We start from the raw sequence: 83,692 nt of genomic DNA on the forward strand, positions 1-83,692 counted from the left end.
CTATCTTTTCTCGGATATAATATGTATCGTGTTTTGATAATCGAAAAAATTTCTTAATGACACAGGTATGAAAACGTTTACTTACCTGATTTTTTTAGGTGCCTGTCATTTTTGTTAACGATGGATAAGGAGCGATAACACATGGTAGTTAAAGGCTTGGAAGGTATTACAGCTCTCTCCTCAGAAATTTGCTCCATTATCGATGGAGTATTAACGTATCGTGGTTACAATATCGATGATTTAGCCGAGCAATCTACTTTTGAAGAAGTAGCATTCCTACTCTGGCGCAATCATTTGCCTAACCAAGAGGAACTAGCTGAACAAAGGAAAGCATTTCAAGAAAACGCTGCAATCTCTGATCAACTAATCAATCAAATCCGCTTATACCCTAAAAATTCACATCCAATGACTACACTTCGCACCGCAGTTTCAGCTCTATGTATGTTTGATGAAGAAGCAGAAGTAAATACACCAGAAGCAAATCAACGAAAAGCTATTCGCTTAACTGCAAAAATACCGACAATTATCGCTGCTATCGCTCGGATACGTGATGGTTTAGAACCAATCGCACCACGTACTGATTTGGGATTAGTGGCTAACTTTCTATATATGCTACATGGTAAGGAACAGTCAGAAGTTGCTGTTCAAGCATTAGATAAAGTATTGATCTTGCAGGCAGATCATGAATTAAACGCATCTACCTTTGCCGCACGTGTTACAGCTGCTACTTTAGCAGATATGTATTCGTCTGTAACAGCGGCTCTCGGTGCTCTCAAAGGACCATTACATGGTGGTGCAAATGAACAAGTAATGGTGATGCTGCGTGAAATTGGGTCTCCTGAAAATACAGAGCCATATATCTTAGATAAATTGAACAATAAAGTGAAAATCATGGGATTTGGACATCGCGTATATAAAAATGGTGATCCGCGTGCCAAGCATCTCCGTGTAATGTCCAAAAAACTAGGTCAACAACATGGAGATACCAAATGGTATGATATCTCGGAGACGGTAGAGCAATTGGTTACAACAAACAAAGGGTTAAAACCAAACGTAGATTTTTACTCTGCGACCGTTTACCATTACTTAGATTTAACCGAAGACTTGTTCACTCCATTGTTTGCAATGAGTCGAATTACAGGTTGGACTGCACATATTATGGAGCAATACCACGATAATCGTCTCATCCGCCCACGCGCAGATTATGTTGGCAAAACGGATCAAAAATATATACCTATCGAAAAAAGATAACTTCAAGGGGATATTTGCATCCCCTTTTCCCTTTATCTTTTTATGAAAAGGGTAAATGGTTAAACATATGGGATGGTTTCAAATAAGAGGAGGTACATAATATGACTGGTGAAAAAATTACGGTACAAAATGGCAAATTGAATGTTCCTAATCACCCTATCATTCCTTTTATTGAAGGAGATGGGACAGGCCCTGACATTTGGGCAGCCTCGAAAAGAGTATTGGATGCTGCTGTAGATAAAGCCTATAAGGGGGAAAAGAAGATTGTTTGGAAAGAAGTTTTTGCTGGAGAAAAAGCTTTTAATCAATCCGGCGAGTGGCTTCCTGAAGAAACATTAGATGTTATTAAAGATTATTTAGTTGCCATTAAAGGACCATTGACGACACCTGTCGGTGGAGGAATTCGCTCCCTTAACGTTGCTTTGCGCCAAGAGTTAGATTTATATGTCTGTTTGCGTCCTGTTCGCTATGTAGATGGAGTTCCAAGTCCAGTAAAACGTCCAGAAGATGTAGATATGGTGATCTTCCGTGAAAACTCAGAAGATATTTATGCAGGTATCGAATGGGAAGCAGAATCTGCTGACGCACAAAAAGTGATTCAGTTTTTACAGCAAGAGATGGGTGTCAAAAAAATCCGTTTCCCTGAAACATCTGGTATCGGGGTAAAACCAGTTTCCAAAGAAGGTACTGATCGTTTAGTTCGCGCTGCTATTGAATATGCTCTTCTACATAAACGCCCAAGTGTAACGCTTGTGCACAAAGGCAACATCATGAAATTTACCGAAGGTGCTTTCAAACAGTGGGGTTACGAGTTAGCTGAGCGTGAATTTGGAGATAAAGTATTTACTTGGGCACAGTATGATCGCATTGCAAAAGAGCAAGGAAAACAAGTTGCAGATCAAGAACAACAAGCAGCAACAGAAGCTGGAAAAGTGATTGTAAAGGACGTAATCGCAGATGCTTTCCTTCAACAGATTTTGACCCGTCCAAAAGAATATGATGTAATTGCTACGTTGAACCTAAACGGAGACTATATTTCGGACGCATTAGCAGCTCAGGTAGGTGGCATCGGTATTGCTCCAGGAGCAAATATTAACTACGTGACAGGACATGCCATTTTTGAAGCGACCCATGGCACAGCTCCTAAATATGCTGGACTTGATAAAGTGAACCCTGGTTCGGTTATTCTTTCTGGAGTTCTCATGTTGGAGCATCTTGGATGGCAAGAAGCAGCAGATCTGATCCATCAGTCTCTAGGGAAAACCATTTTGGACAAAACGGTTACATACGATTTCGCTCGTTTGATGGATGATGCAACAGAAGTAAAATGTTCAGAGTTTGCCAATCATCTTATTCAAAATTTGTAGGAGGAAATAGCATGGCAGCTATTAAACGTCGTAAAATATCTGTAGTTGGTGCAGGATTTACCGGAGCCACTACGGCATTGATGCTTGCGCAAAAAGAACTTGGAGATATCGTGTTAGTAGATATTCCACAAGCTGAAAATCCAACAAAAGGGAAAGCCTTAGATATGTTGGAAGCTAGTCCTGTACAAGGATTTGATGCAAATATTACTGGTACTAGCAGCTATGAAGAGACAGCAGATTCCGATATTGTCATCATCACTGCTGGGATTGCCCGCAAACCTGGAATGAGTCGTGACGATCTAGTAAATACCAATGCGAAAGTTATGCGTGCCGTTACAGAACAAGTAGTAAAATATTCTCCTGAGTGTATCATTCTCGTACTTACCAACCCAGTAGATGCAATGACTTATGAAGTATATCGTACATCTGGGTTCCCAAAACATCGTGTTATCGGACAATCTGGAGTACTGGATACCGCTCGTTTCCGCACCTTTGTGGCACAAGAGCTAAACATTTCCGTTGAAGACATTACCGGTTTTGTACTTGGTGGTCATGGAGATGACATGGTTCCACTTGTACGCTATTCTTACGCTGGTGGTATTCCACTGGAAAAGTTGATCTCCAAAGACCGCTTGGAAGCAATTGTCTCACGTGCTCGTACAGGCGGCGGCGAAATCGTCAATCTGTTAGGCAATGGCAGTGCTTACTACGCACCAGCTGCCTCTTTGGTACAGATGGCAGAAGCAATCTTAAAAGATAAAAGACGTATCCTTCCAGCGATTGCTTATTTGGAAGGGGAATACGGCTACCAAAACATATACCTTGGGGTACCAGTTGTTCTCGGTGGTAATGGGATTGAGAAAGTACTTGAACTCGAACTTACCGAATCAGAGAAAGCTGCCCTCGATAAATCCGCTGATTCTGTCCGCAATGTGATGAAAGTATTGAGCTAAACCATACACATGAAAAAACCCTGTCTAAACACTAAATTTAGACAGGGTTTTTTTGTATTGGAAAGAAAAAATGGGTTGTCAGAATAAATAGGGTACATGTGTGATAAAATGAAAATATATCAGAAATAAAATGGAGGTTTAGATGATGGATCATGCCTTACGTCTTGAGAGTGAAATCAAACAAAGATATCAAACTACCATCCCGAAAGATATACGAGAACAAGCAAAATTAGATATTGGTGATGAGTTGATTTGGAAATATGATGAGTTACGTGATGAAATCATTATTATCCGAAAGCCAACTAAATTCACGGATGCATTTTGGGGACTAGGCAAAGAACTATGGAAAAAAGAAACTGCTGATGAGTATGTGAAAAAGGAGAGAGAAGGGTGGGAGTAAGCCGATTTTTTGCTGATATTCAGCGAATAGCTGTGGATACAAATCTATTTATTTATGCTTTTGAACAGCATCCTAGTTATGGAGAAACAGTAAAAGCCATTTTAGAGGTAGTAGAAGAAGGCCGAGTAGAAGCGATTGCTTCTGTTATTACATTTACTGAAATCTTAACTAAACCCATTCGAGAAGGTGATGAAGCACTCGAAAAACGTTATCGCATCCTCTTTTCTCATTTTCCTAACTTGTTTGTTGAACCTGTAAGTGTAGAAATATCAGAACAAGCTGCCTATCTACGTGGAAAGTATAATTTAAAGACACCGAATGCACTAATTTTAGCAACAGCTATTACTTCAAATGCGGATTTATTTATCACTAATGATCAAAGATTATCTTCCGTCAAGGAAATTCGAACAATGACGATCGAAGAGGTTAAAGAAGCAATTCTTAAGTAGTTTTACATGGATAAACATTTATGTGGCACCCGGAGACAATAGCTGACAGCTATTGTACCGGGTGTTTGCCACAGGTGGGGCTTAAGGACTGCTGCCCCTAGCAGTTCCTATACCTCCAGCATAAGAGCGGAAGGATCTCCTTCGAGCCTCAGGAGCTCAGCGGTCAGAATCTCGACGGCTCGTGCAGCAGTGTTCATGTACTGCCGCTGGGTTCTGACCTTTCGTTTCAGATCGATGACCTCGGAGTTTTCGAAAACTTGGATTTCCAAGACTCTGATCCTACGGTGCAAGGAAGTGTTTGTTGCACGTAGGGCTTTTGTCCAGAACTCTCTCAGTTCGTCGAACTCCACCACTCCTGCGTCGAGAGCGTGTTCCAGCTCGGAGATGGTTTTACGCAGCTTTGCAGTCTCTTCGTTATAAGAGGAATTGAGCTGCGTGAGTTCCTCTTCACATGCTGCTCGCTGCATCTGAAGAGCCCTGCCCATCGTTGCTCGCAGACGGGAAACCTTCTCAGCGTGGGCTTTCTGACGCTGTTGAGCTTCCTTTTGCAGCTGAGTATTCTGCGATTCGACTTGTATCAGTTTCCTTCGCAGCCCAGCAACTCGGGTTGCTAGTTCGCGATTTTGCCGATAGGCATCTCCATTCTGGAGTTGGGAATTCCTGTGGGTGAGTTGGGAAACCTGCGTAGCCAGCTTCCCTTTTTCTTCCTCCAGCTTCTGCTTTTCTTCCCGAAGCTGCCTCTTGTTCTTGTCGACAAAGTACAGGGGAATACAGAGGGCAGATGTGAGAAGACCGAGCACTGTGAGGAAGTACCAAAAAGGGACGTACATTCCAACCTCCTGTGACAATAACACTATCTTATACTATTTATTAATTTTGTTATAGTAAATCGATGGAGGGGGATTAGTTGGGCAAACCATTTTTAGTAATCAATAGTTTTACAGGGAAACATGGTATTGGAAATCCAGCAGCGGTATTTTGTGATTCATCTGGTTTAAATGACCAGCAAATGCAAGCAATTGCCAAGCAACTCAATCTCGTAGAAACCGTTTTTGTGTTTCCAGCCGAAGATGCTGATTTTACTTTTCGTTATTTCACCCCTAACAAAGAAGTGCCTATAGCAGGACATCCCACTGTCGCCGCCTGTATAGCACTTGTACATACAAATAGGATAAACTCTGCGAATAAGTCTTCGATCTTTATTCATACAGCCGACGGTATTCGAGAGGTTCGAATAGAACATAGAGCTGATAGTATCTATGTCAAAATGAAACAAGCAGAGCCAGATATTGCTCCTGTTATAAAGAATAGTAGAGAGATAACAGAAATACTTGATATAGAGGAGAAAGATTTATTAATAGATTATCCTGTTCAAGCTGTAGATTTGGGTTTAAAACATTTGATTGTACCTGTGAAGTCATTGGAACGTTTAGTGGCGATAAAGCGGAATATCTCTCCATTGAAACAGATGTGTGCTGATTTGGAAGTGGATGAAGTTCAAGCATTTACCTTTGAAACCTATAATAATCATGCGATTTTACATACCAGAAATATATGCCCAAGAGAAGGACAGGAAGACCCAGCTTGTGGAATTGGCAATGCAGCTTTAGGGGCATATTTAAGCAAGGCAAAAGAAAAAGAGTTCAAAGGAAAATCGATTATTGCAGAACAAGGAACTATTGTGGACATGCCTTGTGAAATTGAGGTGGAGATAGGAGAGGGAGGAGAGATTTGGATAGGGGGTACTGGGAAGCTGATGGTTTGGGGTGAGTATTTAGCCTTCGAATAGTGCAAATGCTATTAATTTTATGCGAATCTCCTTGGCTGACAGGAGGTTTTTGTATATACTCTTTGGGATTGTTTGGTGTTGACAAACCAGTTTTTAGATTTGATGGGCATGGGTACAGTACTTATAAGGCTTAGTCCCGAATTTGGACTTTTTTTGCCGGAAAGTCGCGCACCCCGCTTTCTCCTAAGAGACAGCGGGGTGCCGTTGGTGTGGGTGTCAGAGGCTCAGCGCGAGAGCGCTGCCTCCACCACCTCACCAAGAGGGGACCACTTCTGAATCAGGCCGTTCGCCTCCTCCACGGAAGAGAGGAAGAGAAGGTTCTTCATCTCGTTGTCCGGGTCCTCCCGGCGGTCGAAGCGGCGACGGCACTCCCTCTTCGAGGGGGCGTCGTAGATACCTACGAAGTTGATGCTCTTCTTGTCGCGCACGACGCCGATGATTTGCAAGTTGTCGGCCAGAAGCCCAGACTCCTCCTTGACCTCTCGCTCCGCGTGAGCAAAAAGGTCAGGGATGTCGAGGATTCCCGCGAAGGGGAACGCACCAGCCGTCTTGTGATCACCGGCGACGAGCCACTTGGGGAGCCGGTTGGCAACCCACTTGGGGAGCCAACGCCAACGGCGAACTCCGAAGGAGGCGATGTTGACGGTCTTGAACTGGATCTTGACCGCCAGTACGTTACCTCGGAGTTCGACGATGACCATCTCTTCGGGGAGCTGATCGAGCTGGTCGAGCAGCTTCGAGTACTCCCGGCGGAATGTCGCGAAGTCCATTCCGAGGGAGGAGATGTCGATCTCCAGCTCCTTGCCTCGCGACGCACGAACTGCGAACGAGGTGTCCCAGAGGTAGACATCCTTCGCGTCGTCACTGACGACAGCGGCGTAGACGCGACCATTGTAACCCTCGGGGTTCGTCGACTGCCAGTCGGCGTCGATCTTCGTCTGCAACCACCAGGGCAGCAGGGAACCCACGACGTACTTGTTGGGTACGAATCCGTGCGGAAGGGTTTCGAACATGGTGACTCCCAGAGTCTCAGGTGGGCTACAACCCACACCAACAATACTTAATATTCATGATAGCAAAAGGAGAAAGCATATTTCAATTCAAAAGTTTAAATGAGTTATTATGAAATCCACAAAATATTAAGTAACTTCGAAGTAATACGATTGTCGACAAAAGCATGCGATTCAAATTTTAGTAGACTTAATATTTAACTAGGGGTTTTGCAACAAACACGGGTGGTTTTATTGGTTCAAAAAAAATGTTTTAGTTTAGTGTTGAAATTCCAGTAACCAATCCAAATGTTGGAGCTTTTATGCAAATCATCTTGGGTAATAGAAGGCTTTTGTATATACTCATAAGAAAGAGGTCATATGACCTGAGGATCACCGACACGAGATTGGCCAAGCACATGTACATGGACGACAAGACGGTCATCACCATGCCCGAAGGCGTGCGCCCCATCTACACCAAGTACGCCATCCAGCAGTGGACGGACGGCCAGCGAGAGCTGCTCGTCACCTGGGGTGAGCACGTCGCGGAAGACGTGCGCCGGGGGATCCCGGTTATCAACTTCGGCGAATGGGCTGGCCTCAAGGGCCTCGACCTGACCATCAAGCAGCAAGAGGTGTTCGCCGTCTGGGGTGCCCACATCGAGAAGCAGGTGCGCGAGGGCAAGACGCCTTCCACCGTCGGCACGATCTGGGGGAGTGACGTCGACCTCATCGGCACGGAGCTGAGGGTCAACATGTCCCCTCGTCTGTTCCCCGAGAAGCTCATCGAGGGACTCGTCCCCCGCATGAACAGCCCGCAGTTCTCGGAGGTCTACTTCGAGGACCCGGAGAACATCGGGCGAGTCCTCGGAGGAGTGCCCAACATCCGCTACGAGGGGGACCCGACCGAGCACAACATCTTGCTCGGCGTGCACAAGACCGGTCAGCTCATGACCATCGCCATCGGCGGGATGATCACGGACGACATCGCCGCGACGAGCGACCCGCTGTACACCAACGCCGTGGAACGGCTGTTCAAGGAGGGCGGATTCCCGATCAGTGCGGCGCGTGAGCACGATCTGGCATTCCTGGCCAAGGACGGCGACATGTACCACGCCATGCCCCGGGTTTCCTTCATCGAACCGGTGGAGTGGGTCCGGGAGCACTTCGTGGGCCGTGAGAGCGATGCGTTCACCACGCTCGTGATCGTCCCCGCCACCCTGCCGGACATCCAGCGAGTCTGCGCCAAGTACGCGGACAAGCTCAAGGTCTGGTGGGTGATCGAGGAGATCGCCAAGCTGGCGTATGGAGTCTGATCGTGCGGTGATCCGACTGTGACGCTGTAAGGCGCCACACGCCCTGTTCTATCTGACTGCTGATGCAGATCACGATGGAGCAGGGCGTCCGCATTTTAAAGGGGATTGTTTATATATGGCTAAGAAGGCGGGACTGGGAAGCTGATGGTTCGAGGAGAGTATCTAGCACTCGAATAATGCTAATTTTGGTAACTTTTATGCGAATCGCCTTGGATGATAGGAGGTTTTTGTATATACTCATAAGGAAGAGGTCGTATGACCTAAGGATCACCGACACAGATGGGACAACAAGAACATGCAGTTCATGGACGACAAGACGGTCATCGCCCTGCCGGACAAAGTGCGCCCCTACTACACCAGGGACAACACCCTGCGGTGGACGGACGCTCAGCGAGCGGTACTCGTTCAGTGGGGCAAGCTCGTCGAGGAGAATGTGCGTCGGGGGTTGGAGGCTCCTGCCTTCAATGACCGAAGCGAACTGTTCGGCATCGACTTGTCGACAGAGCAGCGACCGGTGTTCGCTGCCTGGGGCGAGAAGATCGCAGCCGACGTGCGTCAGGGAAAGAAGCTCTCCACCGTCGGCACGATCTGGGGGAGTCATGTCGACCTCGACGGTTCGCTGCTCAAGGTCGACATGTTCCCGGCCCTGTTCCCCGAGAAACTCGTTGAGGGACTCGTCCCCCGCGTGAACAGCCCGCAGTTCTTGGAGATTTTCTTCGAGAATCCGAAGAACATCGGGCGAGTTCTCGAAGGAGTTCCCGACATCCGCTACGAAGGGGATGTGAACAACCCGGCCGAGCACAACGTCCTGCTGGGGATCCACAAGACCGGTCAGTTCATGAGCATTGCCACCGGCGGGATGCTCTCGGACGACATCGTCGCGGGGAACAATCCTCTCTTCGCCAACGCCGAGGACCGGCTGTGGAACGAAGGCGGATTCCCGATGAGTGCAACGCGTCGGTACGATCTGGCCTTCCTGGCCAAGGAAGGCGACATGTACCACGCGATCCCCCGGATCGCTTTCCGCGAATCGATGAAGTGGGTTCGGATGCGCTTCGTGAGTCGCGAAAGCGACGCGTTCACCACGCTCGTGATCGTCCCCGCCACCCTGCCGGACATCCAGCGAGTCTGCACCAAGTACGCGGCCGAGCTGAAGGTCTGGTGGGTGATCGAGGAAATCGCCAAGCTGGCGTACGGAGTCTGATCGTGCGGTGATCCGACTGTGACGCTGAAAGCTGTGAAGCTTGAGGCGCCACGCGCCCTGTTCTATCTGACTGCTGAATGCAGATCACGATGGAGCAGGGCGTCCGCATTTAAAAGGGAATTACATATAGTTTTTGTGTTATACTTCTTCTGCTTCCAATGCAAACCAACTTTGTAGAGAAAATATCCTCATTGAAATATGATAAAATGAAAAATGCAAAAGGTTTTTTACACTTCTATATGTAAGCGCTTTATTTTTATGTGAGCAAATTAGACATTTGACTGGTGTATCTGTACTACCTATTTTCAAAGGGGAGTTGCAGACTATGGGTGAAACAAAACATACTTATTTACCGACCTCTGTAAAATGGGAAGACTCCAATTTGTATCAATTGTTGGCAGAGCAAGGTTTTTCTTCGATCGATCAACTTCATCGAGCGGTAGAGAAAAATCCAGCATGGTTTTGGGGAGAGATGGAGAAGGCTATTGGTTTGACATGGCGCAAAGCCTATACGAAAGTAATGGATGATTTGAGAGGAATAGCTTGGACACGATGGTATGTGGATGGACAAACAAATGTAGCATATGATGCGGTAGACAAGCATGCTAAAGGACCTCTAGCATTCAAAAACGCGATCATTTGGGAAGCAGATGACGGCAAAACAAGAAAGCTCACTTATAATCAATTGTCCATCGAAACGGATCAGTTTGCTCATGGTTTGCTAAGGTTGGGAGTGAAAAAAGGAGATCGAATTGTGCTCTATCTCCCTATGGTTCCCGAAACAGTTGTGGCCATGCTGGGGGCTGCAAAGATTGGTGCTATTGTTATCCCTGTATTTTCTGGCTATGGAGCAGATGCAGTTGCTGCAAGGGTAGAAGATAGTGGAGCGAAAGTATTGATTACTGCTGATTATTTCTACCGGCGTGGGAAACAGGTTCCTATGGGTAAAGAAGCAGTGAAAGTAGTCGACAAATGTCCTTCTCTTTCCCATGTTGTAGTAGTGCAAAGGGATTCCGATACACTTAGTTCCAGCAACAAATGGTTAACCTATCGATCTTTACTGGCAGGAACGCCGAACACGAGCCCGCTCGTGTGGCTGGAGTCAGAAACACCTTGTATGTTGCTGTATACTTCTGGAACGACAGGAAAGCCAAAAGGAACTGTTCATGTTCATGTTGGGTTTCCTTTCAAAGCTGCACAAGATTTGAAGTATGCATTTCATTTTCAGCAGGAAGATACACTCTGCTGGGTGACTGATATGGGATGGATGATGGGGCCGTGGATGGTTTTTGGAGCATTGCTGCTTGGTGGAAGCATTGTTTTATACGAAGGAACAGCCGACTATCCAAATTGCGGTCGACTTTGGAGTTTAGCAGCCAAACATCGGATCACTCATCTCGGTGTTTCCCCAACAGCAATAAGAATGTTGATGAGTCAAGGTGATAATTGGATAGAAGGACATGATCTGACTTCCTTAAAAGTGTTTGGTTCTTCCGGCGAACCATGGAACAAGGATCCATGGATTTGGTTATTTGAAAAAGTAGGTAAAAGTTGCTGCTCGATTGTCAATTACTCTGGCGGTACAGAGATTTCAGGTGGTATATTGTCTAGTTTTCCCGGCCTTCCCTTGCAGCCTTGTTCTTTTCATGGACCGATACCCGGAATGATCGTAGATGTGGTTGATCAGAAAGGTTCATCAGTAAAAAATGAAGTCGGGGAGCTGGTGATTCGGCAGGCTTGGCCGGGAATGACAAGAGGTTTTTGGCAGAATGCCGATCGCTATGAAAAATCATACTGGTCTCGTTTTCCTGATACATGGGTGCATGGGGATTGGGCAAGAACCAATGAAGAAGGCTATTGGTTTATTGAGGGACGCAGCGATGATACGCTGAAAGTTGCGGGAAAAAGAGTTGGGCCGATTGAATATGAGTCAGCACTTGTTTCTCATGAAGCAGTAGTAGAAGCTGCTGCGATAGGTATACCTGACGAAGTAAAAGGAATGGTTGCTGTTTGTTTTGTTACATTGCAAAAAAATGTTCAGGCGAAAAAAGAATTGGAAGAAGAATTGAAAACAGTAATAATGGAGAAATTAGGTAAGCCATTAAAACCAAAAGCTATTCATTTTGTAAATGAGCTGCCCCGAACAAGAAATGGGAAGATTCTAAGAAGGGTTATCCGTACTGCGTATCTAAATGAGGCTTTAGGAGATTTATCTTCAATAGAGAATCCAAAATCTATTATAGAGATCGGAACTTTATGGACAAAAAGACAATAGTGCCATATATGTGGACTGGGCGAATTCGAAAGAGTGCCCAGTCTTTGTCTATGACAGCTCTGAATAACCTTCTTATGTTCTTCATAGGGCTTTTTTTGTATAAATTATGGTTCAAAGGATAAGAAACATTCTAATTTTACATTAAAATGACAACCTAAAAGGGAAAAGTTATGACTAACGAGGAGCATCCACTTAAAACCATCCTTTAAGTCAGTGAAAGGAGGGGAGTCATTTATAAAAGCATTAATATTATTCCAATATCAAAGGAAAACGATTAGGAAAAGATGTCCTTTCTCCAATTCTTCTGAATGTTACACTCTTCTATCCGCTTACAACTGTTTCTACTACCGTCAATGTTCTATTGTATGTATTTAAGTTAACCATTGCCCCGATCGGTATAGTCGTTTTATATGTTCCATGAGCTGTCCGTAGATTGGTCATTAACGGCTTCCCAAGTGGAACAAGTAAAGTCTCTATCAACTCATCATAAGAATCTCCATAAGAAATCGGACAGTCTGTACACTGTCCCACCACAATACCAAGGCAATCCTGAAATTTTCCAGCTAGGATCATTCTTGTTAAGTCTCGGTAGATTTTATCCGTTGCCTCATGTATCTCTTCCAGTACGATAATTTTCCCTGTTGTATCAATCTCATAGGGAGTTCCAAGTGTATCTACAAATGATGTTATATTTCCCCCAATAATTGGTCCTGTAACATTTCCTTGTACAAGACTCACTAAAGGGATACCAGGAGGGTTTTCGATTACTTTTTGTTCGTTGATAGCAGAAACAGTAGAAAAGAATTGTTCATAGTTAAAGGTAGGAGTAGTTGGTCTAAAATCGATGAGTAGAAGGCTTTGGAATGAGATCATATTTGAAAATTGATATAAAATATTGAGGAGTATTGTGATATCACTATATCCCGTTACGATCTTGGGGTTTCTTTGAATCACATTATAATCTAAGTATGGGAGAATATCTTTAACTCCTGTACCTCCTCGGCTAGGCAAAATCATCTTCACTGTGCGATTTTCAAACATCTGCATCAAATCGCTTGCTCTTTCTGTAGCAGAAGCTGCGACAATTCCTTCGTAATCATACACATGTTGTCCAACTAGTACTTGAAAGCCCATGCTTCTAAGTACGTTTATTCGTGCATCTATAGTACTCCTTGCAAGGGGACTTCCCAATGTGACAATCCCAATAGTGTCTCCTGTTTGTAAATAAGGGGGTTTAATTGGCATATTTATACCTCCTGCCAACTTACTCCCTGTAATCATATTTATGGAATAATCGGTTTATGCAATACAAGGACAGGATGTAGCGATATAATTATGTATTTTTAAATATGAGAATAAGGTGATTTTTACTTCAGGTTATTGCGAATATACTTATTTTTCTATACTATGAATATATTGTTACTTTGCAAGAGGAGATGAAGCATTTGTCAAAAAACAAAGGACTATATCTTATTATTTCGTTTATCTTTACACTTGTTTTCTTTGCCTCTATTAACATTTCATCTGTGTATGCGGCTACAAAAGTAGTCAAAAGCGGAGATTTTAAAATGACGATCACGTACGATGATGATCAACTTATTGATGTGGTCAATCGATATGAAATAACATTTAAACGTACATACTCTCCGATGGCAGATGTATATAATCCTAAGAAGGCTCGAAAGGAATTTTTCGTTAAATTCGAAAAAAATAAAAATTACCCCATTGCCTATACCTCTGGTAATACGATTTATATTCATCCTGACTATGCGAAAAACAATCCCGACGATCAAGGAATGCTGGTGCATGAGATGTGTCATATATTGCAAGCTTATCCAAATGGGGTGAAAGTTCCTAGTTGGTTTGTAGAAGGTTTTGCAGATTATGCTCGATATCGGTATTCGAATCTGGATAGTTGGCGATTTCCAAAGGTGGAGGAAAGTCAAAAATACACAGATAGTTATCGGGTAACTGCTCGATTTTTCATGTGGATCAATCACATTAAGTCCCCTGGCAGTATTCTGAAAATCCACCAACGAGTGCAAAATAATTATTACTCGGATAACTTATTCAAAGAATACACGGGGAAAACATTGGATCAGCTTTGGAAAGAGTATCAACAGAAGCCTGGTCCAGTAGAGAGTTTGGATTGGAAAGTGGCAGATAACAAAGCGAGGTACAATGGAGAGACAGGCGTTGGTACATGGGTGAAATATATGGAGTTTAACTACACTCCAGGAAAGCAAAATTATATTCACACACGCAGTAACAATGCCACAGAAGGAGCTATAAGCTACAAAATTGTGGATTCAAGTACTGAAAAAGAAGTTCACACGTATACTACACCGACCTTAAAACAAGATTCCATCAGTTCGATTGAACCATCCGGCAAAGATTCAGGGGAACCAGATAAGGGGAAATATATCTTATATGTTCAAATCCCAAAAGGGATGAATATCGATTTTGAATTTAACTATGGGAATAAATACTATTGATTTAAAAAGCGTATTGCTCTAACAGCAATGCGCTTTTTAAACACTAGGATTCAAAAGAAAATTATTTTTTTGCCTATAGGGATTGCAAATTTTGCTACAATATAACGTGTAATCCACGTAATCGTGGTGACCGAGATGGAGGAAAATCATGGCTGATGACCGTGACGCTAGGTTGGTTGAAGAGGCTATTGCCAAGCAAGAGTCAGTTGCCGGCCACGCGGAACTGCTCGCGAACAAAGCGAGCTTAGCTGAGGGTGATGGTGACGGTTCTTCGTCCGAGGAGGAGACCTCCTAAGATCCGTCATTAGACTCTGGATCTTGCATCTCAGGTGGTTCAGTTTTACATGTGAAGACTGAACCACCCTCCGAATATATAGTTTTTTACATAAAAGAATCAATCGACCAACTTACTAGAACTTTTCTCCATTAAAAAAGCCCCCAATTTAGGCAAACAGATTTTATTATTTCATCTGTCTGCTTTTTTGGGAGCATATCAAAAAGGGATACGCTTTTTCTAAGATTAATGCTTATTTTTGTGTTTCATTGGATGACAGATTTTATCCATCCAAGCAAAAAGCTCATCTAAGTCATAATCGCCGCTATGTGGTCGATCCCAAGCATATGCGAAGTTAACATGGTAACCATTGTTATGCAGTTTGGATGCCAGGATGGCGGAGACAGCCAGGGAGGTATCGCTGTCTTTTGTGCCATGACGAATCCGCCAGTATTTTGAAGTAGTTGTTCCCGGTGCTCCAATGTACCTCGTAGGGTTCATCATTTTCACCATTATTGGGGAAGCAAGCGAGCCTTTCACGATACTATGTTTCATTGAAAACTCGGTAAAGTGTTTTGCATTGATGGTTGCAGTACCAAATAATTCATTCTCAGCATTGCTTAAATTTAATGCATCAAATGCGGGTGGAGTCTTCATTCGACTCATAAATGCCGCTTGTTTTTCAAAGTCAATATCCGTGACTTTTCCGTTTTTGATCGTTATCCACTTCTTATTAGACAAATCAGTACCACTATCAAGTGCTTTTTGTGCTGATTGGATCAAATAGGACTTGACGTAATCTTTAAAAGTACCATTTCCATTCGTGTCCAATCGTAACGAAGTTCCATCATTCTTTCTGAGTTTCAGTGAATTCAAATATGGCGGGAACATCATTTTCTCCCTGTCAGAGATTTTAATCTGACTTGCCGTTAGCGTACCCTTGACCTCAGATCTCTTGATCTGTCCGTTTACTGTTGACATTGCCATCTTTTTGTATGTGTGTATATCGTTGAACTGCCACTCATATGCCATATCTGCATGTTCTAAATTTGTAATGGGACAGTAGGCAGATACAGCATAAATATCATCACGTTCATTAGCTGCACCGATCGCTTTTAAATAGGGTTCATAATCGAAGTTGTTACTTGAAGCGCCTAGCAGAGAAGAAAGGGCACCTCCAGCGCTGGTTCCATTAGAAATAATTTTTTCCGCATCTCCAGGTAAGTATTTATCATTATGCCTCAAATAGCGAACAGCGGCCTTTAGGTCTACGATAGCAGCAGGAGCTTTTCCGGTATACTTCCCGTTTTTGTCTTGTAAGGTTCTTCCGCGTGCTCCGGGTGCTGCTACCACATAGCCCTTTGATAAGGCGACAAATGCTGCATTTACACTACCTTCCATGCCTTTGCCAGGGCTTCCAGACGGTCCGGGCATATAACCGCCTACGGAATTAGGTAAGAAGATGGGAGCAGTTTCTGCCGTGTATTTGCTAATAGACTTACCTTGATAGTAAGCTTTGGGAATAAAGATATTCATACTCTGATATTTTGTATCTACTGGATTTTTGACATAAACGATGTTGGTGTAGGCACGATAGGAGATCGTCTTACCATTTAAGGTCAGAATCTTGTCTGTGAATCTTCTGGGATTAATCCTTAAGGAGTCTTGTTTTTTTTTTGTGATCTTTGTGTTATCGAATGCTCTGGTTCTCTCATATTTTAAGTTGGTATTTTCTCTTGATGTTCTACTCAGATTGTTTTTTGGTGTTTCCACAGACATTCGATTGCATCCATACATAGCAAAAGAAAAGAGAAACAGACATGTGAAGAAAAGAGAAATAATCATTTTGCGATTCTGATTCAATACGTTCACACCTTTTTTTATAGTTTTAGATGTGAATAGTATTGTTTATTTATAGAAAATAATTTATTTGTTTGGTGTGCTTTTTTATTTCCAAATTTTGTATTCCGAATAAAGAAACTACATATTTTCATAGATTGATTTGCCGGCTATACTTTTTCCTTTCAACGTTCATAAATCAAGTTGAGAATAGGAAAAAAATACTTCTTTTTTTCATCATTATGTATTATCAATTTCTGTTAAAATTAATATAAAAAAATAAATGTTTAAAGGAGGTAGTATCTATTGGCTAATATATCGCTTATTTGGAGAAATATAAGACAAAATTTCAAGCCACATCTCCTCTTTTTTAGTATACATACCTTCTTTGGAATGGTTTATTTATGGAGTGAGATGCTTACTTCTCATCCTTGGTTTGGAAAATTTCTCAACTTACAAGAAATCGACATTTTAGATATCAATCAGCTTCGTTTTCTGTTTTTTGGTTCTTTACTCTTATCCACTATTTATCAAATAGCAAGCAGAAGAAGTACAATTACACCAGATATGTTAGATGACGTCTCTTGGAAACAGATGCGCATCGTAATTGTTGGAGAAAATCTTTTGCTCGGCTTGGTATCATGGTTGATGAGTATCATCATGGGAATGTTACTCAGTTTATTGATTTTTCCGTTATTTGGAATTTTGATGGAGACTCCTACTTTTCCGTTTGTATTTCCGGCTTTAGCTATCGGAAAATCAGCATTGCTTTTTATTCCTGCTTTTGTAGTTAGTGCACTACTTATTTATTTTTTTCTATATCCAAAGAAAAAAGCATGGAATACTTATGGAAGATGGCAATCCTATGCATGGGTAATCGTGTCTGCGGTTTTGTTGTCAGGCTTGAATCTATATGTGTCTTTTTTTGCAAGTCAGCGTTTAAGACTAAGTGAGTGGTTCTATCTATTTCTTGGTGTATTTTTTGTTGGAGCCATTATTTTATTGGTGATCCTAGATAGAAAAATCGGTTATATTTCCATTTTTTCCAATCAGCGATTTTTTGGAGGTTTAACAGGGAAGGTTTTAGTTGTTTTTTTGGCTGTTCTTTCCTTCGTTTCCTCGATACAAGACATGAAAGTATTGTTTACGAGTTATCAAACTCAGCAAGATTATTATCAAGAAAATGCTTTTACTTTTTATTTAGAAGCACTGTATCAAGATAAATCAAAATTGCCTCTTTATGAACAGGAATTGGAACAGGAATTAAAACAAAAGAAGGTAACTTATCACAAGCAGCAAGTAGATTTTTTGGTTCTTGAAGAAGCTAATGGAGTACGATCTCCCTTGACGCTGTCGTATTCCCAGTATGAAAAAGTAGCAAAACAGTTGGGACAACCTAAACCAACAAAATTAAAAGAAAATGAAGCCATTTATTTTTTTACTTCTGTTAACTCACCTTACCAGCAAAAGAGTGAAATAGATGAAAAATCAATTGCTTTTATCGGATATCCAACTGCTTTTCATCTGAAGTCAAAAATAGGAAGTTTTATCCCAGGGTATGATGTCATGGTTGTAGCGGATGAAGTATATGCGGAAATTCGCAACGTGGAAAGTGCAAATGTTAATTACGCTGTTCCAGATCGGTATGTATTGTACATGGTGCCAGCTTGGATGAAAACAAATCCTACTTATGCATCACCGGAACTGCAAGTAGGAACGAAGTTGATCAATCAAATCGAAAAGTCACCAAAGTTTATCTCCAATCAAGATCATATATTAAATGGATATGTTGGTGAAAATAAAAATTATGAGCTAACCGTACGCTCTCCGTATGGAATGGGTGTAAATGATATACATTTTCTCTTCTTGACTCTGTTCAAAGGTTTGATCAGCTTGATACTGATATTGTTTTTATATGACAGACGCAGTAAACAATGGTGGATTTCTTTTTACTATCCTTTGAGTCTGGCTATTGTAGCTAGTTTTCTTTTTAGTATCGATAGAGTCAGTATTACAGCTATTGCTGTCATCGTTCAGGTCGTTTGGATTCATCTATTTTTCTGTTTGGTTTCAAAGAAAAGATTTCATTTTTATCGTTAAAATCGTTCTTTTTCGCGGTTTTCGTAGCAAAAGCGACATAGTTGTGGTACGATCTCCTTTGTGAATAGATAAGCGTATAAGGAAGGAATAACAGAATAATGAATGCAGAGCAAATAAGAAATATCGCCATCATCGCTCACGTTGATCATGGGAAAACAACACTAGTAGATGCGATGTTAAAGCAGAGCCACATTTTCCGCCAAAATCAACAGGTGGAAGATCGTGTGATGGATTCCAATGAACTCGAGAGAGAAAGAGGAATCACGATTCTAGCGAAAAATACGGCGATTGAATATAAAGGAATTAAAATCAATATTGTTGACACCCCTGGGCACGCTGATTTTGGTGGAGAAGTAGAGCGGGTTATGAACATGGTTGATGGAGTGCTTTTATTAGTGGATTCGGTAGAGGGACCGATGCCGCAAACCAAATTTGTCCTCCGTCAAGCTATCGAGCGCGGTCATAAAGCAATTGTAGTGGTGAATAAAATTGACCGGGATAACCGTCGTCCAGAAGAAGTAATCAATGAGACATTTGATTTATTTGTAGATCTCGGAGCGACAGATGAGCAGTGTGATTTTCCCGTTGTTTATGCTAGTGCACTCAGCGGAGTTTCTGGAATGGACTATGAAAATCTAACGGATACACTGGAGCCTTTGTTTGAAGAAATCATCACCCAGCTTCCTTCTCCACAAGTTGACGTAGATGGTCCTACTCAAATGCAAGCTACTTTACTAGGTTTTGATGAGTACAAAGGACAGATAGTAATCGGTAGATTGGAACGCGGATCGATTCGTAAAAATCAGCAACTTGTCCTATTAGCTGCTGATGGAACTAGCCGCAATGTCAAAGTTGGGCAAGTTTACATTCACCGCGGGCTCGCACGTGTAGAAGTGGAAGAAGCTACGGCGGGAGATATTATTGCGCTCACTGGTGTGGAAAATGTCGGTATCGGGGATACGCTTGCTGATCCCGAGCATCCAGAGGCATTGCCTCCTATTACTGTAGAAGAGCCGACTCTTCGGATGACGATCGGAATCAATACAAGTCCATTTGCAGGCCAAGATGGTACATTTGTTACTTCCCGGAAATTGAGAGAGCGTCTTTATCGGGAAGCAGAAGCAGATGTTGCACTGCGTGTAAAAGATGCCGATTCCTCGGATCAATTTATTGTTTCTGGTCGTGGGGAGCTGCATCTTGGGATTTTAATCGAAAACATGCGCCGAGAGGGTTACGAATTTCAAGTGAGCAAACCGGAAGTGATCTTAAAAGAGATCGATGGGCGCAAGATGGAACCAATGGAAACAGTAGATATCGAAGTCAGTAGTGAATATCAAGGGGCAGTAGTTGAACTGCTTGGTATTCGCAAAGGACAATTACAAGATATGGCAGTACTCGAAAACGGAAATATTCAGTTCAAATATTTAGCTCCTTCGCGTGGTCTGCTCGGTTTTCGTCAACAATTGCTGACTGCTACACGTGGGGAAGCACAGATGCATACATTACTTGCTGGATATGAACCTTATGCAGGCGAAATTCAGACGAATGATTTTGGTTCACTCATTGCTTGGGAAACGGGTACATCGACAACATATGCTTTGCATGCATCACAAGATCGAGGTCAAATGTTTATCACTCCTGGGACAGAAGTGTATGAAGGGATGATCGTTGGACAACATATCCGCGATACGGATTTAGAAGTAAATGTATGTAAAAAGAAACACCTGACTTCCATACGCAGTGCTACAAAGGAAGAAACGCTCAAGCTAGATGCACCGCGTCAAATGACGATTGACGATGCGATTGAGTATTTGAAAGAAGATGAATTACTAGAAGTAACACCAAAAACATTCCGACTGCGTAAAAAATACTTGAACAAAAACGAACGTGCAAAACACAATCGCCAAAAGAGATAATATATTTGTTTTTGGAAAAGGGAAGGTTAAGAAAAGGGCACTCCAAAAAGTACTATTTCTGGAGTCGTTCATAACCTTTCCTTTTCGTATGTTTTCTCTTAAGATTAGGAGTAGAGCACGAGTGTAGGAGTGAATGAGATGGCGAAAAAAATCTTAGTAGTAGAAGATGAACCTTCCATTGTAAAATTGATTGAATTTAATTTAACAAAAGAAGGATTTAGTGTGGATAGTGCTCTTGATGGGGATATCGCACTACAAAAAATAAAAGTGGATATGCCTGATCTGATCGTGCTGGATTTGATGCTCCCACGATTTGATGGATTAGAAGTCTGCCGTCGTATTCGTGCGGAAAAAGAACATATCCCTATCTTGATGTTAACTGCAAAATCAGATGAATTTAATAAAGTACTCGGTTTGGAACTGGGTGCAGATGATTATATGACGAAACCATTTAGTATTCGAGAATTAACTGCAAGAGTGAAAGCAATTTTTCGTCGCATGGAAGCAGTCAGAAGAAGTGATGAAGACACCAAGCCTCCAGAAAGAAGTATTCAGATCGGCGATATTTTGATCGATACAGATGGGTATGAAGTGATGAGAAATGGAGTACCGATCGAGCTGACGCCAAAAGAGTTTGAGTTATTGATTTATCTTGCTAACCATCGTGGAAAAGTATTATCGAGAGATCAATTGCTCAATGCAGTTTGGAACTACGATTTTGTAGGGGATTCACGTATCGTAGATGTTCATGTCAGCCATCTAAGAGATAAGATTGAGTTGGATTCAAAAAAGCCGCTTTACATCAAGACAGTACGTGGTGTGGGATATAAGCTGGAGAGCAAAGAAGAAAAATAGGCGAGAGAAAAAGCAAATGCAATTTGGGGGGTGGGTGTTTGGAAGCATTAGTAAAGAAAATACTTGACTTGCAAGAGAGCACCAATCGGATGAACAGTGTGATTGAGTCCCTGGATACTGGTTTGATGATGGTAGATGCTCATGGATATATCAAATTAGTAAACCGTGCTTTTGGAAGTATCTTTGATTTACCAGTTGAACAGATGATGGGGAAACATTACGATGTATACTTATCTGCTTATAACTTTCGTCCGTTGTTGAACGAATGCATAGAGACAAATATTCCCGTCCGATTGGAAATCCCCCTGTTTTATCCGCAAGAGAGAATAATAGAGGCGAGTCTCACTCCCATTGAAGAAAATTCGCAGCAGTTTGGTATTGTGGCGATTTTTCGTGATTTGACGGCAATTCGCCGCTTGGAAGAATTGCGCCGAGACTTTGTAGCCAATGTATCACATGAGTTAAAAACACCACTTACCTCCATTGTAGGTTTTACAGAAACATTGTTAGATGGTGCGCGAAAAGACCCAGATACTTGCAAAGAATTTTTGCAGATTATATACAAAGAAGGGTTACGGTTGCAGCGTTTAGTGTCTGATCTCTTGGATTTATCCAAAATCGAATCAAAACAAGTTTCGATCAAGATGGAAATCATTTCTGTACAATTGGTTGTTCATGATGTAGTGGAAACGTTGATAGAACAGATGCAAGCAAAAAATTTACGCTTATTGACAGACATTGAACCGCTTATGGTCAAGATGGATACGGATTGCGTAAGGCAGATATTAGTGAATTTACTAGCGAATGCAATGAATTATACACCAGTTGGCGGGAAAGTGACAGTCAATGTAAAACAAGATGAGAGACACTGGATGCTGCAAGTGATGGATACGGGAATCGGAATTCCAGAACAGGATCAACCGCGAATTTTTGAACGGTTTTATCGAGTGGATAAAGCACGGTCTCGTAATTCAGGAGGTACAGGGCTTGGATTAGCTATTGTGAAACATTTGGTAGAACTGCATCATGGCGAGATAGAAGTGGAAAGTACTGTCGGCAAAGGGAGTATTTTTACAGTGCGTTTTCCTTTGAAATATAGTGTTACCTGACAAACCCGAATAAAGGATTGGGTTTGTTTTTTTATTATGGTAAAAGACATATTAAAAGCCAGCAGACTCGCTGGCTTTTTTGCTGTTCAACCAAATTGTCCTGAAAGATAACGTTTTGTACGTTGATCACTAGGAGATTGAAATAAAATATCTGTCTCATTTGCTTCCACAATTTCTCCATGTAAAAAGAAAGCAGTCTGATCTGAAATACGTTTGGCTTGTTGCATATTGTGTGTAACCACGATAATGCTATAGTTTTCTTTTAAGGAAAGAATCAGTTGCTCGATGTATTCTGTAGAAATGGGATCGAGTGCAGAAGCTGGTTCATCTAAAAGGAGTATTTCTGGTTCTACAGCAAGAACACGCGCGATAACTAATCGTTGTTGCTGACCGCCTGAAAGCCCTAGTGCAGAAGTGTGCAGTCGATCTTTTACTTCATCCCATAAGTGTGCTTGATGTAATGTTTTTTCTACAATAGCATCCAATTGCTTTTTTTGTTTGATCCCATGTATACGTGGCCCATAGGCGATATTGTCATAGATTGATAAAGGAAAAGGGATCGGTTGTTGGAATACCATCCCCATTCTTTTGCGAAGGGAGACGACATCAGTTTTGGTGTCGTAGATCTCTGTTTCTCCTAAACGGACAGAGCCATCTGCCCGAAACATAGGGATATAGTCATTCATCCGGTTTAAACTTCGCAGCAAGGTAGATTTTCCACAGCCGGATGGTCCAATCAGTGCGGAAACTGTATTTGGTGAGAAGGTTATCGATATGTTATTTAAAGCATGTTTTTCACCATAGTACACATGAAACTGATCTACTACAAGCATCGATGATCCCCCCTTTTAGCCGAATTTCCCACTTAAATAATCGTGTGTTTTTGATTGTTGTGGTGCTGTAAATATTTGCTCGGTATGCCCTATTTCTACCATGTTCCCAAGATGGAAATAGGCAGTGTAATCCGAGATGCGAGCAGCTTGGTGCATATTGTGAGTGACAATCACAATCGTAAAATCGCGTTTTAGCTCTTGTAACAATTGTTCGATTTTTTCTGTTGAGATCGGATCAAGTGCAGAAGTAGGCTCATCCAATAAGATAATGCTAGGATTCATCGCGATTGTTCTTGCGATACAAAGTCGTTGCTGCTGGCCGCCGGATAGTTGTAAGGCAGAATCCTGCAAGCGATCTTTTACTTCATCCCAAAGTCCTACTCGCTTCAAACTTTCTTCTACAATCGCTTCGATATCTTTTTTGGGAACTCCATGTATTCGCAGAGCAAAGGCTATGTTATCAAATATCGATTTATAGAAAGGATTTGGTTTTTGAAAGACCATCCCTACATGTTTACGCAAGGCTGTTGCTTGGATGGATTCCGTTTGAATGTTAACTCCATCAATAAAAATATCTCCTGTTATCTTTGCCCCTGGAATCGTATCATTCATTCGATTGACACTGCGCAGTAAAGTTGATTTTCCACAGCCGGAAGGTCCGATGAACGCTGTAATTGTTTTATCATAGAGGGTAATATTGATGTCTTTTAATGCATGAGAACTGCCATAGTAAACATTTAGCTTGTTTGTTTTTACCGTGATGTTGGTCGATAGATCCGCGTCTCGTTTTTTTACATAAGGGAAATCTAGCATTTTATCTTCCCTCCAATCATGATGATGTCAATCGACGATAAATATATTTGCCGAGCAGGCGGGCAAATATAGTGAATAAAAGAACAGCACAAATTAAAATAAATGCCGAACCGCCAGACACGATAGCTGCTGTTTGCGTAGATAAACTATCGGAATTGACTTTCCAGATATAAACCGACAAGGTAGCAGCTGGTCGGAATGGATTGAGCGGAGAGCTGACAGAAGTTGGGTCCCAGTTCGTAAAATCAAGATTTGGAGAGCTCATTCCAGCAGTAAAGAGGAGAGCCGCTGCTTCCCCAAAAATACGTCCAGCTGCTAAGATGGCTCCAGTGACAATACCTGGTAAAGCTACTGGAAGCATAATTTTGGTGATCGTTTGCCAATGAGTAATCCCAAGTGCCAATGAAGCTTCTTTTTGGTCTTTTGGTACTGCGGTAATCGCTTGTTCTACTACTCGAACCATCAATGGCAGATTAAAGATAGTAAGTGCAAGTGCACCACCAGCTAAGGTGTATCCCCAACCGGTATATTGAACAAAAAGCAAGAGGCCAAATAGTCCGATGATAATCGATGGCAAGGAAGACATCACTTCCATACATAACCGCAGAAACTTGGTAAAACGAGTTGGCTTAGCGTATTCTGCCATATAAATTCCGCCGCCGATTCCAATTGGCAACGTAATAATCATCGTGAGAATGAGCAAATAAAAAGAGTTAAAAAGCATCGGTGCAATTCCGCCAACTTCTCCTAAAATATAAGAACCTGGAGCCTCCGTTAAGAAATCCCAAGATATATATGAAATGCCTCGAACGAGAATGAAGCCTAATAATCCGATCAAAGTACAGACAATAAAAATAGCTACAATATAAAAGAAAAGGGTTGCCAAACGATCCATTTGTTTTGCGTTCATGAGACATCCCTCCGTCGTGTAATCAAGCGAATAACAAGGATAAATGCGAGTGTCATTAGAAGAAGGACTAGTCCCATCAACCAAAGGACTTGGTTAAATGTTTCGCTTGGTACGGTATTTCCCATGTTTTGCGTGATCATACTGGTTAATGTGTGGATCGAGATAAAGAAATGAAAAGGGGCATTTGGTACATTACCAATGACCATTTGCACAGCAAGAGCTTCCCCGAAAGCGCGTGCCATCCCTAAGACAACAGCAGTCATCAATCCAGGTAGTGCGGTTTTTAAGACGATTTTCCAGATGGTCTGCCAACGTGTAGCCCCAAGGGCATAGGAGCCTTCTCGGTATTTTTGCGGTACAGCTTCAATGGCATCAACACTGATGCTGATGATTGTTGGGAGGATCATAATGGACAGAACCAAAATCCCTGCTAGAAGCCCAAAACCAATTCCTCCGATGAGCTTACCGATAAAAGGAACCAACAGCGTTAGTCCCATAAATCCATAGACAACAGAGGGAATCCCGACTAATATCTCCGTTGCCGGCTGTAAAATCTTTTTTCCCCACTTAGGTGCGATTTCGGTCATAAAGATAGCAGCACTGATTCCAAGTGGTGCACTGATAATAGTTGCACCGATGGTGACCATAAAGGACCCCAGTATGATATAGAGTGAGCCGAATTTATTATCTTGCGGACTCCAATCGGTAGAAAAAAACTGGCTGAGTGTTATTTCTCCATTTAGAAAGGGTTGTAATCCTTTGGAGGTGATAAACCAAAGCAAGGATAACAAGATAAGGATTACAATCCAAACGCTGACATACGTAACCGAACGACCTCTCCATTCTGTCCAGAAGATGCGCTTGGCGGGTGTCTGTAGCTTTTCCGCTAAAGAAGTATTGCCTTTTTCTTTCATAATGAACTCCTCTCCAAGAAAAACTCAAAAGGGAATAAGGAGCCTATTCCCTGAAAAAGGGCTCCTTATTCCTAGTTGTGTAGCAATTATTTCACGTTGCCATCGGAATCTCTTTCTACTTTCATATCTGAAATAGGGATATAATTTAATTTGGTAACTAGTCCTTTTTGTACTTCATCGGAAAGAATATATTTGATAAATGCTTCTTCGAGTTGTTTGTTTTTTCCGTTGGTATTGGTGTAGATGTGTTCATAAGCCCATACTTTCCATTTATTTGTGGTGACATTCTCATTGGTAGGTTGGACACCATCCAATGTCAGTGCTTTCACCGTATTATCGACATAGGAGAAGGCGAGATAACCGATAGCTCCTTGTGTTTGACCGATAATTTTGCGTACTGTACCAGATGAATCTTCTACGATGCCGCCTTTACCGCGAAATTCTTTGTTATCTTGGAGAGCGAATTTAGCAAATGCAGCACGTGTTCCAGAGCTTTCTGAACGGTTAACGAGTACAATCGCTTGGTCTTTTCCGCCGACTTCTTTCCAGTTTTTAATTTTACCTGTAAAGATATCGATTAATTGTTGTTGGGTAAGATTGGTAACTCCTACGTTTGGATTGACAACTGGTGCAATTCCAACGACAAATGTTTTGTGATCTACTAGTTTTGAAGCATCGATCTTTTCTTTTTCTTCTGCAAATATATCGGAATTGCCTAAGTCGGCAGTATCATTCATGGCTGCGGTTAGTCCTTGTCCACTTCCTCCGCCCTGTACATTGATCTGTACACCTGGGTTCTTGGACATGAAGGTTTTACTCGCTTCTTCGACAAATGGCTGCATAGCGGTAGATCCAACAGATGTTAGATTTCCAGACAATTGATTGTTATTTTGATTATTTGTATTGCCGCTACATGCTGCGAGCAAGCTGCTGAATGCAAGCCCGATGACTCCACTTACCAAGATACTTCTTTTTAACTTCACGAAAGATTCCTCCTAAATTTGCTGATCAAATCTTTGTTCTCTTTCACTATACGTGTGAACTATTGTTGATAAATGAAGGAAATGTAAACCTAGTGTAAATAAATGTTACGATTTGGTTAATTTTTTGTGTTTTAAAAATATTATTTTTAGTTTATAATTATTAAAAATAGCTATTTATTTTAGGAGGTTAATAACAATGAAAGAAAGAACATTTATATTATAAGTATCGAAAGTATGTAAAAAATATGAAGGGGAATATTTATGATTAAACGGAAAATTTACGCTTGGCTTTTTCAGTCCCTTGTCGTTTTTCTGTTTTTGTCAATCTATTTGGGTGGAAGTCTTTTTACTTCTTTCCTAGGACTATTTTCAGGTTTTCTACTCTCTATTGCGGGAATCATACTATTACCTTTTTCCATCCTAATTGATTTTTTTATTAAAGGATTATCATCAGGCTTTCAGCTAATCGTCTCTTTTCTGCTTCATATAGGTGTCAGTATCGCATTTTTTCTAGCTGCCCAAGGCTGGATGTTAGCATTGCTCTATGGTTTTCTTTATTGGTTGTTTGATTTGGTCTTAAAGTGGAAACAGAACAAGAAGAAAGACCAAATCGTTTGATTTGGTCTTTTTGTCCCATTTATATGTTCGTTCATTTTTTACTGGCCGCCCTGCACACGATGTTGCTTGTGTGAGGGCGTGGCCTGGAAAGAGTCACTGGGACTCAAACGGAAGGGAACAGCTCTCCAGCTTGCTTCTTAACAGCTTGGAGTGCCTTTACACCATCCTTGAAATAGTTGCATCCCGTCTGAATGTCGTCGAGGCAACCTTTCTGGATGATTTCAGGCTTGACCGGTCCGGTCTTGTTGGGAGACATGGCGAGGTTGAAGAGTTCCCTCATGGCAGGGGCGATCTTCTTTTGTGCTTTGGAGAAGAACCTCGCTACCTTCCAGATGTACTCCTTGAGATCCTCATCCTCTATTTCCTTCAACTGATCCTTGACAGCGATGATTACAGGTTCGGCTTTGGAGATGAACTCCAGTGGATTTTCCTTCTTTTGAAGGACCTGCTCTGCCTCGGGCAGAAGGTTGACCAGTGCGATGATCATGTTCCGAAGTTCCGGAGTCATACCAGTACCTTTCCATGCCGGTGAATGACTTTATCCTATCGCCAAACGAGAAGAATGTAAATGGATGGAGAAATTCACCTAATTATATATATTTTCTTACCTTTTATATCGGTGGGCGGTATGCCGTGTGGCACACCGCCTTTTCACTAGCTATCCGTCCACTCGATCATTGGATCGCTTGGAAGAGAGCTGGTCTTCAAGCTCCTTGACCCGTGTTTCAAGTCCTGACACTTTCTTTTGCATCAATGCCAGAACACGAAGCAAGTCAAACACAATCCTCAGCAGGCTTGCGACACCTCGTGTTTTTTCCTTTTGAGGAGAGTTGAGTGCTTCTGCCCTTACTCTTGCTTCGCGGAGGATGTCAGCAATGGATTGCGCCACAGTTTTTCCTCTCTTGTGGGAACAGAGAATGTATATTTATACATTCTTTTGGATTGTAATTCATTATGAATGTGATGGCAATAAAAAAGATCTAGAATATTACTCTAGATCTATCTGTTTAGCCATTGACTTTACCTGATATCTCATATTCAATGTTCAATAATTTGAGGCCAAATAACCACATACGATGAGTAGCTTGCAATCTGCCGTACTCATCCACCCAAATTAAAAAGTGCTCATTAAGAGGAAGGCGGAAGGAGTAGTTTTTTATCATCAGATAAATTCCTTCGTCTCCTTTGCGTCCTCTTCTTGGCAAACTTGTGATCTGTAAGGAAAGGTCAGCACCATGTTCCAGTCGTAGGATTCCTGTCAGATTTCGTTTTGGGATAGGAAGTGTAATGTGCAAGTACTGTTCGTTGTCGTGATAATGATCAGAATAGATGGCGACGAACATCGTTTGATCGGTGCCCTTATAGGTACGAACCCAAGCGCGAAGATTTTTATTCCAATATTGTTTTTCGTTGCAAACACCAATGATTTGACTATCTATTTGGATAATTTCTTCCTGATTTGTAGGTAAATTGATTTGTTGGGTTTTCTTTGACCAAGCTCTATGTATTTTTGCTAGAAGCCGAAATCCACGATGCCAAGTGATCTGAGCAGCGAGCTCATAAAGCATCGTATTCTCATAAAAAGAGCGGATTTTTGGATGGACTTGTGATGGGAAAAAATCGCTCCGGGCAAATTTTTCTAAGTTGTCAACCAAACCAGCATATTGTTGCGTTGGATCGGTGAGTTTTTTTCGATCTAAAAAATTTTTGCCTATTTTGTTTTCACCATTGATATTCGTTTGTGGCAAACCATAAAGTACGGTATTTTCCATTGGTTTTAGGTAGACCCAACCGAACAATCCAAATAGAATAAAACCAATGGCATTGACAGTTCCGTGATAAACTTTCATTTGATCCATCGTCAGCCAATGGTGTCCGAATAGAGTGGAGATACTGAAAGCGACAGATAATAAAATGGTTAGAACGACAATAACAGCAGAAGCTTGCAGGGCAAACCGTACAATGAGGCGGGTTGCTTTCTTGCTGATATGCACCAAAACAAAATAGCTATAGACAAACAAACATACGGCGTACAGAAATACAGCTATTGTTTCCAGGATATGATTGGTATAGATACCGATAGCAACGAAAAGCGGACTTGCCATTAAGCCAATGGTTGTCCAGCGAAAAAGGCGTCCGAGTTTTGAACCAGGACAGAGTTCTCTTCCTACTAGTCCAATAAACAAAGGGGAAAAGATAGCTGCAAAGTGAAAATGAGAAGCAGTTAAAAGCAGCATCTCACCACGGTAACCAAGTAAGCTGCCGCCAAAGCAATATACACTCAAGGCTGCTCCACCGATAAAAGAATAGATCAACCCAATGTCGATAGCATTCTCTTCTAATACATGTGAGCCGCGTTCTAATAATCTTCTGACTCCATATCCTGCTAAAGCAAGAAGGTAGATGGCCCATGGAATCGATAAAATTCCCGAAATCAAACTGCCTGCTGGAAATACAAATGCCAATCCTATTGTACAAGCCACGTATGGATGATATCCCATTAAAAAATCATGATAATGTGAGTCGCTTCCATCACGTTTTATTGTGGGGACAAGAAATAAGAGTAACGGGATCGCAAGAAATATTGAAATCAGTAATAGTCGTTCCAAACCATCTGCGAGCACGACAAATATGATCCAGAGAATGGTAGAAATCAGAAAATTTCTTGCGAAAGTATTGTTCATACAAAATAAATTCCTTTTCTGTTTTTTAATTAGTCTACCATAAAAGTACTTTCTGAGTATTTGGATTAAAATATTTCAAGCCAAATGTAACTTACTGGGAATTTACTGGAAACGCATGTGCGGATAGTGATACAATGAGTTGGAGTTTATTTTGATCGGGTAAGGTTGTGAAAGTTATGAAAAAATTAATGTTAATTGACGGAAACAGTATTTTATATCGAGCATTTTTTGCTCTTCCTCTCCTTTCTAATTCTTCAGGTATTCATACCAATGCAGCCTACGGATTTGCGATGATGCTAGTGAAAATGTTAGAAGAAGAAAAACCAACTCATGTTTTAGTTGCTTTTGATGCGGGTAAAATGACATTTCGTCATAAAGACTATGAAGCATACAAAGGAAAAAGAGATAAAACTCCAGGGGAACTGTCCGAGCAAGTGCCATTGGTACAAGAGATATTAGATGCTTTTGCTATTCAAACCTATCAACTAAATGGGTTTGAAGCCGATGATATTATTGGTACATTGGCTGTTCAAGCGGAGAAAGAAAAAATAACTACGTTGATTGTCAGTGGAGATAAAGACTTATTTCAACTCATTGATGATCATGTAACAGTTCTACATACGATTAAAGGCGTTACCGAGGTCGATCGATATGATGAAGCAAGGCTTCATGAGCGTTATGGACTCCGCCCCGATCAAATTGTAGATTTAAAGGGATTGATGGGAGATCCTTCCGATAACATTCCGGGAATACCGGGGGTAGGGGAAAAGACTGCCCTAAAACTGTTAGCCAAGTACCCAACTGTTGAAGAAATTATTGCCCACCCAGAGGCATATTCCGGAAAAAAACTTCAAGAGAAACTGCGGGAGTTTGCAGATGATGCAGTATTGAGTAAAAGATTAGCTACGATTCATACGGAAGTGCCGCTGCCGTTCTCATTTGCAGAAATAAAGTTGCAAGATTTTCAGCGGGACAAGGTTAGGGATGTCTTTTCTCGTCTTGAGTTTCGTACTCTTATGGATCGAGTGGATAAATCTCCTCTTTTTATTTCAGATGAAGAAGGCCGGATGGAGATTCCAACTGCTGCTCATGATTATGTGCAGATAGAAGAAGCAAATAAAGAGGAGTGGGCACATTTGTTTCAGCAGTCTCCTCTTGCAATTCATCTGGAAACAGATGTAGACAATCCTCATCATGCCACCATTACTGGAATAGGTTTATCGAGTCCTGATGAAAATGTGTTTCTGCCATTTGAAGTTGCCAAGGATTGGGATGCTTTTCGTATATGGGTGGAGGACAAAGAAAAACAAAAAGTCGTGTATGATTTAAAACGAAGTAAGATTTTATTGGAAAGAGAACAAATCCCTATTCATGGATTTGTTTTTGATGTATTGCTTTCAGCCTATGTGCTCAATCCATCGGAAACAAAGTTGGAGATAAGTGATTTAGCTTTGCAGCAAAGCGTAGGTTACCTGCCTTCTGATGAGGAAGCTTATGGGAAAGGAGCAAAGCGAAGACCGCTGACAGGAGATGCTTTAGCAAGCCATGTTACCAAAAAAACGGCAAAATTATTTGCTTTATACGATACATTTGAAAAACAATTAGAAGAAAATGATCTGACCAAATTACTATGTGAATTGGAGATGCCATTAGCGGCTGTCCTTGCTAATATGGAAGAAACCGGGGTCAAGGTAGATAAAACCCAATTAGAAGAGCTTGGTGTTACTTTTAAAGAGAAGATCGACCAATTGGAAAAAGAGATCATTGAGCTGGCCGGTACAGCCTTTAATATTAATTCACCGAAACAATTATCAGAGATATTATTTGAAAAACTGGGCCTTCCAGTGATCAAAAAAACGAAGACAGGATACTCGACTGGAGCAGATGTTTTAGAAAAACTTGCTCCACAACACGAGATTGTTGAAAAAATTTTACACTATCGTCAGGTTGGAAAGTTATACTCCACTTATATAGAAGGATTAAAAAAGGAAATTGCGTCGGATGAAAAGATTCATACGCGATTTAATCAAACGATCGCAGCGACAGGAAGACTGAGCAGCACGGAACCAAACTTGCAAAATATCCCCATACGTTTAGAAGAGGGACGACAAATTCGTCAAGTATTCGTTCCTTCAGAAGAAAACTGGGTGATTTTAGCTGCGGACTATTCACAAGTAGAACTGAGAATATTAGCCCATTTATCCGAAGATCCTATTTTGCAGAGAGCTTTTCAAGAAGATAGAGATATTCATACACAAACTGCAATGGATGTATTTGGTGTAGATACAACAGAAGTTTCTTCATTGATGAGAAGTAAAGCAAAAGCAGTGAATTTTGGGATTGTATATGGAATCAGTGCATTTGGTCTGTCGCAAAACATTAATATCCCACAAAAGGAAGCGAAAGAATTTATTGAGCGTTACTTTGCCACTTATCCAAACGTCCGAAAATTTATGGATGAAGTGGTGGTTGAAGCACGAAAAACAGGATATGTAACTACTTTGCTAAATCGTCGACGTTATCTCCCAGACATCAATGCTTCACAGTTTAACGCGAGAAGTTTTGCTGAACGGACTGCGATGAATACACCTATCCAAGGCAGTGCAGCAGATATTATCAAAAATGCCATGGTGCATCTATATCGAGCTATGCAAGAACGTCAGTTAAAAAGTAGAATGTTACTGCAAGTACATGACGAACTTATCTTTGAAGTTCCACCAGAGGAGCTGGAGGAACTGAAAAAATTAGTTCGTGAAAAGATGGAACATGCAGTTCCGCTTAGCGTACCGCTCAAAGTAGATGTCAATATAGGCAAGAGTTGGTATGAAGCTAAATAAAAACAGATGAAAATAGAGAAAGAGGATGGAGAAATGCCAGAATTACCAGAAGTAGAGACAGTAAGACGGACTTTGTCTTCTCTTGTTGTGGGGAAAACCATTTGTGAAGTTACTGTCTCTCTGCCGCGTATTATTCGCAAACCAGATGATAGTAAGGAATTCGCTGAGAAATTAGCAGGTACCACGATTACTGCTGTTGAGCGAAGAGGCAAATTTTTAAAGCTATTTGCTGATCCATACGTATTAGTCTCTCATTTGAGGATGGAGGGCAAGTATCGGATGGCAAAGAGCACAGATCCAGTTGAAAAACATGACCATGTTGTTTTTCATTTTACAGATGGTTCAGAGTTACGTTATAAGGATGTACGCCAGTTTGGAACGATGGATTTGTTTTTACGCGGTGAAGAGGACAATGATGCACCTCTTGCCAAATTGGGTCCTGAACCGCTCGGTGATGAGTTTACAAAGCAGTGGTTTCAATCTCAACTGAGTAAAAAAACGACAAAAATAAAAGCCTTACTGCTCAATCAACATTTTGTTGTTGGACTAGGTAATATATATGTCGATGAAGCTTTGCATCGAGCAAAAATTCATCCAGAGCGTGTAGCTAAAAGTTTAACAAAAAAAGAGGTATCCGAACTATTTCAGGCTATCCGCGAAACTCTCCAAACGGCGATCGATGCAGGAGGTTCATCTGTGAGATCCTATGTGAATGGCCAAGGAGAAATGGGATATTTTCAATTACAGATAAAAGTATACGGAAGAAAAAATGAGCCATGTTATACATGTGGGAATCCGATCAGTAGATTAATTGTTGCTGGACGAGGGACACACATTTGTAATACATGCCAGCATTAAAAGCTTTGTTTTTCAATGAAGAAAGTATATGGTGATGATATGATATATGGATTGACAGGCGGGATTGCTACAGGTAAAAGTACAGTAGCTGAAATGCTTCGGGAACTTGGGGCATATATCATAGATGCAGATCAGATTTCGCGACAAATAGTAGAGCCGGATCAGTTAGGTGCAAATAGGATAAAAGAACACTTTGGAAAAGAACTTTTTACAGCAGATGGTCATTTGAAAAGGGACAAGCTTGCTCAGATTATATTTCAAAATCCCTCAGCGAGAAAACAACTGAACAATTTGTTACATCCACTTATCATGAAAGAAATGCAGAGGCAAACCGACGAGATCTTAAAGCAAATGAAAGACGCTGTGGTGATTTGGGATATTCCTTTGTTGTATGAAGAAAATTTGACCAATTTTGTCCAAAAGGTTATTGTGATATATGTGCCTGAAGAGGTACAACGCAGGCGTTTGCAGTTACGTAACAACTTTAACCAGAAAGAGGTAGAGTTTCGTATTCAATCGCAACTGTCGATAGAAGAGAAAAAAAGTTTGGCGAACTACTTGATTGATAATAGTGGGACAGTTCAACAAACAAAGAGACAGGTAGTGGCATTATGGAATCATCTAACCTAAAGAAATGGATTGAGCCAGCCCTTCAGGCTCTTCCAAGAAAAAGGTTTATCGCCATTGGAATTATTTTCATTATTCTATCCCTTGTAATCGCATTTCCTTTGTTTAATCGTTGGATTTATCCGTTAGATTATGAGAGCAATATTTTAAAAAGCGCAAAACAGACAAACACAGACCCATTTCTAATTATGGCTATCATTCGTGTAGAGACCAAGTTTGATCCGGAAAAACAGTCTCATGTTGGTGCACAAGGATTGATGCAATTGATGATTCCAACAGTAGACTATGCGATTAAAAAAGGAAATTTTTCACCTTCCATGCGACAGTACATCAAAGTACCAGCAGTGAACATACAAGTCGGAAGTTGGTATTTAAGTGATCTAACCCGACAATTTAAAGGCAACAAAGTCGCAGTAATCGCAGCATATAACGCAGGACCATCACGAGTACAGAAATGGTTAAAAGATGGAACATGGGATGGAACAAGGCAGAATGTACAAAAGATTCCCTATGGGGAAACTAGACATTATGTACAACGGGTAACCTTTTTCTATGAAAAATACAAATCGCTGTATATGGATTTAGTGAAAGATTAAGCGGACAGCTTTTATGTCCGTTTTTTCTTGTGGAAATATTCCTTATGTTCTATCGAAATGAAAAATAGGCATGTTTTATTAGATGTTCTATATTGCAAAATGTGACATACTGATTATAATGAAATAGAGGATTAGTGTGTTATAAAAGCGTCGGAAGGGGAAGCAATTATATGAAACTACGCATTGCCATAAATGGTTTTGGGCGAATTGGAAGAATGGTTTTTAGAAAAGCGATCACGGACCCCACTATTGAGGTAGTTGCAATTAATGCGAGCTATCCAGCAGAAACATTGGCACATCTTATTAAGTTTGATACCATACATGGTTTTTTTGATGAAGAAGTTATTGCAGAAGAAGGGATGCTCTACGTCAATCGTCAAGCTGTGCGCTTGGTTTCCAATCGAAATCCTTTGGAACTGCCTTGGGAAGAGTTGGGTGTAGATGTTGTAATAGAGGCTACTGGTAAGTTCTGTGATCGCGAGGGAGCTTCTCTTCATTTACAAGCAGGTGCCAAAAAAGTAGTAATTACAGCACCAGGTAAAAATGAGGATGCTACGATCGTTATGGGAGTGAATCATGAAATTTATGATCCTGAAAACCATCACATTATTTCCAACGCATCATGTACCACAAATGGTCTTGCACCAGTTGTAAAAGTTTTACATGATCGTTTTGGAATCGAACATGGATTGATGACAACTGTTCATTCCTTTACAAATGACCAAAATAATCTCGATAATCCACATAAAGATTTGCGCCGTGCCCGCGCATGTTCTCAATCGATTATTCCTACTAAGACAGGGGCAGCAAAAGCATTAGGACTAGTTATTCCTGAATTACAGGGGAAGTTGAACGGTTTTTCGCTGAGAGTTCCAACTCCAAATGTTTCTGTAGTTGATTTGGTAGTGAATTTACAGACAAATGTAACAGCAGAAATGGTAAATGAGGCTTTTCGTAATGCTTCTGCACAAGGAATGAAAGGAATTTTGCAATATTGTGAACTTCCACTTGTATCTACTGACTTTACTGGGAATGAAAATTCTTCAATAGTTGATGCACTTTCGACAATGGTAATGGGAGAAAGACAAGTAAAAGTACTCGCATGGTATGATAATGAATGGGGTTATTCTTGCCGAGTGGCAGATCTGGCAAAATATGTAGGGGAAACACTTCATCAAAAAAAATTAGTACATGCTACTGCTTAACCAACTATGATCTGGGGATCACGTCTTAAGTTGTATGCAGAATAAATAAAAAACCGTTCCATTGGAGGAACGGTTTTTATCTTGTAGCAGACATACCACCATCTACGTTGTAGACGCTTCCTGTTGTATATTTCGCTTCCTCTGAAGCTAAAAATAAGATAGTATTTGCTACTTCTGTAGTAGTTCCATATCTCTTCATCGGTATGTAACGGCAGAAATCTTGACGTACTTGTTTCTCCATCCCTGGATTTAATTTGCTTTCGAGGCGGTCCATCAAACTAGATTCAATAGGAGCAGAAATAACAGCGTTGACACGGATATTTGATTGGCTATTTTCCAATGCTACTGTTTTGACTAATCCTAACAAGGCATGTTGTAACATAACATGTGATGAAAGCATAGGAAGTCCCATGAGTCCAGCAACTGTACCATAAGTTACAATAGAGCCTCCTCCGTTTCTTTGCATGATGGGGATCACTTGTTTAATGAGAAAAACAATGTCTTTTACGTGGTGATACAATTTATCTAATTCATTTTCTTCCACTTCTTCAATAGGGCCAACCATACAATCATTTGGTGATGCATATACGAAAATATCGATGGTGCCGAAATATTGTACAATGTCATCAATACAGACTGTTATTTCAGAGTCTTTGCCTCCTTCCATCGAGATCAACAGTGATCGATCAGAAATAAAATGGTCTTTTGAGGACAATTGCATTGCACTAATATTTTGATAGTTATCAATAAGTGCAAGTTTTGCTCCTTCTTGAGCAAATTGCTTTGCCGCTTGATAGCCTACTCCATCTGTAGCACCAGTAATGAGAACTACTTTATCTTGAAAACGTTTCACTATTCTTTTACGCTCCCTGATTTTCAATATCTTTTTAGTATACTTCAAAAAAGAAACCAATAGAGTATTGTCATATTTTAGACGAATAATTTTCAAAACTATAGGTTGCTATTTTTTGAATTTGCCTTCTTTTTTCAATAAAATAGATCTCATAAGTGCAGGTGAAAAAACAGGATTGAGCATCTGATCATTTAACTGTATCTTTAAATGATAGTAGACTGGATACGGGAGGAAAGTTAATGAAATGTCCGATTTGTAATCATAATGGGAGCCGAGTGCTTGATTCGCGACCTGTACATGAAGGAAAAGCGATTAGAAGGAGGCGAGAGTGCGAAGCTTGTAATGAGCGATTTACAACTTTTGAAATGATAGAAGAAAAACCATTGATGGTAATAAAAAAAGACGGGAGCCGAGAAGAATTTAGTCGAGAAAAATTATTACGTGGGTTGATTCGAGCATGTGAGAAAAGACCAGTTCCGACGAGTAGTTTAGAAGGTCTCGTTCTCGATATGGAACGAAAACTTCGTGAGGTAGGTATTTTGGAAGTTCCAACTACTGAAATAGGAGAAATGGTATTGGAACGGTTGGTGAAAATCGATGAAGTTGCCTATGTTCGTTTTGCGTCTGTCTATCGACAATTTCAAGACATTCACCTTTTTGTAAGAGAATTGGAAGATTTACGAAAAAGGTCAAATGAAGGAGATTTAGAACATTTTTTGGATGAAAACGACATAGATCGAGAATAAATTTTGGTTGGCTTTGAGTACCCATTTGCGATAGAATGAACAAACCCGCTATTCATTCGGGAGAAAAAATTAGGGGAGGTCACATTCTATGTTTTGGCAAGAAATCCAATTTCGTAGTCGACAAGAAAAAGCATTGGATGATACAGATCTTTTTACTATGACACATCTCTATCAACCAATTGTCGGAGTTATGGGAGTTGGATTATATGTGACGCTTCACTCGCAGGCTTCCCAACAAGAAACTTCCACTCTGCTTACACATACATATCTCTTCAAATTACTCTCTATTTCACATAATCAATTGTTAGAAGCGAGATATCAATTAGAGGGAGTTGGCTTACTGCGAACATTTGAAAAAAGTAATCAAAGAGAGGGCAACTACTTGGAATACCAAGTTATATCGCCCTTGGCACCCCTTACTTTTTTTCAAACCATGCCATTGGCAATTCAATTGCAACATCGTCTGGGGAAAGATGAGTATCAAATGGTGAAAAATCGAGTGTGGCCAGAAGATAAAGAGATTCAGAGCGTCAATTTGACGAAAAGTTTCCAAGAAGTATATGGACAAAAAGAAGTTGCTGCTTCTACTCAAACAATACCAGCTACGAAAAAGCGAAAATCGAATATCGATTTTGGGTTTATTCGTTCACGATTGGCATCGATTATTAAACCTGCTAATTGGACTTCTCAACTTGAATCAGAGTTGAAACAAGCTTGTTATCTATTTAAGTTGGATGAGTCTACGTTGATAAAAGCTATTCAAAATCCAGAAGTTTCATACAGTGGACATGTTAATTTAGAAAAACTGTTCCATTATTTAAATACGGCACCTTATTCCAATAATTCTGTTGTTTCACCTTCAGACAAGGAAAAGCCAACTATACCAGAGCCAGCAATGTCTCCAAAAGAAAAACATTTCCAGTTGTTAGAGACTATTTCTCCATTCGAACTTTTAGCTCACTATCAAGGAGGAGCAGCTGTACCAAAGAGTGAGATGAATCTGATTCAATCATTGCTCACACATTATCAGTTACCTGCACCTGTTGTGAATGTGCTGTTAGATTTTGTCATGCTAAAGTGTGATCGTAAATTACCAAAGGCATATGTAGAAAAAATAGCTTCTCACTGGAAACGTTTAAATATTCAAACATCTGAGCAAGCAAGAGTACAAGCGCTCAAAGAACATACCAAACAATCAAACCAAAACTCCAGCACAACAAAAGCTAGAAGAAAATCTAGTGTGAAAAAATTGCCTAAAACCATCGCTCGGGAAGTTATCGAGCCTAGTTTTACAGATGAAGAACTTCAAGGGACTTATGATGATATTCAAGCAACAATGAAATTTTTACGTTCAACAGAAAAACAAGTGTTGCACAATAAAGAGTAGCGTGCTATAATAACTTTTGTCAGTTTGAAAGGACTTGAAAATGTTTGAAAATTGTTTGATGGCTCGATAGCTCAGTCGGTAGAGCAGAGGACTGAAAATCCTCGTGTCGGCGGTTCGATTCCGTCTCGAGCCACCAGTTGCGGAAGTGGCTCAGTGGTAGAGCATCGCCTTGCCAAGGCGAGGGTCGCGGGTTCGAATCCCGTCTTCCGCTCCAAATTACTGCCTTGCCGGGGTGGCGGAATAGGCAGACGCACAGGACTTAAAATCCTGCGGTAGGTGACTATCGTGCCGGTTCAAGTCCGGCCCTCGGCACCATATTCTAGCGTTTTGGGGATTTTGAAGCCAGGAAAGTTTAAGGTGAAGATCACAGGTTGCAAACGAAGTACAAACTTTCATCTTACGAAAATGTTTTCCTTGCAATTGCATCTCCAGAGAGGAAGTCGTCCAATTTTTGGGCGGCTTTTTTTGTATGATAATCGCCTAAACTCACATAAATTTTGAGGGATCAAAAAATGAAAAAATCTTTACATAGGGTAAGGGGGTATGCTATGATCATAACAGCATAAATCAATCAATGGAGGAGATTATAAGGAAGAAAGAAGTACTTACAGGTGCAAGGGATGGGTTCCAAGCATTGTGCCGTGATCGTAAAAGGAGCGTTAAAACCGTTTAATGCGAAAGTAGAAGCAGATTTAGTGAAAACCGTGACGGTGGAATATAATGAAGGACAAGTAAGTTTAGACACCTTGAAAGAAGTGATGGAAGATCAAGGTTACGATGTTGTTTAAGGCTATATACCCAGTAGGGGTAAAAAATTTTTACGCCCTAAATACCCCCATAGGGTATATAGAGAGAAGGGAGTTTGATCTATGGTCACGCAACAAAGGTTGAAAATTAGTGGAATGACTTGTGCAGCCTGTTCCAATCGAATAGAGAAAGGTTTAAAAAAAGTTTCTGGTGTTTCCGATGCTAATGTGAACTTCGCTCTCGAAACGGCTACAGTTTCCTTTGATACAGAACAAACGGATGTAGCGGAGTTAGAAGCAAAAATTTCTTCACTTGGTTATGGAACGATGAAAGAAGCAGTAGAGTTGAAACTGATTGGAATGACTTGTGCGGCTTGTGCAAATCGGATTGAAAAAGGGTTAAATAAACTACCAGGGGTATCAAAAGCAACGGTAAACTTCGCCTTGGAGACAGCACGAGTGGAATATTATCCGGATGAAGTCACGAGCAAAGAGATGATTCAAAAAGTAGAAAAACTGGGATATAAAGCAGAGTCAAAACAAGAAGCAAAAAACGATATCGATCATCGTCAAAAAGAAATCAAAAAACAACAAACGAAATTTTTCTTTTCTGCCTTATTATCTTTGCCTCTCTTATGGGCAATGGTAAGTCACTTTTCGTTTACCTCGTTTATCTGGGTTCCAGAAATTTTTATGAATCCTTGGTTTCAGTTTGCATTAGCAACACCTGTTCAATTTATTATCGGCGGACACTTCTATGTTGGAGCATATAAAGCGTTGCGAAATAAAAGTGCCAACATGGATGTTCTAGTAGCTTTGGGTACATCCGCAGCTTATTTTTACAGCTTATATCTCAGTATCCTAAGTATTGGTCAACAAGGACATCATCAAGTAGAGCTATATTTTGAAACGAGTGCTGTTCTTATCACCTTAATTATTCTTGGGAAATTATTTGAAGTTCGGGCAAAAGGTCGTTCTTCCGAAGCGATTAAGAAACTAATGGGATTACAAGCAAAAACAGCTTTAGTCGTTCGTGATGGACAAGAAGTACAGATTTCGATTGAGGAAGTACAAACTGGCGATATATTGATTGTCAAACCAGGAGAAAAGATTCCAGTAGATGGAGTAGTCATGGAGGGAACCTCCGCAGTCGATGAATCCATGTTAACTGGGGAAAGTATCCCGATTGAAAAACGCAATGGTGATTTCGTGATTGGAGCTGCCATGAATAAAAATGGCCGTCTCTTGGTCAAAGCAACAAAAGTAGGAAAAGATACTGCTCTTGCTCAAATTATCAAAGTAGTAGAAGAAGCACAAGGTTCCAAAGCTCCTATTCAACGGGTAGCAGATAAAATCTCAGGAGTGTTTGTACCGATTGTTGTAGGAATCGCTCTATTTACCTTTCTTATCTGGTATTTTGCAGTGAACCCAGGACAATTTGCCAGTGCATTAGAAAAAGGAATTGCAGTATTGGTTATTGCCTGTCCTTGTGCTTTGGGATTAGCCACTCCAACCTCGATTATGGCTGGATCGGGACGAGCAGCGGAATGGGGTGTCTTATTCAAAGGTGGAGAGTATTTGGAATCTACACACCAAGTTAACACTGTTGTATTGGATAAAACCGGAACAATTACTAATGGGAAACCTGTGTTAACCGATGTCCTTGTTGCAGAAGGTATCGAGGAGACAACCTTCTTAACTTTGGTAGGAGCAGCAGAGAAAAACTCGGAACACCCCTTGGCGGAAGCGATTGTGGAAGGGATCAAGGAAAAAGGAATACTAGTACCTAATGCTGAGGAATTTGAGGCGATTCCAGGTTATGGAGTTCGTGCTATTGTCCAGAACAAAGAAATGTTTATTGGTACTCGAAGACTTATGACTAAACACAACATTGATGTAGAAGCATTTCAAACTGTCATGGCTGACTTAGAGAAATCGGGAAAGACAGCTATGCTAGTAGCTGTCGATGGTCAGTTTGCAGGTTTAGTAGCGGTTGCCGATACGGTCAAAGATACTTCACAGGAAGCCATTGCCCGTCTTAAAAACTTAGGGCTAGAAGTGATCATGATCACTGGAGACAATGAGCGTACTGCTGAAGCGATTGGTCAAGAAGTGGGAGTGAATCGAGTTCTTGCAGAAGTTTTGCCAGAGGGAAAAGCAAAAGAAGTGAAAAAGCTGCAAGCAGAAGGCAAGAGAGTTGCGATGGTTGGAGATGGGATCAATGATGCACCAGCTCTAGCAACTGCAGATATTGGGATGGCAATAGGTACCGGAACCGATGTTGCAATGGAAGCAGCAGATGTCACGCTCATGCGAGGCGACTTAAAAAGTATTGCCGATGCGATCTTCATGAGCCGAAAAACGATGCGCAACATCAAACAAAATCTTTTTTGGGCATTGGCCTATAACGTCATTGGAATTCCGATTGCTGCTTTTGGTTTCCTAGCACCATGGTTAGCAGGAGCAGCAATGGCACTTAGTTCTGTGTCTGTTGTGCTGAATGCTCTACGCCTGCAACGAGTGAAACATTAATTGGTTTTTCAAATAACTATGACGCTATTCATCAGCTATCCAACGAGAAGCTCTGAGAGAAAGTAAAGTAAGATGAAAAATCAAAATACAAAGGAGAGTTAACCAATGTCGCAAGTAAAGTTAAAAGTAGAAGGTATGAGTTGTAATCATTGTGTTGTTTCCATCGAAGGAGCACTGCAAGCAATCGGTTCAAAAGGAAAAGTGGATTTGGCTAGTGACACGGTGATGGTAGCATATGACGAAAAGAAATTGTCTTTGGACCAAATCAAAGAAGCAATCGAAGATCAAGGATATGAAGTCGTTTCCTAAATATAGAATAGGGGAGTATATTATAAAAAAATATATTGCAAATGAAAATGAACTAGAAAGAATTGAATTTTATGAGAGATCAGCTACTTGAAAATCAAATGAGCTTTTGACAACGATGCACAAGTTAATGAAATGATTGCTTGCAAGAAAAAGGAACAATGAGCTGTTTTCAGTGGTTGTTCCTTTTTTTGACTTCATTATTTGGTTTCATACACAAGAAGGGATTCGCTTAAATTGTTATTTGAAATAAATTATCCTCATACGATCCTCACAATCTCTCATTAAAATAATGAAGAGAGGAACATCATGAGTAAATCAGTAAAAAGGGTAATTATTTCTTCCATTGTTTTAATAAATAGAGCTCAAATGGATGAAACTTCTGATAAGGAAGGTGGCCAAATACCCAGTCCAAAAATTTCTAAGTATAGCGACAGATGAGAATGCGATTTCTAATCCGCCTGTAATCAAAAATCTGCTTGTATCGATTGGGGTTTCGGAAAGATCTGATTTAACTTTTGTGGCAGGTGAAAAAGAGTTTGACTATTGATCTTCATGATGGAACTAGTACAAGAAATCATTGGTTACAGCATTCAGCTCTTTTTGTATAAAAGTAGGTGATGAAATGAATAAAGTAGTACTAATCGTGGATGATGAAGAAAAAATACGTGATGTCTTGACTTCTTATCTTCAAAAAGAAGGATTTACAACCATAGAAGCTGCCAATGGTACAGAAGCATTAAAAACCATCGAACGAGAAGCAATAGATTTTGTTATCCTCGATTTGATGTTACCCGATATATCCGGAGAAACGGTTTGTCACCGGATACGTGAGTATTTGCCCATACCTATCCTTATGTTAACCGCAAAAGTTTCCGAAAGGGATAGACTCCAAGGATTATCCATAGGAGCAGATGATTATGTGATCAAGCCATTTAGTCCGAGGGAAGTGGTCGCACGAGTGAAAGTAATTCTCCGTAGAACCGATCATGATCTCGTCACATCAAGAGTAACTATTCAAAATGGGGATTTGGAGATTGATCGAGATAATCAAATGGTATTAAAAAAAGGAGAAGAGATACATCTCACTCCAGCAGAATTTAAATTGCTGCTTGTGTTGGCACGCCACCCTGAGCGGACGTTTTCACGAGAAGAATTAATAGAAAAAGTGATTGGTTTTCACTATATGGGGGATGATCGTACGATCGATCAACATGTGAAAAATCTACGTCAAAAAATAGAGACCGATCCTAAAAAACCTACCTACTTACTTACTGTTTATGGATTTGGGTATCGATTTGCAGGAGGAAAATCTCAAACACGATGAAAAAACGATTAACGATAATGTTTGTTGCAGTTGCTTCTGGAATGGTAGGTTTAGCGAGTATTATTTTTCTCGTAGAAATGCATTATCATATTTCCCTTTATCAAAAAAAATTTCCATTACCAGATTCTCAGATGGTTTATTATGATTATCATTTTGAGCAGGCACTGATCCAATCTACTTTATGGACGGTAGTAGGAACTGTTTTACTTGCTATTTTCATCAGCCTTTCTATCGCAAAACGAATTACTTCTCCGCTTATTGAGATGAGAAAAATCACCGAGCAAGTAACGAAAGGAAATTTGGACTCTCGTGTAAAAGTGGCGGGAACAGATGAAGTAGCTCATTTAGGTCAAGCATTCAACCATTTAACAATACAGCTACAGGAGCAGGAAATACTCAGAAAAAATCTTACGTCAGATATAGCTCATGAGCTTCGCACACCTTTGGCAACATTGAAAAGTCACATGGAAGCTTTTGAAGATGGAATTTGGGAACCAACCCCTGAACGAATTCGATCTTGTCAAGAAGAACTGGAACGCCTCATTCATCTAGTGGGGGATCTAGAGCAATTAACCAATGTAGAATCCCCTAGTTTTATCCTTCAAAAACAAAAAGAGGATTTAGTTGAGATCGTAGAGCAGAGTACTCGAGCGATGGAAACGAATTTTAAAGTAGAAGGAGTAAAACTAGTCGTGAACACTCCAAAACGTGTTTCTGTGTTTGTGGATCGAAATCGAATCGCGCAAATTTTAATCAATCTGCTATCAAATGCGCTTAAGTTTACCCTTTCTGGTGGACGAGTTACGGTGGAAGTAACAGACGAAGACAGAGATGCAAAAATCACAGTGAAAGATACAGGAATTGGGATTCCAACAGCGGAGTTGCCTAAAGTATTTGAAAGGTTTTATCGTGTAGAAAAATCGAGAAGTAGAGAGTTAGGTGGAAGTGGAATTGGGTTAACGATTGTCAAAAAATTGGTGGAAGCACATGATGGTTCTATTAACATGGAAAGTAAGGAAGGAATAGGGACAACAGTATGTATTTCCATTCCGAAATAAGGAATGGAACACTTAGCGTAGTTCAATGATATCAAGCATTATTTGTGAATAATAAAAAGAATCAGAGGTGTCAATGGGAAAATGAAAAAACTACTTTTCTTTCTTTCTCTTGTTGTAATTGTGGCTCTAAGTGGATGCGGAAATGCAACAAAAGACAACAAAAACATGGACTCTCAAATGTCAGGAATGGATCATTCCGAAATGCATCATTCGAGTTCGGCTCAATTACCTCAGGGGTTAAAGAAAGCAATCAATCCAAAATATAAAATTGGAAGTCAAGTGATGATACAATCAGACCACATGTCAGGGATGAAAGGCGCGACTGCTACCATTGTAGGGGCTTATGATACAACAGCTTATGTCGTTTCCTATACTCCCACAACAGGGGGAGAAAGAATAAAAAATCATAAGTGGGTTATTAAAGAAGAAATGAAAAATGCAAAAAATCAACCTTTAAAACCAGGAACTGAAGTTATGTTAGAAGCAGACCATATGCCCGGAATGAAGGGTGCAACTGCGACTATTGAATCAAGTGAAAAAACGACCGTGTATATGGTCGATTACACTCCAACAACAGGAGGAGCGAAAGTGAAAAATCATGAATGGGTGACAGAAAGTGAGCTATCCCCGAAGTAGCGCAATCAAAAAAAATTATGTCATGGAATTGAAAAAAGCAGGTGTCTACTTGATGTAGTTGACCTGCTTTTTTTGGCAAACAAAACTGCAAACGAACAATATTTCTTTGCTATTTATCTGAGTATATTCAATTTAAACCTGCATTTTTCCTAAGTCTATTAGTGTCAGATGCAAATGAACAACGCTTACTCTCTTTGTTTGTCTTTCATTATTTGATCATACTGTGCTTCCAGCCAAATATCTTCTAGTTCATGTTTAGCTTTTACCGCGAGAACTTTCACTTGTTTGATAGAATCCTGTAATGTTTCCCTACCCTGAGTAGTAATCGGTTTGATTGTTTTACGGTAGATGGGAAGAAGTGCCGGTATAGAAAATAGTAGCGCTGATCCCACAATCCATTTTTGTACTGGAGAACCCATGGTTATTCATTCCTCCTAAGCCGTTTTTAAATGGATCAACCCATTATTATTGGTTTGCATAGATGTGGTTCTTTTGAATCGAGATACAAAGGAACAGATAGGTTTAGAAATTGTTGTAATGGACCCGGCCACTAAGAATGCTTGTATCCAATGTCCGGTGTTTAATGGCACAGTATGGAAGAAAGTCCTTAAACCAGGGATATAGATAGTAGCTGCCAAGGTCAAGAAGGAAAATCCAAGTGCACCAATCAAGAAGCGATCTTTCATCCAATCAAAAGCCTTTTCTTCTAAACCTTCCTGTCTCCATGAGAATGTTTGAATTAGTTGTCCTATTACAAGAGTGGCGAAAGTTAATGTTTGCGCAATAGGTAAACTAACCCCTTTCATAAGACTGAAAGCAAATAGACCTAAGGAACCTAATCCTAACAATGTTCCACGTATCACGACTTTTTGGTAAAGATCTTCATCTGCAATTTGAATACGTTCGCTCTGATTATTTTTATTCCCTGGACTAGTGGCTAAAATCATGGCTGGCAGTGCATCCGTTAGCATATTCATTAATAGAATCTGAATAGGGATGAGTGGAAGAGGCATTCCGATTAATACTGCCACACCTGTGACAAGTACCTCTGCTAGGTTGCCTGTTAACAGACAACCTAGTGCTTTACGGATGTTTGTCATAATGGTACGTCCTTCTTTGACAGCATGAATGATGGATGAAAATTGATCGGTTTTCAACACCATATCGGAAGTTTCTTTGGTTACTTCTGTCCCCGTCTGCCCCATTGAGATCCCAACATTGGCTTGTTTAATAGCAAGAGTGTCGTTTACACCATCTCCAGTCATGGCTACCTGTATACCTTGATTTTGATAAGCTTGTACGATTCGAACCTTTTGTTCGGGTGTTACACGAGCAAAAACATGAATTTGATTTACTCGTTTACTTAATGCTGCATCACTTAACTTATCCAATTCTTTCCCTGTCATGACAACAGGTGTAGAATGAATACCTATCTTTTTAGCAATCGATATAGCCGTTAAGGGATGATCACCAGTAATCATTACAGGTCGAACACCTAAACGATAGGTTTCTGCTATACTCTCTGCAATATCATCTTTGGGAGGATCTATCATTCCAGCTAAACCGACTAAGATAAAATCATTTTGATCTATTTTTTCATCCTTCGCTTCCCATTCAATGGGACGATAAGCGAAAGCTAATACACGCATAGATTGATCAGAATAGGATGTATGAATATCTTCGAGATAACGGCGATGTTCGTGCGATAATGGGACTACTTTCCCATCTATTTGGGCAAAAGAACAAATTTCCAGGATCGATTCCATCGACCCTTTTGTGAATACAAAGCAGTTGTTTTCTTTTTTACAAGCAACACTCATTTTTCCTTTGGCTGAATCAAATGGAAGCTCATGCACCCGTTTCCATTCCGTTTGTTTTGGCAGATAGTCTGTTTTATGAGCAAAGGCAAGAAGTGCACCTTCTGTTGGATTGCCTTTTATGGTCCACAGCTCACCATCTTGTAGAAGCTTCGTATTATTACAGAGTGTTACAATGGACACAAGGCGCTCTAAATCAAGCTTATGCTCTTCTTTTATCGGATTGCTGGCTATTATCTTTCCTTTTGGTTCATACCCAATTCCTGTAACTTGCCATTGGTTTGATAAGGTAGCTACTGCTTCAACTGTCATTTCATTTTTGGTTAATGTTCCTGTTTTATCTGTACAAATCACATTCACTCTTCCAAGTGTTTCTAATGTAGATAATCTGCGAATCATGACACTTTTCTTTGCCATGCGGAAAATACCTGCACTCAGGGCGATTGTAACGGTGACAGGAAGCCCTTCTGGTATTGCCGAGGTTGCAAGTGCTACAGATGTAGAGATCATTTGAGAAAAAGTATTTCCGCGAAATAGCCCCACAGCAAAAATGACACTAGCAATGATAAGTGCACCTTTTACAAATCGCTTACTGATGTGTGTAACCTCTTGTTGCAATGGAGTCATTTCTTGTTTCTTTTCTACTAAAAGAGAGAGGAGACGACCCATCTCAGTGTGCATTCCTGTGGAGACAACAATACCAGTTGCTTTTCCTCGTGACACATTTGTACCCATGTATACCATATTGCTGCGTTCTGGCAGAGGAGTATCTTCTGGGATAGCTTGATCTGTTTTCAGTACAGGTAATGACTCTCCTGTTAACATGGACTCATCGACTTCAAAATTCCATGTTTGTAATAAACGAATATCAGCGGGAACGCGGTCTCCAGCTTCAAGATGTATCAAGTCTCCTGGAACAAGTTCATTTCCATCCAGAACTTGTTCGTTTTCATGGCGAATGACTTTACATACAGGAGCTTTGTACTGATTTAGTGCTTCCACTACTTTTTCCGCTTTTCGCTCCTGAATTGTACCCACAACTGCATTTGCCATGAGAACGGAGCCGATAGCAACACCATGAAACACATCACCTGTCAATATGGAAAGTGCTGTAGTTCCAAGTAATAATAGAGAAGTAAACTCTTTGAATTGCCCTAAGTATGCAAGAAGCCAGTTATGTTTTTTTTCTTTTATGATCTCATTGGGACCGAATTCCTTTTTTAAGTACTCTACCTGAGCAGGAGTTAATCCCAATCCATGTTCGGCACAGAAATAAGATAAGATTTCTTTTGATGTTAAGGCATACCAAATTGGTGGTGTTGAAGTTTCTTTTTCCGCACAAGTCGTTGCAATTTCTGAAATAGGAGAAGAATTGTCTAGCTTTGGACTCATCTCACTTAAGTGTGATAATTGGATCAAAGAGAGAGCATCTGTAGCTAAATTTATCATCATTGCACTCATTCGAAATGGAATCGCCATAAACACGCCGATGATATTAAAAATTTTACTTATTCGTAACTGTCGATCTGTCCTTTGTTTAATGGAATGGGCAAAATCTATCATACTAGGGAGTTGACGAATTTGTTGATCTGTAATAGATGGCACTAAGGTTTGTAATCTGGAACTAGGCAATTCGGTTAGAAGTAAGTATTCATAACCTTTCTTTCTTTCTCGCTTGATTTGGGAAATGATTGCTTCTTCATTCAAACATAAAAAATCGGTGTCTATCGAAAATCGCTCTAATAGTTGGGGTTCAATTTGCAAACTATTTTTTATTACTTTTATATTCCATCCTTTTTCAAGTAAATGGTGTCGTAAACTCAAATAAGGACGGATTGGTGATTCATTATTTGTGTGGAAAATGCCAAGGCATTCCACTTCATCATTCTGCACACAAACCAGAGCCTGTACATCTTGACCCAGCCGTTTTAGTCGCTTATAAGGGATAAGGTAAGGATCAATCGTACAATGATGACGTTTCAAGTAATCTAATTCACCAAAATAATACATAGACTGCTTAATCTTTCCTTGTATTCCCTGTGCTTCTTCTTTGCAGTTAAAAGCAGTATGTAAGGTGAGAGGGAGTTTTTCTGCTTTTGCTAAAATCGTTTGTTTCCAAGGATGATTTGTTTTTTGTAATAAAGAGGCTAGAATACACCAAACTTTTTCTTCTTGTTGCTCAGTTTGAACCGTTAAATCTTTTTTAGAAGGAGTGAATATTTGTGATGTATCTTCGACTAACAATGTTTTTGTTTGCGCCAATTGTGCCAAACTTCCATTCTTAGGGATCCATCCACCTTCTTGAACTGCCTGAACCTCGGATTTTTTCCAAGCGGCAATGGTTGGAACTACAGCAATACGAGGATTTAATGCTAAAAGTACTGCTAATCCTTTTAGTGGGTCACGAGTCAAAGCAAAGGTAGTTGCTGCGGCTGGAAAAGCAAGCTTTCCCATGCGATTGCTATATTTTTTTATGGATGGACTTAAATAACGGTCTTCCATTTCGTCTATTGATGTTTCTGATCGTTCTAATTGTCCACGTTGCCATTCAATGAATTGCAAGATACTAACTCCTGCAAGAGCGAGTAGGTTTTCACCAATAAAAGCCAAGGAAAGAGCAGAAGCACCTAAAATAAGATCACTGTTCCATTTTTGTTTTTGACTTAGTTGACGAATACCTCGTTTTAAAAAGGGGTAACCCGTAACGACTGATAAAGCGCTTGAGGCAACAAATAACCATGGATTTCCAGCTAGTGCTGTACGTCCGTATACAAGGTGTTTTGTTCCTAAAAAAGCTAATCCACCTAAACTTAAAGTTAAACCTAGAGGAATTTTGCTTTTGACTGGGTTCATCTGTTCATCTTTTGTATGCAAGGCTTCATCATTTTGATGGGGTAACTGGCTGAAAGAGTCAGATTCCTTGGTAACTGCTATTTCTTGATTTACGATGGAAGAAACGGTGCCTTCATTTATAAATGTATCCGCAGATTTCGTTTCTTGATAGAGCAATTTACGTTGAATCATTTTTTCTATAAGGTTGCATTTTTCACAGATCACTTCAGCAGAAAGGATATGAGGTTCAAAGTGAATTTGAACTCTTCCTGTGAGTATACAAATCTGCACATTAGTAATCCCTTTTAACGAGTTCAATTTTTGTTCAATGAGTGCTGAACCCCATGGATTGTCTTGTAATCCCAGGATTTCGATGCGGATGAATCCAGGAAATATCCGAAGATAACGTTCTTGTTTACTCACTAATTATCACCCCTTCCATAAACATACTTAATATGGATTGAAATGGATGTAATTATGCTTTAATTTTTTTACATAAAAACGGGAAGATGATACAGACTGAGATTAAAGTATTGAAAGGGAGCGTTAATAATGAGAATAAAAAATATACCAATTCAAAATCCGTTAGGATGGGGTATTGCAGCAGGTGCAATACTGCTCGCTTCTCCTAAGGCAAGAAAAAAAATAAGAGAGTTAGTGGTAAAAGGTGTATCTACAACAATTGGATTAACTCGCAGGTTCAATGAAAAATGGGACTTAGAGAGTGAGGCTAATGGTTCATGTGGCTTTTCAAAAACATCAACAAAAGCTGAGGAAAAAATGGCATCAATGCAAGAAGTAGAAGATAAAGTAGAGGAAAAAGCAGCACCAATACATGAAGCAGAGGATAAAGCAGGCGAAAAAGTGACACCAGCACATGAAACGAAAGAAAAGTCAGTTGACAATGTTCGAGAATCTATCTTCATAAAAGAAGATAGTCAACGGGGTGATTTGGAGTGAACAAAATCCATCAAAATACAGTTTTGGCAGGTGTTTTTATAGGTGCACTTTCGCAAATTTCCGATACCATTAAATATATAAATGGAAAAACAGATAAACGGGAATATACCGTTAACACGCTAGGAAATGTGGTGAGTTCACTTGGCCTGATAGCGGGTATTGAGTATGGAGCACTTGTTGGCAGCGCCATTTTCCCAGGTGCTGGAACAGTGGCCGGTTCGATTTTAGGTGGTTTTCTTGGTGATTATGTCGGTCGTCATGCTGGTCATCATACTGGGAATATGATACACAAAGAGCAGATTGTAAAAGTAAGTGGTGAAAATGTTACGGTTACCAATAACTATGGTGAATGAATCTCCTTCCATCTGAGATAGCGTTGAAGAGGTATGGGTTCTAATGTATCAACCATTCGGACAATTAACTGGAGTTGACACACGGACGGCGTACTGAGGAGCCCCTCTATCTCATTGGTTTCTACGATAAGTCATTTATTACCTGGGGCAGGTTGGTCCACTCCCAGAATGTGATGTCTGTGACCATCATCCTCAGTTGTATAAAAATCATAATAATGGACATGCATCCCATCTCCAACTGGGATTGCCGGTCCCGAGTGGGCTTGATAGTAATGAGTGTGACCATTTTCGAATAATACATATCCCTCTGTATAGTGGATGTGTTCTCCATCTTTTGTTGGAATCGGTGGAGATGTGATATCTAGGCACTGATGTACATGTCCTGCTGCAACAGATGTGTAATCAACAGATCCATGGTTATGATGCGGCACAAATCCGGAAACAAAATCATCCTTCTTCACTCTTTTCATCCTCATCACTCCCTGAAATAGAACTCTAGACATTTATATGCAAAATCAATAAGTACATTCAATTCAACTCTGTGTATTTTTACTGGTTTTTCTATTATGAAGGAGATATGTATAAGGAAAATCTGTTCATAAAAAAAGATGAAAAAATCTTTGAAATTAATGTTATGGAAAAGGTGAGGAAAGATAAACAAATACTATGAAGAGTTTTTTGATGAGTGAGAAGACAAATTACAATAAATAATTTTCGATAAAATAACTTACTCCATCTTCATCATTGGAAGGTACGTGTATATCTGTATACAGCTTGACGAGAGGATGAGCATTTGCTACAGATGCAGACAAACCTGCAACTTTCAACATAGAGATGTCATTGCAGTGGTTTCCAATAGCAGCGGTTTTCCAAGTCGGAATATGAAGGATTTGATTGAGATAGAGTAGAGCATTGCCCTTTGAAATTCCTTTTGGTACAACATCATAGTAATTTTCATGTGATTGGATAAAGTCACATTCTGCTCTTAATGAATGGCTCTCAGATATCATGTGAAGAATTTGCATGTTAGCTGGAGACCCAATCAATTGTAATTTAATAATTTCTTCCTCAATTTGATCTAAGGAATGAATAGGAAAAGCGGTAACGCCTAGTTTTGATAATTCGATTGCCTTTTCGGGACTTAGCCGAAAAGAATAAATACTGGTAGTGCTAAATAACAACAAATCGACAACAGGGTCTATGTGTTCAATAGCTGAAAGAATCATTTCCACGATATGTTTGGAAAAGTATTTGAGTACCTGTAATTCTTCATCGTGGGGATAATAGATCATTGCTCCATTGCACAGGATAACAGGCAAACCAATTTTAAGTTCATTTACAATGGAATAACTCTCTATGAGGCTTCTTCCTGTAGCAATTGTAAACATGCCTCCGTTTTTTTGATATCGATCTATTGATTGTAGAGTACGTGTGGAAATTTGGCTGTCACTTGTTAATAGGGTACCATCAAGGTCTGAAACGAAAAGTGCATAATGATCTTCCATTTTATCCAACTCCCATCTATCGGTTTGCTAGTTCAGTATAATTTCTATTTGTAAATGGAAAGTGGTCGATTTAATATGTTTACTTTAAGTTTTTATAAACAAACCGTTTAGTTTTGCTCATAGAAAGGATAGAGTTACCAGAGCATGCTGCCGAGGAACGCAGGGATTATGAAAATGATAAAGCGAGAAGAATAGAGTTTAAAAGAGACGTTGCCTACTTTTTAAGAATGGAGATACACGTTTCGTTCTTGGCTATTTTAATTATATTCAGTGGGCTCGGAAAATTTGAACTCGATTGTTACATGGAGTAGGGATAATAAATACGGTGCCCCCATGTCATTTGATCATCCTTCACAGGATATATCTTATGACACGGGGGCACTATATTTTTGTGAATTCGTTTTTCTGATATTTTATTCCTTCATCAAGTATTGCTAACTACCATCATCAAGTTTCATTCTGGTTTTGGTGTTATTGTTTTGTTATTTTGTTCTCCAGTACATGATAAAGCTTGACAACCTTCGTGTTGGAAATCAACTGTCTCAATTTGAATGGTAGTATGCTGGATATGAAATCGTTCTTTTAAACGCCGGATGGCTTCTTTTAAGATGGCTTGGCTTTCGATTTCTTCTTTTATCAGAATGTGACAGGATAAAGAATCGAAACCCGATGTGATCGTCCAAATATGCAAATCATGTACATTTAAAACACCAGAAATCTCTAAAAGTACTTCTTTTACCAACTTTTGATCGATGGTTACTGGTGTCCCTTCCATCAAGATGTGAAAAGAATGAGAAACGACTCCCCACGCACTTTTTAATATCAAGACAGAAACCAGAATACTGATGATTGGATCAGCGATATACCAAGCAAATGCTTGCATGAGGATTCCGGCGATAATGGCACCGACGGAACCTAAGGCATCTCCAATTATGTGAAGATAGGCACTGCGTATATTTATATTTTCTTTTGTGTCTCCTTGTCGGATCAAAACCCAAGCACTTAATAGATTGGCTATTAACCCGATGATGGAGATCAACATCATGGAACCACTTGCAACTTTTGGAGGGTCCAACAATCTTAAATAGGCTTCCCATCCAATAATTCCTGCTATTACAAATAAAGCAACACCATTAAACAAAGCAGCTAAAATTTCGAAGCGATAATATCCATATGTTTTTCGAGGAGAAGGAGGGCGAACAGCAAACCACATTGCAATTAAACTTAAAGCTAAAGAACTCACATCACTGAGCATATGGCCAGAGTCAGATAAGAGTGCCAAGCTATTTGTAAACAAACCCCCAAAAAACTCCAGAATCATAATTCCAGCAGTTATTATTAAAGCAATGAATAGCCCTTTTTTATTGCTCTCTCGTATATGATGGTGAGTGTGTCCATGTGTATGAGAATGACTGTGGTTATGCATTTGGCTTCACCTCTTTTGATTAGGAATGAGAAATATGTTTGAGTCCAATTTCCATCAAATTCAATATATGTTCGTCATCGATACTGTAGTAAACCATTCTTCCCACTTTTCTATGCTTTACAAGACGAAGGTTTCGCAAGTTTTTTAGTTGGTGAGAAATAGAAGACTGTGTCATCTCCAAGATCGCTGCTAAATCACAGACGCAAACTTCACGCTGGATGAGTGTATGTATAATTCGAATTCGTGTAGGATCGCTGAGTGCTTGAAATAATAAGGCGAGATCTTTCCCTTTTTCCTGTGATAATTGTTTGGATCGAACATCAGCCACCACGTCATCATGAATGATCGTAACGTCACAGCAGTCATTTGTTATAGATGGATTGAATTCGTTCAAATGAAACATCCTTTCATAAATATATGAACATATATTCATATATTTAATATAGATGTAGTGTGGAGGAGTGTCAATAGGGAAGTGAAACAAAAAGCCGATTTGTTTAAATAATCGACTTTTTGGGATTTAAGTATCAAATGATAGCTGTTAGGAGAGGGATTCTTGTTGTAAGAAGGGATTCGATTCAAGCTTTGTTCGTTTAATTTTTGCTCCTAATGATTTTAAATTACCTACTAAATCGATATAACCTCGATCAATATGTCGAAGCTCTCTTACTTCGGTTGTGCCTTCTGCAATTAGCCCTGCTAATACTAGTGCAGCTCCAGCTCGTAAGTCAGTTGCCATTACTTGCGTACCAGAAAGAGGATGTTTTCCTTCAATCAAGGCGGTTTGCCCGTTGATCTTGATATTTGCGCCCATCCGACGAAATTCTTCCACATGCATAAAACGATCTTCAAAAACGGTTTCCGTTAACATACTAGTACCATTTGCTGCTAATTGTAATACCATGATGGGGGATTGGAGATCAGTTGGAAATCCTGGGTAAGGCAGTGTTTTGATATCAATTGGTTTAATTTCATCTGGGCCACTCACATGAATGCCGTTTTCACATTCTAATACGGTGACACCCATCTCTCGCATTTTTACGATTAAAGAAGTAAGATGCTTGGATTTTGCTTGTTCGATGAATACATCTCCTCCTGTGATCGCAGCTGCAATCATATATGTCCCAACTTCGATACGATCAGGTATAACAGAATAATCAGTACCTCTTAAGAAATCTACTCCTTCAATCGTGATAAACGGCGTCCCTGCACCTTCAATTCTTGCACCCATCTGATTTAAAAAATTAGCCAAGTCTTGGATTTCCGGTTCACAGGCTGCATTTACAATTGTAGTGATACCTTTTGCAAGCGTTGCAGCCATTAAGATATTTTGTGTAGCGCCAACACTTGGAATATCTAGATATACATTGTTACCTCTCAATTGATTAGGAACAAACCCTTCCACATAACCATGACCAATTTTAAACTCTGCACCGAGTGCTTCTAATCCTTTTAAGTGTTGGTCGATAGGACGGCTTCCGATCGCACAACCTCCTGGCAGAGGCACTCTAGCATATTTTTTTCGTGCCAACAGGGGACCGAGTACAGTAACAGAAGCCCGCATTTTACAAACCAACTCATATGGTGCTTCTGTGGAATCAAATTTTTCTGCATGAATCGTGACCATATCATCTGACATATCTACATGGATGCCAAGTGATTGTAATAACTGTGTAATGGTAGTTACATCTTCTAGACCTGTGGGAACATTTCGAATGATCACTTTGTTACGCGATGCTAAGATGGATGCTGAAATTAAAGGCAGGATTGCGTTTTTAGAGCCATGAGCTTTTACGGTTCCCTGTAGTTTAGAACCACCTGTTACCATGATTTTTTCCAATGAAAAACCCTCCATCAAAAAGAAATAATAGGTAGAACAGTATTTGAAGAAAGGAAAGGATAAGTTCGTAATTAGTTATATGCCATGGTACTTAGTAGTGTGAGTGATATCATTATTTATATAATTGTGCGTTTTCCTATCTATTACCAGTAAGAACTGGCACATTTCCTATCATATCATGAAAAAATCCTAGTAGCAGAAGTTCATTTTCCATTTGAATACAAAAAGGAAAAAGGAGTATTCCTTAACCGATTAGGATGTCTTCTTTTGGATAATTCATAGTCCTATCTTCTATTCGAGATAAAGAAAACAAGATTGCAAGAGGCCCGATCTTACCAAAAAACATCATTATGCCAATGATGAATGTTCCCCATGCTGTAAGATCAAAGGTTAGATTTGCAGATAACCCTACTGTACCAAAAGCAGACATCACTTCAAACAGACAGACGAGAAACGATTCCTCCTGAACCATGGAAAGAAAAAATACACCCACTGCTACAAAGGTAAGAGAAATGGCAAATATCGCTAAGCATTTCATGATGGAAGAAGCATCGATTGATCGATGGAAGAGATGAATTTGCTTTTTTCCTTTGATAAAGGCGATAACAGCAAATAAAATCACGACAAAGGTCGTAACTTTTATTCCTCCTCCTGTAGAAGTACTGCCAGCACCAACAAACATGAGCAAACACATAAAGAATAGCGTAGACTCTTGTAAGGAACCAATATCAATGGTATTAAAACCAGCAGACCGTAAGGAAACAGATTGAAAATAGGATGCCCACCATTTATCAGAGAGTGTGAATGCATGTAAGGCTTTGCCATGATTATGTTCTAGCAAAAATATAACGATCATGCCGAAAATGACCAGAGCAAAGGAAGCAGTGATCATAATTTTCGAGTGCAATGTCAATTGTTTGAAGTTTCGTTTTTTCCATATATCAAATATGACTGTGAATCCAAGTCCTCCGATCAAGACGAGTACTGTTGTGACAACATTTAGAACAGGATTGTCGTAATGTGACATCATATTGTCTGGCCAAAGTGCAAAACCACCATTGTTAAAGGAAGAAATACTGTGAAAGATGGATAAATAAACAGCTTCTCCTAACGGAAGTTGAGGTTGCCAATAAAGAAAGAGAACGATAGCCCCAATGAGTTCGACTGCCAGTACATAAAAGAGTAAATTTTTTAATAATGCAGTCATATTTCCAAATGTTATGTTATTAAGTGAAAAGTTTAAAACCAATTTATCTTTTAAGGAAAGTTTTTTTCCTAGCAAAATAAAAAACAGAGATGCAAAAGCCATGATCCCAAGACCACCGATTTGTACCAAAAAGAGCAAAACGATTTGTCCAAATGTAGTGAAGGTAGTCCCAACATCTAATGTGATTAAGCCTGTACAAGTAAGGGCAGAGGTTGCCATAAACCACGCATCGAGCCAACTGATCGGTTTCGTTGTCGAGATAGGAATTTTGAGCATGAAAGTGCCCAAAAACAAAATAACTCCTGATACCAAGATCAATATCTGAGAAGTACTGAGACGTTTGTAGTTCACCTTAAATTCCTTCTTCTTCTTCAAAACGTTTAATAGCAATTTTCCGTCCTATTACTACTAAGACATCGTCTTTTAAAATCAGTTCATTGGACACAAGCGATATTTTTACCACACCACCGCGTTTGATGGCAATAATATTACATCCATATTTATTTCGGATATCTAAATCCTGCAATGTTTTGTTGTGTATTTTGGGTGATGCGATGATCTCTACGATACTATGTTCACCCGACAACTCGATATAATCAATGATGCTTTTAGAGCTTATATAATTGGCGATTTTTATTGCCATATCTCTTTCAGGATGAATAACTTGATCTGCTCCGATTTTTGTCAATACTCGATGATGATTATCATTCGAAGCTTTAGCCCAAACTTTTTTGACACCCATTTCTTTGAGCATCAATGTGAGTAATACACTTCCTTCTATGTTGTCGCCAAATGACACAAATACATGATCAAAACTTGTGATATCAAGCATTTCTAAAGTTGTCTCATCAAGATTGGAGACTTGGACAGTTTGGACAGCGTATTTGGCGTACTCGTTTACTTTTTCTTGGTCGATATCGACAGCGAGTACATCAATTCCATTTTTATGTAGTTCTTTTACTAAACTTCCACCAAATCTTCCTAATCCAAAGACAGCAAATTGCTTATTCTTCAAAACGAAGAGCTCCTTTAAGTTATAATGTAAGTTTTTTTAGCGGTTCAAATTATATGTATTATATGGAATTTTACCCGATAAGCAAAGGCTTTATTTTAAATTTGTGTCTCTCCCATGACACTTGGTAATACAAAGGCTGCGAAACAACGTTTTGTATTGTACGATAAGCATATATTCTTGTTACGGCCAACAACTATGAAACTTCTAATATACGAACTACATGATGCTAAGAATTGCATAGAGCGAAAAAGAATGATAGAAGGTTGACATATTTGCTGATGTTTTGGAATTAGTTACATAAGAAGCATTTTGGATAGTGGAATAGTAGCCCTAGCGTGAAAAAGGAAAAAGTCTTAAATTTTCTTCCGTTTTTCTTAAAATAAGGTTCTGATTTACCAAACATACTGAGATTAGTAGAAAGATAAGAATAAAGAGGTGCAGGATATGAATTTATGGGATGTTATTGTCGGGTTTATTTTGGGGATGGTAGAAGGTCTTACAGAGTTTGCACCGGTTTCTTCTACAGGACATATGATTATCGTCGATGATTTGCTGCTAAAATCAAAAGAATTGTTCTCACCAGAAGTAGCAAATACGTTTAAAGTAGTGATACAGTTAGGTTCGATTTTGGCTGTTATTATTGTTTTTAAAGATCGATTTATCAACCTATTAGGATTGACTAAGGCGGCACGCGAGTCGCTTGATAGTCGCAATCGATTGGAATTGAAACAAGTTATCGTTGGATTATTGCCAGCAGGTGTACTTGGATTTTTATTAGAAGATTACATAGATGAACACTTATTTTCTATTAACACAGTCGTAGTTGGTTTGGTGATTGGGGCTGTTTTAATGTTATTGGCTGATTTTTTACGTCCTGCAACACCAAAAGCAGAAACCGTTGATCAAATCACTTATAAGCAAGCGCTTTCGATCGGTTTTTTCCAGTGTTTATCCTTATGGCCCGGTTTTTCTCGTTCAGGATCAACTATTTCCGGTGGGGTTCTTTTAGGTTTAAGTCACCGTGCTGCGTCTGATTTTACCTTTATTATGGCAGTACCGATCATGCTTGGTGCAAGTTCTATTTCATTGTTGAAACACTGGCAATATTTCACTTTGAACGATCTGCCGTTTTTTATTGCCGGATTTATTACAGCTTTTGTATTTGCCTTAATCTCCATTCGATTTTTTCTGAAGTTGATCAATAAAATTAAACTAGTACCCTTTGCAATTTACCGAATTGTATTGGCTGCAATTATCTACTTTGTATTTTTGTAAAATGAAACCCCGACGGGCATAACCCGTCGGGGTTTTTTTAGTCTTCTTTCGAACGATAGGATTGAGTCATCTGCTGCCAAACCGTGCCACTCGCTTCTTCTCCTTCGGTAATGCGCTGCAATGCTATTTGTGCTTGCATTTTCACTTCGAATTCTGGATCACTAATGGCCAACTGTAAGGCAGGTATAGCCGTTTCGTCACCAACTTCAAATAAGAAACGAGCTGCGCGCCAGCGGACGAGCTTATTTTTGTCTTTTAGTGCTTCGCACATCACTGAGGTTGCATCAGGATCACCAATATCCGATATAGTGTCACCTGCGGTGCGACGAACGATGGCAGATGAATCTTTCATCGCTCTATAGAGATAGGGAAGTACGATCTTTCCTTCGATATAACCTAAGAAAACGACAGCTTGTCTGCGTATAGTCACTGACGAATCATCGAGTGCCATTGCTAGTATGTCGATTTCCTCTGTTGCCGGCTCCCAGAGCATCAATGCAGCATAACGAGTTTCCCAATTGTTTTGCTGAAAGGCAGTTCGTACTTCTGCTGCTGATTTTTTTTGTTCTTGCAAAGTAGATTCGGCTCTTGGTGATAGTGCTTGTTTGATTAAACGTTGTAAACGTCCATCTGGATACATAGCCTCATATTCCGCAGTAAGCTGCTTCCCGATTTCATCGGGTTCTCCGTAACGAACTCCTTGATCCATCCACTTTCTTTCTAAGATTACATTGGAAGTTACCCCTTGTATTTGCAGTACAGCTTGTTGAAAGCGATCAGGTAAGGCAAAGCGGTTTTCTGTATTATGGTGAACCAATTTGATCTGATAAGGAATCCCCCTGAGCGTTTGGATCAGCACTTGTACTTCTCCAAAGGAATCTAATTCAGCCGTTAAAGAGGAGTCCTTATCTGTTTGCTCTTCGCCAAAAATTTCTCGAACTTGGGAAAGCAGCTTTTCCCAATCCGCTTTTGGATGTCGTTCGATAGAGAGGAAATCAAGTACTTGAAAGACGCCAGTGATCCCATCTATATTCAATATCTTTTGGAGGTAGTCGGGGGCATAGTCTTTAGTAGCTTTCGTATATTCGTGTCGAGTCCCAGTCGGAAGAGTTTGATCTAGGTTACACTTCATCACATTTGGGCTCGGAGTAGGTTCAATGGAAACGATCTTCATGATAACACTTCCTTGTTGGATACTTTTCAGTAGTATTGTATCCTTTGCTAGATAAAAAGCCAAACGCAATGAGTAGTGATGAAAAATATCATTCATTTTATTTTGATAATTAAACCAATACTGTATAATATAGATCGAAATCCAATGTTCGCAATCCGAAAGGACTTTCTGATGAACGACTTTCAACTCGTACTCGGTTCTGATGTCGAAGAGACCGAGGAAGAAATCCGACAGTCCCACCTCTTCCTGCAATGGTCAGGGAAGATTGCAAGCAGTCGAGAGATCAAACTCCAAAGGGTGAAGGTTGTAGCGGTCTACAAGTGGGGCAGTCCCAAAGAGATCAAGATGATCCAGCTGGAGGCAGAAGCCTGCGACTCCGAGGGGAGGAAGCTCGGTGGTATCGCAATTCTGCGAGGCGCTACGGTAGATGTATTGACGATTCTCAAATGTCAGGGACGTGAATACGTCATTCACGTTTCTCAGCTTCGGGTTCCAGCAGGTCAGCGAGTTATCTCCAATCCCTCTGGAATGATCGATCGCGGCGAGTCAGCTGTATCAGCAGGTTTCCGCGAACGGAAAGAAGAAACCGGTGTCGAGCTGCCGCCCGGGAAGTTGATTCATCTTGGTGAGGTTGTGGGTCATCGACTTCCATACCTCACCAGCTCAGGCACCTCTGACGAACGTGTAGAGATGATTGCTCTCATTTATGAGGTAACTCCTAGTACCTTGGAGAAATTTCAGGGTGCTTACGGTGGTCTTCAAGAGGAGAATGAGCAGACCAAATCGAGTGTTACTCCAATCGAAAAATCCTTCGGAGTGCTGGAATCATATGGATCAGCATCCATGAAATCGGTGCTCAGCCTGACGCTCTACAAACTGTATTTGCTGGAGATGTCCGCCAATTCACGGTGGAAGTTCTTCGCTCGATACTGGCGGAAGCTATCCGCCTGGTGTAGGCAGCGGTAGCTCTGGTTTTGTGGTTGGACCCTTGGCAAATGCAACAACTTCCAAGGGTCCGCTACTTTTAAATAGAAATATCGTTTTGGAGACCTGTTTTTCAATTCTGTATTCATTAAAATGTATTATGGCAATCCATACATTGCAATTCTAGGGGAGGAGGTTACCTGGTCGGCATCTGCTTAAATTTACCTGTATCGGATTAACATAGAAAAGTATATAAAAAATAAATAAATGAATTTTATAGAGCGTTATTTCGTATTTTCGACACAAAAAAAATAATATTCACTGGAATAAATAATTCATATGGTGTAATATTTTTATGGTAAAGATTTTATCAAGCTTAAATATTTGGAGGTGAATATATTGGTTGAAAATCATCGTTCATTTATTTTAGAAATGAATGAGGTTTTCATGCTATTCGGAAAGCAATTTAGTAAAATATCGCTTCAAACGGATCTTTCTCCGGGGAAATATTGGTTTCTGATGTATCTTTATCGCAAAGATAAAGCAACAATCAATGATTTATCTTATGAAACCTGTACCACATCAGGAGCTACTTCACTTGCTGTCAAAAGTTTGGAGAAAAGCGGTCATGTAGAGCGAATACGTGATAAAGAGGATAGACGAGTAGTATGGGTTAGTTTGACAAAAAAGGGTAGAGAGACCGTTGAGCAAATAAGCCAAAAACGGGCTAAAATATGCCAACAGTTATTGGAAAATTTAACGGACACAGAAAAAGAGATTTTTTTGTTGATCATGAAAAAAATGTTAACTTCACAAATTACGCTACATGAAGGAGAAAAGAACAGATGAAAAATTCCATCATTGCAAGCGTGCTTGTTGCACTCATTGTAATAGCTGCGGGAGCAGGGATTTTATTTTATACCAATGAATCCATGAATTACATTTCTACAGAAGACGCGAAAGTTCAAGGAGATATTAGCACCGTTATTTCAACCGCAACGGGTACTGTTACACAATGGAATATCAAAGATAATCAAGATGTAAAAAAAGGCGATGTAATTGCAGTAATCCAATCAGCAGATCCAGCGGGAGCTAATGTGCAAATTGTAGCCCCAGCAGATGGCACCGTATTGCAAAGTAAAGGGGCTGTTGGGCAAGTAGTTTCAGCAGGTACGCCTTTAGCAATGACGGCACCACTCAATCAATTGTATATTACCGCAAATATTGAAGAGACAGACATACAAGATGTAAAAGTAGGTTCTGATGTAAAAGTGACAGTAGATGCTTTCCCTGGAACAGAGTATTCCGGAAAAGTGGAAGAAATTAGTGAAGCAACTTCTTCTACCTTCTCTATGCTTCCAAGTAGTAATTCTAGCGGAAACTACACAAAAGTAGTACAAAAGATACCTGTTAAGATTTCTTTGGACAGTGAAGATAAATTGGTTCCTGGATTAAATGCAACAGTAAAAATCAGCAAATAAGGAAGCAATAAAAGAAGGAAGGAGGAGGGGCGATGCCAGAAGGTCAGAGCAGGCGCTTAGTTCTCGCAGTATCTATTATCGCCGTATTTATGGCGATTCTGGATACAAGTATCGTTAATGTTGCAATACCTAAGATGATGGCTGTATTCAGTGTAGATACGAAAGAGATTCAATGGGTTATTACTGCCTATACACTCGTTGTGGGCACGATTATTCCCGTCACAGGATATGTAACAGAACGCTTTGGCTTTAAGAAAATTTTTATATTCTCCCTTACTGTATTTACACTTGGGTCTTTACTTTGTGGATTGGCATGGAGCAATGAGTCGATGATCATCTTCCGAATTATTCAGGCTTTAGGCGGAGGAGCTCTTATGCCAGTATCACAAGCGATGCTATTCCGTTTGTTCCCTCGAGAAAAAAGAGGGCAGGTAATGGGATTGTTTGGAATTTCCATCATGTTTGCACCAGCAATCGGTCCAACATTAAGTGGATATATCATTGAATACCTAGATTGGCGCTTGATCTTTTTTATCAATGTACCAATTGGGGTAGTAGCCATCTTGATTGCTATCATTAGTTTTAAAGAATTGGAACACCATACAGAGCAAAAGTTTGATGTGACTGGTTTTATCACTTCTACCATCGGTTTTTCCACTCTGTTGTATGGTATTGGTTTGGTTCCGGAAAAAGGTTGGTCCAATGATGAAGTGTTCTTCTTTGTTGGAATTGGAACAGTTTCCTTACTTATTTTTATCGTAATAGAATGGGTAAAGAAAGATCCGATGTTGAATTTAAAACTATTAAAAATTCCTGTGTTTACCATTTCGCAGATCATTACAAGTCTCACAAGTGTTATTTTGTTTGTACCTTTGTTTATAATTCCGATCTTTCTACAGAATATCGCTGGTTTAACAGCATTACAGACCGGACTTTTGCTTCTGCCTCAAGCATTAATTACAGGTTTGATGATGCCAGTTGCCGGTATGTTGTTTGATAAAATTGGAGCACGGTGGTTAGCAATAATCGGAATGGGAATTACTGCCTATTCCTTACATTTGACCACTCAATTGGATGCAAATACATCCTTTTCCACACTTACCTTTTGGCTGATTTTACGTGGTATTGGCATTTCATTAGTGATGATGCCTATTTCCACAGCTGGTATGAATGCAGTTCCCAATCATATGGTGGCTCAAGCTACTGCGCTCAGTAATGCGGTAAGACAAATTGCCTCTTCATTTGGAATTGCATGGGCTACCTTGTTATTGTCCAATCAACAATTGATTCATGCAGCAACCTATACTGACCAATATAATATTTTTTCTGGGATTTCCCAAGGAATCGTAGGGCAGGTTCAAAATATATATATGGGCTTAGGACAGAGTGTCGCACAAGCAAAGGCATCTGCACTTGCATATATATCCGGTCAAATCCAGGTCCATTCTATGGTTCAAGCTATGGATGATGTGTTTTATGTTTCGATGTGGCTAGCTTTATTCGCCCTCGTCATCTCTATCTTTATCGGGAAAAAAGAGGAAGTAAAAAAAGAAGGAACAGTAACGAAATAAAAAAGTGGTGGGAATTTTTCCACCACTTTTTTTTCATGACTTTGTGTCGGTTGTTGAAAACGCAAAGGACGCTTTACTCACTCGCATCTGCGCTTTTGAGACGAATAATGCAGCAGGGTCTACTAGGATAGTGGAGCAGATCCGAAGTTTACATGAAACCTTTTACACCAAATAGTAACAGTATGATACTTACTCACATCCACATTTGCAGGAATATCATAGTTTTGATTCCCCATATTTCCCTTAATAGACCCTAGATCAACTGCTTTATCAATCATTACATCACTATCTTTCATTACATTACGATTTGGCACGAGTAGGACATGAACATCCGGTCCGTTAGAAGTACTAAAATTACTTAACCGTAGAACTTTTTTGCCATTTTCTAACTCGTAAATAGTTGCCATACCAGACGTATCATGAGCCCCGTTTTGAAACATACCTTTGGAAAGTGAATTTTCCATTTTCCTATTTGCCATGTCTTTCTCATTACTCATATTTTGCATCATTTCGTTTTTATTCATCATCTGTTGCTGTGGTGCTGGTTCATTTACCTTTTTATCTACTAATGCTGTTTCAGGTCTAAACACCGCCCATGCAATAACAAGTAAAACAACAACTCCAACACCAATAAATATAGATTTTTGTTTCATGATAGGTCCCTCCTTGTTTCTTGACCTTGCCATCGTACAAAGAAGCCCTATCAAAACGATAAAAAAATGATTACAAAACTATTTCATTTTCTTCCTCATTATTTAAGGGATGCAAAGGAAAGGTAAACCAAAATTCACTCCCAGTTTTTTGATCCAAACGATTCCGAACACCTATTGTCCCCTTATGCAATTCAATCAATGATTTAGCAATAGCCAAACCTAAACCAGCCCCTCCTGATTCTTTATTCCGAGAATGATCTACACGGAAAAAACGCTCAAAAATTCGCAGTTGATCTTTGGGATCAATTCCTTTTCCTTCGTCACGGAGTATTACCCTCAATTGATTTCCTTCATTCTTTGCGATCAGTTCAATCATTCCACATACAGGAGAATGACGGACGGCATTTTGTAAAAGATTGCTAACCACTCTCGCAATTTTTGTTGGCATTACCCATACAGGAGGTAAATCATCCGGTAATGTTATTTGTAAGTTTATCTTCTTATCTTTTAAATGAATCGAATGTGCTTCTAGAACTTCAAGCAAGATAGAATCAAAATGGGTTAGTTGAGGTTGATAACGAGTATGATTTGCTTCTAACTTAGATAATTCAAATAAGTCTTGAACTAAACTATTCAATTGGTTTATTTCGTGTAGACTCGTTTTGATGTATCTTTTTTGAGTCTCATTGTCTTCGATTACATCATCTTGTAATGCTTCTAACATAGATTGGATTGCCGCAATAGGGGTTCTTAAATCATGAGAGACATTAGCGATTAATTCTTTTCGAGCGAGTTCTCCATCTTCTAATTTTTTGAAATTGGCTGCCAGCTCAATCCCCATTTGATGTACAGCTACCCCTAATTCTTTGAATTCTTTCGGCCCATTAATGACAGACTGGTTCACTTGGAAATTCTTTTGTCCGATCTGTTTGGTTACTAACATGACATTCTGAATAGATTGGATAATTGGCAAAGTCATGAGACAGTACACCAGCATGGATAAAATCGCTGCTCCGAGACAGATAATCGTTAAAATCTGAGTTTGTTGAAAGGTTAACAACATTTGATGATAACTGATTAACAAAGCAGCGACCAAAATAACATGACTAGATAAATTGATTAAAAGTAATTGATCACGTAGCTTCATGAATCATCTCCTCCATTAGGGGCAAATCGATAACCAATTCCCCATACGGTTTGAATCCATTTCGATTTGATTTTTTTTCCTTCAAGTTTTTCTCTGAGACGACTTACGAGTACAGTGACAACATTGGCATCAGATTCATGATGATATCCCCAAATCAAATCCAATAATTGCATTCGAGAAAAAACTTGTTTGGGGTGTCGTGCCATTAAATGAAGGACTTCAAACTCTTTAACGGTCAATTCTACAGATTCTTCATTGGTATAAACACTTCTGGTAATAGGATTAATTTTTAAATCTCCAAATTCCAGTAAACCGTTTTCATTAGGACTTGTTACCGTATTTGTATTTCGCATACGTCGTAAAATGATTTGTACGCGCAAGACTAGTTCTCTGGGGGAAAATGGTTTGGTTATATAATCATCCGCTCCAAGGGTTAAACCTAAAATTCGATCTCGTTCTGCACCGAGTGCTGTTAACATAATAATCGGGATATCGGAATTTTGACGAATTTCTTCACATATTTTCCAACCGTCTTTTTGTGGTAGCATCAGATCAAGAATAACCAAATCGGGTTGATCTTCTTCAAATAAATGGTAGCCTTCGATTCCATTTTCAGCAGTTCGAACGATGTAACCATCTCGCTCTAAGTACCGCTTGCATACTTCTGAAATACTAGCTTCATCTTCTATCAGTAATATCTTTTCTTGCATTTAGAATAACCCCTTCACAAGTTTAAAAAATGTTATAAAAAAAGCGGCAAGATAAACTTCGCCACTTTTTATATTTTCTCATATGGAATACAAGTTGGTAATCCAGTATGAGGTTCTATGATGATATTTGCTTTTACTTGGAAGACATCTTTTAACATTTCGTGTGTAAGTACATCAGAAGGATTGCCTTCCGTATAAATTTTTCCTTTCTGTACAGCGACGATGTGGTCAGCATAGCGTGCTGCATGATTGAGATCATGTACTACCATGATGATCGTTCGTTTTTCTTCTCTATTTAATTGTTGAATTAAGGAGAGTACTTCTAATTGGTGAGCGATATCCAGATAAGTGGTTGGCTCATCTAGTAAGAGATAAGGTGTTTCTTGGGTGATAGCCATTGCGATCCAAGCGCGTTGTCTCTGGCCTCCAGATAATTGATGTATGGGTTTATCTTTAAAATCGATCAAATGTGTTTTGTGCAATGTGTCTTCTATTATTTGTTGATCGTGTTTACTCAGATATCCAAATCCTTTACGGTGGGGAAATCTGCCAAATGAAACCAATTCTTTGACGGTGGTGCCCTCTGGAGCCTCTGGAAGCTGAGGAAGAATGGCTAATTGTTTGGCTATTTGTTTTGTAGGTTCTTTGTGAATTTGTTTTCCGTCTAAAAAAACTGCACCAGCAGTAGGTTCTAAAATACGAGCCAAAGTTTTCAATATGGTAGATTTGCCACATCCATTTGCCCCGATGATAGCAGTGATTTTTTCTATCGGAATGTGTAAATTTAATTGATCGACTACTAAATTGCTTTGGTATTGGACAGAGATGTTTTCGGTATAAAGCGGAATCGTGGTCGCCTCCCTACATGATGTTCCAATAAAAACCTATCAATAATGAGAATCATTGTCAATTATTTTATGGTTCCTTATGCTAAAATGAAAAAGAATCACTTACAAAGAAAGGCTTGGGAGTGTTTATGTTGAGCATTGACAATATACTAAACCGTGTACGAAATGGCGAACGACTCAGTCTAGAAGATGGAATTGCCTTATGGGAAAGTGATGAAGTAGAAAAAATAGGGGCAGCTGCAAATGAAGTAATGGAAAAGCTGCATCCTGAACCAATAACTACATTTGTAGTGGGTAGAAATATAAACTATACCAATGTGTGCGACACTTACTGTCGTTTTTGTGCTTTTTATCGTTCTCCGGACTCGGATGAGGGTTATGTGCTTCCAGATGAAACGATTTTACAAAAAATAAAAGAGACACAAGACGTCGGTGGGACAGAAATCTTAATGCAAGGTGGAACAAATCCAAATCTGCCTTTTTCTTACTATACGGATTTACTCAAGAAAATTAAGCAACACTTTCCTGATATCACCATGCACTCTTTCTCGCCTGCTGAGATCATGAAGATGCAAGAAGTATCTGGATTGCCATTGGAAGAAGTCATTCGAGAACTTCACGCCGCAGGATTGGATTCTTTGCCAGGTGGTGGAGCAGAAATATTAGATGACAGGACACGTCGCAAAATCAGCAGATTAAAAGGCTCGTGGCGCGATTGGATGGATGTGATGCAGACCGCTCATCGAGTGGGAATGAAGACTACCGCAACGATGGTAATTGGTTTTGGAGAAAGTATCGAAGAGCGTGTGCTTCACCTCTTGCGGATTCGAGAAGCACAAGATGAAACCAAAGGATTTCTTGCGTTTATCGTCTGGACATTCCAACCAGATAACACCAATATGAAGCGAGAAAAACTCTCTCCGAGAGAATACTTAAAAGCAGTCGCTATTGCGCGTCTGATGCTTGATAATGTACCTAATTTCCAATCTTCTTGGGTAACGATGGGTCCTGAGATCGGAAAGCTCTCTTTGCAGTATGGATGTAACGATTTTGGAAGTACGATGATGGAAGAAAATGTTGTGTCCGCTGCGGGTACTACCTATAAAGTAAATATAAACCTCTGTTTGCAACTGATTCGAGAAGCTGGAAAAATTCCAGCACAGCGCAATACACGCTACGAGACTTTGCATGTATTTGATGGCACAGAGCAAGTGGATAAAGATTTTGTTATGCAAAATTAAATCTATATCTTACCTCTTGGATAGCTACTCTCCAAGAGGTCTTTTTTAGTTTGAAATTACTATATATCGTCTTCGGCAAAGATAGAACAGGCGACGGCAGCCAGCCGTCGCCTCCCGAATGTATTTCGCAGATGTGAATAGTATAAAGAAGAGGTGATGGGAAACCATCACCTCTATTTCTATTTTTCATGGCATTTACTTGGAGATGAGCACCAAGTTTACTTATGGAAAACTTGTAATCTCATCGATCAATTCTATGTTAAAATTCGTTCGCGAGATAACTTGTCACGAGCCAAATATATCTACCTTTTTCTAATTGATCTTCTTCTGACCAATCCCATTTTTAAAGCCGATAGTTTATTCATAATACTTGAGCTTTTATCTTTAAGAAAAGTGTACTATCATAAGAATAGTTCATAAATTATACATAAAAGGAATGGCATCATGCAGGGGAAAACACATCTTAGAGTTGGCTTAGCAACTGGAGTAGCAGTTGGATTTGTCACCAGTAATAACTTTTTGAATTTAACCTTAACCGTAGCAATCGCAACGATGGCATCGATGTTACCGGATATCGATGAAGATGGAAGCAAGATTAACAAATGGCTATTTTCTTCGCTTAATCGCAAATGGAGGTCATTAGCACTAGCGAGTGTGGGCGTATTGATCTGTCTATTTTGGTATTTTGCACACTTGCCTTTGTGGGTACTATTGTCTGGAATTTATTGCGCAGGGGTTGCGTATGTTCCGCATCGAAGCGTAACGCACTCTTTTGTTGGGATGGCATATGTCTTATGGGTTATTCATTTAGCATTGCCGGATTATCTTTACGCTGTAGCCGCTGGATACTTTTCGCATTTGCTCGCAGATGCATTTACAGTAGCAGGAGTGCCATTTTTATGGCCATATCCCAAAAAAATTGGCATGAAACAGATTGGATTAAAAGTACGTACTGGAAGGGAAACGGATAAAGTACTAGGCCGTGCCACTTTAGTTATTGCATGTGTTGGTTATGTTTATTTACTAGGTAAAATGTATCTGGTTGGTTGATTTGCATCTTAGTGCTTGTAGATAAAGAAGTATAATTTTATCTTTTCTGCAAAGCGAGACTAGGAGCATAGCGACGTAGTGAGACTTGTGCTCTAGTCTGAGGTACATAAGTGCAACTAAGCTCTGTCTGCGCCTTGAAAGGCTTGCCAACCGGCAAGTTTTCTTAACCGATGTATACCTGCTAAATGTTTCCCATATACTAAAGCAGGATACACCAGACAGAAAGGGGTGCGAAGATGGATTTTACCATCAGCATACCTCAAGCAAATGCTTATCAAACGACTGGTTTGTTTCATCATCTCATGCAGTTACCTCAAAGAATGGAAAAATTAGATGTGCTTTGTGAAATACAAGAAGTTAGTATTTCAGACCGTTATTTTTACACCATTCAATGTAAGTTAAAACGGAGATCACAAGAGAGAGAAATAAGACGGGCGATCAGTGAAGAAATAGCACGGTACATCTGTACATATTTTGAAGAAAATTTAATCGAAGATGCAATCCAAAAACATTATCCGCAATACTACGACCGAGAAATAGAGCAAATTAAAGTACATACCAATCGACTATTTCAAAAAAACACACATACTTATTTCCGGACTCCTTATAACAAACGCTCGGACCGTTTAGGGAAGCCGATTTTCCATTTTCTTCGCGAATCAAAATTGCTGGCTATCGATGGATATGTTCACTTTCGACTTGAACACTATCGTAAAGCTTTGGCCAAGTGTGTCCATGACGCAGTAGACCAATTTTTATTGGATCAAGAATATCAAGATTTTATTTCCCTCTTGAAATATTTTGTCTCGGTTCAAGGTTCCAAGATCGATCTGGTGCATCTCATGCATCGGGGTGTGAAACAATTTGAGCTACTTGATGAGCAGGGCAAACCTTTGCAATTAAACGATGGTGGAACTTTGCAAGAGATTGTAGAACATTCTTTCTCACATGAGGATTTAATTGTCAGTACACTGCTCACAATTGCACCAGAAAAGATTATTTTGCATACCAAATTTCCTGAGGAAAACATTATTCATACCTTATCGCAAATTTTTGAGTCTCGAATAGTGAAATGTAATGGTTGTACTTCCTGTGGTACAGTGGAAACGCTTGACTTGTGATTAAAACATTCGGTATAATGCAAACAACTTTTTGATTTTGCGTTGATAAGGATATGCTTTTTGTCAATGGTGATAAGAGAGAGGGGCCGTCGGCTGAAAACCCCTTCACCCACTTGATAAAACAGTACCACCTTGGAGCTGGGATAGGGAAAATAGAGTATCTATCTCCGGTTACACACCGTTACATGTGTCTTATGAGGACTTATTTTTGGATAAGTTGAATTAGGGTGGAACCACGAGATCAAACGCTCGTCCCTTTTGGGATGCGGCGTTTTTTTATGTTGAAGAGGAGTGAAATGCAGATGTTGGTTAAATTGCCTGACGGATCAGAAAAAACGTATGAAGAAAAAGTTACGGTAAATGACGTTGCTGTTTCTATTAGTAAAGGTCTACAAAAAAAAGCGATCGCTGGTATGATCGATGGTCAAGTAGTAGATTTAAGCAGAGAAGTACCAGATGGAGCAGATGTGAAAATATTAACTTTGGACGATAAAGAAGGATTGGACGTATATCGTCATAGTACCGTTCATTTGATGGCACAAGCGTTAAGGCGTTTGTATCCAGATGTAAAATTGGGAATTGGACCAGTCATTGAAGATGGATTTTACTATGATATTGATCTGTCTCAGAATTTAACTCCTGAAGACTTACCCAAAATAGAAGCAGAAATGAAAAAGATTGTAAAAGAAAACTTTCCATTTGTGCGGAAAGTAGTATCAAGGGAAGAAGCAATTCGCAAGTATGAGGAGATTCATGATCATCTCAAGCTAGAGTTGATTCGCGATTTACCAGAAGATGCGGAGATTACCATCTATGAACAAGGGGAGTTTTTTGACCTCTGTCGTGGACCGCATGTTCCTTCTACAGGACGACTGAAAGCATTTAAATTGCTCAGTATTGCGGGTGCTTACTGGAGAGGCAGCTCCGATAATCAAATGCTGCAACGAATTTATGGAACCGCATGGGAGAAACAATCCGAATTAGATGCCTATCTCGAACGTTTGGAAGATGCAAAACGACGGGATCACCGCAAATTAAATAGTCAACTTGGCATTTTTTCACTTGTTCCAGAAGTCGGCCAAGGCTTGCCGCTTTGGTTGCCAAATGGAGCGAAAATCCGCCGGGAGATCGAGCGGTATATCGTTGACTTAGAAGAAAGTCTTGGATATGACCATGTGTACACCCCTCATTTAGCGAATGTAGAACTATATAAAATTTCCGGGCACTGGGATCATTATCAAGAAGATATGTATCCAGCGATGAAAATTGATAACGAAGAATTGGTATTGCGTCCGATGAACTGTCCACACCATATGATGGTCTATAAAAGCGAAATGCGAAGCTATCGCAACCTGCCGCTTCGTGTCGCAGAACTGGGTACCATGCACCGCTATGAAATGTCAGGAGCTCTTTCAGGATTGCAACGTGTGCGCTCGATGACCTTAAATGATGCACATATTTTCTGCTTACCAGAACAGATCAAATCCGAGTTCAAACGAGTAGTGGAATTGATCCTTGAAGTATATCGTGTGTTTGGGATCAAAGACTACTTCTTCCGTCTGTCTTATCGTGATCCAAAAAATAAAGAAAAATATATCGATAACGATGAGATGTGGAATGTATCCCAATCTATGTTAAAAGAAACGATGGATGAAATGGGCTTGCCATATGTGGAGGCAGAGGGAGAAGCGGCATTTTATGGGCCAAAACTCGATGTCCAAGTCCAAACAGCATTAGGGAAAGATGAGACGCTATCTACTGTACAATTGGACTTCCACCTCCCAAATAAATTTGAATTGGAATACATCGGAAAAGACGGACAAGCACATCGCCCAGTTGTCATTCACCGTGGTGTAGTTGGTACAATGGAACGTTTTGTCGCATTTTTGACGGAGTATCACATGGGAGACTTCCCACTCTGGCTATCTCCTGTACAAGCGAAAGTACTTCCTGTATCTGCAAATTACATCGATTACGCAGAAGAAGTGACAAAACAGCTAAAAGATGCAGGTATTCGTGTGAATTTGGATGATCGAGATGAAAAACTCGGATATAAAATCCGCCAAGCGGAAATGGAGAAAGTTCCTTACATGTTTGTAGTAGGGGAGAAAGAACGAGAAGCAGGTTTGGTAAATGTGAGACGTCGTCACTCCAAAGAGCAAAGTGTAGAAGGATTAGAAGAATTGAAGAATCGGTTGAAACAAGAAATCAAGGAAAGAGTATAATGGGAAAGCAACAGGTGATATAAGCCTGTTGCTTTTTTTGTTGGAAGTAACGTATTTATGTAAATTTAACTTTTATACATTAATCAAATTCATAGGAATTATGTTAGTTCAATAGATATAGTATTTGAAGAAATAAGGGGTTATTTTTCAGCCAATTAATTGGCTGAAATGGATTTTTGGCTTTGCTTCCTACCGATCATGCTTTTTAGTTGGTGAAGCAAAGCCATATGGATAAAGGTCTAACTGACATTGTCACCGTGCCGGTTCATATTTACGATTCTGTTATGTACATAGTGTATATGGGTTCCAGACTGTAATATTTCCTCCACCGTTACATCTTCGTTTTTCAAATAAACAAACCATTCAGATTGAACATTTCCCATTTTTATATAAACACTAAATGTATAACTTCTACCAGTGGCGAGGGAAAATTGAAATTTGAAAAAACCTTCCTCTCGATTGTTTTCTCCTATCATGCGTTTTAAGTAATTCAGGGGGACTTGTGTCATACACACATCTCCATAGACTACTCTTTTTGGCGCTTCTGTCTCTATTATTTCGTAAGAATGTGGCTCAATTTCTGGTATTTGATTCACATTGATAAAGACAAAATCATCAATATACGCAGGAGTCGGTTTTATATTTACTAGGGTACAATGAACAATTTTCTTTCCATTATCATTCTCCTTAATAGAAATTCTAGGATATAAATCTACTTCTAAAGCCTCTCTTTCTCTTCGTCTTATGTCTTTTTCTTGTTGTTTTGCTTCACGTACCAGCTTCAAAGCTATTCGAGCAGTCAAAAAGGTTGCGAGCGCACCAATCATTTGACCGACAGCCATCCACATGTTCCAGTCTGTCCAATCTCTTTTTGTTAACCAATTTAACATTGGATGTGCTTTATCTACAATTGGATATATCTTATCTAAAATTGTTTGTATCCAATTTAAAAATGTTTGTACCATAAAAACAACCCTCCTAATAAAAATTCCAACATTCATGATATCAAATATTATCTTTTCTTACTGATTAAAATAGTAATTATTTAATATTTGAGCAGATGTAGGAGGTTTGTTGTATTCAAAGATAGAACAGGCCGCGAAGACGGTCTGCTTTATATAAATTTAAATTATGGGTGTTATTCCTGATGGAGCATTCATCTCCTTTGTTACCCCAACTTTCGAGTAGTTTGCTCCATCACGCTTTGAACAAAAGACTTTAATTCCTCAATAAACAATTTTGCTGCTTGTCCCATAAACTTATCTTTCCGATAGATGATGCAGATATCTTGACTAGGTGTAGGATGGATCAACGTTATCGCTGAGATACTATCTCGGTCCAGATAATCAAGCAGCATCCGTGGAAGAATGGAGGCGCCTACCCCTTGTTCGATTAAGGTCAGAAGTGTTGATAACGTAGAGGTTACGATTGGGTTGTCTATCGTAATGCCTTTTTCTTGGCAGCAAGAATGAATGACTTTTGTAATCTGGTGTTCAGAACCAAACATCACCATCTTAAGTTGCTGTAATTGTTCGAAAGGGAGAGCCTTTGATTTCGCGATGGGGTGATCCGATTGAATGGCCAACGCAAACTCCTCATGGAACAAAGGGATGACAGCGATTCGGTCATCCGGGTTTATAGGTGCAGTAGTAACTCCAAGATCTCTTGTCCCGTCGACAACTTGTTCATAAACATCCATCGTTTCTGTAACACTTATGGAGAGCTTGGGATATGCATGGTGGAAGTCGACCAATAGTGCATCAAATAGTAAGTCTCCATCACCAGGAAGAATTCCAATGTCCAATTTGCCGCCTTCCATTTGTTTAAGATCTGTTACTGCCCTTTTCATATAGTCAACGCGTTCAAAGATGATTTGACACTGCTCTAACACAATCTTACCCGCATCTGTTAGCGCGATTCGCCTGCCAATACGATCAAATAGAGGAAGACCCAGTTCGTTCTCCAAAAACTTGATCTGTTGACTCAGATTCGATTGTGTCGTGCAGAGGTTCTCGGCTGCTCTTGAGAAATGCATCTCCTTACATACTGCAGCGAAATATTCTAGTTGTCTAAGTTCCATCCTTCAATGTCCCTTCTTATTAGCAATCATTCTTTTCATTATAACCTGAAATGAAACAATTTTTTTATCATTACTAAAACTGATCAATTGCATCGGAATCTCGTGATGGTTGCTTTGTGGCGAGCAATGTACACTTTAGATAGGTAAACGAAACACAAAAACAACTTATCAGGAGGCGTTTCATGATGGCACAATCAATCATAAATACAGGAAAAGTTTTGCGTCAGATTCTTATAGGACAACTACAGGGTATTTCAGAAACTCAGTTAGATATTCAACCAGAAGGTTTCAATAATACTATCCGCTGGAATGTAGGTCACATTATTTTTTGGATGGATAAATACTCCACTCTATCCTTCGGATCATCTTCTGTTATTCCAGATAAATATGAGACACTATTTAACTCTGGGACGAAGCCAGCAGATTGGGTGATAGATGCACCGTCGAAAGAAGAACTGACCCAGTTATTGGTGGATCAGCTTTCCCGTCTCTCAGAGCTGACACCCGAATTGCTAGATAAAAATCTGCAATCGCCGTTTGAAATGGGACCATTCCAATTTAATACCTCAGGTGAGCTGTTCAACTTCGCTCTGATGCACGAATCCATTCACCTTGGAACCATTTCAAGCCAGATGAAATTGATTTAATAATATGTCTGCTATCTCAAAAACGACAAGGGTATGGGTTCCTTGTCGCTTTTGTTATGGTTCAATGATCTATCTTGCTTTTTAATTCAACCACTTATAGAGAAGAAAATAATAAGATACAAGTGTTGGACAGTTTCTAATAAAGTATAACAGTCAAGCATGAGGTGAATGATGGGAATAGCCTAAGAGTATAAAAATTGTAGATTGGGAATGTTAAATTGCTCTAAAAAAGTGTCCTGAGGGAGAAAAATAATATATGTCGGAACTTAAATTCGTTTATGTGACTTATATTGCAACTACAGAAGAAAAACTGTGGGAATCATTGACAAGCAGTGATATTACTGAAAAATACTTTTTCGGCACGAAAGTTGAATCAAATTGGCAAGAAGGTTCTGTTATTCATTATTTGAGAAATGGACAAGTTACCGATCATGGCATAATACGAAAATATGAACCGCATCACATCCTGTCCTATACATGGATTAATACTAGTGACAAAACGAACCGTGAAAAGCCATCTCAAGTTACATTTAAATTGCAGCTAATGGATTCCATTGTAAAATTGACACTCAACCATGAGAATCTATTACCGACTGATTTCGTTGAGGAAGAAGATACTTTTGAGGGATTTAACAATGGATGGCCTGCTATTCTTAGCAATTTGAAAAGCCTGCTGGAAACAGGAAAAACATTGCCCCTGATTTCCACGTAGATTGTTGATAAGGGAACGCTTAAACCATCGAGTTTTATGTCTTTTTTCATTTGGGATTTTATTTTAAAATTTAACCAAAAAGTAACGCAGAAGACTAATTCTACGTCACTAGGTGTACTAGTTAAGATGGTTAACAAACTTACGGATCTTTGCAGCAGCATTTCTAATAATTGGTTTACCATGCCCCAGACAAAGTGTTTCTACATTCATATTATCTATTTTGCGAACGGATTGTTTAGCTGCTGCTACATCTGGAGTAGCTGCGATTAAGGGTAATGTTAGACGATTGGAGGGTAAGTTCATAAGAATATCTCCGCCGAACAATATTCGCTGCTCCTCTAACCAAAAACCGCATTGTCCTGGACTGTGCCCAGGTAAATCAATCACTTCTAAACCAGGAAGTACTTCATCTAAACGATCCCCTTCTGTAAGTTCAACATGTACGGGTACAGGATCGAAAAGCATAGGTTTAAGCCAATACTTATATACGAATCGATCAAATCCTCTCAGTTGAGAATAAGAGGGGTAGAGAGGCATTTTCTCTCCCCGAATCACCTCGCTCTCATAGCGATGATGAGCATACACTTTCGCATTTGTAATTGTTTGTAATTCTGCGAGACTGCCAATATGATCCCAATGAGCATGTGTAATAAGAATCCGTTTAATGTCACTTAATTGATAGCCGCTGCGTTGAAGACTCTTTTTGATTTGAGCTACCGAATTGGGTTTGCTTGTATCAACAAGCGTGAGACCATCAGAAGCCTCAATGACATAAACATTTCCCATAACTAATCCTGTGATGCGATAAATATGATTTTGAATTTTTTCCATGCAGAGCCCTCCAAATAGTTAACAAAAATTTTTAGTACTGAACAGTACTAGTCGAAGTCAAAAAAAAGATCATAACAATTAAGATGCAGTTGGCTGCAACATTTTCAATAATGTATCGCGCTCTTTTTGAAATGAATAGGTATTTCTTTTGATGCTGATAAGCATTAACATTCCTTCCAGCCATGAACTAAAGATGGAAGCGAGCATATTTGCTGGAAGGTCGCTGCGTATTTCTCCTTGTTCCACTCCTTGTTGAATGAGTTGAGAAAAATGATCAACTTGCTGTTCAAAAAACATCTCAAGTCGTACCTGAACTTGATTATTCGTTCTGCCAGCTTCCACCATGAGCGAAATGAGCGGACATCCTCCAATACAGCTCCGATCCGCTAGTTCTTCTATCAGCACATCTGTGTAATGCTTTATTTTTTCGATCAACGATCTGCTGCTTTCGACGAATTGTTTTTGGAAAGATGCTTCCAAGTTGGAGATGTATGCTTCTAAAACAGAAAGTGTCAGCTCATCTTTGCTCTTAAAATGATAATAAATATTGGATTTTGATACACCGCTTTGTTTGACCACGTCATCCATCGATGTAGATGAGAGACCATGGTTACGAAACAATTCAGCCGCCACTTGAATCACATGATCATGATTAGTTAGTTTATTCATGATTAGAACTATACAGTACTAAAAAATAATTGTCAATCTGCGACAAGGGGACGTTTCATTAACTTATAAGGAAATACAATCTTTTTTCTGTATAGAATGTACCTACTGCAAGTATTTTAGGAGAAAATATATCTACATTGCCTAGAACCGCAACCGAACGAAGAAGTGTATTTTGCTAGAGGGATAGATATAATCATGATAATAAGCAAATGATTTTATTTAAGAATAATAAGGAGATATTACCTTGTGCATATGGAGAAAAGCTAAAAAGGTAGAAATGAAAGAAATATTTCAAATGGGTTATGATGTGTGGGGAGATAACTTGTCTGAAGATCAGTATTTATATAACTGTTTCCACTCCAAAAAATATAAAAAAGGCATATGGTATGTACTTGAGAATAAAGAAAATAAGCTGATAAGTTCTTTAATTATATACAATGTGGTTGATAGAAATGTTTTTGGGATCGGATCAATAGCAACACCCATGAGTGATAGAAGAAAGGGGTATGCTTCGTTATTAGTTAAAAAAGCAGTGAATGAATTACAGAAACAGGAGAATAAGCCTATTATTCTTTACAGTGATATTGATACACTCTTTTACAAGAGATTAGGTTTTGTAGAGTTACCAGAGTCGAAACAAAGGTATAAAGATAGCGTGTGTATGGTTTATTTATCAGACAACTTAAATCTAGATATCATAAATCCTCCTTCTTATTTTTAATCAAACGTAAAACCAGTAACCATTGCTGATTCTCCCCTTGACTTTTCTTATTTACATCATAAAATGCGACAAGGGTATGGTTCTCTTGTTGCATAGCTGCTTGTACTTTTAGTCTTGCCCAGCTAAAATAATTTTTTCTGCTAGTTCTTTTGGTATGGTGAACATAGCTTCATGACTGCCGTCATATTGAATAAAACGATGAAGACCAAGTCTTCCAGCCATTTTTTCATATGCACGAAAATTAACTACGGTATCTATAGAACCATGTAAGTAAGTTTTGGGTATATCTAATGAATAAAATTTTGAAAGATCTAGTTCTTCGATGAAAAGAGTGGTCGGGTTGGATGTTAATGTTTCATATGCTTTTTTTGCAGTGTCTAAATCTCCATCATTGATAAAAACATCTCGCCAAATTGGAAATTGTATTTCAACCGGTTCTCCAAGCACGGCATCAGGGAGTAATGCTCCAAGATCGACTACACCATCAAGACTTTCCGCAACAGATTTTTCATGAAGGGATACTACTCCCCCTAAAAAGATCAGACGTTTTATTCGATCAGGAATTTTTTGTGCTATTTGTTGAATATGTGTTCCGCCCAAACTGTGTCCCAATAAAATGATATTATGTAAATTTCGTTTTTTAATATAAGAAACAACATACTCTATTGCTTCATCATACGTAATATACTTATTTCCATGAGGTTCATTGCCTCCAACCGTTGGTGCGTAAGCATCATGTCCCTGCTGTTCAAGATGATGAATGACTTGATTCCAACATTCTCCTGTGTGACTAGTGCCATGAACCAATACATAGGTACTCATAGGTGACAGCATCTCCTTATATTAAAAAAATAATATCTAGTATTATCTTAATATTAACATAATAAAAATGCCGACATATAGTTCTTATCGAATATATTTTATAATAATGTAGATGAGTTATGTATTTATTTTCCGAGTTCAATTTATGTAATAAAAGAGTAGTAGAAAATGAGTATATAGAGGTTGTTGCATAAATAAAATTGAACGCTGGATAAAGTAGCTTGATGTGTGTGTTTTCCGCGTCTGTTGTTGTTGAAAAACACAAAGGACGCTCCACTCACCCACATCTGCGATTTTACGTTGATAATGCAACAGGCTCTATATAAACAATCATAGATAATAAAGAGGATAACAACAAAATCTACTTTATTATTTCATGAAATCCAAACCTTTGATTAACCGTTAACATTGGATAATTTTCCTCATGAACACAAGTAATCATTTTTTGGATTCCCTGTTTTTTTGCATAGTCTATTGTTTTTTTCTTTAACATAGAAGCAATTCCGTTTCCTCTGAATGCTTCCTTTACAACAGTGAGCCCGCAGTCTGCGAGTTTTTTATCTCTGTCTAAAGTAATACTGCTAAGACGGATCCAATTATTGTCTATTGCTGCGATGAATTGACTTTCTCTTTGATCCCAGTAACAACGGTAATAGATTTTGTTTATGAATTGATCAAATGACTCAAATTCCTCATTTTGCCCTGGGTCTCCTACAACGCCTTCCTTAACTAATTCGTAGAGCTTAAATTGGTTTTCTGGGGTGTTAGGTACATCCGATAATAGAAAAAAAGCAACAGCTTTGCAATTAGATTTGTAGTTGATTGAACTACTATAATTGTCTAGGTCTAGGGTTAGTTTTTTCATTGCTACTCTCCAATCTTTTAAAAGAGAGATTAAGATTCCAAGTACAAACTGTACAATTAGTTAGGTCATGTGGTGAAAAAAATAAATATTAAGGTCAGAGAGTATTCGTTTGATCCCCGTAATCAAATTACTAATATCTTTTTATATGATTCAATTTCATTTGATTCTTTAACAGGTGTTCCATTCACTTCTACCCATGCATGAGAACGAAACGGTGACAGTTTAACGCCTATACACCAACCTACTCTTTTCTTTTGACTTGAAGCAAGAAGGACAAAAGCTAATGACTCTTCTAAACAAGCGATTCGAATTAAGAAAAATCGTTTTGTTCTTTGGAATAAGTTGCCAAATTTGCTCAGCTTCATCCTTTGTCATTTCAGGATATCCTTTTTCTTTAATTTGGGAGATTTTTTCTTGAATAAATTCTAAATTCCTTAAGCGAGTCAATATCCAAGCAATAAGAATATACATCCATGCCTTTATTTTATCCATCCCATTTCCCTCATTTCTTGCAACCAAATGGACGTATCTTGTATTAATTGATCTTGATCTATTTCATATTTCTCTGCTAAGAGGTTACACGTTTCATCCCATGTTTTCTTATTTTCAAGTAAATCTACTATTTCTTTTGCAGTCTCATTTAGTGCAAAGAACTGATTTTCCTTTGTGTCTAGTAAAATGGTTGTACCCTCAACTTCGTTCACTTTAATGTGTGAGTGAAACATCATCTTCCTCCTCTAATCGTTGTAACCACATTTCCACGGCAATAGTGAAATCAAATTCCCAAAGTGGAACATAAAGACCCATTTTCATTTTTTCCATTGCTATGTGAAATCGTTCCAAATGAATAATTCCAAGATCAGCGAGGTTCATCCGATGAAATCGTTCTCTTAATTGGATATAGTTTTTCTTGAACCCTTGGTATACATCAGTCGTGTAGTCTCCTTTTGTATTTCTATTAATAAGGATAGTAGGTAGATTAGGAAAAGCTTGTTTTATTAGAGGTTTTAAACAATTAGGATTCATACGCTCATATTCAAAAATGGAAAAACATGACTGAATTACTGGATCATGAAGAAAAGGAAAATGTATTGTTTTTCCTAGGGATTTTCCTATTTGATAGGTAATTCGGCAAGTTTTAGCTGTATCCCATAGGTCAAACCAACTTCCTAGATTGGTTAGTTCCGATTCAATATCAAGTGATACAACGGAACCATTTGATCCTACCAAATACAAGAGAAGTGCTGTACTAAATCCTGAACCTGTTCCGACTTCTAGTACAAGGTGTCCTTCTTGAATATCTAGCAATTCTAAACCTCTTTTAATGGCTATATTTGCTGTACTTTGAATAACGATACTCCCATCTGCTCTTCGTACAAATGAGTCACGATCTACCATTTGAAAAGCTTCGTCTACACTTCTCATTTCATTCTCCTATCGAAAAATGGATTTCCAGAAACTTCATTTCTTTCAAGTATTTTAGCTTATTTATAAGATGGAAACAATAAATATTCAGTAAGTTATAAAAATTATATTTATTTATTTTATTTTCATAAAATATAGTGATTTTGATGAGGAGAATCCAATTTTGTGGTAAATTATGAAAATGATATTTTATTATTTTCATAAGAGATATTTTCAGGTATAAGTAACTCCTAAATTAAAAAATAAACGCTTCCTACGATTTAATTAAGGTAGAAAGCGATTTTGTGTTGAAGGGCTTGGGAGTACGAGATATAATCATTACCTTTTCAATCTGCTGGATCACCAGACAACATCTTTATCCCCCCTTTGTATAAATAATTGATGTAGTTTTTTTGTATATTGGTGATATATCTCATGACTTCCCGTTTTAGAAAAACAAGTGCTTAAATCTGCGATTATTGCTAATAATTCATCTCTAAATTCGTAATGAGTAGC

Annotated in this window: 81 protein-coding genes, 3 tRNA genes and 1 other annotated feature; of the genes, 47 read left to right on the top strand and 37 right to left on the bottom strand. The window is 39.5% G+C overall.

Going from position 1 to position 83,692, the window contains the following annotated elements:
• Positions 1 to 141: 141 nt before the first annotated feature.
• The 5 genes from AC5WOF_RS18030 to AC5WOF_RS18050 all read left to right on the top strand — a co-directional run bounded on the left by AC5WOF_RS18030 (position 142) and on the right by AC5WOF_RS18050 (position 4,420).
• Complete coding sequence (locus AC5WOF_RS18030; protein WP_496051332.1) at positions 142 to 1,251, top strand: citrate/2-methylcitrate synthase; 1,110 nt, start codon at positions 142 to 144, stop codon at positions 1,249 to 1,251.
• 101 nt (positions 1,252 to 1,352) lie between these two features.
• Positions 1,353 to 2,618, top strand: a complete 1,266-nt coding sequence (gene icd, locus AC5WOF_RS18035) for an NADP-dependent isocitrate dehydrogenase (protein WP_496051333.1) — start codon at positions 1,353 to 1,355, stop codon at positions 2,616 to 2,618.
• Between the two features lie 11 nt (positions 2,619 to 2,629).
• Positions 2,630 to 3,571: a malate dehydrogenase gene (gene mdh / locus AC5WOF_RS18040; RefSeq protein ID WP_496051334.1), complete on the top strand. Its 942-nt coding sequence runs from the start codon at positions 2,630 to 2,632 to the stop codon at positions 3,569 to 3,571.
• 142 nt (positions 3,572 to 3,713) lie between these two features.
• Entirely contained in the window at positions 3,714 to 3,971 is a 258-nt protein-coding gene (locus AC5WOF_RS18045; protein WP_496051335.1) for an AbrB/MazE/SpoVT family DNA-binding domain-containing protein, read from the top strand.
• On the top strand, positions 3,962 to 4,420 hold the full coding sequence (locus AC5WOF_RS18050) for a type II toxin-antitoxin system VapC family toxin (protein ID WP_496051336.1): 459 nt from the start codon (positions 3,962 to 3,964) through the stop codon (positions 4,418 to 4,420). The genes AC5WOF_RS18045 and AC5WOF_RS18050 overlap by 10 nt, the downstream gene beginning before the upstream one ends.
• Positions 4,421 to 4,527: 107 nt before the next feature.
• Here the strand turns inward: AC5WOF_RS18050 and AC5WOF_RS18055 are convergent, their stop codons facing one another.
• Positions 4,528 to 5,250: a hypothetical protein gene (locus AC5WOF_RS18055; protein WP_496051337.1), complete on the bottom strand. Its 723-nt coding sequence runs from the start codon at positions 5,248 to 5,250 to the stop codon at positions 4,528 to 4,530.
• A gap of 77 nt (positions 5,251 to 5,327) precedes the next feature.
• Here AC5WOF_RS18055 and AC5WOF_RS18060 point away from each other — a divergent pair, with 77 nt between their 5' ends.
• Complete coding sequence (locus tag AC5WOF_RS18060) at positions 5,328 to 6,209, top strand: PhzF family phenazine biosynthesis protein (RefSeq protein ID WP_496051338.1); 882 nt, start codon at positions 5,328 to 5,330, stop codon at positions 6,207 to 6,209.
• 224 nt (positions 6,210 to 6,433) lie between these two features.
• Here the strand turns inward: AC5WOF_RS18060 and AC5WOF_RS18065 are convergent, their stop codons facing one another.
• On the bottom strand, positions 6,434 to 7,222 hold the full coding sequence (locus tag AC5WOF_RS18065; RefSeq protein WP_496051339.1) for a hypothetical protein: 789 nt from the start codon (positions 7,220 to 7,222) through the stop codon (positions 6,434 to 6,436).
• A 299-nt stretch (positions 7,223 to 7,521) separates the two neighbouring features.
• Between AC5WOF_RS18065 and AC5WOF_RS18070 the strand changes: the two genes are divergently transcribed.
• From AC5WOF_RS18070 to AC5WOF_RS18080, 3 genes are all read left to right on the top strand, one after another.
• Positions 7,522 to 8,514: a hypothetical protein gene (locus AC5WOF_RS18070; protein WP_496051340.1), complete on the top strand. Its 993-nt coding sequence runs from the start codon at positions 7,522 to 7,524 to the stop codon at positions 8,512 to 8,514.
• Between the two features lie 295 nt (positions 8,515 to 8,809).
• Positions 8,810 to 9,718 (top strand): hypothetical protein, encoded by a 909-nt coding sequence (locus AC5WOF_RS18075; protein ID WP_496051341.1) that lies wholly within the window; start codon positions 8,810 to 8,812, stop codon positions 9,716 to 9,718.
• Between the two features lie 325 nt (positions 9,719 to 10,043).
• Positions 10,044 to 11,993 carry an AMP-binding protein gene (locus AC5WOF_RS18080; RefSeq protein ID WP_496051342.1) on the top strand — a complete coding sequence of 650 codons (1,950 nt, stop codon included), beginning with the start codon at positions 10,044 to 10,046 and terminating at the stop codon, positions 11,991 to 11,993.
• A gap of 321 nt (positions 11,994 to 12,314) precedes the next feature.
• Here AC5WOF_RS18080 and AC5WOF_RS18085 read toward each other — a convergent pair whose 3' ends face one another.
• A complete protein-coding gene (locus AC5WOF_RS18085) occupies positions 12,315 to 13,238 on the bottom strand; it encodes a S66 peptidase family protein (protein ID WP_496051343.1) in 924 nt (307 codons plus the stop codon).
• A gap of 200 nt (positions 13,239 to 13,438) precedes the next feature.
• Between AC5WOF_RS18085 and AC5WOF_RS18090 the strand changes: the two genes are divergently transcribed.
• Together AC5WOF_RS18090 and AC5WOF_RS18095 are read left to right on the top strand one after the other, a co-directional pair.
• A complete protein-coding gene (locus AC5WOF_RS18090) occupies positions 13,439 to 14,488 on the top strand; it encodes a basic secretory protein-like protein (RefSeq protein ID WP_496051344.1) in 1,050 nt (349 codons plus the stop codon).
• A gap of 148 nt (positions 14,489 to 14,636) precedes the next feature.
• On the top strand, positions 14,637 to 14,783 hold the full coding sequence (locus AC5WOF_RS18095; protein ID WP_496051345.1) for a hypothetical protein: 147 nt from the start codon (positions 14,637 to 14,639) through the stop codon (positions 14,781 to 14,783).
• Positions 14,784 to 15,008: 225 nt separating this feature from the next.
• Here the strand turns inward: AC5WOF_RS18095 and AC5WOF_RS18100 are convergent, their stop codons facing one another.
• The gene (locus tag AC5WOF_RS18100) at positions 15,009 to 16,625 is read right to left on the bottom strand and encodes a subtype B tannase (protein WP_496051346.1); all 1,617 of its coding nucleotides are present in this window, start codon (positions 16,623 to 16,625) and stop codon (positions 15,009 to 15,011) included.
• Positions 16,626 to 16,907: 282 nt separating this feature from the next.
• Between AC5WOF_RS18100 and AC5WOF_RS18105 the strand changes: the two genes are divergently transcribed.
• From AC5WOF_RS18105 to pnpS, 4 genes are all read left to right on the top strand, one after another.
• Positions 16,908 to 18,701, top strand: a complete 1,794-nt coding sequence (locus AC5WOF_RS18105) for a hypothetical protein (RefSeq protein WP_496051347.1) — start codon at positions 16,908 to 16,910, stop codon at positions 18,699 to 18,701.
• Positions 18,702 to 18,796: 95 nt separating this feature from the next.
• Positions 18,797 to 20,617 carry a translational GTPase TypA gene (gene typA / locus AC5WOF_RS18110; RefSeq protein WP_496051409.1) on the top strand — a complete coding sequence of 607 codons (1,821 nt, stop codon included), beginning with the start codon at positions 18,797 to 18,799 and terminating at the stop codon, positions 20,615 to 20,617.
• Between the two features lie 138 nt (positions 20,618 to 20,755).
• Positions 20,756 to 21,472 (top strand): response regulator, encoded by a 717-nt coding sequence (locus tag AC5WOF_RS18115; protein ID WP_496051348.1) that lies wholly within the window; start codon positions 20,756 to 20,758, stop codon positions 21,470 to 21,472.
• A gap of 38 nt (positions 21,473 to 21,510) precedes the next feature.
• A complete protein-coding gene (pnpS, locus tag AC5WOF_RS18120; protein WP_496051349.1) occupies positions 21,511 to 22,581 on the top strand; it encodes a two-component system histidine kinase PnpS in 1,071 nt (356 codons plus the stop codon).
• Positions 22,582 to 22,667: 86 nt separating this feature from the next.
• On the opposite strand, the gene pstB (AC5WOF_RS18125) is transcribed toward pnpS, so the two are convergent.
• From pstB (AC5WOF_RS18125) to AC5WOF_RS18145, 5 genes are all read right to left on the bottom strand, one after another.
• Complete coding sequence (pstB, locus tag AC5WOF_RS18125; RefSeq protein ID WP_496051350.1) at positions 22,668 to 23,414, bottom strand: phosphate ABC transporter ATP-binding protein PstB; 747 nt, start codon at positions 23,412 to 23,414, stop codon at positions 22,668 to 22,670.
• A 15-nt stretch (positions 23,415 to 23,429) separates the two neighbouring features.
• Positions 23,430 to 24,227, bottom strand: a complete 798-nt coding sequence (pstB, locus tag AC5WOF_RS18130; protein WP_496051351.1) for a phosphate ABC transporter ATP-binding protein PstB — start codon at positions 24,225 to 24,227, stop codon at positions 23,430 to 23,432.
• Between the two features lie 16 nt (positions 24,228 to 24,243).
• Positions 24,244 to 25,137: a phosphate ABC transporter permease PstA gene (gene pstA, locus AC5WOF_RS18135; protein WP_496051352.1), complete on the bottom strand. Its 894-nt coding sequence runs from the start codon at positions 25,135 to 25,137 to the stop codon at positions 24,244 to 24,246.
• Positions 25,134 to 26,051 (bottom strand): phosphate ABC transporter permease subunit PstC, encoded by a 918-nt coding sequence (pstC, locus tag AC5WOF_RS18140; protein WP_496051353.1) that lies wholly within the window; start codon positions 26,049 to 26,051, stop codon positions 25,134 to 25,136. Before pstC ends, pstA begins: the two co-directional genes overlap by 4 nt.
• Positions 26,052 to 26,137: 86 nt before the next feature.
• Entirely contained in the window at positions 26,138 to 27,034 is an 897-nt protein-coding gene (locus AC5WOF_RS18145) for a phosphate ABC transporter substrate-binding protein (protein ID WP_496051354.1), read from the bottom strand.
• A 261-nt stretch (positions 27,035 to 27,295) separates the two neighbouring features.
• Here AC5WOF_RS18145 and AC5WOF_RS18150 point away from each other — a divergent pair, with 261 nt between their 5' ends.
• A complete protein-coding gene (locus AC5WOF_RS18150; protein ID WP_496051355.1) occupies positions 27,296 to 27,652 on the top strand; it encodes a hypothetical protein in 357 nt (118 codons plus the stop codon).
• Positions 27,653 to 27,755: 103 nt separating this feature from the next.
• On the opposite strand, the gene AC5WOF_RS18155 is transcribed toward AC5WOF_RS18150, so the two are convergent.
• The 3 genes from AC5WOF_RS18155 to AC5WOF_RS18165 all read right to left on the bottom strand — a co-directional run bounded on the left by AC5WOF_RS18155 (position 27,756) and on the right by AC5WOF_RS18165 (position 30,336).
• The gene (locus AC5WOF_RS18155) at positions 27,756 to 28,160 is read right to left on the bottom strand and encodes a hypothetical protein (RefSeq protein WP_496051356.1); all 405 of its coding nucleotides are present in this window, start codon (positions 28,158 to 28,160) and stop codon (positions 27,756 to 27,758) included.
• 150 nt (positions 28,161 to 28,310) lie between these two features.
• Positions 28,311 to 28,541, bottom strand: coding sequence for a hypothetical protein (locus AC5WOF_RS18160; protein WP_496051357.1), 231 nt, complete (start codon positions 28,539 to 28,541; stop codon positions 28,311 to 28,313).
• Between the two features lie 118 nt (positions 28,542 to 28,659).
• Positions 28,660 to 30,336 carry a YndJ family protein gene (locus tag AC5WOF_RS18165; RefSeq protein ID WP_496051358.1) on the bottom strand — a complete coding sequence of 559 codons (1,677 nt, stop codon included), beginning with the start codon at positions 30,334 to 30,336 and terminating at the stop codon, positions 28,660 to 28,662.
• 176 nt (positions 30,337 to 30,512) lie between these two features.
• On the opposite strand from AC5WOF_RS18165, the gene polA reads away from it, so the two are divergent.
• The 5 genes from polA (at position 30,513) to AC5WOF_RS18190 (ending at position 36,459) form a co-directional block, all read left to right on the top strand.
• On the top strand, positions 30,513 to 33,173 hold the full coding sequence (polA, locus tag AC5WOF_RS18170; protein ID WP_496051359.1) for a DNA polymerase I: 2,661 nt from the start codon (positions 30,513 to 30,515) through the stop codon (positions 33,171 to 33,173).
• 33 nt (positions 33,174 to 33,206) lie between these two features.
• Complete coding sequence (mutM, locus tag AC5WOF_RS18175) at positions 33,207 to 34,031, top strand: DNA-formamidopyrimidine glycosylase (RefSeq protein ID WP_496051360.1); 825 nt, start codon at positions 33,207 to 33,209, stop codon at positions 34,029 to 34,031.
• Positions 34,032 to 34,046: 15 nt separating this feature from the next.
• Positions 34,047 to 34,661 (top strand): dephospho-CoA kinase, encoded by a 615-nt coding sequence (gene coaE, locus AC5WOF_RS18180; RefSeq protein WP_496051361.1) that lies wholly within the window; start codon positions 34,047 to 34,049, stop codon positions 34,659 to 34,661.
• Entirely contained in the window at positions 34,643 to 35,254 is a 612-nt protein-coding gene (locus AC5WOF_RS18185; protein ID WP_496051362.1) for a lytic transglycosylase domain-containing protein, read from the top strand. The genes coaE and AC5WOF_RS18185 overlap by 19 nt, the downstream gene beginning before the upstream one ends.
• A 170-nt stretch (positions 35,255 to 35,424) precedes the next feature.
• Positions 35,425 to 36,459 (top strand): glyceraldehyde-3-phosphate dehydrogenase, encoded by a 1,035-nt coding sequence (locus AC5WOF_RS18190; protein ID WP_496051363.1) that lies wholly within the window; start codon positions 35,425 to 35,427, stop codon positions 36,457 to 36,459.
• Positions 36,460 to 36,535: 76 nt separating this feature from the next.
• Here the strand turns inward: AC5WOF_RS18190 and AC5WOF_RS18195 are convergent, their stop codons facing one another.
• A complete protein-coding gene (locus AC5WOF_RS18195) occupies positions 36,536 to 37,312 on the bottom strand; it encodes an SDR family NAD(P)-dependent oxidoreductase (protein WP_496051364.1) in 777 nt (258 codons plus the stop codon).
• A 239-nt stretch (positions 37,313 to 37,551) separates the two neighbouring features.
• On the opposite strand from AC5WOF_RS18195, the gene nrdR reads away from it, so the two are divergent.
• The 12 genes from nrdR (at position 37,552) to AC5WOF_RS18255 (ending at position 46,050) form a co-directional block, all read left to right on the top strand.
• Entirely contained in the window at positions 37,552 to 38,058 is a 507-nt protein-coding gene (gene nrdR / locus AC5WOF_RS18200) for a transcriptional regulator NrdR (RefSeq protein ID WP_496051365.1), read from the top strand.
• An 88-nt stretch (positions 38,059 to 38,146) separates the two neighbouring features.
• Positions 38,147 to 39,445 carry a DnaD domain protein gene (locus AC5WOF_RS18205; RefSeq protein WP_496051366.1) on the top strand — a complete coding sequence of 433 codons (1,299 nt, stop codon included), beginning with the start codon at positions 38,147 to 38,149 and terminating at the stop codon, positions 39,443 to 39,445.
• Positions 39,446 to 39,505: 60 nt separating this feature from the next.
• Positions 39,506 to 39,581: transfer RNA gene (locus AC5WOF_RS18210), tRNA-Phe, on the top strand.
• Positions 39,582 to 39,584: 3 nt separating this feature from the next.
• A tRNA-Gly gene (locus tag AC5WOF_RS18215) sits at positions 39,585 to 39,659 on the top strand.
• Positions 39,660 to 39,671: 12 nt separating this feature from the next.
• Positions 39,672 to 39,760, top strand: a tRNA-Leu gene (locus tag AC5WOF_RS18220).
• 296 nt (positions 39,761 to 40,056) lie between these two features.
• Positions 40,057 to 40,233: a cation transporter gene (locus tag AC5WOF_RS18225; RefSeq protein ID WP_496051367.1), complete on the top strand. Its 177-nt coding sequence runs from the start codon at positions 40,057 to 40,059 to the stop codon at positions 40,231 to 40,233.
• Between the two features lie 81 nt (positions 40,234 to 40,314).
• On the top strand, positions 40,315 to 42,723 hold the full coding sequence (locus tag AC5WOF_RS18230) for a heavy metal translocating P-type ATPase (RefSeq protein ID WP_496051368.1): 2,409 nt from the start codon (positions 40,315 to 40,317) through the stop codon (positions 42,721 to 42,723).
• A 105-nt stretch (positions 42,724 to 42,828) separates the two neighbouring features.
• The gene (locus AC5WOF_RS18235) at positions 42,829 to 43,032 is read left to right on the top strand and encodes a copper ion binding protein (protein ID WP_496051369.1); all 204 of its coding nucleotides are present in this window, start codon (positions 42,829 to 42,831) and stop codon (positions 43,030 to 43,032) included.
• A 370-nt stretch (positions 43,033 to 43,402) separates the two neighbouring features.
• Complete coding sequence (locus tag AC5WOF_RS18240; RefSeq protein WP_496051370.1) at positions 43,403 to 43,579, top strand: hypothetical protein; 177 nt, start codon at positions 43,403 to 43,405, stop codon at positions 43,577 to 43,579.
• A 75-nt stretch (positions 43,580 to 43,654) separates the two neighbouring features.
• Positions 43,655 to 44,356, top strand: a complete 702-nt coding sequence (locus AC5WOF_RS18245) for a response regulator (protein WP_496051371.1) — start codon at positions 43,655 to 43,657, stop codon at positions 44,354 to 44,356.
• Positions 44,353 to 45,414: a sensor histidine kinase gene (locus AC5WOF_RS18250; RefSeq protein ID WP_496051372.1), complete on the top strand. Its 1,062-nt coding sequence runs from the start codon at positions 44,353 to 44,355 to the stop codon at positions 45,412 to 45,414. Before AC5WOF_RS18245 ends, AC5WOF_RS18250 begins: the two co-directional genes overlap by 4 nt.
• A gap of 81 nt (positions 45,415 to 45,495) precedes the next feature.
• Positions 45,496 to 46,050 carry a YdhK family protein gene (locus tag AC5WOF_RS18255; RefSeq protein WP_496051373.1) on the top strand — a complete coding sequence of 185 codons (555 nt, stop codon included), beginning with the start codon at positions 45,496 to 45,498 and terminating at the stop codon, positions 46,048 to 46,050.
• 185 nt (positions 46,051 to 46,235) lie between these two features.
• Here AC5WOF_RS18255 and AC5WOF_RS18260 read toward each other — a convergent pair whose 3' ends face one another.
• Both AC5WOF_RS18260 and AC5WOF_RS18265 read right to left on the bottom strand, forming a co-directional pair.
• Complete coding sequence (locus AC5WOF_RS18260; protein WP_496051374.1) at positions 46,236 to 46,469, bottom strand: hypothetical protein; 234 nt, start codon at positions 46,467 to 46,469, stop codon at positions 46,236 to 46,238.
• A gap of 15 nt (positions 46,470 to 46,484) precedes the next feature.
• Positions 46,485 to 51,122, bottom strand: a complete 4,638-nt coding sequence (locus AC5WOF_RS18265) for a cation-translocating P-type ATPase (RefSeq protein ID WP_496051375.1) — start codon at positions 51,120 to 51,122, stop codon at positions 46,485 to 46,487.
• Positions 51,123 to 51,251: 129 nt separating this feature from the next.
• On the opposite strand from AC5WOF_RS18265, the gene AC5WOF_RS18270 reads away from it, so the two are divergent.
• Both AC5WOF_RS18270 and AC5WOF_RS18275 read left to right on the top strand, forming a co-directional pair.
• Complete coding sequence (locus AC5WOF_RS18270) at positions 51,252 to 51,659, top strand: hypothetical protein (RefSeq protein WP_496051376.1); 408 nt, start codon at positions 51,252 to 51,254, stop codon at positions 51,657 to 51,659.
• Positions 51,656 to 52,012 carry a glycine zipper domain-containing protein gene (locus tag AC5WOF_RS18275; protein ID WP_496051377.1) on the top strand — a complete coding sequence of 119 codons (357 nt, stop codon included), beginning with the start codon at positions 51,656 to 51,658 and terminating at the stop codon, positions 52,010 to 52,012. The genes AC5WOF_RS18270 and AC5WOF_RS18275 overlap by 4 nt, the downstream gene beginning before the upstream one ends.
• Before the next feature lie 131 nt (positions 52,013 to 52,143).
• On the opposite strand, the gene AC5WOF_RS18280 is transcribed toward AC5WOF_RS18275, so the two are convergent.
• The 7 genes from AC5WOF_RS18280 to AC5WOF_RS18310 all read right to left on the bottom strand — a co-directional run bounded on the left by AC5WOF_RS18280 (position 52,144) and on the right by AC5WOF_RS18310 (position 59,005).
• Positions 52,144 to 52,482: a YmaF family protein gene (locus tag AC5WOF_RS18280; protein ID WP_496051378.1), complete on the bottom strand. Its 339-nt coding sequence runs from the start codon at positions 52,480 to 52,482 to the stop codon at positions 52,144 to 52,146.
• A gap of 228 nt (positions 52,483 to 52,710) precedes the next feature.
• Complete coding sequence (locus AC5WOF_RS18285; RefSeq protein ID WP_496051379.1) at positions 52,711 to 53,517, bottom strand: HAD family hydrolase; 807 nt, start codon at positions 53,515 to 53,517, stop codon at positions 52,711 to 52,713.
• A 454-nt stretch (positions 53,518 to 53,971) separates the two neighbouring features.
• Positions 53,972 to 54,943, bottom strand: a complete 972-nt coding sequence (locus tag AC5WOF_RS18290) for a cation diffusion facilitator family transporter (RefSeq protein ID WP_496051380.1) — start codon at positions 54,941 to 54,943, stop codon at positions 53,972 to 53,974.
• A gap of 19 nt (positions 54,944 to 54,962) precedes the next feature.
• Complete coding sequence (locus tag AC5WOF_RS18295; RefSeq protein ID WP_496051381.1) at positions 54,963 to 55,337, bottom strand: ArsR/SmtB family transcription factor; 375 nt, start codon at positions 55,335 to 55,337, stop codon at positions 54,963 to 54,965.
• Positions 55,338 to 55,484: 147 nt separating this feature from the next.
• Positions 55,485 to 56,783: a UDP-N-acetylglucosamine 1-carboxyvinyltransferase gene (gene murA / locus AC5WOF_RS18300; protein WP_496051382.1), complete on the bottom strand. Its 1,299-nt coding sequence runs from the start codon at positions 56,781 to 56,783 to the stop codon at positions 55,485 to 55,487.
• A 244-nt stretch (positions 56,784 to 57,027) separates the two neighbouring features.
• Positions 57,028 to 58,341: a TrkH family potassium uptake protein gene (locus AC5WOF_RS18305; protein ID WP_496051383.1), complete on the bottom strand. Its 1,314-nt coding sequence runs from the start codon at positions 58,339 to 58,341 to the stop codon at positions 57,028 to 57,030.
• A 1-nt stretch (position 58,342) separates the two neighbouring features.
• Positions 58,343 to 59,005, bottom strand: coding sequence for a potassium channel family protein (locus AC5WOF_RS18310; protein ID WP_496051384.1), 663 nt, complete (start codon positions 59,003 to 59,005; stop codon positions 58,343 to 58,345).
• Positions 59,006 to 59,449: 444 nt separating this feature from the next.
• On the opposite strand from AC5WOF_RS18310, the gene AC5WOF_RS18315 reads away from it, so the two are divergent.
• Positions 59,450 to 60,280, top strand: coding sequence for an undecaprenyl-diphosphate phosphatase (locus AC5WOF_RS18315; RefSeq protein ID WP_496051385.1), 831 nt, complete (start codon positions 59,450 to 59,452; stop codon positions 60,278 to 60,280).
• A gap of 37 nt (positions 60,281 to 60,317) precedes the next feature.
• On the opposite strand, the gene AC5WOF_RS18320 is transcribed toward AC5WOF_RS18315, so the two are convergent.
• Entirely contained in the window at positions 60,318 to 61,454 is a 1,137-nt protein-coding gene (locus AC5WOF_RS18320) for a conserved virulence factor C family protein (protein WP_496051386.1), read from the bottom strand.
• A 171-nt stretch (positions 61,455 to 61,625) separates the two neighbouring features.
• Between AC5WOF_RS18320 and AC5WOF_RS18325 the strand changes: the two genes are divergently transcribed.
• The 4 genes from AC5WOF_RS18325 (at position 61,626) to AC5WOF_RS18340 (ending at position 65,430) form a co-directional block, all read left to right on the top strand.
• Positions 61,626 to 62,420: an NUDIX domain-containing protein gene (locus tag AC5WOF_RS18325; RefSeq protein WP_496051387.1), complete on the top strand. Its 795-nt coding sequence runs from the start codon at positions 61,626 to 61,628 to the stop codon at positions 62,418 to 62,420.
• A 357-nt stretch (positions 62,421 to 62,777) separates the two neighbouring features.
• Entirely contained in the window at positions 62,778 to 63,227 is a 450-nt protein-coding gene (locus AC5WOF_RS18330; RefSeq protein WP_496051388.1) for a MarR family winged helix-turn-helix transcriptional regulator, read from the top strand.
• Positions 63,224 to 63,859 (top strand): HlyD family secretion protein, encoded by a 636-nt coding sequence (locus AC5WOF_RS18335; protein ID WP_496051389.1) that lies wholly within the window; start codon positions 63,224 to 63,226, stop codon positions 63,857 to 63,859. The genes AC5WOF_RS18330 and AC5WOF_RS18335 overlap by 4 nt, the downstream gene beginning before the upstream one ends.
• A gap of 32 nt (positions 63,860 to 63,891) precedes the next feature.
• Positions 63,892 to 65,430, top strand: a complete 1,539-nt coding sequence (locus AC5WOF_RS18340; RefSeq protein ID WP_496051390.1) for a DHA2 family efflux MFS transporter permease subunit — start codon at positions 63,892 to 63,894, stop codon at positions 65,428 to 65,430.
• Positions 65,431 to 65,552: 122 nt separating this feature from the next.
• Here the strand turns inward: AC5WOF_RS18340 and AC5WOF_RS18345 are convergent, their stop codons facing one another.
• The 4 genes from AC5WOF_RS18345 to AC5WOF_RS18360 form a co-directional block, all read right to left on the bottom strand.
• Complete coding sequence (locus tag AC5WOF_RS18345; protein ID WP_496051391.1) at positions 65,553 to 66,083, bottom strand: DM13 domain-containing protein; 531 nt, start codon at positions 66,081 to 66,083, stop codon at positions 65,553 to 65,555.
• A 70-nt stretch (positions 66,084 to 66,153) separates the two neighbouring features.
• The gene (locus AC5WOF_RS18350; protein ID WP_496051392.1) at positions 66,154 to 67,230 is read right to left on the bottom strand and encodes a sensor histidine kinase; all 1,077 of its coding nucleotides are present in this window, start codon (positions 67,228 to 67,230) and stop codon (positions 66,154 to 66,156) included.
• On the bottom strand, positions 67,227 to 67,940 hold the full coding sequence (locus AC5WOF_RS18355; protein WP_496051393.1) for a response regulator transcription factor: 714 nt from the start codon (positions 67,938 to 67,940) through the stop codon (positions 67,227 to 67,229). Before AC5WOF_RS18355 ends, AC5WOF_RS18350 begins: the two co-directional genes overlap by 4 nt.
• A 68-nt stretch (positions 67,941 to 68,008) precedes the next feature.
• A complete protein-coding gene (locus tag AC5WOF_RS18360) occupies positions 68,009 to 68,818 on the bottom strand; it encodes an ABC transporter ATP-binding protein (protein ID WP_496051410.1) in 810 nt (269 codons plus the stop codon).
• Positions 68,819 to 68,916: 98 nt separating this feature from the next.
• On the opposite strand from AC5WOF_RS18360, the gene mqnC reads away from it, so the two are divergent.
• The 4 genes from mqnC (at position 68,917) to thrS (ending at position 74,425) form a co-directional block, all read left to right on the top strand.
• Positions 68,917 to 70,029 carry a cyclic dehypoxanthinyl futalosine synthase gene (mqnC, locus tag AC5WOF_RS18365; protein WP_496051394.1) on the top strand — a complete coding sequence of 371 codons (1,113 nt, stop codon included), beginning with the start codon at positions 68,917 to 68,919 and terminating at the stop codon, positions 70,027 to 70,029.
• 444 nt (positions 70,030 to 70,473) lie between these two features.
• A complete protein-coding gene (locus tag AC5WOF_RS18370) occupies positions 70,474 to 71,079 on the top strand; it encodes a metal-dependent hydrolase (RefSeq protein WP_496051395.1) in 606 nt (201 codons plus the stop codon).
• 236 nt (positions 71,080 to 71,315) lie between these two features.
• Positions 71,316 to 72,200: a sporulation protein YtxC gene (gene ytxC / locus AC5WOF_RS18375; protein WP_496051396.1), complete on the top strand. Its 885-nt coding sequence runs from the start codon at positions 71,316 to 71,318 to the stop codon at positions 72,198 to 72,200.
• A 33-nt stretch (positions 72,201 to 72,233) separates the two neighbouring features.
• Positions 72,234 to 72,460, top strand: a binding site (T-box leader).
• 36 nt (positions 72,461 to 72,496) lie between these two features.
• Positions 72,497 to 74,425 (top strand): threonine--tRNA ligase, encoded by a 1,929-nt coding sequence (gene thrS, locus AC5WOF_RS18380; protein WP_496051397.1) that lies wholly within the window; start codon positions 72,497 to 72,499, stop codon positions 74,423 to 74,425.
• Positions 74,426 to 74,664: 239 nt separating this feature from the next.
• Here the strand turns inward: thrS and AC5WOF_RS18385 are convergent, their stop codons facing one another.
• Both AC5WOF_RS18385 and AC5WOF_RS18390 read right to left on the bottom strand, forming a co-directional pair.
• Positions 74,665 to 75,390, bottom strand: coding sequence for a hypothetical protein (locus AC5WOF_RS18385; RefSeq protein ID WP_496051398.1), 726 nt, complete (start codon positions 75,388 to 75,390; stop codon positions 74,665 to 74,667).
• Positions 75,391 to 75,593: 203 nt separating this feature from the next.
• Positions 75,594 to 76,505: a LysR family transcriptional regulator gene (locus AC5WOF_RS18390; protein WP_496051399.1), complete on the bottom strand. Its 912-nt coding sequence runs from the start codon at positions 76,503 to 76,505 to the stop codon at positions 75,594 to 75,596.
• 185 nt (positions 76,506 to 76,690) lie between these two features.
• Between AC5WOF_RS18390 and AC5WOF_RS18395 the strand changes: the two genes are divergently transcribed.
• Together AC5WOF_RS18395 and AC5WOF_RS18400 are read left to right on the top strand one after the other, a co-directional pair.
• Positions 76,691 to 77,152 carry a DinB family protein gene (locus AC5WOF_RS18395; RefSeq protein WP_496051411.1) on the top strand — a complete coding sequence of 154 codons (462 nt, stop codon included), beginning with the start codon at positions 76,691 to 76,693 and terminating at the stop codon, positions 77,150 to 77,152.
• Positions 77,153 to 77,408: 256 nt separating this feature from the next.
• Positions 77,409 to 77,864: an SRPBCC family protein gene (locus AC5WOF_RS18400; RefSeq protein ID WP_496051400.1), complete on the top strand. Its 456-nt coding sequence runs from the start codon at positions 77,409 to 77,411 to the stop codon at positions 77,862 to 77,864.
• A 117-nt stretch (positions 77,865 to 77,981) separates the two neighbouring features.
• Here the strand turns inward: AC5WOF_RS18400 and AC5WOF_RS18405 are convergent, their stop codons facing one another.
• Together AC5WOF_RS18405 and AC5WOF_RS18410 are read right to left on the bottom strand one after the other, a co-directional pair.
• The gene (locus AC5WOF_RS18405; protein WP_496051401.1) at positions 77,982 to 78,695 is read right to left on the bottom strand and encodes an MBL fold metallo-hydrolase; all 714 of its coding nucleotides are present in this window, start codon (positions 78,693 to 78,695) and stop codon (positions 77,982 to 77,984) included.
• 78 nt (positions 78,696 to 78,773) lie between these two features.
• Positions 78,774 to 79,364 carry a TetR/AcrR family transcriptional regulator gene (locus AC5WOF_RS18410; RefSeq protein ID WP_496051402.1) on the bottom strand — a complete coding sequence of 197 codons (591 nt, stop codon included), beginning with the start codon at positions 79,362 to 79,364 and terminating at the stop codon, positions 78,774 to 78,776.
• A 244-nt stretch (positions 79,365 to 79,608) separates the two neighbouring features.
• Here AC5WOF_RS18410 and AC5WOF_RS18415 point away from each other — a divergent pair, with 244 nt between their 5' ends.
• Complete coding sequence (locus AC5WOF_RS18415) at positions 79,609 to 80,085, top strand: GNAT family N-acetyltransferase (protein WP_496051403.1); 477 nt, start codon at positions 79,609 to 79,611, stop codon at positions 80,083 to 80,085.
• Between the two features lie 108 nt (positions 80,086 to 80,193).
• Here AC5WOF_RS18415 and AC5WOF_RS18420 read toward each other — a convergent pair whose 3' ends face one another.
• From AC5WOF_RS18420 to AC5WOF_RS18445, 6 genes are all read right to left on the bottom strand, one after another.
• Positions 80,194 to 80,907 carry an alpha/beta fold hydrolase gene (locus AC5WOF_RS18420; protein WP_496051404.1) on the bottom strand — a complete coding sequence of 238 codons (714 nt, stop codon included), beginning with the start codon at positions 80,905 to 80,907 and terminating at the stop codon, positions 80,194 to 80,196.
• Between the two features lie 361 nt (positions 80,908 to 81,268).
• Positions 81,269 to 81,772 (bottom strand): GNAT family N-acetyltransferase, encoded by a 504-nt coding sequence (locus tag AC5WOF_RS18425; protein ID WP_496051405.1) that lies wholly within the window; start codon positions 81,770 to 81,772, stop codon positions 81,269 to 81,271.
• 122 nt (positions 81,773 to 81,894) lie between these two features.
• On the bottom strand, positions 81,895 to 82,083 hold the full coding sequence (locus AC5WOF_RS18430; protein WP_496051412.1) for a lasso peptide biosynthesis B2 protein: 189 nt from the start codon (positions 82,081 to 82,083) through the stop codon (positions 81,895 to 81,897).
• Positions 81,995 to 82,264 (bottom strand): hypothetical protein, encoded by a 270-nt coding sequence (locus AC5WOF_RS18435; RefSeq protein WP_496051413.1) that lies wholly within the window; start codon positions 82,262 to 82,264, stop codon positions 81,995 to 81,997. Before AC5WOF_RS18435 ends, AC5WOF_RS18430 begins: the two co-directional genes overlap by 89 nt.
• Complete coding sequence (locus AC5WOF_RS18440; protein ID WP_496051406.1) at positions 82,252 to 82,497, bottom strand: PqqD family protein; 246 nt, start codon at positions 82,495 to 82,497, stop codon at positions 82,252 to 82,254. Before AC5WOF_RS18440 ends, AC5WOF_RS18435 begins: the two co-directional genes overlap by 13 nt.
• A complete protein-coding gene (locus AC5WOF_RS18445) occupies positions 82,478 to 83,197 on the bottom strand; it encodes an asparagine synthase-related protein (RefSeq protein ID WP_496051407.1) in 720 nt (239 codons plus the stop codon). Before AC5WOF_RS18445 ends, AC5WOF_RS18440 begins: the two co-directional genes overlap by 20 nt.
• Between the last annotated feature and the right edge of the window lie 495 nt (positions 83,198 to 83,692).

The sequence above is a fragment of the Shimazuella sp. NTD250 genome (assembly GCF_059510375.1).

Excerpts from the sequence above, each read along its gene's own strand:
- AC5WOF_RS18030 (WP_496051332.1), top strand. The coding sequence starts at position 142 with ATGGTAGTTAAAGGCTTGGAAGGTATTACAGCTCTCTCCTCAGAAATT.
- icd (WP_496051333.1), top strand. The coding sequence starts at position 1,353 with ATGACTGGTGAAAAAATTACGGTACAAAATGGCAAATTGAATGTTCCT.
- mdh (WP_496051334.1), top strand. The coding sequence starts at position 2,630 with ATGGCAGCTATTAAACGTCGTAAAATATCTGTAGTTGGTGCAGGATTT.
- AC5WOF_RS18045 (WP_496051335.1), top strand. The coding sequence starts at position 3,714 with ATGATGGATCATGCCTTACGTCTTGAGAGTGAAATCAAACAAAGATAT.
- AC5WOF_RS18055 (WP_496051337.1), bottom strand. The coding sequence starts at position 5,250 with ATGTACGTCCCTTTTTGGTACTTCCTCACAGTGCTCGGTCTTCTCACA.
- AC5WOF_RS18065 (WP_496051339.1), bottom strand. The coding sequence starts at position 7,222 with ATGTTCGAAACCCTTCCGCACGGATTCGTACCCAACAAGTACGTCGTG.
- AC5WOF_RS18070 (WP_496051340.1), top strand. The coding sequence starts at position 7,522 with ATGCAAATCATCTTGGGTAATAGAAGGCTTTTGTATATACTCATAAGA.
- AC5WOF_RS18075 (WP_496051341.1), top strand. The coding sequence starts at position 8,810 with ATGCAGTTCATGGACGACAAGACGGTCATCGCCCTGCCGGACAAAGTG.
- AC5WOF_RS18080 (WP_496051342.1), top strand. The coding sequence starts at position 10,044 with ATGGGTGAAACAAAACATACTTATTTACCGACCTCTGTAAAATGGGAA.
- AC5WOF_RS18085 (WP_496051343.1), bottom strand. The coding sequence starts at position 13,238 with ATGCCAATTAAACCCCCTTATTTACAAACAGGAGACACTATTGGGATT.
- AC5WOF_RS18095 (WP_496051345.1), top strand. The coding sequence starts at position 14,637 with ATGGCTGATGACCGTGACGCTAGGTTGGTTGAAGAGGCTATTGCCAAG.
- AC5WOF_RS18115 (WP_496051348.1), top strand. The coding sequence starts at position 20,756 with ATGGCGAAAAAAATCTTAGTAGTAGAAGATGAACCTTCCATTGTAAAA.
- pstB (WP_496051350.1), bottom strand. The coding sequence starts at position 23,414 with ATGCTTGTAGTAGATCAGTTTCATGTGTACTATGGTGAAAAACATGCT.
- pstB (WP_496051351.1), bottom strand. The coding sequence starts at position 24,227 with ATGCTAGATTTCCCTTATGTAAAAAAACGAGACGCGGATCTATCGACC.
- pstA (WP_496051352.1), bottom strand. The coding sequence starts at position 25,137 with ATGAACGCAAAACAAATGGATCGTTTGGCAACCCTTTTCTTTTATATT.
- pstC (WP_496051353.1), bottom strand. The coding sequence starts at position 26,051 with ATGAAAGAAAAAGGCAATACTTCTTTAGCGGAAAAGCTACAGACACCC.
- AC5WOF_RS18150 (WP_496051355.1), top strand. The coding sequence starts at position 27,296 with ATGATTAAACGGAAAATTTACGCTTGGCTTTTTCAGTCCCTTGTCGTT.
- AC5WOF_RS18155 (WP_496051356.1), bottom strand. The coding sequence starts at position 28,160 with ATGACTCCGGAACTTCGGAACATGATCATCGCACTGGTCAACCTTCTG.
- AC5WOF_RS18165 (WP_496051358.1), bottom strand. The coding sequence starts at position 30,336 with ATGAACAATACTTTCGCAAGAAATTTTCTGATTTCTACCATTCTCTGG.
- polA (WP_496051359.1), top strand. The coding sequence starts at position 30,513 with ATGAAAAAATTAATGTTAATTGACGGAAACAGTATTTTATATCGAGCA.
- mutM (WP_496051360.1), top strand. The coding sequence starts at position 33,207 with ATGCCAGAATTACCAGAAGTAGAGACAGTAAGACGGACTTTGTCTTCT.
- coaE (WP_496051361.1), top strand. The coding sequence starts at position 34,047 with ATGAAGAAAGTATATGGTGATGATATGATATATGGATTGACAGGCGGG.
- AC5WOF_RS18185 (WP_496051362.1), top strand. The coding sequence starts at position 34,643 with ATGGAATCATCTAACCTAAAGAAATGGATTGAGCCAGCCCTTCAGGCT.
- AC5WOF_RS18190 (WP_496051363.1), top strand. The coding sequence starts at position 35,425 with ATGAAACTACGCATTGCCATAAATGGTTTTGGGCGAATTGGAAGAATG.
- nrdR (WP_496051365.1), top strand. The coding sequence starts at position 37,552 with ATGAAATGTCCGATTTGTAATCATAATGGGAGCCGAGTGCTTGATTCG.
- AC5WOF_RS18205 (WP_496051366.1), top strand. The coding sequence starts at position 38,147 with ATGTTTTGGCAAGAAATCCAATTTCGTAGTCGACAAGAAAAAGCATTG.
- AC5WOF_RS18230 (WP_496051368.1), top strand. The coding sequence starts at position 40,315 with ATGGTCACGCAACAAAGGTTGAAAATTAGTGGAATGACTTGTGCAGCC.
- AC5WOF_RS18235 (WP_496051369.1), top strand. The coding sequence starts at position 42,829 with ATGTCGCAAGTAAAGTTAAAAGTAGAAGGTATGAGTTGTAATCATTGT.
- AC5WOF_RS18240 (WP_496051370.1), top strand. The coding sequence starts at position 43,403 with ATGAAACTTCTGATAAGGAAGGTGGCCAAATACCCAGTCCAAAAATTT.
- AC5WOF_RS18245 (WP_496051371.1), top strand. The coding sequence starts at position 43,655 with ATGAATAAAGTAGTACTAATCGTGGATGATGAAGAAAAAATACGTGAT.
- AC5WOF_RS18250 (WP_496051372.1), top strand. The coding sequence starts at position 44,353 with ATGAAAAAACGATTAACGATAATGTTTGTTGCAGTTGCTTCTGGAATG.
- AC5WOF_RS18255 (WP_496051373.1), top strand. The coding sequence starts at position 45,496 with ATGAAAAAACTACTTTTCTTTCTTTCTCTTGTTGTAATTGTGGCTCTA.
- AC5WOF_RS18260 (WP_496051374.1), bottom strand. The coding sequence starts at position 46,469 with ATGGGTTCTCCAGTACAAAAATGGATTGTGGGATCAGCGCTACTATTT.
- AC5WOF_RS18270 (WP_496051376.1), top strand. The coding sequence starts at position 51,252 with ATGAGAATAAAAAATATACCAATTCAAAATCCGTTAGGATGGGGTATT.
- AC5WOF_RS18280 (WP_496051378.1), bottom strand. The coding sequence starts at position 52,482 with ATGAAAAGAGTGAAGAAGGATGATTTTGTTTCCGGATTTGTGCCGCAT.
- AC5WOF_RS18285 (WP_496051379.1), bottom strand. The coding sequence starts at position 53,517 with ATGGAAGATCATTATGCACTTTTCGTTTCAGACCTTGATGGTACCCTA.
- AC5WOF_RS18290 (WP_496051380.1), bottom strand. The coding sequence starts at position 54,943 with ATGCATAACCACAGTCATTCTCATACACATGGACACACTCACCATCAT.
- AC5WOF_RS18315 (WP_496051385.1), top strand. The coding sequence starts at position 59,450 with ATGAATTTATGGGATGTTATTGTCGGGTTTATTTTGGGGATGGTAGAA.
- AC5WOF_RS18320 (WP_496051386.1), bottom strand. The coding sequence starts at position 61,454 with ATGAAGATCGTTTCCATTGAACCTACTCCGAGCCCAAATGTGATGAAG.
- AC5WOF_RS18325 (WP_496051387.1), top strand. The coding sequence starts at position 61,626 with ATGAACGACTTTCAACTCGTACTCGGTTCTGATGTCGAAGAGACCGAG.
- AC5WOF_RS18335 (WP_496051389.1), top strand. The coding sequence starts at position 63,224 with ATGAAAAATTCCATCATTGCAAGCGTGCTTGTTGCACTCATTGTAATA.
- AC5WOF_RS18340 (WP_496051390.1), top strand. The coding sequence starts at position 63,892 with ATGCCAGAAGGTCAGAGCAGGCGCTTAGTTCTCGCAGTATCTATTATC.
- AC5WOF_RS18345 (WP_496051391.1), bottom strand. The coding sequence starts at position 66,083 with ATGAAACAAAAATCTATATTTATTGGTGTTGGAGTTGTTGTTTTACTT.
- AC5WOF_RS18350 (WP_496051392.1), bottom strand. The coding sequence starts at position 67,230 with ATGAAGCTACGTGATCAATTACTTTTAATCAATTTATCTAGTCATGTT.
- AC5WOF_RS18355 (WP_496051393.1), bottom strand. The coding sequence starts at position 67,940 with ATGCAAGAAAAGATATTACTGATAGAAGATGAAGCTAGTATTTCAGAA.
- mqnC (WP_496051394.1), top strand. The coding sequence starts at position 68,917 with ATGTTGAGCATTGACAATATACTAAACCGTGTACGAAATGGCGAACGA.
- AC5WOF_RS18370 (WP_496051395.1), top strand. The coding sequence starts at position 70,474 with ATGCAGGGGAAAACACATCTTAGAGTTGGCTTAGCAACTGGAGTAGCA.
- ytxC (WP_496051396.1), top strand. The coding sequence starts at position 71,316 with ATGGATTTTACCATCAGCATACCTCAAGCAAATGCTTATCAAACGACT.
- thrS (WP_496051397.1), top strand. The coding sequence starts at position 72,497 with ATGCAGATGTTGGTTAAATTGCCTGACGGATCAGAAAAAACGTATGAA.
- AC5WOF_RS18385 (WP_496051398.1), bottom strand. The coding sequence starts at position 75,390 with ATGGTACAAACATTTTTAAATTGGATACAAACAATTTTAGATAAGATA.
- AC5WOF_RS18390 (WP_496051399.1), bottom strand. The coding sequence starts at position 76,505 with ATGGAACTTAGACAACTAGAATATTTCGCTGCAGTATGTAAGGAGATG.
- AC5WOF_RS18395 (WP_496051411.1), top strand. The coding sequence starts at position 76,691 with ATGGCACAATCAATCATAAATACAGGAAAAGTTTTGCGTCAGATTCTT.
- AC5WOF_RS18400 (WP_496051400.1), top strand. The coding sequence starts at position 77,409 with ATGTCGGAACTTAAATTCGTTTATGTGACTTATATTGCAACTACAGAA.
- AC5WOF_RS18405 (WP_496051401.1), bottom strand. The coding sequence starts at position 78,695 with ATGGAAAAAATTCAAAATCATATTTATCGCATCACAGGATTAGTTATG.
- AC5WOF_RS18410 (WP_496051402.1), bottom strand. The coding sequence starts at position 79,364 with ATGAATAAACTAACTAATCATGATCATGTGATTCAAGTGGCGGCTGAA.
- AC5WOF_RS18420 (WP_496051404.1), bottom strand. The coding sequence starts at position 80,907 with ATGAGTACCTATGTATTGGTTCATGGCACTAGTCACACAGGAGAATGT.
- AC5WOF_RS18425 (WP_496051405.1), bottom strand. The coding sequence starts at position 81,772 with ATGAAAAAACTAACCCTAGACCTAGACAATTATAGTAGTTCAATCAAC.
- AC5WOF_RS18435 (WP_496051413.1), bottom strand. The coding sequence starts at position 82,264 with ATGGATAAAATAAAGGCATGGATGTATATTCTTATTGCTTGGATATTG.
- AC5WOF_RS18440 (WP_496051406.1), bottom strand. The coding sequence starts at position 82,497 with ATGTTTCACTCACACATTAAAGTGAACGAAGTTGAGGGTACAACCATT.
- AC5WOF_RS18445 (WP_496051407.1), bottom strand. The coding sequence starts at position 83,197 with ATGAGAAGTGTAGACGAAGCTTTTCAAATGGTAGATCGTGACTCATTT.